At 39.5% G+C, this 115,343-nt stretch carries 89 protein-coding genes, 1 tRNA gene, 3 rRNA genes, 4 pseudogenes and 2 other annotated features (2 of these 99 running past the window's edge); of the genes and pseudogenes, 71 read left to right on the forward strand and 26 right to left on the reverse strand.

What is annotated here, in order from left to right; genetic code table 11:
- Nucleotides 1-162 carry the 5' portion of a hypothetical protein gene (locus tag PI20285_RS10010; protein WP_057773259.1) on the reverse strand. Its footprint begins 39 nt before the window's first position, so 162 of the gene's 201 nt are visible here — the first part of the coding sequence; its start codon is at nucleotides 160-162; the stop codon falls past the left edge of the window.
- A 949-nt stretch (nucleotides 163-1,111) separates the two neighbouring features.
- On the opposite strand from PI20285_RS10010, the gene PI20285_RS10015 reads away from it, so the two are divergent.
- From PI20285_RS10015 to PI20285_RS10030, 3 genes are all read left to right on the forward strand, one after another.
- On the forward strand, nucleotides 1,112-1,315 hold the full coding sequence (locus tag PI20285_RS10015) for a hypothetical protein (RefSeq protein ID WP_057775447.1): 204 nt from the start codon (nucleotides 1,112-1,114) through the stop codon (nucleotides 1,313-1,315).
- Between the two features lie 378 nt (nucleotides 1,316-1,693).
- Entirely contained in the window at nucleotides 1,694-1,999 is a 306-nt protein-coding gene (locus tag PI20285_RS10025) for a hypothetical protein (protein WP_057775443.1), read from the forward strand.
- Nucleotides 2,000-2,308: 309 nt separating this feature from the next.
- A complete protein-coding gene (locus tag PI20285_RS10030; protein WP_057775441.1) occupies nucleotides 2,309-2,533 on the forward strand; it encodes a hypothetical protein in 225 nt (74 codons plus the stop codon).
- 20 nt (nucleotides 2,534-2,553) lie between these two features.
- Here PI20285_RS10030 and PI20285_RS10035 read toward each other — a convergent pair whose 3' ends face one another.
- The gene (locus tag PI20285_RS10035) at nucleotides 2,554-3,195 is read right to left on the reverse strand and encodes a helix-turn-helix domain-containing protein (RefSeq protein ID WP_057775440.1); all 642 of its coding nucleotides are present in this window, start codon (nucleotides 3,193-3,195) and stop codon (nucleotides 2,554-2,556) included.
- Between the two features lie 153 nt (nucleotides 3,196-3,348).
- A complete protein-coding gene (locus PI20285_RS10040; protein WP_057775438.1) occupies nucleotides 3,349-3,843 on the reverse strand; it encodes an ABC transporter permease in 495 nt (164 codons plus the stop codon).
- A gap of 865 nt (nucleotides 3,844-4,708) precedes the next feature.
- Here PI20285_RS10040 and PI20285_RS10045 point away from each other — a divergent pair.
- The 3 genes from PI20285_RS10045 (at nucleotide 4,709) to PI20285_RS10055 (ending at nucleotide 8,679) form a co-directional block, all read left to right on the forward strand.
- Nucleotides 4,709-6,082 (forward strand): sugar porter family MFS transporter, encoded by a 1,374-nt coding sequence (locus PI20285_RS10045; RefSeq protein ID WP_057775436.1) that lies wholly within the window; start codon nucleotides 4,709-4,711, stop codon nucleotides 6,080-6,082.
- Between the two features lie 18 nt (nucleotides 6,083-6,100).
- A complete protein-coding gene (locus tag PI20285_RS10050; RefSeq protein WP_057775434.1) occupies nucleotides 6,101-7,249 on the forward strand; it encodes a glycosyltransferase in 1,149 nt (382 codons plus the stop codon).
- Between the two features lie 140 nt (nucleotides 7,250-7,389).
- On the forward strand, nucleotides 7,390-8,679 hold the full coding sequence (locus PI20285_RS10055; RefSeq protein WP_245080531.1) for an ISL3 family transposase: 1,290 nt from the start codon (nucleotides 7,390-7,392) through the stop codon (nucleotides 8,677-8,679).
- A gap of 71 nt (nucleotides 8,680-8,750) precedes the next feature.
- Here PI20285_RS10055 and nagE read toward each other — a convergent pair whose 3' ends face one another.
- Nucleotides 8,751-10,748: an N-acetylglucosamine-specific PTS transporter subunit IIBC gene (gene nagE, locus PI20285_RS10060; protein WP_057775280.1), complete on the reverse strand. Its 1,998-nt coding sequence runs from the start codon at nucleotides 10,746-10,748 to the stop codon at nucleotides 8,751-8,753.
- Nucleotides 10,749-11,159: 411 nt separating this feature from the next.
- Between nagE and licT the strand changes: the two genes are divergently transcribed.
- The 6 genes from licT (at nucleotide 11,160) to efp (ending at nucleotide 19,079) form a co-directional block, all read left to right on the forward strand.
- On the forward strand, nucleotides 11,160-11,999 hold the full coding sequence (licT, locus tag PI20285_RS10065; RefSeq protein ID WP_057775282.1) for a BglG family transcription antiterminator LicT: 840 nt from the start codon (nucleotides 11,160-11,162) through the stop codon (nucleotides 11,997-11,999).
- 93 nt (nucleotides 12,000-12,092) lie between these two features.
- Nucleotides 12,093-13,994, forward strand: coding sequence for a PTS beta-glucoside transporter subunit IIBCA (locus tag PI20285_RS10070; RefSeq protein WP_057775283.1), 1,902 nt, complete (start codon nucleotides 12,093-12,095; stop codon nucleotides 13,992-13,994).
- 14 nt (nucleotides 13,995-14,008) lie between these two features.
- Nucleotides 14,009-15,451, forward strand: coding sequence for a glycoside hydrolase family 1 protein (locus PI20285_RS10075; protein WP_057775285.1), 1,443 nt, complete (start codon nucleotides 14,009-14,011; stop codon nucleotides 15,449-15,451).
- Between the two features lie 140 nt (nucleotides 15,452-15,591).
- Nucleotides 15,592-17,421 (forward strand): glycosyl hydrolase 53 family protein, encoded by a 1,830-nt coding sequence (locus PI20285_RS10080; RefSeq protein ID WP_057775287.1) that lies wholly within the window; start codon nucleotides 15,592-15,594, stop codon nucleotides 17,419-17,421.
- Nucleotides 17,422-17,549: 128 nt separating this feature from the next.
- Nucleotides 17,550-18,197, forward strand: a complete 648-nt coding sequence (locus tag PI20285_RS10085; protein ID WP_057775290.1) for an FMN-dependent NADH-azoreductase — start codon at nucleotides 17,550-17,552, stop codon at nucleotides 18,195-18,197.
- A 303-nt stretch (nucleotides 18,198-18,500) separates the two neighbouring features.
- Entirely contained in the window at nucleotides 18,501-19,079 is a 579-nt protein-coding gene (efp, locus tag PI20285_RS10090) for an elongation factor P (RefSeq protein WP_057775292.1), read from the forward strand.
- Between the two features lie 84 nt (nucleotides 19,080-19,163).
- Here efp and PI20285_RS10095 read toward each other — a convergent pair whose 3' ends face one another.
- Nucleotides 19,164-20,453, reverse strand: coding sequence for an ISL3 family transposase (locus tag PI20285_RS10095; protein WP_245080547.1), 1,290 nt, complete (start codon nucleotides 20,451-20,453; stop codon nucleotides 19,164-19,166).
- A gap of 192 nt (nucleotides 20,454-20,645) precedes the next feature.
- Between PI20285_RS10095 and PI20285_RS10100 the strand changes: the two genes are divergently transcribed.
- The gene (locus tag PI20285_RS10100) at nucleotides 20,646-21,521 is read left to right on the forward strand and encodes an ROK family protein (RefSeq protein WP_057775528.1); all 876 of its coding nucleotides are present in this window, start codon (nucleotides 20,646-20,648) and stop codon (nucleotides 21,519-21,521) included.
- Between the two features lie 73 nt (nucleotides 21,522-21,594).
- Here PI20285_RS10100 and PI20285_RS10105 read toward each other — a convergent pair whose 3' ends face one another.
- Nucleotides 21,595-21,999 (reverse strand): iron-sulfur cluster biosynthesis family protein, encoded by a 405-nt coding sequence (locus tag PI20285_RS10105; RefSeq protein ID WP_057775530.1) that lies wholly within the window; start codon nucleotides 21,997-21,999, stop codon nucleotides 21,595-21,597.
- Between the two features lie 352 nt (nucleotides 22,000-22,351).
- Entirely contained in the window at nucleotides 22,352-24,526 is a 2,175-nt protein-coding gene (locus tag PI20285_RS10110; RefSeq protein ID WP_057775532.1) for a DUF6056 family protein, read from the reverse strand.
- A gap of 37 nt (nucleotides 24,527-24,563) precedes the next feature.
- Between PI20285_RS10110 and PI20285_RS10115 the strand changes: the two genes are divergently transcribed.
- The 8 genes from PI20285_RS10115 to PI20285_RS10150 all read left to right on the forward strand — a co-directional run bounded on the left by PI20285_RS10115 (nucleotide 24,564) and on the right by PI20285_RS10150 (nucleotide 32,404).
- Entirely contained in the window at nucleotides 24,564-25,100 is a 537-nt protein-coding gene (locus PI20285_RS10115) for a helix-turn-helix domain-containing protein (protein ID WP_063698703.1), read from the forward strand.
- Between the two features lie 59 nt (nucleotides 25,101-25,159).
- A complete protein-coding gene (locus PI20285_RS10120; protein WP_245080689.1) occupies nucleotides 25,160-25,978 on the forward strand; it encodes an IS3 family transposase in 819 nt (272 codons plus the stop codon).
- A 735-nt stretch (nucleotides 25,979-26,713) separates the two neighbouring features.
- Entirely contained in the window at nucleotides 26,714-28,174 is a 1,461-nt protein-coding gene (locus PI20285_RS10125) for an ABC transporter permease (RefSeq protein ID WP_057774926.1), read from the forward strand.
- Between the two features lie 147 nt (nucleotides 28,175-28,321).
- The gene (locus PI20285_RS10130; RefSeq protein WP_057774929.1) at nucleotides 28,322-28,978 is read left to right on the forward strand and encodes an ABC transporter ATP-binding protein; all 657 of its coding nucleotides are present in this window, start codon (nucleotides 28,322-28,324) and stop codon (nucleotides 28,976-28,978) included.
- 109 nt (nucleotides 28,979-29,087) lie between these two features.
- Nucleotides 29,088-29,774: a response regulator transcription factor gene (locus PI20285_RS10135; RefSeq protein ID WP_057774931.1), complete on the forward strand. Its 687-nt coding sequence runs from the start codon at nucleotides 29,088-29,090 to the stop codon at nucleotides 29,772-29,774.
- Nucleotides 29,774-31,042, forward strand: coding sequence for a sensor histidine kinase (locus tag PI20285_RS10140; RefSeq protein ID WP_057774933.1), 1,269 nt, complete (start codon nucleotides 29,774-29,776; stop codon nucleotides 31,040-31,042). Before PI20285_RS10135 ends, PI20285_RS10140 begins: the two co-directional genes overlap by 1 nt.
- 149 nt (nucleotides 31,043-31,191) lie before the next feature.
- The gene (locus tag PI20285_RS10145; RefSeq protein ID WP_057774935.1) at nucleotides 31,192-31,452 is read left to right on the forward strand and encodes a hypothetical protein; all 261 of its coding nucleotides are present in this window, start codon (nucleotides 31,192-31,194) and stop codon (nucleotides 31,450-31,452) included.
- 148 nt (nucleotides 31,453-31,600) lie between these two features.
- Entirely contained in the window at nucleotides 31,601-32,404 is an 804-nt protein-coding gene (locus PI20285_RS10150; RefSeq protein ID WP_057774938.1) for a Cof-type HAD-IIB family hydrolase, read from the forward strand.
- Nucleotides 32,405-32,469: 65 nt separating this feature from the next.
- Here PI20285_RS10150 and PI20285_RS10155 read toward each other — a convergent pair whose 3' ends face one another.
- The 3 genes from PI20285_RS10155 to PI20285_RS10165 all read right to left on the reverse strand — a co-directional run bounded on the left by PI20285_RS10155 (nucleotide 32,470) and on the right by PI20285_RS10165 (nucleotide 34,843).
- Nucleotides 32,470-32,919 (reverse strand): hypothetical protein, encoded by a 450-nt coding sequence (locus PI20285_RS10155; RefSeq protein WP_156406537.1) that lies wholly within the window; start codon nucleotides 32,917-32,919, stop codon nucleotides 32,470-32,472.
- A 163-nt stretch (nucleotides 32,920-33,082) separates the two neighbouring features.
- Nucleotides 33,083-33,676, reverse strand: a complete 594-nt coding sequence (locus tag PI20285_RS10160; protein ID WP_057774943.1) for a hypothetical protein — start codon at nucleotides 33,674-33,676, stop codon at nucleotides 33,083-33,085.
- A 120-nt stretch (nucleotides 33,677-33,796) separates the two neighbouring features.
- Nucleotides 33,797-34,843, reverse strand: a complete 1,047-nt coding sequence (locus PI20285_RS10165; protein WP_057774946.1) for a tagatose 1,6-diphosphate aldolase — start codon at nucleotides 34,841-34,843, stop codon at nucleotides 33,797-33,799.
- A 211-nt stretch (nucleotides 34,844-35,054) separates the two neighbouring features.
- On the opposite strand from PI20285_RS10165, the gene PI20285_RS10170 reads away from it, so the two are divergent.
- Nucleotides 35,055-35,507 (forward strand): ASCH domain-containing protein, encoded by a 453-nt coding sequence (locus PI20285_RS10170; protein ID WP_057774967.1) that lies wholly within the window; start codon nucleotides 35,055-35,057, stop codon nucleotides 35,505-35,507.
- On the opposite strand, the gene PI20285_RS10175 is transcribed toward PI20285_RS10170, so the two are convergent.
- Complete coding sequence (locus PI20285_RS10175; protein ID WP_057774949.1) at nucleotides 35,504-36,001, reverse strand: methylated-DNA--[protein]-cysteine S-methyltransferase; 498 nt, start codon at nucleotides 35,999-36,001, stop codon at nucleotides 35,504-35,506. The genes PI20285_RS10170 and PI20285_RS10175 overlap by 4 nt on opposite strands.
- 92 nt (nucleotides 36,002-36,093) lie before the next feature.
- Here PI20285_RS10175 and PI20285_RS10180 point away from each other — a divergent pair, with 92 nt between their 5' ends.
- The 3 genes from PI20285_RS10180 (at nucleotide 36,094) to tyrS (ending at nucleotide 38,683) form a co-directional block, all read left to right on the forward strand.
- Entirely contained in the window at nucleotides 36,094-36,804 is a 711-nt protein-coding gene (locus PI20285_RS10180; protein WP_057774953.1) for an AzlC family ABC transporter permease, read from the forward strand.
- A complete protein-coding gene (locus tag PI20285_RS10185; RefSeq protein WP_057774956.1) occupies nucleotides 36,789-37,115 on the forward strand; it encodes an AzlD domain-containing protein in 327 nt (108 codons plus the stop codon). The genes PI20285_RS10180 and PI20285_RS10185 overlap by 16 nt, the downstream gene beginning before the upstream one ends.
- A gap of 47 nt (nucleotides 37,116-37,162) precedes the next feature.
- Nucleotides 37,163-37,366 (forward strand) — a binding site (T-box leader).
- Nucleotides 37,367-37,429: 63 nt separating this feature from the next.
- A complete protein-coding gene (gene tyrS, locus PI20285_RS10190) occupies nucleotides 37,430-38,683 on the forward strand; it encodes a tyrosine--tRNA ligase (RefSeq protein ID WP_057774959.1) in 1,254 nt (417 codons plus the stop codon).
- A gap of 423 nt (nucleotides 38,684-39,106) precedes the next feature.
- Here the strand turns inward: tyrS and PI20285_RS10195 are convergent, their stop codons facing one another.
- Nucleotides 39,107-40,012 (reverse strand): LysR family transcriptional regulator, encoded by a 906-nt coding sequence (locus tag PI20285_RS10195; RefSeq protein WP_057774962.1) that lies wholly within the window; start codon nucleotides 40,010-40,012, stop codon nucleotides 39,107-39,109.
- 130 nt (nucleotides 40,013-40,142) lie between these two features.
- Between PI20285_RS10195 and PI20285_RS10200 the strand changes: the two genes are divergently transcribed.
- From PI20285_RS10200 to PI20285_RS11665, 9 genes are all read left to right on the forward strand, one after another.
- On the forward strand, nucleotides 40,143-41,336 hold the full coding sequence (locus PI20285_RS10200; RefSeq protein WP_057774965.1) for an aminotransferase-like domain-containing protein: 1,194 nt from the start codon (nucleotides 40,143-40,145) through the stop codon (nucleotides 41,334-41,336).
- Nucleotides 41,337-41,703: 367 nt separating this feature from the next.
- A 16S ribosomal RNA gene (locus PI20285_RS10205) occupies nucleotides 41,704-43,281 on the forward strand.
- A gap of 228 nt (nucleotides 43,282-43,509) precedes the next feature.
- Nucleotides 43,510-46,432, forward strand: a 23S ribosomal RNA gene (locus PI20285_RS10210).
- A gap of 92 nt (nucleotides 46,433-46,524) precedes the next feature.
- A 5S ribosomal RNA gene (gene rrf / locus PI20285_RS10215) occupies nucleotides 46,525-46,641 on the forward strand.
- The 16S, 23S and 5S rRNA genes sit together here with 1 tRNA gene alongside, the layout of an rRNA operon.
- 78 nt (nucleotides 46,642-46,719) lie before the next feature.
- A tRNA-Thr gene (locus PI20285_RS10220) sits at nucleotides 46,720-46,793 on the forward strand.
- 204 nt (nucleotides 46,794-46,997) lie between these two features.
- Nucleotides 46,998-48,374, forward strand: coding sequence for a cytosine permease (locus PI20285_RS10225; RefSeq protein WP_057775571.1), 1,377 nt, complete (start codon nucleotides 46,998-47,000; stop codon nucleotides 48,372-48,374).
- A gap of 21 nt (nucleotides 48,375-48,395) precedes the next feature.
- Entirely contained in the window at nucleotides 48,396-49,652 is a 1,257-nt protein-coding gene (codA, locus tag PI20285_RS10230) for a cytosine deaminase (RefSeq protein WP_105782239.1), read from the forward strand.
- 30 nt (nucleotides 49,653-49,682) lie between these two features.
- Nucleotides 49,683-50,357 carry a helix-turn-helix domain-containing protein gene (locus PI20285_RS10235; protein ID WP_105782240.1) on the forward strand — a complete coding sequence of 225 codons (675 nt, stop codon included), beginning with the start codon at nucleotides 49,683-49,685 and terminating at the stop codon, nucleotides 50,355-50,357.
- A complete protein-coding gene (locus PI20285_RS11665; RefSeq protein WP_179947331.1) occupies nucleotides 50,354-50,764 on the forward strand; it encodes a hypothetical protein in 411 nt (136 codons plus the stop codon). The genes PI20285_RS10235 and PI20285_RS11665 overlap by 4 nt, the downstream gene beginning before the upstream one ends.
- 43 nt (nucleotides 50,765-50,807) lie before the next feature.
- Here the strand turns inward: PI20285_RS11665 and PI20285_RS10245 are convergent, their stop codons facing one another.
- A complete protein-coding gene (locus tag PI20285_RS10245; RefSeq protein WP_245080531.1) occupies nucleotides 50,808-52,097 on the reverse strand; it encodes an ISL3 family transposase in 1,290 nt (429 codons plus the stop codon).
- 56 nt (nucleotides 52,098-52,153) lie between these two features.
- Between PI20285_RS10245 and PI20285_RS12020 the strand changes: the two genes are divergently transcribed.
- The 10 genes from PI20285_RS12020 (at nucleotide 52,154) to PI20285_RS10295 (ending at nucleotide 64,198) form a co-directional block, all read left to right on the forward strand.
- The gene (locus PI20285_RS12020; protein ID WP_280523941.1) at nucleotides 52,154-52,690 is read left to right on the forward strand and encodes a DDE-type integrase/transposase/recombinase; all 537 of its coding nucleotides are present in this window, start codon (nucleotides 52,154-52,156) and stop codon (nucleotides 52,688-52,690) included.
- A 221-nt stretch (nucleotides 52,691-52,911) separates the two neighbouring features.
- Complete coding sequence (locus PI20285_RS10255; protein WP_057775174.1) at nucleotides 52,912-54,441, forward strand: ABC transporter permease/substrate-binding protein; 1,530 nt, start codon at nucleotides 52,912-52,914, stop codon at nucleotides 54,439-54,441.
- Complete coding sequence (locus PI20285_RS10260) at nucleotides 54,438-55,409, forward strand: ABC transporter ATP-binding protein (protein ID WP_082623322.1); 972 nt, start codon at nucleotides 54,438-54,440, stop codon at nucleotides 55,407-55,409. Before PI20285_RS10255 ends, PI20285_RS10260 begins: the two co-directional genes overlap by 4 nt.
- 27 nt (nucleotides 55,410-55,436) lie before the next feature.
- The gene (locus PI20285_RS10265; RefSeq protein ID WP_057775171.1) at nucleotides 55,437-56,768 is read left to right on the forward strand and encodes a dihydrolipoyl dehydrogenase family protein; all 1,332 of its coding nucleotides are present in this window, start codon (nucleotides 55,437-55,439) and stop codon (nucleotides 56,766-56,768) included.
- 18 nt (nucleotides 56,769-56,786) lie between these two features.
- A complete protein-coding gene (locus tag PI20285_RS10270; RefSeq protein WP_057775170.1) occupies nucleotides 56,787-57,944 on the forward strand; it encodes a cation:proton antiporter in 1,158 nt (385 codons plus the stop codon).
- A 139-nt stretch (nucleotides 57,945-58,083) separates the two neighbouring features.
- On the forward strand, nucleotides 58,084-59,310 hold the full coding sequence (locus PI20285_RS10275) for a KxYKxGKxW signal peptide domain-containing protein (protein ID WP_057775167.1): 1,227 nt from the start codon (nucleotides 58,084-58,086) through the stop codon (nucleotides 59,308-59,310).
- Nucleotides 59,311-59,465: 155 nt separating this feature from the next.
- A complete protein-coding gene (locus PI20285_RS10280; protein WP_082623320.1) occupies nucleotides 59,466-60,941 on the forward strand; it encodes an MFS transporter in 1,476 nt (491 codons plus the stop codon).
- Nucleotides 60,942-61,511: 570 nt separating this feature from the next.
- Nucleotides 61,512-62,279, forward strand: coding sequence for a sulfite exporter TauE/SafE family protein (locus PI20285_RS10285; RefSeq protein WP_057775164.1), 768 nt, complete (start codon nucleotides 61,512-61,514; stop codon nucleotides 62,277-62,279).
- Between the two features lie 140 nt (nucleotides 62,280-62,419).
- Complete coding sequence (locus tag PI20285_RS10290; protein ID WP_057775161.1) at nucleotides 62,420-63,625, forward strand: metal-dependent hydrolase family protein; 1,206 nt, start codon at nucleotides 62,420-62,422, stop codon at nucleotides 63,623-63,625.
- A 33-nt stretch (nucleotides 63,626-63,658) separates the two neighbouring features.
- On the forward strand, nucleotides 63,659-64,198 hold the full coding sequence (locus tag PI20285_RS10295; RefSeq protein WP_082623319.1) for a DUF1697 domain-containing protein: 540 nt from the start codon (nucleotides 63,659-63,661) through the stop codon (nucleotides 64,196-64,198).
- 48 nt (nucleotides 64,199-64,246) lie between these two features.
- On the opposite strand, the gene PI20285_RS10300 is transcribed toward PI20285_RS10295, so the two are convergent.
- Nucleotides 64,247-64,732 carry a glutathione peroxidase gene (locus PI20285_RS10300; RefSeq protein ID WP_082623318.1) on the reverse strand — a complete coding sequence of 162 codons (486 nt, stop codon included), beginning with the start codon at nucleotides 64,730-64,732 and terminating at the stop codon, nucleotides 64,247-64,249.
- A 349-nt stretch (nucleotides 64,733-65,081) separates the two neighbouring features.
- Between PI20285_RS10300 and PI20285_RS10305 the strand changes: the two genes are divergently transcribed.
- The 4 genes and pseudogenes from PI20285_RS10305 (at nucleotide 65,082) to PI20285_RS10320 (ending at nucleotide 69,271) form a co-directional block, all read left to right on the forward strand.
- Nucleotides 65,082-66,311 (forward strand): IS110 family RNA-guided transposase, encoded by a 1,230-nt coding sequence (locus tag PI20285_RS10305; RefSeq protein ID WP_057775612.1) that lies wholly within the window; start codon nucleotides 65,082-65,084, stop codon nucleotides 66,309-66,311.
- 297 nt (nucleotides 66,312-66,608) lie between these two features.
- Nucleotides 66,609-67,438 (forward strand): annotated as a pseudogene (locus PI20285_RS10310) (EAL domain-containing protein).
- Nucleotides 67,395-67,943, forward strand: a pseudogene (locus PI20285_RS10315) (hypothetical protein). The pseudogenes PI20285_RS10310 and PI20285_RS10315 overlap by 44 nt, the downstream one beginning before the upstream one ends.
- A 17-nt stretch (nucleotides 67,944-67,960) precedes the next feature.
- On the forward strand, nucleotides 67,961-69,271 hold the full coding sequence (locus PI20285_RS10320; RefSeq protein WP_057773106.1) for a glycosyltransferase family 2 protein: 1,311 nt from the start codon (nucleotides 67,961-67,963) through the stop codon (nucleotides 69,269-69,271).
- Nucleotides 69,272-69,321: 50 nt separating this feature from the next.
- Here the strand turns inward: PI20285_RS10320 and PI20285_RS10325 are convergent, their stop codons facing one another.
- The 3 genes from PI20285_RS10325 to PI20285_RS10335 all read right to left on the reverse strand — a co-directional run bounded on the left by PI20285_RS10325 (nucleotide 69,322) and on the right by PI20285_RS10335 (nucleotide 72,402).
- The gene (locus PI20285_RS10325) at nucleotides 69,322-70,029 is read right to left on the reverse strand and encodes an EAL domain-containing protein (protein WP_057773108.1); all 708 of its coding nucleotides are present in this window, start codon (nucleotides 70,027-70,029) and stop codon (nucleotides 69,322-69,324) included.
- 301 nt (nucleotides 70,030-70,330) lie between these two features.
- A complete protein-coding gene (locus PI20285_RS10330) occupies nucleotides 70,331-71,026 on the reverse strand; it encodes an EAL domain-containing protein (protein ID WP_057773110.1) in 696 nt (231 codons plus the stop codon).
- Nucleotides 71,027-71,205: 179 nt separating this feature from the next.
- Entirely contained in the window at nucleotides 71,206-72,402 is a 1,197-nt protein-coding gene (locus PI20285_RS10335; RefSeq protein ID WP_057773112.1) for a GGDEF domain-containing protein, read from the reverse strand.
- A gap of 644 nt (nucleotides 72,403-73,046) precedes the next feature.
- Between PI20285_RS10335 and PI20285_RS10340 the strand changes: the two genes are divergently transcribed.
- The 5 genes from PI20285_RS10340 (at nucleotide 73,047) to PI20285_RS10360 (ending at nucleotide 85,034) form a co-directional block, all read left to right on the forward strand.
- Complete coding sequence (locus PI20285_RS10340; protein ID WP_057773114.1) at nucleotides 73,047-74,033, forward strand: choloylglycine hydrolase family protein; 987 nt, start codon at nucleotides 73,047-73,049, stop codon at nucleotides 74,031-74,033.
- A 142-nt stretch (nucleotides 74,034-74,175) separates the two neighbouring features.
- Complete coding sequence (locus tag PI20285_RS10345) at nucleotides 74,176-74,877, forward strand: ABC transporter ATP-binding protein (protein WP_057773169.1); 702 nt, start codon at nucleotides 74,176-74,178, stop codon at nucleotides 74,875-74,877.
- A 12-nt stretch (nucleotides 74,878-74,889) separates the two neighbouring features.
- Nucleotides 74,890-77,454, forward strand: coding sequence for an ABC transporter permease (locus PI20285_RS10350; RefSeq protein ID WP_057773116.1), 2,565 nt, complete (start codon nucleotides 74,890-74,892; stop codon nucleotides 77,452-77,454).
- Nucleotides 77,455-77,473: 19 nt separating this feature from the next.
- Nucleotides 77,474-78,034, forward strand: a complete 561-nt coding sequence (locus PI20285_RS10355; protein WP_057773118.1) for a TetR/AcrR family transcriptional regulator — start codon at nucleotides 77,474-77,476, stop codon at nucleotides 78,032-78,034.
- Between the two features lie 223 nt (nucleotides 78,035-78,257).
- Nucleotides 78,258-85,034 carry a MucBP domain-containing protein gene (locus PI20285_RS10360; protein ID WP_057773120.1) on the forward strand — a complete coding sequence of 2,259 codons (6,777 nt, stop codon included), beginning with the start codon at nucleotides 78,258-78,260 and terminating at the stop codon, nucleotides 85,032-85,034.
- 69 nt (nucleotides 85,035-85,103) lie between these two features.
- On the opposite strand, the gene PI20285_RS10365 is transcribed toward PI20285_RS10360, so the two are convergent.
- From PI20285_RS10365 to PI20285_RS10385, 5 genes and pseudogenes are all read right to left on the reverse strand, one after another.
- Nucleotides 85,104-85,541, reverse strand: a complete 438-nt coding sequence (locus PI20285_RS10365; RefSeq protein ID WP_057773122.1) for a helix-turn-helix domain-containing protein — start codon at nucleotides 85,539-85,541, stop codon at nucleotides 85,104-85,106.
- Between the two features lie 75 nt (nucleotides 85,542-85,616).
- The gene (locus PI20285_RS10370) at nucleotides 85,617-85,904 is read right to left on the reverse strand and encodes a hypothetical protein (RefSeq protein ID WP_057773124.1); all 288 of its coding nucleotides are present in this window, start codon (nucleotides 85,902-85,904) and stop codon (nucleotides 85,617-85,619) included.
- 398 nt (nucleotides 85,905-86,302) lie between these two features.
- The gene (locus tag PI20285_RS10375) at nucleotides 86,303-86,950 is read right to left on the reverse strand and encodes a TetR/AcrR family transcriptional regulator (RefSeq protein ID WP_057773126.1); all 648 of its coding nucleotides are present in this window, start codon (nucleotides 86,948-86,950) and stop codon (nucleotides 86,303-86,305) included.
- A gap of 22 nt (nucleotides 86,951-86,972) precedes the next feature.
- The gene (locus tag PI20285_RS10380) at nucleotides 86,973-88,595 is read right to left on the reverse strand and encodes an ABC transporter permease (protein ID WP_057773128.1); all 1,623 of its coding nucleotides are present in this window, start codon (nucleotides 88,593-88,595) and stop codon (nucleotides 86,973-86,975) included.
- Nucleotides 88,579-89,501 (reverse strand): annotated as a pseudogene (locus PI20285_RS10385) (ABC transporter ATP-binding protein). The gene PI20285_RS10380 and the pseudogene PI20285_RS10385 overlap by 17 nt, the downstream one beginning before the upstream one ends.
- Nucleotides 89,502-89,738: 237 nt before the next feature.
- Here PI20285_RS10385 and PI20285_RS10390 point away from each other — a divergent pair.
- From PI20285_RS10390 to PI20285_RS10420, 7 genes are all read left to right on the forward strand, one after another.
- The gene (locus PI20285_RS10390; protein ID WP_057773129.1) at nucleotides 89,739-90,698 is read left to right on the forward strand and encodes a DNA/RNA non-specific endonuclease; all 960 of its coding nucleotides are present in this window, start codon (nucleotides 89,739-89,741) and stop codon (nucleotides 90,696-90,698) included.
- 27 nt (nucleotides 90,699-90,725) lie between these two features.
- Nucleotides 90,726-91,079: an iron chaperone gene (locus PI20285_RS10395; protein ID WP_057773131.1), complete on the forward strand. Its 354-nt coding sequence runs from the start codon at nucleotides 90,726-90,728 to the stop codon at nucleotides 91,077-91,079.
- A 172-nt stretch (nucleotides 91,080-91,251) separates the two neighbouring features.
- A complete protein-coding gene (locus tag PI20285_RS10400) occupies nucleotides 91,252-92,319 on the forward strand; it encodes a DUF871 domain-containing protein (protein ID WP_057773133.1) in 1,068 nt (355 codons plus the stop codon).
- Nucleotides 92,316-93,221: an N-acetylmuramic acid 6-phosphate etherase gene (gene murQ, locus PI20285_RS10405; RefSeq protein ID WP_057773136.1), complete on the forward strand. Its 906-nt coding sequence runs from the start codon at nucleotides 92,316-92,318 to the stop codon at nucleotides 93,219-93,221. Before PI20285_RS10400 ends, murQ begins: the two co-directional genes overlap by 4 nt.
- Nucleotides 93,221-95,227 (forward strand): glucose PTS transporter subunit IIA, encoded by a 2,007-nt coding sequence (locus PI20285_RS10410; protein WP_082623254.1) that lies wholly within the window; start codon nucleotides 93,221-93,223, stop codon nucleotides 95,225-95,227. The genes murQ and PI20285_RS10410 overlap by 1 nt, the downstream gene beginning before the upstream one ends.
- Before the next feature lie 18 nt (nucleotides 95,228-95,245).
- Entirely contained in the window at nucleotides 95,246-96,085 is an 840-nt protein-coding gene (locus tag PI20285_RS10415) for a MurR/RpiR family transcriptional regulator (protein ID WP_057773138.1), read from the forward strand.
- Between the two features lie 172 nt (nucleotides 96,086-96,257).
- A complete protein-coding gene (locus PI20285_RS10420) occupies nucleotides 96,258-99,542 on the forward strand; it encodes an SNF2-related protein (protein ID WP_057773140.1) in 3,285 nt (1,094 codons plus the stop codon).
- A 75-nt stretch (nucleotides 99,543-99,617) separates the two neighbouring features.
- On the opposite strand, the gene PI20285_RS10425 is transcribed toward PI20285_RS10420, so the two are convergent.
- Nucleotides 99,618-100,967, reverse strand: a complete 1,350-nt coding sequence (locus PI20285_RS10425) for an SEC10/PgrA surface exclusion domain-containing protein (RefSeq protein WP_057773142.1) — start codon at nucleotides 100,965-100,967, stop codon at nucleotides 99,618-99,620.
- 309 nt (nucleotides 100,968-101,276) lie between these two features.
- Here PI20285_RS10425 and PI20285_RS11715 point away from each other — a divergent pair, with 309 nt between their 5' ends.
- The 3 genes and pseudogenes from PI20285_RS11715 (at nucleotide 101,277) to PI20285_RS10435 (ending at nucleotide 103,366) form a co-directional block, all read left to right on the forward strand.
- The gene (locus PI20285_RS11715; RefSeq protein WP_057773143.1) at nucleotides 101,277-101,498 is read left to right on the forward strand and encodes a hypothetical protein; all 222 of its coding nucleotides are present in this window, start codon (nucleotides 101,277-101,279) and stop codon (nucleotides 101,496-101,498) included.
- Nucleotides 101,499-101,510: 12 nt separating this feature from the next.
- A pseudogene (locus PI20285_RS10430) lies at nucleotides 101,511-102,665 on the forward strand (GH25 family lysozyme); the annotation flags it as partial.
- A gap of 14 nt (nucleotides 102,666-102,679) precedes the next feature.
- Entirely contained in the window at nucleotides 102,680-103,366 is a 687-nt protein-coding gene (locus PI20285_RS10435; protein WP_057773147.1) for a hypothetical protein, read from the forward strand.
- A 55-nt stretch (nucleotides 103,367-103,421) separates the two neighbouring features.
- Here the strand turns inward: PI20285_RS10435 and PI20285_RS10440 are convergent, their stop codons facing one another.
- The gene (locus tag PI20285_RS10440) at nucleotides 103,422-103,856 is read right to left on the reverse strand and encodes a type II toxin-antitoxin system HicB family antitoxin (protein ID WP_057773149.1); all 435 of its coding nucleotides are present in this window, start codon (nucleotides 103,854-103,856) and stop codon (nucleotides 103,422-103,424) included.
- A 79-nt stretch (nucleotides 103,857-103,935) separates the two neighbouring features.
- Entirely contained in the window at nucleotides 103,936-104,757 is an 822-nt protein-coding gene (locus PI20285_RS10445; protein ID WP_057773151.1) for a MurR/RpiR family transcriptional regulator, read from the reverse strand.
- A gap of 155 nt (nucleotides 104,758-104,912) precedes the next feature.
- Between PI20285_RS10445 and PI20285_RS10450 the strand changes: the two genes are divergently transcribed.
- On the forward strand, nucleotides 104,913-105,602 hold the full coding sequence (locus PI20285_RS10450) for an N-acetylmannosamine-6-phosphate 2-epimerase (RefSeq protein ID WP_057773152.1): 690 nt from the start codon (nucleotides 104,913-104,915) through the stop codon (nucleotides 105,600-105,602).
- Between the two features lie 105 nt (nucleotides 105,603-105,707).
- Nucleotides 105,708-106,232 (forward strand): Dps family protein, encoded by a 525-nt coding sequence (locus tag PI20285_RS10455; protein ID WP_057773155.1) that lies wholly within the window; start codon nucleotides 105,708-105,710, stop codon nucleotides 106,230-106,232.
- A gap of 117 nt (nucleotides 106,233-106,349) precedes the next feature.
- Here the strand turns inward: PI20285_RS10455 and PI20285_RS10460 are convergent, their stop codons facing one another.
- Nucleotides 106,350-107,120 carry an acetoin reductase gene (locus PI20285_RS10460; protein ID WP_057773157.1) on the reverse strand — a complete coding sequence of 257 codons (771 nt, stop codon included), beginning with the start codon at nucleotides 107,118-107,120 and terminating at the stop codon, nucleotides 106,350-106,352.
- A gap of 63 nt (nucleotides 107,121-107,183) precedes the next feature.
- Nucleotides 107,184-107,435: a binding site (T-box leader), on the reverse strand.
- 233 nt (nucleotides 107,436-107,668) lie between these two features.
- Between PI20285_RS10460 and PI20285_RS10465 the strand changes: the two genes are divergently transcribed.
- From PI20285_RS10465 to PI20285_RS11890, 6 genes are all read left to right on the forward strand, one after another.
- Nucleotides 107,669-108,316, forward strand: coding sequence for a sulfite exporter TauE/SafE family protein (locus tag PI20285_RS10465; protein WP_057773159.1), 648 nt, complete (start codon nucleotides 107,669-107,671; stop codon nucleotides 108,314-108,316).
- A gap of 224 nt (nucleotides 108,317-108,540) precedes the next feature.
- Nucleotides 108,541-109,134 (forward strand): type IV toxin-antitoxin system AbiEi family antitoxin domain-containing protein, encoded by a 594-nt coding sequence (locus PI20285_RS10470; protein ID WP_057773161.1) that lies wholly within the window; start codon nucleotides 108,541-108,543, stop codon nucleotides 109,132-109,134.
- A 20-nt stretch (nucleotides 109,135-109,154) separates the two neighbouring features.
- Nucleotides 109,155-109,994 (forward strand): nucleotidyl transferase AbiEii/AbiGii toxin family protein, encoded by an 840-nt coding sequence (locus PI20285_RS10475; RefSeq protein ID WP_057773163.1) that lies wholly within the window; start codon nucleotides 109,155-109,157, stop codon nucleotides 109,992-109,994.
- Nucleotides 109,995-110,164: 170 nt separating this feature from the next.
- Nucleotides 110,165-113,164, forward strand: coding sequence for a type I restriction endonuclease subunit R (locus PI20285_RS10480; protein WP_057773165.1), 3,000 nt, complete (start codon nucleotides 110,165-110,167; stop codon nucleotides 113,162-113,164).
- Nucleotides 113,165-113,182: 18 nt separating this feature from the next.
- Nucleotides 113,183-114,769 (forward strand): type I restriction-modification system subunit M, encoded by a 1,587-nt coding sequence (locus PI20285_RS10485; RefSeq protein WP_057773168.1) that lies wholly within the window; start codon nucleotides 113,183-113,185, stop codon nucleotides 114,767-114,769.
- A protein-coding gene (locus tag PI20285_RS11890; protein ID WP_158694993.1) for a restriction endonuclease subunit S crosses the window boundary here: on the forward strand, nucleotides 114,766-115,343 show its 5' end (the start). 616 nt of this gene lie beyond the right edge of the window; 578 of the gene's 1,194 nt are visible here — the first part of the coding sequence; it begins with the start codon at nucleotides 114,766-114,768; the stop codon falls past the right edge of the window. The genes PI20285_RS10485 and PI20285_RS11890 overlap by 4 nt, the downstream gene beginning before the upstream one ends.

A 115,343-nucleotide genomic window follows, 5' to 3' on the forward strand; every position in this document is an offset into this window, starting at 1 on the left:
CATAATGAGGCCAAAGAAAGCAGCACTCCATAAGGATACTAAAATAAATGAAGAGGTTTCCTTTCCGCCATGCTGTTTTAGGTGCCTAAATGTTCTATAAACAGAATAGAATTGCCATATTGCCAACAATAAAGCCACAACTCCGGTTAATCTTTCAACCAATGAAATCATCTTCCTTTAAAAAGTTAGAACTACTGATCATAATACCACCATCATGTTTGTTATTTTCACTTAATTTGAAATAGTGGCTATTTTGTGAACATTTTGAATTTTTTAATATACTTTTTTGTCAGCAATGTTATTTTGGAGTCTTTAAGTGCGACTTTTAAAATAATACATTTATTTTTCCATAGAAGGACTTAATAAGTGTCCATTTTTTTGTAAAATGTTTTCGATTTAATTCTTTTCGAATGGTTCCTTATAATATGCGAATGTAGGAATAGTTTTTATGAAATCGAATGAAAAAACGCCCACATCTTGCAAGAAGTGATGGATAATTTCAAATTGCGGTCTGTATCGCACGGTAATGAATAGGTGATACTCCCATAAAAGGTGCGGACGGCTCATTGGTACAGTGAACCATTATCAATTGGTGTCATAGTCAATACCAAAGATGATGCCAATAACTTCCAGGGCAATTATCACGAGTCTCGATCGAGAAGACAGACCCAATGATAACTGCTTGGAGAAATCCAGCAAGTATACAGCGTTTTGAAAGTGACAGCGAGACAGCAAAGAACTATTACGCTTGTATCCTAGTTCATGGATAAATAATACTATGAATGTAGTATGAATCTATGGATACGATTTAATACGATTTCAAATAAGGCAAGTTTGTTTAGTACAATTGAAGTTCAAATGAGAGCGGCAAGTACTGTAAAATATGGGTCTGAATAACGAAGACAACGCAATTTTTGTGAGTCTTACAGAAACAGACAACCAATGTATTTCTAATTGATTTTTTAAATATATTTAGTGCTAGTATAACCTTTGAAGAGAAGGCCTTTCTTTAACAGAGTAAAAACATTATGGGGAATTAGTTATGAAAAGTGTAGGACGGATGAAAAAGTACGTAAGAGTTTTAAACTATATAACGTGAGGAGATAATATAATGTCTGGTGAAAGATTAATTGGGGTTGTCGTTTTGTTGGTAGCTGCTTGGCAATTTTATTCATTTTTTCGTGGATTTAATACATTAAGAACTAAGTCAAATAAGGGAACCACCGCATTTACAATATTTGGGACTTGGTATGGGTTGCTCTTTGCAGTAATTCTTTTGGGATTTGGAATTACTTTTGTGCTAAATGGTTTTTGAAGAGCAGCGGGGTAACCAAATTAAGGCGAGTTTTGATAGGCTATTATTCATTTAAATGTGTATGGGATTAAGTAGAGGAGAGTATCATGAATCCGTATGTTTTAATCAGAATAGTTGGTGTATTCATTGTCCTAATTGGATTAATACAGTTTTATGTGGTTTACAAACAATGGAAAAAGTTGCGTGTCAGTATGAATGCTAATACTTCTGGATGGATGGCCCTCTCATTTTGGAGTAGCTTATGGTTTGGGGTTGGTTTTATCATGATAGGACTAACACTCATATTCTACTTTAGGTGAGATTGTAACATAAAGTAAATTTTAATATTGGTAGGGGTCTTATTCGTTTCTAGTAGAAAGGAATTTGAAGTGATTTGGTATGGACAGACAACAGAAAATAAAAGGCGATTTGAATATTTTTCGAACTAGGTTAGGCATGCTAAAAAATACTGCTGAAAGGCAAAGAGCAATAGAAGTGACAGATGATTTTTATGACGCAATTGCTAAACGTGATGTGAGTGATTTTGTCCTTTACGCTAAAGGTAGGACTTTTATTAAAGAAATCACAATTTTAAGAGGAGTTGCTTTGCATAAAATTAAGTTGGATGCACAATCCATTGCTTTATTTGAAGAGATTCGTAACTTGATTCCAGCATCTCAGAACCGAATAAATATGCTTATCTAATTTACAAAATATTGATTGGTAGCAGGGTAGCGAGCCATTGAACTTAGAGGCACTTTTTCCCTTGCTCTACATTTTTAAAACATTTAGAAAAATGATTATGCTAGGATATTTTGAAACGTATAAAAAAATCAATTATAATAAGTGCTCGACACTTTTTTGAAAACAGTGTCGAGTCCTTTTTGTTTGTTTGAATTGATTTTATTTTCGATATGAAAATGAAATTTAGAGTATCCTTAAGAAGAACAAAACTCAAATACTTCCAGGTATTTGTTAACAGCAATAAGATAAGTAAGTTAAGAGGTGACAAGAGTGAATCCAGAAAATATGATTGGCCTCGTATTTATTTTGCTGGGAATTTGGCAATTCGTTGCTTTTTTTAAGACTTTTAGGACATTTCGGAAGCATACAATTAACGGGACAAGTGGTTTTGCACCCTATGCATTTTGGAGTGGATTAATTTACGCGTTTATATTTTTAGGTATGGGTATTTCTATGATTTTTAATGAACTGACTGAGTTTCTTAGTGGTTTGTAGATTTAATTAGTTGAAATAAACTATTTAACTTGGTTTCTTTGGCTTTTTAAAATATCATGACCAAAAATCACGATTGTTAGACTAAACGTCATTAATGCAATGAGCATGAATCTGCCTAACATGAAATTAGATACATAGCTAACATTTCCATCTATTAAGCGTTGAATAAAGCTGATATTAAGTGTATTCAACATTGTATGTACAAAGAAGATAAGAATAAAACTAGCAATAACTATAATTGAATATTTACGATTATGAAATTTTTTCCAGTTGTCATAGTAAGACATAAAAATCATAATATTTATTGCAAGTAACGTAGGAATCAGTAAGAAGTGAATCCCTGCAATTCTAAAAAATTCAACGTAAGATAATAGCCATAAAGCAAAGTTGAAAATGTAGGATCGTTTAGCAATATTATGAATTTGAAGGTTCTTTTTGTTTTGTTCTTTGTAGTAGCTCAGAACACGATCATCGCGCAGCAACAAATCGAGTGAAATTCCATATAAATCACTTAATTTCACAAAGCTATTGATATCCGGATAACTACGGCCGTTTTCCCAACCAGAGATTGTTTTTCGTGAAACGTGTAATTTTTCTGCAACTTGGGCCTGTGTTAATGATTTATCTGTTCTGCATCGTTTGAGCTTTTCTGATATGTCCATTCTAAACGCTCCTCATAGTACTAGTTTACTACAGATTAGAATTCTTATGCTTGAAATTAGTAAATAAGTAGAATGTAAAATCAGCCCATAACCGTGATAAAATAACGATTATAGGCTGATTTATTTTTAAAACGTTATAATTTTGTGCTGAACTTAAACATGCCTGTAAATTCTCGTTCCAGCAATATAAGAAATTAACGCAATACCAACTAACCAGGCTAGTGCTAACCAACCGTGGTTGCCAATCGGCTGTGAGGCTAACAGTTGACGCATTGTTTGAATTACCTGTGTCATAGGCTGGTTTTCAGCAAAGATCTGAATAATTCTCGGCATACCGGAAACGGGGACAAAAGCGGAACTAACGAACAGTAATATTAATACCAAATAAGAGAAGGCGCTGGCGCCATCAACGCTCTGGGCGGCTAGTGCAAAAGGAATTGATAACCAGGTAATGGCAATGGAAAAAATAATTAGTAGTGAGGCTGCAAGGACCCATTCGAAAAAAGATGCTTGACTACGGAAACCAACTAAGAAGCCAACTGCCAGAACTAGGATAACTGAAGTCATCATAAAAATGACAGAGGCTACGGCCTGACCGTTTAGAACAGCTGACTTAGAGATGGGAAGAGATTTAAAACGGTCAAACATACCAGATTGTTACTGGTCATCCAAAAGAGCACGATGACAAGGAATCATGCATCAGGTAGTGATGGCGATGGTAGACATTGGCTTTCGCAATTACGGACTAAGATTGGGCCCTCCGTGAAAATATTTTATTGCGAAGCGAGTAACGTGATTCTGAAGTTCAGAATAATTAACTTAAGCAAATTATGAAGTTAAATTAAGGAGGCTGAAACCTGATTGAAAGGGATTTTTTTCAATGCGGTACAAAAGCCCTATACGATATTTTGGAAAAATTGAACTTAAATTTGTGATTTAAAAAATATTTGTTTCAATGTAAACTAGGGGGCAACCACTTGCAACCGTCAGGAATCAGTCCTTTGAGGCGGAATGTCACATTAGTGTAAACCGGCAAATTACGCAGATGTAAACCTCTAGTTCCCCCCTTTTAAAATATTAAGTTAATTTGACATTTAATAATGAGCCTCTAATAAGTTTGAATTCAGTGGTCTGAAGGTGGATGTTTTTATGCATATCAAATGGTTTCATGTGTAGTTCTGATTATTATTGGATTGGGATTGTACCCAATTGCCAAGAAAGCAACAAGTGTTTTAATGTTATTTTTTGTTAAGTATTTTCGGTATAATTTAAAAACTATTTATAGATAATCTAAGTTATAGATTGACGATTTTTCAACAAAAGACATACCCAGTGTGGTATGTCTTTTTGTGACAACAGAGATGTTTTATAAGTGGGTTTCGTTGAAGTGTAAAAAAATCAGTGTTACGGTTTATTTGAGCAGAGCTATTAATTATTTAGTCAGGAGAAGATACGTTGTGACACCCCGGCTAAATTACTATGGGTCTTTTTTGTTTTCTAAGGAGTGATTTTTTTGCATCAGAGAACGCGAAATTTGCGTCACACCACTAGTGTAATTACGATTGGTGGTTTGTTGTTTGGCTACGATACCGGTGTTATCAATGGGGCACTGCCATTTATGTCCAGTGCGTCTCAATTGAATTTAAACGCCGCAAGCCAAGGATTAGTATCAAGCATTTTAATTTTGGGAGCTGCCTTGGGCTCGATGTTTACTGGTAAAATTTCTGAAACTTACGGTCGGCATCAAGTTGTTCAATGGATTGCAAGTCTATTCATTGGCGCTAACTTATTATGTGCGTTGGCACCCAATAAAGTTATTTTTATCATTTTCAGATTTGTTTTAGGCTTGGCGGTCGGTGCGGCCTCCGAGGTGATCCCGGTTTACTTATCAGAAATCTCACCGATTAATAAACGGGGCATGGTTGTTACCCGCAATGATTTCAAAATAGTGCTGGGGCAATTTTTAGCCTATTTGGTTAATGCGATTATTGGCGGCCTATTTTCAAACGTCATGTGGATTTGGCGGGTTATGTTATTTATGGCTAGTTTGCCAGCGTGGGTCTTGATTTTTGAAAACCGATCAATTCCTGAAAGCCCAATTTGGTTATGGAAAAAGGGCTATTTGAAGAAAGCTAAAGCAGTTATGCTGAAATATCTTCGCCCTAAAGAAGCTAAGGCGGAGGTTACTGAACTTCAAACTGATCCGGAAGTTGCCTCTCGGGATTTACATTCAGTTGTTTTTTCGGGCAATATAAAACTTCTATTAATTGGGGTCGGTTTAGCAATCGTGCAACAAATTACCGGAGTCAATGCGATTATGTACTATGGGACATTGATGTTGGAAAAAACTGGCTTAACTCGGAGTTCTTCTTTATACGGTATTGTCATCATCGGGATTGTTTCCGTGTTAAGCGTTGGCATGAGTGTTCGAATTGTTGGTCGCTATTTCCGAAGGCGGTTATTGATGATTGGATTGATTGGAAGCACAGCTATTCTAACGGCTTTAAGTATTGTGACTAGAATTCTCAGTGGGACTAGTTTAACGATTGGGGTCTTAATTTTAATTACGTTGTTCTTGATCTGTCAGCAAGGTCTAATTAGCCCGTTAACTTGGTTAATTTTATCTGAATTATTTCCCATCGATATTCGCGATGTCGGTATGAGTGTTTCAACTTTCTTTGTGTGGATAGCTGATTTTGCCGTTAGTTTGATTTATCCAAGCTTAATGGCCGCACTGGGATTGTCATCAGTTTTCCGAATTTTCGCTGGATGCGGATTGTTAGCGATTCTATTTGTATATTTGGCTGTTCCGGAAACGAAGAACAATATGTTGACGAACACTCAGCAGCGTCATCAAACAGTAAAAGGGATTCAAGCGCTGAAATAAATTTAGAGGTGAATTATGATGAAACCAGTTAAAACAGTTACGGCAGATGTACCCCAGGGCGATATTCATGATTATGATTCGATTTTAGATTATTTTAATGATCGACCTGTTAAACAAACCAAGAAAGACAAATACCATTCGATTACGTTTGTGACTACGGGAATTATTGCCTATGATGGTGGTCAAACGACCATGTTACATTTGGGAACGTTATTGAGTAAACAGGGCTATCAGGTTTATTACTTAAGCTACGTTCCTCAAACGGTTCACGAGATGGAACAAAATGCTGAATTTAATTATGAAGGCTATGAAGGTACTTGTTTGGATATGGCACAGCTTGATGTGCATAACTCTGATATTTGGTTGGCAACGCTGTGGGAATCGGCTTATGTGATTAAAAATAAACCGGGGCACAAAATGTACTTTGTACAAGATTACGAACCTTACTTTTATCCATTTGGTGATCGATATCAAATGGCAAAGAAGACGTATGAGCTAGGACTTCATATGGTTTCGCTTGGTCCTTGGTGCGCTAAAATGATTCGCGAAAATTGTAAAGTGACTAGTCCGATTGACGAGATTAATTTCCCAGTTAATTTGGAACAGTATCCCTACCATGCACATGATTTCACTAAATATGAAAATAAAAAAATAATTGATGTTGCAGTTTACACAAAATGGAGTAGTCCACGACGCGCACCAATTGAAATTCAATTAACTTTAAAAAATTGTCAAAGTATTTTGGAAAAGCAAGGATTGAAATTGAAGCTACATTATTTTGGGACTGATAAGGATGCTAAATTTATTAATGGTGAAAACCTTGGTAAATTAACGAAACCAGAAATGATTGACTTGTATAACCGTTGTGATTTCGGGATTGCACCCTCAATGACCAACTTTTCGTTAGTTCCGTTTGAAATGATGAGTTGTGGGTTACCTTTGATTGATTTCAATGAAGGAACTGGTGAATATTTCTTACCAAATGGCGCGTATCTAAAGACTAGTTTCAATGAAAAAGATTTGGCTCAAACCTTTGTACAAGCAAAACAAAATGTCTCAAGGCTTGAAGCAATGGTTCAAAAAGGTGTTTCTCATTTACAATCTATTACATGGAAGCAAACCTTGACCGATTTTGAAAGTATTGTTGATAAGATCTCTGAAAAATAAACAAAAAATTGGCACGTGGATCACTTTTAATCCACGTACCAATTTTTATATACATATCTTATTTGGGTCTACACTTTCTGGTATTGGTGAATAACTGATACCAGTTTTTATTTTGAAAATTAAAAGGACATCTGTCCTCTTTGTGCTACGATTTAATCACCAAACAAAATCGAAAAGAGGAAAAACAGATGTCCCTAACTAATTCTATCTTAAGCTTGTTTGAAATGACAGACCCAAATATAACCGTAACTGGTGTTACCAAGAAACGTTGCCCGAATGGACAACGAATTCATGTCGTTCACGCCAACCTTTCTTATCAGCTTGTGAAATGTCCCCATTGTGGCCATAAAAGTCTAATTAAAAACGGTACCCACGTTAGTCATCTAAGGTTGGGAACCTTATCAGGCGGACGTTATGAAATGCAGCTAAGAAGACAAAGATATCAATGCCAACATTGTTTAAAAACCTGTGGAGCTAAAACTAACCTCGTTAGACGTAATGAAACTTTTACCCACAATGTTAAACATCAGGTCATTGTGCTAGCTCGTGACATGCTGACCAGTAAAGAAATCGCTAAAATTTGTGGCATTTCACCAAGTAGTGTGCAACGTATTTTAAATGCAAATATTCACTTGGCTTACCGTGTTAAGCAACTTCCACCAAATCTTTGTTTCGATGAATTTCGTTCCTGTAATCATCTAATGTCCTTTAACTGTTGCGATGCCGTTAGTCATCGCCGCATTGTGACCCTCGAAGATCGTCTCAGTAAGGATATCATTGATTACTTTGAAGCTCGTTATTCAGTTCAAGAACGTGCGAAAGTTCAAACAATTACTATTGATATGAACGCCGAATATGCCAGCTTTATTCATCGTTTATTCCCGAACGCTGTCACGATTATTGACCGTTTCCACATTATTCAGCTTGCTGGTCGTGCACTAGACAATGTACGTACACGCATTATCCGTACTTTTCAAGATAAGCATTCACGCATTTACCGCATCCTTAAATCTCAATGGCGTTTATTTCATTTGGCAGAAGAGAAAATCAATGACACTAAGCTTATCTATTTACGAGGCATTAACGAGTATATGACCCAACAGAACGCCATCGACCTTGCCTTAGATGAATTTCCAGAATTCAAAACTGTGTATCAAACTTATCAAGGCATTCTAACTGCTATCCACCAAAAGAATGCCACGGGATTTAAAAATTTGATTACCAACTACCAAGTAGCTGGTAATCAAATGGACGTCACCATTTCAACCTTCGTTAAGAACGGCTCAGCAGTGCTCAACAGTTGTCGTTATCCGTATTCTAACGGTCCTATTGAAGGACTTAATCGCAAAATCAAGGTATTAAAGCGTAGCTGTTTTGGTTTTCGAAATATTCATAACTTCTTCATTCGTATCAGTTTAATTCATGAGTAAACAAAAAGCACATTCACCGAAGTGAACATGCCTTCAAAAATCTCTACCAATACAGTTTGACAGAGACCCTCTTATTTTGTAGTTGCTTCTAAGACTTTTGTTTCGGGAGTAACTTGTGCATTGACCATGTTGAACTTCAACAAGGAGACGGCAGCCATATTAGTGATAATGACCATCATTGGCGTTTGTTTACCAGCATCTCTGATTGCTTGTAAATCAACATTAGCAACTAAATCGCCATGCTTGATTTTTTGTCCATCAGTCACTTTCACATCAAATGGTTTACCTTTTAATTCAACCGTATCAATTCCCATGTGCAAGAGGATCTCTAATCCAGAATCAGTGGTGAAACCAATCGCATGTTTAGTTGGAAAGACGGTGGTTACCGTCCCGTCAACTGGCGCCGTAATCTGCCCATTTTTAGGTTCAATGGCAAATCCATCACCTAATAGCTTTTGCGAGAAGGTTGAATCATTGACATCTTCAATGTTCATGTATTGGCCTTCAGCTACACTATAAAATTCGCTTGTGACAGCAGATTTAATGGAAGAATCTACAGCGGGCTTTTCTACAGAATCAGGTTTAGTTTCAGTGCTACTTTCAAGTTTAGAAAGAGGCAGCTTTTCATTGAAGAGTTGGCTTAAGGCGTCTGCGACAAATTGAACTTCAGTTCCAATAATAATGTGCAAATTAACTTTATCTAGTTTATTTAAACCAACGGCACCACTTCGTTTAATGGCAGCTTCGTCAATTTTATCTGTATCTTTAAGTTGCAAACGAAGACGGGTGGTACAGTTATCAACCGCCGATATATTATCAGCTCCGCCAATTGCGACGTAGATTTTTTTTGCCTGGATTGAGTATTTATCATCCTTGTCGCTAGTTTGGATGCTTACCTGAGCATCATCATCTTCATCGGTTACGAGTTCGCGACCAGGCGTCATTAAATTAAATTTTTGAATGGCGAAATTAAAACCAAAGTAATAAATTACTGCCATGACGATTCCTTGTAAAATCAACATCAAAGGATGATTTGCGATCGGATTCTTGAGACTCAACACATAATCAACCAGCCCAGCACTGAATGAGAAACCGGCGGTCCAATGCATGAAGGCGGCAAAGGCCATTGATAGACCGGTAAAGAATGCATGCAAGACATACAAAGGCCATGCCACAAACATAAATGAGAATTCTAAAGGCTCAGTAACTCCAGTAAAGAAAGAAGCAAAGGCCCCGGCCAACATCAGCGAACCAACTTCTTTTTTTCGCTCCGGACGCGCATTTTTATAAATGGCGTAGGCTCCAGCTGGGAGGCCAAACATCATGACTGGGAAAAAGCCGGCCTGATACATACCAGTAACTCCCTTTGGACCTTCATGTGCCAAAAATTTACCGATATCATTAATACCAGCAACGTTAAATAGAAAAACTGAGTTCAAAGCTTGATGCAATCCAGTCGGTACTAACAAGCGATTACAGAACGCATAAATACCAGATCCAATTGGTCCTAAGCCAACAATGAACTTACCAAAGACAACCAAGGCGTGATACAAAGGTGGCCAAACGACTAACAAAACAGCACTAACCGCCAACATGACGATGGCCGCTAGAATTGGAACTAATCGTTTGCCACTAAAGAAGGACAATGCCATCGGGAGCTTTGTTTCATGGAAACGATTATACAAAGCAGCGGCAATTAGGCCGGACATAATCCCAATAAAAACGTTACTGATTGCTGCAAAAGAGGGATCAACTGCAGCAACTTTGGTTCCTAAAAGAGTGGCAACGGAGCTCGTTTTTAGGACATTGGTAGGAATTTCAAAGGCCACAAGACCTGCAAGTGCCGCGGCTCCATCTTTATCTTTTGCCATCCCAAGTGCGGTTCCGACCGCAAACAGTAAGGGTAATTGAGTTAGAATCGCATTACCACCGGCTTGAAGGAAGCGGGCGATAAAACCATTATCGGCCGAAGCCCACCAAAAACCAATTCCGACCAAGAGAGCAGCTGCGGGTAAAACAGCCACTGGCAACTGTAGTGATCGGCCTAATCTCTGAAAATATGTTTTCACAATGAAAGCCTCCTGAAAATAAATGAAAGATTTTGGAAATAATTTCTTTTATTAGTGTAGGACACACAAAATATAAATGCAAGTGGTCATGTTACATAAAGTGACACATACAGGCGCTTATATACATAAATTCAAAATTGGTTTACCTGAAAATCTCGCGATTATAATGGGATTGAAAGCTTGTTTTCCCCATTTAGGGTGAAAATAAAAAAAGATTATGAAAGCGTTTGACATGTGATGTATTCACTGGTAGTATGGATACATTGTCACAATGTTATTACGTAACGGTAAGCATGTGTGATGCGTAACATTAATTGAATATAATAAGGTGTTATCAAAATTTTGAGCATGACTTATTCGCTGTGGGAGTTTTTTTGGCCTAGAGTGGATAAGTCTTTTTAGGTGATTATTGTGAAAATAAAACGCGTTTTAAACAATAACACGGCCATTTCAGAAAATCATGATGGTTTGGATGTTCTATTGATGGGGCCGGGGATTGCATTTGGTAAGAAAAAGGGACAAGAGGTTGATATTTCCAAGGTAGAGAAGACATTTGTTATTAAGGATCAAGACACGATGAATAAGTTCACGGATTTGGTAATTGACGTGCCGATGAACGAGATTTTAATTGCAGAAAAGATTATCAACTTTGCAAAAATTAAGTTAGGTAAGCAACTAAACGAGATCATTTATGTAAACTTAACGGATCATCTGCACACAACGATTCAGAGATATCGCGATAACATTATTTTACGGAATCCATTAAAATGGGATATTGCACGTTTTTATCCAGATGAGTTTGCGGTTGGTCAAAAATTTGTTGAGGTTGTTAAAAGTGATCTCGGGATTACCTTGGAAGATGACGAAAGTGCCTTTGTGGCGTTACATTTTGTCAACGCGGAGACTGAGACTGGTGACGAGCAAAATATTGCGTACGATGTGACGAACATGGTCAAAGAAGTCGAAGATATCGTGAAAAATTACTACCACACAGAGTTTGATGAGAGTTCCTTGAATTATTATCGCTTCATTACCCATTTGAAATTTTTCGCACAACGGGTGCTTCAAAATAAGCATTATGACGATGATGACGACGATCTTTTGAAAACTTTGAAGAAGAAATATGCTGGTCCGTATGAATGTTCTCGTAAGGTCCAGACGTTTGTTCGAGAAAAATATAACTACGAAATCAGCAGTACAGAATTATTATATCTGACGGTGCACATTAGTCGCCTCGTCAAAAACTTATAGGGTGTTATCTTAATTGAGCATGACCTAAGTAGCTTATTTAGCTATTTGGGTCTTTTTTTATCGAAATTTAACGAAAAAGGAAGGTTTTATCTCATGGATTATAAAGATTCAGCAAAACAAATTTATAAAGCAGTGGGTGGAGAAAAAAATATTAATTCTCTGATTCATTGTATGACGCGGCTCCGTTTTCGCCTTAAGGATGAAAGCATTGTCGATGATGATGCAGTTAAAGAAATTCCTGGCGTAATGGGGATTAATCATCAATCAGGTCAGTATCAAGTGATTATGGGAAACGATGTATCCAATTACTATGCTGAAATTTTAAAATTAGGCAACATTAGTACTGGAGACGCAGATCAAACTCCTGATGAAAATCAGGACGACAGTAAAGAAAAGGTTAATTTGTTTAACCGCTTTGCTAACTTCATTTCATCTTGTATGTCACCTTTGATTCCAGCCCTAATCGGTGGTGGGATGATCAAGGTTATCTTGATCTTATTACCACTGTTTGGTTGGTTAAACGAAAAGGGCCAGACCTATGCCATTTTAAACATTTTTGGGGATGCACCATTCTACTTCCTTCCCATTATGTTGGCATACACAGCTGCCCAATATTTTAAAGTCACACCAATGTTGGCGATGACGATTGCCGGAGTGATGATCCATCCCAATTTAATTGCGATGGTAACTGCTGGAAAAGCCGTTCATTTCATGGGACTTCCGGTTACACTAGTTAATTATTCATCTTCCGTTATTCCTATTTTATTGGTTGTTTGGGCAATGAAATATATTGAAATGGGTGTCGATAAGGTTTGTCCGGCGTCGCTTAAGAGTATTTTAAAACCGTTACTTGTTTTGTTTATTACCGGAACGCTAGCACTTGTCTTAATTGGACCAATTGGAACATACGCTGGTAAATTATTGTCAGCAATCATTCTGTTTATCCAAGGAAAGGCTGGCTGGTTAGCAATGGCGTTGATGGCAGCCTTTATGCCGTTGATTGTGATGACTGGGATGCACTGGGCATTTGCACCAATCTTCTTGGCCGCATCAGTTGCATCACCAGATAGCTTGATTTTGCCTGCCATGTTAGCTGCTAATATTGCGCAAAGTGCTGCTAGTTTTGCAGTGGCAATTAAATCTAAAAATGCAAATACCCGTCAGGTTGCGAGTGCTGCCGGAATTTCTGCCTTATTGGCTGGAGTTACGGTGCCAGCGATTTACGGAGTTACTTTGAAATTTAAGAAACCAATGTATGACGCAATGATTTCTGGAGGGGTTACTGGATTGTTCATGGGATTTGTTCACTTAAAATCCTTTGCTTTCGCGGTTCCATCCTTGATTTCACTACCTCAATTCGTCAGCAAAACAGATGGTCAGAATTTAATTAATGCCATTATCGTGGCAATCGTTTCCTTTGTCTTAACGTTTATCCTGACTTGGGTATTTGGATTCGACGAAAAAGTCCCAGCTACGGCCAAAGCAGCCGAAACATCAGATGCTAAAAAAGTTGTCACGAGTGATGTCACTTCAGGTGCTAAAGAAACAAAGAAAGTTTATAGCCCTGTTAAAGGCGAAATGATTAATTTAGAGAGTGTTTCAGATGATACTTTTGCTCAAAAGATGTTGGGTGATGGGGTTGCCATTATTCCAGAAGAAGGCAAGATTTACGCACCATTTGATGGTGAAATTATGACAGTTTTCCCAACAAAACATGCGATTGGCTTAAAGAGTGATACAGGAATTGAATTGTTAATTCATATTGGTTTAGATACCGTTAATCTCAAGGGTGCACCATTTACAGCGCATGTGAAAGATAATGATCAGGTTAAAAAAGGTCAATTGTTGATGGACGTTGATTTGGACGCCATTAAAAAAGCAGGCTACGATATTACTACACCAATCATTGTGACAAATACAAAAGATTTTGTTGAAATTGTATCTAATGAAAAAACAACGGTTACCAATGATGATGTTGCTTTGTATATTATTTAAGGAGGAATCCGATTATGAGTAAATTTCCAAAAAACTTTATGTGGGGTGGCGCAACTGCTGCTAACCAATTAGAGGGTGCCTACAAAGAAGGCGGTAAAGGATTATCAATTGCCGATGCTTTACCCGGTGGTCCAGAAAGATTCAAATTAGTTAACGAGCCCGATTTTGATTGGACGATTGATGAAAAACAGTATACGTATCCAAATCATAATGGAATCGACCATTATCATCGGTTTAAGGAAGACATTGCGTTATTCGCTGAAATGGGCTTCAAATGTTATCGTTTCTCAATTGCTTGGTCACGAATTTTTCCAAATGGTGACGAAGAAACACCAAATGAAGCTGGCTTGAAGTTCTACGACCAGGTCATTGAAACTTGTCAAAAGTATGGTATTGAACCCGTAATTACAATTTCGCATTATGAAATGCCATTAAATCTCGTTAAAAAATACGGAGGCTGGAAGAATCGTCAGTTAATCACTTTCTACGAACGTTTTGCCAGAACTGTACTAACGCGCTACTACAAGCAAGTTAAGTATTGGATGACCTTTAATGAAATTAATAGTGCTCTGACATTTCCAGTGATGGGCCAAGGTTTAGTCGCTTCGAATGGGGCTAATGACAAACAAAATATCTACCAGGCTTGGCATAACCAGTTTGTTTCTGGTGCCAAGGCCGTTAAAATTGGTCATGAATTGGATCCCGATTTGAAGATTGGCTGCATGTTGTTGTATGCCACAACCTATTCATATGATTCAAATCCGGTTAACCAATTGGCAACCCTTGAACAGAATCAAGCATTCAATCATTTTTGTGGAGATGTGCAGGTTCGTGGAGAATATCCTGCCTACACGGAAAAACTGATGAATAAATACGGATTCAGCTTTTCAGACCTAGAGATTGGTGACGATGATTTGGCCATTCTTAAAGCTAACCCGGTTGATTATATTGGCTTTAGCTACTATATGTCGGCTACGGTTGATGTTGCAGATAAAAGTTTAGAGCAAGCTTCTGGAAACTTAATTGGTGGGGTTAAAAATCCATTCTTAAAGGCCAGTGACTGGGGATGGCAAGTCGATCCAATCGGTTTACGGATTGCGTTAAACGAATTGTATAATCGTTATCAAAAGCCGGTGTTTGTGGTTGAAAATGGGTTAGGCGCCGTTGATAAACCAGATGAGAATTTCCATGTTCAAGATGACTATCGAATTGATTATAGTCGCGAACATATTGAAGCAATGGCCGGTGCTGTGGCTGATGGCGTGGATCTGATGGGTTATACGCCATGGGGATGCATTGATTTGGTCAGTGCTTCAACTGGACAAATGTCAAAACGTTATGGATTTATCTACGTTGATTTAGATGATCAAGGTAACGGAACGTTGAATCGTTATAAAAAAGCTTCCTTTGACTGGTATAAAGAAGTTATTGCCAGCAATGGGGAAGATTTAGGATAGCTAACGAAAATAGTTAACGAAATTTTTGATTTCGTTAGCTTTTTTTTGCCTAATGCCTTAATTGTAGAGACTTGACCATCTTTTTTTTAACAGGTACTATTAATTAGTAAGAAAAAAATTTATCTGGGGAGATAAAACATATGCGAAAATGGCGTAAACATCTTGCCCAGGCACTGTTAATTAGTGCCGGGCTTCTAGTTGCCTTGAGTGGCGCAACAACTTCGGTTTTTGCGAATGCTGATGGAACGACGAATGTAAAGAATGACAAAGTGACTGTAAAACCAGTTCATGGCGTAACTTCAAACTCCATTCGTGGGGTGGATATCTCTAGTTTACAGGCTGAATTGAATGCCGGTGTTAAATTTTATGGATACAACGGCAAGCAACAAGACATTCTCCAAACACTAGAAGATTCTGGTGTTAACTATGTCCGATTAAGAATTTGGAATGACCCATATGACAGTGATGGCAACACATATGGGGGTGGGGATGCTACTTTAGCAAATGCTGTAAAAACAGCTAAAGATGCAACTTCACATCATATGAAGGTATTACTTGATCTACAGTATTCTGATTTCTGGGCAGATCCTGCAAAACAGGCTCTTCCTAAAGCCTGGAAGAATTACACATTTGCACAAAAGAAAACCGCTGTTTATAACTACACTGAAAAAGTATTGAAGACAATGAAGGCTGCTGGTGTTAATGTTGGGATGGTTCAAGTAGGTAATGAAACTACCAAGGGTATGATGCAGGAAACAAATCCGGCTAAATACATGCAGTTTATTGCTGAAGGTGTTAACGCTGTTCATAAATATGCACCAGGCGCTTTGGCTGCTGTTCATTACGAATCACCATCAGCATCTTCATTTGCAAAAATTGCTGCTCAATTAAAGACCAATAAAGTTAATTATGATGTCATGGGTGCTACTTTCTATCCACATTGGAATGGTCCTGATTCTAAATTAATTGGGGCTGAAAAGGTAATTACTCAGACTTACAAAAAGAAATTTGCAGTTATGGAAATGAGTTATCCATATACGACTGATGATATGGATGGTCAATCTAATATTGTTGGGTCAATTGATAATCCACCATTTCCAATTTCGGTTCAAGGCCAAGCAAACGCAATTAGTGATACTTGGAAGACCGTTATGCAAAATGGATATGGTAAGGCTCTAGGCGCCTTTTATTGGGAGCCAGCTTGGATCCCAGTTAAAGCTGGCTGGGACAATTATCAATATAACCGGGATGCCAGTGTGAAATACAGTACTGGTTGGGCAACACAATACGCTGCTAAGTACTATGGCGATGCCGGTTACGCCGACGCAGAAGCTAATGTTAATCAGTATTGGGGAGCTTCCTCATATGATAATCAGGCCCTCTTTGATCCACATGGTTATCCATTACAGTCATTGTTAACGTTTAAAAAGATGATTAGTAATAACTACGTTTCAAAGAGCGCTAAAGTTCCTGTTGATCGTTACAAAGCTAAGAAGACTACGGCATATGCGTACACATTCAAAGGCTCAAATGATAACTTTACCTTTAAAAAGGCCTTTGCGGTTAGTTCTTTGAAGGGAACATTCAAAATTGATAAGGCTGAATACGTGGTTAAGGCAGACGGCAAAACATATCTGTATTATCACGTAACCTCTGGTAAAAAGGCTGGCTGGATATGGCATTCATATCTTCAAAAGTGCCCTAACAAAATTACAAAAACTGTGAAAGTAAGTTATAAGCATCATTATGCTGTTAAAAATAAAAAGGGAAATATTTATGGATTCCAAGGCGGATCAAATGATTTCCAATTTGTGACCCTACATTATTTGAAAAATTACCCTAAGACGCATTTTGTTGTCACACGTGTAACTTATGTGAAGAAATACGATGGTAAAACCTACAAGTACTATTATGCTCATTCATTAAATGGCAAAGTACATGGCTATGTTTGGAATGGTTATTTGAAGTAATAGATACTTTGAAGTTCCCACAACTAAAATAATTAGTTGTGGGAATTTTTTATAAAGTGCTTTAATAAATTGATTTGATTAAGTTTGTGGTATCTTAAAGGCATAGAAATTCAAATGGAGATGATGAAATGAGTACTGTGTTAGTGATTAAAGCCCATCCAAGAACTGCGAATGTGGCTAATTCTGTTGTGATTGGTGAACGTTTTGTTGAGGCTTATCAAAGGGCGCATCCTGAGGACCAGATTATTGTGCATGATTTATATGAAGAGGGTGTTCCAGAGATCAATAGCAGCAACCTAGATAGTTGGACAAAACTGACCAACGGAACAACCTATCAAGAGTTGTCTGTAAATGAACAGATTTTGTTAAGTCGGCAACAAAAGCTTCAAGAACAATTTATTCATGCCGATAAATATGTATTTGTTAGCCCAATGTATAATTTATTTATTCCTAATCGTTTGAAAATGTACTTGGATCTGGTGATCGTTTCTACCAAAACGTGGGTAGAAGGCGAACATGGTCCTGAAGGCACGTTGCATGACAAAAAGGCACTTCACATCCAGTCATCCGGTGGCACGTATCATCATACTGACAACGAATTTATGGCAAAACTTGATTTAGGCGATAGTTATTTAAAGGCATTGCTGGGGCAAGTTGGAATAAAGGATTACCAAGGAATTTATTGCGAAGGTAATTCGCATCGTGGTCCTGAAGACATGGCTGCTAATCGTGAATTAATTGCGAAACAGGCGGAAGAGGTTGCTAAAGAGTTTTAAAATAACCAGAAAACGCAGAGAAATAGCTGTGTTTTTTTGTGGGTTCAATTGATTATGAAAGTTACTTTATGAAAATGTTTCACATGAAAACTTTTGCTGGGCATTAATAAGTGCAATAGGCAATGATAAAATCACTCTAATGAGCAGTATCACACGGAAGCGCTTTGCCTTAGCCATTACGTTAGTGTTAAACTAGACAATGGATATTAAAACGAAGGGAAGTCGATCGTATGAGTCCTGGAGCGAGATCGTTTAACGAAGGTAGTTGTAAATAAATTCGAAGTAACACACGAGGAGAAAAATATGATTGAAGCAATAAATCTTAAAGCAGGTATGACATTTGAACAAAACGGCAAGTTAATTAAAGTGCTTGCATCTGAACACCATAAGCCAGGTAAGGGTAATACTGTTATGCGGATGAAGTTATATGACTTGCGTTCCGGTTCAACAGTTGAAAAAACAATGCGTCCTGAAGAAAAAGTTGAACAGGCAGTTGTTGAAACAAAAGATGCCCAGTACTTATACACCCAGGGTGACGTTGCCGTATTTATGGATTTGGAAACATATGAACAATATGAAATTCCAACTGAAAGTATTCAAAATGAAATGAAGTACTTGTTGGAAAACATGAATGTTAAGATTGATTACTTCAATACTGAAGTTATCGGAATCAGTTTGCCAAATACAGTTCAATTGAAAGTAACCGAAACAGAACCATCTATTAAAGGTGCAACTGTAACCGGATCTGGTAAGGCTGCTACAATGGAAACCGGTTTGGTAATTAACGTTCCTGATTTCATCAAGGAAGGCGAAGTTCTTGATGTTAATACGCAAAAAGGAACTTACCTAAGTCGTGCTTCCAAGTTTGACGAAAATAAATAGTAATCAATTTTAAATGGGTCTCTGTCAAACTGTATTGGTAGAGATTTTTGAAGGCATGTTCACTTCGGTGAATGTGCTTTTTGTTTACTCATGAATTAAACTGATACGAATGAAGAAGTTATGAATATTTCGAAAACCAAAACAGCTACGCTTTAATACCTTGATTTTACGATTAAGTCCTTCAATAGGACCGTTAGAATACGGATAACGACAACTGTTGAGCACTGCTGAGCCGTTCTTAACGAAGGTTGAAATGGTGACGTCCATTTGATTACCAGCTACTTGGTAGTTGGTAATCAAATTTTTAAATTCCGTGGCATCCTTTTGGTGAATAGCGGTTAGAATGCCTTGATAAGTTTGATACACAGTTTTGAATTCTGGAAATTCATCTAAGGCAAGGTCGATGGCGTTCTGTTGGGTCATATACTCGTTAATGCCTCGTAAATAGATAAGCTTAGTGTCATTGATTTTCTCTTCTGCCAAATGAAATAAACGCCATTGAGATTTAAGGATGCGGTAAATGCGTGAATGCTTATCTTGAAAAGTACGGATAATACGTGTACGTTCATTGTCTAGTGCACGACCAGCAAGCTGAATAATGTGGAAACGGTCAATAATCGTGACAGCATTCGGGAATAAACGATGAATAAAGCTAGCATATTCGGCGTTCATATCAATAGTAATTGTTTGAACTTTCGCACGTTCTTGAACTGAATAACGAGCTTCAAAGTAATCAATGATATCCTTACTGAGACGATCTTTGAGGGTCACAATGCGGCGATGACTAACGGCATCGCAACAGTTAAAGGACATTAGATGATTACAGGAACGAAATTCATCGAAACAAAGATTTGGCGGAAGTTGCTTAACACGGTAAGCCAAGTGAATATTTGCATTTAAAATACGTTGAACACTACTTGGTGAAATGCCACAAATTTTAGCGATTTCTTTACTGGTCAGCATGTCACGAGCTAGCACAATGACCTGATGTTTAACATTGTGGGTAAAAGTTTCATTACGTCTAACGAGGTTAGTTTTAGCTCCACAGGTTTTTAAACAATGTTGGCATTGATATCTTTGTCGTCTTAGCTGCATTTCATAACGTCCGCCTGATAAGGTTCCCAACCTTAGATGACTAACGTGGGTACCGTTTTTAATTAGACTTTTATGGCCACAATGGGGACATTTCACAAGCTGATAAGAAAGGTTGGCGTGAACGACATAAATTCGTTGTCCATTCGGGCAACGTTTCTTGGTAACACCAGTTACGGTTATATTTGGGTCTGTCATTTCAAACAAGATTAAGATAGAATTAGTTAGGGACATCTGTTTTTCCTCTTTTCGATTTTGTTTGGCGATTAAATCGTAGCACAAAGAGGACAGATGTCCTTTTAATTTTCAAAATAAAAACTGGTATCAGTTATTCACCAATACCAGAAAGTGTAGACCCTTTTAAATTTAAACAGTGAAAGACGATTTCATAAATGGAGTCGTCTTTTTTGTCGTATAATATAAATGTATCCGCTTTCGTAAATAGATAAATAAAATAGATAGAAGTGATTCATTTTGAATAATTTAGGTCTAATTGATATCGGTGGAACTTCAATCAAGTTTGCCGTTTGGGATGGAAACCAATTGGTGGAACATGTTGTGCGAAAAACGCCACACACACTGGATGAGTTTTATTCAGTATTAACTAGTGAAGTTTTTACAATGAAGAAAAATTATCAAATCACCGGGGTTGGAATTAGTTCGCCGGGTGCTGTAAATAAGAAAACGGGTGTCATTGAAGGCGCTAGCGCTATTCCGTATATTCATAATTTTGAGATTCAACCAGAGCTCGAAAAACGATTTGGTTTAAAAGTGAGCATGGAAAATGATGCCAACTGTGCGGCACTGGCAGAACTTGAAGATGGTGCTGGTCAGGGAGCCGATAGTTTAGTATTTTTTGTTATCGGTACCGGGGTTGGTGGATCGGTCATTGTAAATCATAAAATTTGGCATGGCGCTCACTTATTTGGTGGTGAATTCGGCTACATGTTATCCAGTGATGATCAAACTGTCAGCAATCTTGGGACTTCGGTAAGTGTGGCAGCTCATTATAATCAAATTGCTAAAACTGAAAAAACGGGTAAGGAAGTTTTCAATCTGGCCAAAACTGGTGATGAACTGGCAATCGAGTCCGTTCAAAGGATGTATTGGACGTTGGCTAAGGGGATATACAACTTACAGTATAGTTTTGATCCGGAAAAAGTTGTGATTGGTGGGGCAGTATCCAATAATCCAGATTTGATTCCAAATATTAATAAAAATATCGAAAAAATCCGTAAAGAAGTTAAGATTGCCTCAATTAAACCGGAAGTTGTGGCATGCAAATATACTGATCAAGCTAATTTACGGGGTGCGGTCGTTGATTTTGACCAGACATATGGTAAAAATTAAGGATATCAAAAAAGAGATGACAAACTTGCCATCTCTTTTCATATTTATTAGTTTATATCGGTTTTTAAACTTATTAGCAGATTTTTCCGCCCAAAGTTGTCATTTCGTCTTTCATTGCTGCTTTATCTTGAGTAGGTGCTTTGTAATTTTCAACGGTCACAGCACCATCTAAAACACCACTATCATCAGTAAGCTTTAAAGAAGCATTCTTGTAATCAAGTGCCAAGCCGTTACCAAGGAAAGTTGTTTCTGGATCGCCAGTGGTCATGTAGAGATCAGCGTTGTTGTCAAGAGCCACCGCGTAATCTGAGTCTGATTGGTCAGTGACAACTAATTGAAACTTATTACCGATCGAACAGGAGCCACCTAATTTTGAAAACTTACTGGAGCCATCATCTAAAGCTAAAAATACGTGCTTACCAGCGGGAATCTTCTTTGCTAAATATGTTTGGGCTTCATCTTTAATATTGATTTTCATTATGCTCACCATCTCTCAAATATTTGTTGTAACTTTGACAACACACTAAGTTTACTAGCTTACTTTAAATAAGTAAAGAAGACTGCTCAAAGTAATTTTTAAAAAGTTTTGCGTATTTAATCTTTATTTAAAGTAGGGGCTTTAATATGAATTTATTCATTAAGAAAGAAGTGATTTTTTCTCACCTTCCAAATTTGGAAGAAGATGGATATTTTCCATATGTTCAACTCCCCTGTAAAAATTAACTTACATCATTAAAAGCTATTCAATTAGCTCAAAGACCGAATCATACCGCGAATGTGATTCGGTCTTTTTCTGTCCAAAGATCACCAGAGCCAACGTAGTGTCACGTTTAATCGTGTTTACTTTGTCGCCAGGCAATAAACGAATCCCAAACAACAAAAATAATTCCACCAATAATTAACCAACGTGATACCGGATTTAAAATGATACGCTGCCAAAACGATCGTTTGTGAACTTGAATTTTTAAGATCCCCAACCCCGCGGCTGGCATTGTTAAAGTTCTCGCCTGATTCTTTTGTAATCGATAACCTAACGGAGCAGCAATTTTAAATGTGTCACCGGTTTTGACTTGAACAAAGACCTGCTTAATTTGTTTGTGACCTTGTAAATAATTAATTGTGACGCCTTGTAAACTCGGTCGTACCCACATATTGACGTCGGCGTTGGCCTGATTAGTAAATGTGTAGGAATCAGGAGCCTCTTTTGTAGTTGTATACCCAGTAGTCGAAGCATTACTGAGATCGAAAGCCTGTCCCACTTTTCCGCTAATTGGTTCTGTGCCAACAATTTTATTCGTTTTTTTAATGCGATAAACTAATTTGGCGCTAGTTTGTTTGGGCGTCTTTTTTACATGAATTGTGATAGATTGATTTGCGGCGTTTGTAAAAGTATAGCTTTGCGGATTATTAGTAACTGTTGTGTAGCCTCCAACGGAAGCCTGACTGATATTAAACGTGCTACCGACATTACCACTAATTGGTTCAGTTCCGACCTGCTTGCCTGATTCGTCAACATAACGTAGATAAGCTGTTTTCATAGTGGTCGCAGCGTGAACGGATTTTGATTGAAAAGTTTTTAAGACTTGGCTGTGGAAATGGTTTAACCATTGGTAGGTTCGCCAAGTAATGCTCTTTCGATTGATTGGCACCTTGGCAGGTGATAACGTATTATCGATAGTGACCGATTTAAGGCCGTAATAGCGCGCCATCCAAACGTTAAAACACTGCTTATTAGGCTTGCCAGGACTAACATAGGTTGAAGAAAGATACATATTATGATCATCAGTGACAGGTGGCATGCCTGGGACCTTTGCGTGCATGATATTATGCTTGTAATCAGTTCGGGCAATGGTGTCGCCGGCTTTCCAATAAGTAAAGGATTGGTAATTAGTTTTCACGGCATTGTCATAAATGGGAATGCTAATAAAGGCAATGATTATTGTCGCAATAACTGGCAGTATACGCGGTAACCAATAATTTTGTCTGAGTTTAGCATGATCGTAAAGAAGACTTAAAAGGGCGATGATAAAGTAAACATTGGGGCAAAAAAATACACGACTAAGAATTTGTGGGGAAACAACTAAAGCTACAATCCCTAAAAATCCACCAACCGCATAAATTACACCGGCAAAATAGCTACGTTGTTCGTGCCATTTAAAATCACGCCCGTAAGCATGGTGCTGGATGTATAAATAACTGGCTAATAAAATTAAAACTAAAAGTAATGTCCCTGAATATTTAAGTGTGCCCCTAATTAAGCTAGCGATGTCGAATTGATCACCACGAACGGCCACTTGGTTCATGCCAGAAATAACTAAGACAATAAAACTGACTGCACCAGAAAGGCCGCCAGCCCATTTCCAGCCGAGCTGACTATTTTTCCAATCAAAAATAGTAAAAACAAAGGCGACGAATAGGGTTAGGGGAGCTGTGTTTTCGTTTGTACCACCGGCCAAAAAGCCAAGGATCAGCATCCCAATAAACATTAAACGGGGATGCTTGGCATGGTAGTTAAAGCGGTAGGGTAGTAAGAAACCTAGGTAAATTAGTGCTACCCAAAGATAGTTAAAACCACCAGATAGCCATAAAATTGAAGTGCCAAAGTCAGGTAAGCAAATCCACATCAAGGCAAAAGTCAAAGCTAGGTAGCTGACCCGAAGCTTTTTAAGTCGTCCAAAAACATGAATATTGATCAATAGACCTACTAAAACGTAAACGACGCTATTGGCAATGTTATAGACTGATTTTGGAAACTGCATAAATAACTGCACGCCTGTATGAGCAACAAAACGGCCATTATTGAGGCGGGTGTGATTTTGAATAGACTGGATTAAATCTAGTGGATTATGAATGCCACGTAAATGTTGCGTTGGCCACTCCCCTTGAAAGAAAAAGTGGTAAAGATAATCATCGGCCGAATAGCCGGTATAATCGTTTAATTGTTTAAATAAAATGTAGACAAAAAATATAATTATGCCAAAACCGATAATGAAGTGAACCCCCAAGATTGGACAGATAAAATCTAATCTTGGGGGTTCTTTTATGGTTAAATTTAATTTTGATTTCAAAGTGAAAGTAGTAACTGAATATTTAGGTGGTCTGCCCGTTAATTCATTAGCACACAAATACAGGATTGGTAGTAGTGCCACAGTTTTAAATTGGATTCAAAGATATGAGAAATTTGGCCTTAACGGTCTTAAACGCAAAGCAATGGATTTAGAATATGCTAGCCAGTTCAAAGTCGATGTATTAAACTGGAGAAAACAAAATCAGGCCTCGCTTCCAGTAACTGCCTTACATTTTAATTTATCCTCGCCGAGTACCATTTGGCAATGGGAAAGTCGGTTTAAGGCATTAGGAATTGTGGGTCTAGAGCGAAAGCGAGGCAACGCCAAGAACATGGTAAAACACAAGAATAAAAGTCGCAAACCCATTGTCCAAAAGGACAATTCCACAGCCAAAGAGGATTTAAAACAGCTTCAAAAAGAAAATGAAATGTTAAAGATTGAGAACACCTACCTAAAAAAATTAGAGGCCTTAACTCGGAAAAAATCAGTACAAAAGAAATCTCAGAAATAGCCATCGAGTTAAGGCAACTATTCCAAACTTCTATCAAACTGATTCTTAAAGTAATCCAAATTCCACGCAGTACCTATTACTACACTCAGAGTCATGAGAGACGTAAATTTGATGATGACCAGATTATTCAAGCAATAGACGAGATTCGCCAAAAAGATCCAAAATACACCAAAAAATACGGCTATCGAAGACTTACAAATGCATTACATGATTTAGGATTTAAAGTTAATCATAAACGCGTTTTGCGAATTATGCAGGAACACGGGTGGTTGTGTCATGCCTTTAATCGACAAACCAAAAAATATAATTCATATAAAGGTTTAGTGGGTAAAATCGCCGCTAATCGCTTAAAGCGACGCTTCAAAACCGATAGACCTTATCAAAAGCTCGTCGCAGACGTTAGTGAATTCAGATATGGAAACATGGGAATGAACGAACGAGTTTACCTCGAACCAGTTCTTGATTTGTTTTCTGGAGAAATTCTAGCATTCAATATTAGTGAACATCCAACAGTTAAATTCGCAATTAAACCGCTTAAAGAGGCTTTAGAAAAGCTACCAAAACTAAATTACCGGACAACAGTCCATACTGACCAAGGCTTTCAGTATCAACATCGACACTGGCAGCAGGTTTTAAAGCAACATCACGCTTATCAAAGCATGTCACGTAAAGCAACTTGTCTTGATAATGCGGCGATGGAGTCATTCTTTCACATTATGAAAGCTGAAATGATGGATGAACATTTTGAAGATAAAGCTAGCTTAATCCAAGCAATGACCGAATGGATAGGTTTTTATAATAATCGTCGAATTAAAACAAAATTGAACGGCAAGTCCCCGGTAAAATACCGAGAACTCGCCGTTCAGAGAGCAGCATAAATATTTGTCCAATTTTATGGGTTCACTTCATAATCCGTGCTAAATATAACAATTTTTTATTCACGATAAACGCACCTATTCTGTCTATTAAACCGATTTTAATGTTTCAATTAATTGTAGCATAAGGATGATATCATAAATGCATAAATTACGTGAAAAGTCGTAGCTTGCAGGCTTTTCCTTCTGTATAAAAAGAAATTTGGATTCTTTTGTTACTTTTAATCTTCGTTTAAAGTCGGCGTCATATTATGAATATATTCATTAAAGAAGGAGGCGGGTTTTTAAAACCTTCCAAATTTGGAAGATGATGGAATATTTTCCATATGTTCAACTCCCCTGTAAAAATTAACTTACATTATTGAAAGCTATTTATTTAGCTTATAGACCGAATCATACCGCGAATGTGATTCGGTTTTTTTGTGCCATGATTCTTGCGGTCAGAACTGCGGCCACAAGAATGGACAACGTCCGGAGCATAAAAGATTTTCGGTACGAAAATCAACGAAAGAGCGGAGTAGTGCCATGATTCTTGCGGTCAGAACTGCGGCCACAAGAATGGACAACGTCCGGAGCATAAAAGATTTTCGGTACGAAAATCAACGAAAGAGCGGAGTAGTGCCATGATTCTTGCGGCCAGAACTGCGGCCACAAGAATTTTATTTTAATCACAGCCCTTAATCTTCGTTTAACGTAGGCTTCGTAAAATGAAACTCATCAATACGAGGAGATGAGGAAATGAATTATTTAAAACGGTCAATGCTTTACTTGACCCATAAAAAAGGTCAGAGTTTGTTGTTGCTGCTCATTATGTCAGCAATTTTGGTTTTTGTATTATCAGGACTCATTATTCAAAACGCCGCAGTGTCAGCAACCAATAGTGTGACAAAATCGGCAGGTACCACGATTAGTGTTTCGGCTAATCGAGAAAAGATGTTTTCAAAGATGCGACCGAGTTCTAGTTCGTCTAAATCCAAGCCAAAGACGATCACGACGCCTACTGTATCTAACACTAAAATTAAAAAGGCTGGTAGTTTAAATACTGTTGCCTACTATAATATTACGAATACGGCATCTGTAAACGCCAGTTCGTTTGATACGGTATCCACGACTACTGGCACTTCTGGTGGCATGAGCGGCGGTGGTATGAAAGGTAGCGCTTCTACTGGTGATATCAGTATTGATGGGGTTTCAAGTACTAAACTAACCTCAACATTCGTTTCTAAATCGAATAAAATCGTTTCTGGGCGGAATATTACCACTAGTGATGCCAATACGAAAAACGTTGTAATTGAAAAAGAATTGGCAACGGAAAATGGTATTAAAGTCGGCGACACAATTACAGTTAAAATGACAACTTCAGGTAAGAAATCAATTAAATTAAAAGTTGTCGGAATTTACAAAGCAAAATCAACCAGCAGTACTGCGCCGGGTAGCGAACCAAGTAACACGATTTATACCAGCTACACGCTGCCTGCAACAATTACGGGTACAGAGGGTAAATCAAGCACGGTGACATATACGCTTGAAAATTCAGCAAAAGAAAAATCAACCACTAAAAAAATTAAAAGCATTATAAACAGTAGTTCATTTTCAGTAAGTTCAGACGATGCCAGTTACAAACAATTGTTACAACCAATGAAAAACGTGCAATCTTTTGCTAAGAAGATTGTTTGGTTAGTTGCGATTGCTGGAACAATTATTTTGGCGTTGATCATTATCTTGTCCGTTAGAACGCGCCAACGAGAAATCGGAGTTTTGGTTTCCTTGGGCGAATCTAAATTGCACATTGTCGGTCAATTGTTCTCCGAATTATTCGTTATTTTAATTGGTGCGATGGTTGTGGCCCTTCTGCTAGGGAGTTTTGTGGGCAACAAGGTTGGTAACCAATTATTAGCCCAGCAGCAGACCACCTCGGTTTCAAGCACCACAGGTTCGACTGGTGGACCTGGTGGTGGCGGAGCTCCTGGCTCAAGTCAGGCCGGCGGCGGTATGCGTGGCGGTGGCATGGCAACACAATCCGCGACGACAACTAGTGCATCAAATAAAAAAGCATTGAAGACGCTAAACACAAGTATCACGCCAAGTTCAGTGATTAAACTAGGTGGGATGGGGCTTGTAATCATAGCTTTAGCAGTCTGTGTGTCAGCTATCAGTATTTTGAGGTTGCGACCAAAAGATATATTGATTGGTGAATAAATGTGATTAAGAGTAATTTAACTAATTAAAAAACTTAAATGTATCTGGAGTGGAAGGATTGGCATGTCAAGTGTGTCAGTGATCCACACTGTTCCATATACCAATACCGGAATGACCAGATAATGCAAAATATGAGGAGTTGACGAAATGTTAACAGTTAAAAATTTAACCCACTGGTATGGAAAAGCCGATAAACCGCTGTATGAAGATGTAAACTTAAGTTTTGATTCTGATAAAGTTTACACAATTGTTGGTTCCTCAGGTTCTGGAAAAACAACTTTCCTATCCTTTATTGCGGGCTTAGATAAGCCCCAAAAGGGTGATATATTTCTAGATGGGACAAATATTAAAAAACTAGGTGCGACCAATTATCGCAAACATAAGGTAGCCATCGTGTTTCAACAGTATAATTTGCTGACGTACATGTCTGCTTTGGACAATATTATGACGGCACTTTCGGTGACCGACTCTGAACACCAAGGCGAAAAACAGTATGCTTTAGATTCATTAAAGAGTGTCGGGATTGAAGAAACGGACGCTAAGAAGAATGTGCAAAAACTTTCTGGAGGCCAACAACAACGTGTCGCAATTATCCGTGCCATGTTGGTGGATGCCAACATTGTCATCGCGGATGAGCCCACTGGAAATTTGGATGGTGAAAATTCGAGAATGATTATCAAATTATTCCAAGACTTGGCCCATGAGCATCATAAAACAGTGATTATTGTGACTCATGATCCAGAAATTACGGATCAGGGTGATGTAAAAATTAGTTTAGAGGATCGTAAATTTGTGGTTTCCTAACTAAAAATGCGAAGAGATGAGGTTAGGACAATATTATTCTTTGTCTTAACCTCATTTTATAGGTTAGAATAGATATGAGATAAAAAATGAAAGAAATTAGGGATGCAAGATGACAGATATCGTAAAAATATTATTAATTGAAGATGATCATCAGCTTTCAGACAGCGTGCGTGACTTTTTAGTTGATATTGGTTCAGTCAAACAGGCGTTTGATGGTGAAGAAGGCGAATATTTGGCGACGGAAGAACCTTATGACCTGCTGATCGTTGACCTGATGTTGCCGCTGATGAACGGTTTGGAAATCATTAAAAAAGTTCGCGAAGCTAAAATTGAAACACCAGTGTTAGTTTTAACGGCGAAAGATAGTTTGGAAGATAAAATCACGGGTTTTGACACGGGGGCCGACGATTATTTAACGAAGCCATTTCATCGTGAAGAATTAATCGTACGCGTGAAAGCTTTACTCAAACGAAGCGGGGTTTATCAAGATGATAAACGCTTGTTAGTTGATGATAACATGTGGTTAAATACGGAAAATCGTCAAGTGATGGTGGATGATCAACCTTTAAAGCTTGTGGGAAAAGAGTACGAGATTCTCGCTTATTTGGCACAAAATAAGAATATTATTGTTTCTCGAGAACAAATCTTTGATCGGATTTGGGGGATGGATTCAGACACAACGATTAATGTCGTAAATATTTATATTAGTAATTTACGGCGAAAATTAGAAAAGGCAGGCCGTCCCAAACTAATTCAAACTTTACGTAATGTAGGATTTCTTTTGGAAGTGAATTAATGGATAAAATAGTAAATAGAAAGCAGCAAATTAGACTGTTTCTGTTGGAATTTTTCAGTTTTTTAATTATTTTTACAGTTCTTGGAACGATCATTTTTTTGTTTTACCAGCGCAATACGTATAACAGCATTGATAGTACGTTGACACAGCGTACACAAATGGCCGCGAACAGTACAAATATGATGGGACCGCCAGATTTTCAAACAATTACGGTCTATTATAATTCTAAGGGAAAGATTCTAAACTCGCAGTATTTGAACAATATGGCGAGCACGGTTTCTAAAATTAAGGTCAATAAAAACCAGCTTAATAGAATTTTCAATATAAAGTCGGGAGATACAACGTTGCGTTGTGCCTACGTGAAGGTGCTTTCCAAAATGACCATGAAACGTGGGGATGACAAATTACTTAAAGCCAGTAAACAACCAAAATATGTCTTAGTTATAAAAAATGTAACGCCCGAACTTCAGGGTGTGAATCGCTTTAAAGACCTACTTTTGGCGTCCTTGATTATCTTTGGGCTGATTGTGTTCATCATTAGTTACATCATTTCACGGTACAACATGAAGCCGGTGTTAAAAGCGTGGAAACAACAAGAAGAATTTGTGGACAGTGCGGCTCATGAAATCAGAACTCCGTTAACAATTATTCAAAATAAGCTTGAAGGTTTAATGACAAAGCCCAATGATACGATTAAAGATCAAATTGGGGCCATCATCATGTCGCTTTCGGAAATTCGGCGGCTAAATGGACTAACCAGCGATATGCTGACGCTAGCACGGGCAAATTCCAACGTAATTACGTTAGAAAAAGCACCAGTTAACTTTTCTGAATTTATGAATGAAATTTTGGAACCTTATACGGATTTGATTGAGAGCGAAGACAAAAAATTAGTAACTTCAATTAATGTGGATAAACCTGTGTTGGTTGATGCCAAAAGGTTACATCAATTAATTGTTATTCTGTTGGATAATGCGATCAAATACACCCCAACTGGCGCAACGATTACAGTCAATAGTAGTATTGAAAATCGTAATTTAAAGATTCAGATTTGCGATACTGGGATCGGAATTAGCGATAAAAATAAGAAATCAGTTTTCAAGCGTTTTTATCGTGAAGAAAAATCTGGGAATAAACAGACAGGCGGTAATGGGTTAGGCTTATCAATTGCTGAATGGATCGTCAGAGCACACAATGGCCATATTAAAATAACTGATAATCCAGGTGGTGGTTCAATTTTCACCGTGTTATTACCAGTTGCAAAATAAAAATAGAAACATGTTGCTTTTTTCTGAGGAAAAATAAGCAGCATGTTTTTTGGTGATTCATAATTTAATTACATGGTCTTCATGAAAAATTCATACTTTTCCTTTAAAGTCTACCTTATAATAATTATAAGAAATTTGGAGGGATGATCATGCGAGATGAAGAATGCAGTTATCAACGATTTGAGGTTATTTGCAGCCAATGCCCAATGATTAAAAATGGTTTTAGCGGGCGAGCAATTAAAGAATACGAGAATACGTACTTAATCGAACTTGATATGAATACGGTTTGTAAAGAGGATCGTCGTTCGTTAATGCGCATTAAAGTCTTTAATGGTCGCGTAGTGATTGGGAAAAAATATATTCAAGCGATGAAAAATAAAACTGTGAACAGTAACGAAAAATTAGCATAAAAATACCGGGCGCTTACTTTAATTTGTAAGCGCCTTCTGTTATGTTTTAAAAAGAAGTGTTTAAAAAAAGTAATTAGTTTATGACCAGTTACTTTTTAGACACGTTTGCACTAGAAAATAAATTTTAGTGCATTTGGAGGAGAAGATTATGACAGATAGAATAATTGCCGTTGACATGGATGGAACTTTTTTAAATAGTGACCAGGATTTTGATCATGACTATTTTTTAAAATTGTATCCTCAAATGCAGGAAAAACATGTAACTTTCGTGGTTGCCAGTGGAAATCAAGATTCGCAGTTACGGGCGTTCTTCCCCAAAACAGCTTCGACTATTTGGTTTGTTTCCGATAATGGGGCCTTAGTAAAAGAACCAGATGAATCAGTCATGTATTCAGCAAAAATGGATCCAGCTGCATATCAGCATGCGATTCAATTCTTAGATAGTTTACCAGATGTGCATCCGATTGTTAGCGCAGTTCACAGTGCTTATATTCTAGATTCTGAGCCAAAATCATTTTCTGAAATGACCGCTAGATATTATTATAAATTGCAGTCAGTAAAAGACTGGGATGAGATTGATGATACGGTTTTGAAACTGGGAATGTCTTGTCCAGATGAGCAAACAGAGTCAATTGTAAAAATGCTTCAAAATGAGTTAGCCGGAGAGTTGTTGCCTGTTTCATCAGGGCATGGTGATATTGACCTGATTATTCCGCATACACATAAAGCGAACGCCATCAAGCGTGTCGCTAGTCAGCTCCATGTACCAATGACTAATGTGGTCGCTTTTGGTGATGGTGGCAATGATGCAGAAATGCTCAAAGAAGCTGGGCTTGGTTTTGCGATGGCTAATGCGCCGCAAACGATAAAGGCAATCGCAAACGATGTAGCGCCTGATCATGACCAAAATGGCGTTCTTGTTACGATTGAGAATTTATTAAAACAGTGGTAAAGAATTGAACACAAAAAACTTCCGAGGCTATTGTGGCTGCTTCGGAAGTTTTTTGTTGGTTATTTTTAGTGTTTAGAACGATTATACCGGATTCGAAAAAGGGTTCCCAGGACAAATGTGATTAACGCGATCGCATAAGTCCATCCTTTGTAAATCGGTAGTTGCTCACGGGCTTCTAGCAAATACTGATTTTGAAAAGCATTTTGATATTCACTGGTTAGCTTGGTTTGCACACCGGCGCCAATTGCAGAATTGATAATGAGTGGCGATATGCCATCAGATTCAAGCTGTTTTTTAACGCTGTCTTGAAATCCAGTTGGATCCACTTTGATTGCTTTACCCTCGTAAACCTGTTCGACGGCAGTTTTTAAATCAGGTTTAATGACGTCTGAGGTGACCCGAATCGTATAGCCGTCGTATTGTGGAATTTTTGCATTAACGGTGTCCGTAATTTGGTTCACAACTGGATCACTCGTGGCAACAATCACACCAAAACTTTTGTTGAAAACTGTCAATAAACAGATGACGGCTAATACAAAAATTACATATAGGAATGTTGAAAAAGCACGCGAACCATATTTTGGTTTAATAAGACGTTTATGTTGTTCTCTGATAATTGGCGCCTCCTTGGTGTAGATAAGTAAGTTTCTCCAAGACTAAGCCCCAAATAGAGTTTTGTCAATTTGACATGAGCTGATAGGGTTCTTCTTCAGGGTTAAACGTGGTGGCTAACCAGCTGAGGGGCGTATCTTTAACCATATTTTCATAGCCTTTTCGGGCAATGGCGTCATTCATGTCTTGCAGAGATTGAATACTACCGAATTGTTTGAGATGCATCGGATCGTTGACAGTTGTCTGGTTGAAAATAGGCGATGCCAATAGGACAGCTGCCGGTAAAGGTGTGGGCGTATCAAAATAATAGGTAGTATCCGGAAACTCCAAGATCGCAATGGTGTTATTGGAAACTCTTCCTGGATAATACACAGCAAAGCCCCGCATGATTAAGACGGTGAGTGATTTTAGCTGGTTAATGGGATAACTTTTGTATTGATTTCCCTCTATTAGAATCGTGATTTTGTCATCATCAAATGTAACGGTCGTTTTTGAACGCATTTTTGGATGTGCAACGCGGTGCTTGAGGATACTTTTGCCCCCACGTGGATATTCTTCGCCATTAATTTGAATGTGAGCCCAAGATAAGAAAGGATCAACCCCGTCTTTTTGAGGTTTAAATGTAATTTGAGATTTTAAAATATCAGCACTAATGTTCATAAGAATCTACCTCCCCATAACTTAAAATAGAAATATGAAAACGTTTACGTGATATCACACCGATATCGTAACACCGTTCTCACAAAAAAACAATCTATTTTAATTTTTAAAGGTGAGATCCTATAGCTCGAATGGATTATCGAAAAGTTCAAGCGATTTTTGACCACCAAACCGGTCATACCAAGGAGTTGCATAATTTTCGAGAATGTCATTTAAAGTCGTTAGATTTGTTTTGCCAGTTGTTGCTAACCAGTCTTTTAAGGCCGGCTCGCCTTGAGCAACATAAAGCTGAATGGCTTCCTCCCATAGTGACTGACCGACTAATATACCAGCAAACTTAGTCCCAGATTGACCAGCAAATTTAACTGCGGATTTAAAAGTTTCAATAGATTCTGGACCACTTTTATATAAGAATGGGCGGGTGGTTGTGTCGCTAGCTTCTTTGAAGAGTTTAGCCGCTTCTCGTTTTGAATAAACGGGAGTCACGTCAGTTTCAGCAAAGCCTTCCACAAATTGCAAATTAACTGGCATTTCAATTTGAAGCATGTCAATATGATATCGTGATTTAGTTAACTCCTTGATAGTATCAATGATTAACGCTGGCTGGATTTTAGCAAATGCTGCACTTGTTTTATCTGTAACGGCGTCATCGTAAACAATTGGTTCGATAAAAAGTGGTAAGTCAGCTGCCAAAGCTTCGGCACCAATACGTTCCAAAAAGGCTTGTTTTTGATCATTAATCTGCGCGTCACCATGGGGATTGTAAGCCACCCGTACTTTTACACCGTTTGTTTTGGTGTGGGCGAGACGATTTAAAGAAAGACTGGATAAAAGCCGCGGAAAATGATTGTTTTTAGAATTATCTGGTTCAGAGCAATCGTAGGCAGTGATGAGACCCGCTTGAGTAGTTTTAGTCTTCATGGCTTCGGATCCGAGTTCTTGATCCAGTAAAATTCCTGAGGCGTAAGGAGAAAGGTATTCAGAAAGTAATTGTTTGAATTCATAACATTGTTTTTTATTAAATTGATGGCCAGATTGTTCCTGTGATTGCGCCATTAATTTTTGAAACGATTTACGCTGATCGAGGCCTAAGATAGTTAAGGTCCCTTCGTCATCAGCTAATTTTTGAAGGTTTTCAAATTTACCACGTGATAGTTTTGTTGGCATGGATTTTTTCTCCTTTTTGGTATTAATATTTTGTTCTAATTATATTCTCAATCAGTCCATCTGTGCTAGGTCAGTAAAATAACTTCTGGTGAAACTGAGTACAGAGTAACCGTATCACAACGTTTAGAAAGATGAAATTGTTCCGTTGCAATGGAGAGCTTAAATGGCATTAAAATGCTATAATGATGGAAATATTTCACGAGGTGATTTTATGGATCATAAGGCAGAAATAAAGGCTTATTGGCAATCGTTTGTAAGCAAACATCATCTTCAAAATGCTACTTACAGTGCTTGGGCGTTTGGTAATAGTCCTGAAATGGCAAATGAATTGGCAGATCTTACGTTTAAGGGAATCAAAACGGCGACAACTTCGGCATATGACTTATATGAAGAAAACGAACCTTATCCGCAAGTGGGCGAATATAACATTATTTTGGATGGCAGTGGGCATCCGGTATGCATTACCAAGACCGTGGTAACCGAAATTATGCCATACAAAAATATGACAGCTGAACATGCTTACCATGAAGGTGAGGGTAACCGGACTTTAGCTTATTGGCGGAGTGTTCATGAACCATTCTTTAGAAACGAGTTTAAGGAAGCTGGCCAAACGTTCACTGAAGACATGACCTGTTTTTGTGAAGTTTTCGAAGTTGTTGGCTAAGCATTTTTAACGCGTGATTCAAGAGCCAATAACTGACGTTTCAACGGTAATCCGCCGTGATAGCCGCCAATTGAACCATCTTTGTGCAAGACGCGGTGACAAGGAACAACGATTTGATTGGGATTTCTTCCGACGGCATTGGCAACCGCTCGAGCAGCAGTTGGTCGGCCAATTTTTTCGGCTAGGGCGCTATAAGTAGTCGTTTCTCCGTAGGGAATGGTCTGTAGGGCCTGCCAGACGGATTTTTGAAAAGGGGACCCATTAAATTCAATTGGAAGAGTAAACTGCTGGGATTTGCCGAGCAGCAAATTTTTGAGTGCCGTTTTATAAGGATTCGTTTTGTCGGAATTTTTTAAGAGCTGGGCATTAGCAATGTAGTGGTGCAGTTCTTCTTCTGAATTGCTGGACCCTACGAATGCTAGCCCATGGTCGCCAACAGCAATTAGGTAGGTGTAGTCTGAAACTGTGACCCGATCGATGTACAAAGTTTTCATGATGGCCTCCAAAAAACGTGATTTTGTCTAAATTATAACAAATAAGTAGACAAATGAATTTAAAAAGAAACTAATCAATAAGGGATGATGTTGTGAACGAACAGTTAGATTTTGAAACGGGTGTGAGAGAGGCAATCCCAACAGTTTTGGGATACATAGGAATTGGCCTTGCTTTTGGAGTCGTCGGGAAAACAAGTGGTTTGAGTGTTTTAGAAATATTTTTAATGTCGCTAATTACATATGCGGGGTCGGCACAATTTATTATGGTGAGCTTAATGCTGGTTGGAAGCTCCATTCCATTCATCATGTTGTCGGTCTTTTTGGTTAATGCGCGATTCATTTTGATGAGCACCACAGTTGCCCAATATTTTCGGAAGGATTCACTGGGACAAAACATTGGCATCGGATCGTTGTTAACTGACGAATCGTTTGCATTGAGTATGAACAAGCTTAATTTCACGGATCATCATCTCAAACCTGGCTGGATTCATGGTGCAAACATTGTGGCTTACTTAACGTGGGCGTTTGCCACAGCAGCTGGCGGATTATTGGGTAATTTGGTGGGCGATCCGAAAGCATTTGGGCTGGATTTTGCTTTGGTGGCAATGTTCATTGGCTTACTTTATCTACAAATGATTACGGATAAAAGTAAGGCCTTTGTTTTTCAAATTTTTATGGTCGTGGTAGTCTGCTTTTTGATGTATGGATTAACGATTTTCTTTTCAAATAATGTAGCGCTGATTGTGACAACGTTGGTCGGCTGCTTTTTAGGGATGGTGATTGAACAATGGCGCTCACGATGAACGTATTATGGACAATTATCGGGTGTGGCATCGTGACTTGGCTATCACGGGTAATCCCATTTGTCCTGGTTAAAAACTTTGATTTGCCAAAATGGCTGATTCAGTATTTAAGCTTTGTGCCATTGGTGATTATGACGGCCTTAATTATGGAAAATATTTTTACCCATCATGCGGGGTCATTGCCAACGGTTAATTATGAAAATCTGCTTGCAACAGTACCGACTTTTGTGGCGGCCATTATTTCAAAAAGTCTGATTGTGATTGTTGTGGTGGGGATTGTAAGCATGGCGTTGATTCGGTTGGCTTTTTAAAAAAATTCTTGACTTATCAATATAACTCTCTTAACATGAAACTAATATCAAAAGCAATGCGATAATCGAAGTAGCAGACTGCCCAACATTTCAGAGATCTGGTGGTATTGAGAACCAGAATGTGGTGGTTGTGAATTACAGTTATCAAGCTTCTAAATCTATAAATTAGCGATTCATCTCGTTATCGATGTTGAGTGGTTGCAGTTAATTGCAATAACTTGGGTGGTAACGCGGAGAATTTCGTCCCTAGAGTCTTTATTGACTTTAGGGACTTTTTTTATACTATTTGAAACAAAAAATGAGGAGGAACGGTTATGAATATTATTGATGAACTAAAATGGCGTGGGGCTGTGAATCAAACAACTGACGAAGAGGGGCTACGCGAATTAGCAGAGAAGCAACAAATTGGCTTGTACTGTGGGGTGGATCCTACGGGTGACAGTTTGCATATTGGCCATTTGATTCCTTTTATGATGTTGAAACGATTCCAACTCCAAGGCCATCATCCAGTAATTGTTATTGGTGGTGGAACGGGTGCGATTGGTGATCCGTCTGGTAAAAATTCAGAACGAGTTTTGCAGACGATGGACCAAGTTAAACATAATGAAGATGCCATATCTGCACAAATGATTAAATTGTTTGGGACAGAAAATTTCACCATTGTAAATAACTATGATTGGCTTTCAAAGTTGTCTTTGTTAGATTTTCTTCGCGATTACGGAAAGCTTTTTAACGTCAACACGATGTTGAACAAAGAAGTTGTGGCAAGTCGTTTGGAAGTGGGAATTTCTTTCACGGAATTTACTTACCAAATTTTGCAGTCCATTGATTTTCTTCATCTATACAAACATGAAAATGTGCAACTCCAGATTGGTGGTGCCGATCAATGGGGAAATATTACTGCCGGAATCGATTTAATTCATAAGGTTGAAGGTTCAGATACGGACGTGTTTGCGCTCACGATCCCATTAATGCTTAAGGCTGATGGGACAAAGTTTGGAAAAACGGCTGGTGGCGCTGTATGGTTGGATCCAAAGAAGACTTCACCATATGAATTCTACCAATTTTGGATTAATCAAGATGACCGGGATGTTGTGAAATACTTGAAGTACTTTACATTCTTAGGTGAAGACGAGATTAACGAATTAGCAGATAAGGTTCAGACGCATCCAGAAAAACGGGAAGCTCAGCGCCGTTTGGCGGAAGAAGTGACCAAATTTGTGCATGGTGAACAGGCGGTAGTGGAGGCCCAACACATTACTCAAGCATTGTTCTCCGGTGAAGTGCAAGACCTAACAGCAGAAGAAATTGAACAAGGTTTTAAGAATATGCCTTCTGTTGAGGTTAGTGATGAAAAGAAAAATATCATTTTATGGCTAGTGGATGATACAAAGATTGAGGCATCAAGACGCCAAGCACGAGAAGATGTAAAAAACGGAGCTATTCGGATTAATGGTGAAAAGGTGCAGGATGTAGACGCTGAAATTGATCCTAGTGCGCATTTTGACGGCAAGTTTGTGATTGTGCGTCGTGGAAAAAAGAAGTACTTTTTGGCTAGGGTTAAGTAAAGTGAGTGAGGCAAAACGGTAAGAGGCTGATTGTAAGCACAACGGATGCGGGATCGCAATCCCGCGGGAGTTGTGCTTACAATCAGTCTCTTGTTTTGCCGAGCTGTCCTAAGGCATAGCAAAAAAGTGCAGTAAGAGTGGTGCTGGATGCGAGTTCTTGCGGCCAAACTGTGCCACAAGAATCGACAGCGAACGGAATAAGAAAGATTTTCGTTTCAAAAATCAACCAACGAAATGGAGTAGTGCGGGATCGCAATCCCGCGGGAAGCATACTTATTTCCGGCCTTTTGACGTGCCAAACTGTCCTAAGGCTTAGCGAAAGATCGCCACTGGCTTCGAAACTGCAACTACTATATAGAAGAAAAAATAAAAAACGACTAGTTTTCAAGCAGTAAAATTGCTTGTTGAAACTAGTCGTTTTGTTTATTTAACGGGCTGTCCTAAGTAATCAGCTTGATAACGGTTTGCGAGATAGTCGTGAATTTCCGTCAACATTAGTTTCGTGGAGGGCGCCTCTGCTTGAGTTTTATTGACACTAAGGCAAATTGTTCGGTAATACTGATGAGAAAATGGATAAACATTGACATCACCAGTCAATTTTTGAAGAGCTAGTTGAGGCAAGATTCCAAACCCAAGGCCACTTTCTACCATTGAAAGAATGGATTGATCATCAATAGAGTACGAAAGGGCATTTGGTGCAACAGCGTAGCGATCCAAAGTCTTCTTTGTGTCACGATCATAATCGATTTGTTGCAAAATGAAGCGGTAGTCGCCAATATCGTCAGTTGTGATATAGGTTTTATTTTTAGGGACAAAGTTAGCGGGCGTGACGCAATAAATGGGGTCAGCTACTAATGACTCGGTAGTTAATTGTGCGTCTACAGGCAGTGCGGCAAAACCAATGTCGACTGTGCCAATTCTTGTCATTTCGGCAATTTCTGAAAACGTTCCTTGAGTGATGGTTACATCAACACCGGGATATTTTTTCTTGAAATGTTGGATAATGGTGGGCAACCAATTAATGCAGACACTACTGAACGCACCTATCCGGATCGTACCTGAGTTTAAACCCCGAATTTGATCGGCAACTTGTTGTAATTGTGATTCACTATTTAAAATATTTTGAATAACTGGCAGAATTTGTTGACCGTCAGGGGTGATCTCCACACCAGTCCGGTTTCGAATGAATAGAGGAAAGCCGAGATCATTTTCTAGTTGGCTGATAGCATGGCTTACCGCGCTGGGAGTAACGTTTAAAACTTTTGCAGCCTGACCAAAATTTTTAGTTGTGACAACTTGTGCAAATATTTCGTAAGAAAAATTAGCCATATTAGCCTCCGCTTTAGTTTGGTAGTGAAAAGGATTCACATTTTATTGAGAACGTTGAGTTTTACTTCATATTAAATAATTAGTATCATGGAGTCAATAAGTATTGTAGATATTATGGGAGGAAATAGAAATGACAGAAGAATTTGCAAGTCGGGTTTCGATAACGTCAAAAAGCGGGTTGAATGCAATCTATCCGAGTCATGACCCGGAAATGATCTCTTTTACTGGAGGATTTCCAGATGCAAGTCTGTTTCCTACCCAAGAGCTTGGCGACAGCTTTCAAAATGTTATTAGTGGAAAGCAGACGCCGTTCCAATATCAAATTGGTGAAGAGTCTGAGCCGTTGCGTAACCAAATTTCCCAATTATTAGCGGCTGATGGGACGCAAGTGGACGCTTCTAAAATTATGGTGACCCAAGGCGCACAGCAAGGATTAGACTTGGTTGCTAAACTTTTGATCAATAAAGGGGATGGCCTGGTAGTTGAAGGGCCCACTTACATTGGGGCTTTGGCTGCGTTCGATGCGTATGAACCAACCTACTATACAGTAGGGATGGAAGAAGACGGAATGAACCTTGTAGATTTGAAAAAAATTTTAATTCAGCAACACGTAAAACTAATTTATACAATTCCTGATTTTCAAAATCCGACGGGAACAGTTATGTCGTTAGCTAAACGGAAACAGTTGGTTGAACTGGCTAATCGTTATGATGTTCTGCTATTAGAAGATGCTCCCTATCGTTGGCTACGTTATGAAGGGGAATCATTACCTACTTTAAAGTCACTGGATACTCAAGATCGCGTGATTCAATTGGGTAGTTTTTCGAAAATCTTAGCACCTGCCCTGCGTTTAGGATGGCTAACAGCAGGAAATGACCTTTTTGAACGACTACAAGAACTTAAAGGTGGCTCCGATTTAGAAACTTCTAGTTTGATGATACAAACGGTTGACTACTATTTAACACATTACGATTTGAATGAGCACTTGGGCAAGCTGCAAAAGAGCTATCAAGTTAAACGGAATGCCATGATGAATGCAATGGAAAGATACTTACCGGATTTTGCTCACTATACAAAACCGCAAGGAGGATTCTTTACTTGGTTGACAGTGCCTGAGGATCTTGACTTGGAAAAAGTGCAAAATAATCAGTTAAAACCCAGTTTTCACGTGATGATGATTCCATCTACCAATCTATTTCCAGATAAGACACATCGAAATGGTGCAAGAATCAGTTTCAGTAATGTAACTCTTTCACAGATTGATTTAGGAATACAACGGCTATCAAATGGCCTGTCTAGCGGTTATCAAAAGAGATCCGTTTAAATTGGTATAGGTGAAATTGGTGAAAGCTTTTCGAAAGAAATGAAATTAATTTGAAAAAGTGCTTGACGAAATGTTCTCAGGTTGTTATATTTATATACGTTGTCTGACGGAGATAAGCGTGCCAAGACGAAAAAAGAAATAAAAGTTTTTCTTGACAAGCTTTTCACCAGATGATATACTTATAAAGTTGTCGCGGTTGATAAGTTACAAAGACCGAAACGGCAATTGGTAGACCTTTGAAAACTGAACAAAGTTTCGACAAAGTAAAATGTGTAGGGTCTTCAAATGAAAATTTTGAAGCAAACATTTGCGAAGTCAATTCGTTTTAAACAATGAAACAACAAATGAGCTTGTAAAAACTCAAGTATAATATGAGAGTTTGATCTTGGCTCAGGATGAACGCTGGCGGCGTGCCTAATACATGCAAGTCGGACGCACTTTCGTTGAATGATTTAGAGATGCTTGCATCGAAGATGATTTTAACTATAAAGTGAGTGGCGAACGGGTGAGTAACACGTGGGTAACCTGCCCAGAAGTGGGGGATAACACCTGGAAACAGATGCTAATACCGCATAATAAAGTAAACCGCATGGTTTTCTTTTAAAAGATGGCTTCGGCTATCACTTCTGGATGGACCCGCGGCGTATTAGCTAGTTGGTGAGATAAAGGCCCACCAAGGCTGTGATACGTAGCCGACCTGAGAGGGTAATCGGCCACATTGGGACTGAGACACGGCCCAGACTCCTACGGGAGGCAGCAGTAGGGAATCTTCCACAATGGACGAAAGTCTGATGGAGCAACGCCGCGTGAGTGATGAAGGCTTTAGGGTCGTAAAACTCTGTTGTTGGAGAAGAACGTGTGTGAGAGTAACTGCTCATGCAGTGACGGTATCCAACCAGAAAGCCACGGCTAACTACGTGCCAGCAGCCGCGGTAATACGTAGGTGGCAAGCGTTATCCGGATTTATTGGGCGTAAAGCGAGCGCAGGCGGTTTCTTAAGTCTAATGTGAAAGCCTTCGGCTTAACCGAAGAAGTGCATTGGAAACTGGGAAACTTGAGTGCAGAAGAGGACAGTGGAACTCCATGTGTAGCGGTGAAATGCGTAGATATATGGAAGAACACCAGTGGCGAAGGCGGCTGTCTGGTCTGTAACTGACGCTGAGGCTCGAAAGCATGGGTAGCGAACAGGATTAGATACCCTGGTAGTCCATGCCGTAAACGATGAATGCTAAGTGTTGGAGGGTTTCCGCCCTTCAGTGCTGCAGCTAACGCATTAAGCATTCCGCCTGGGGAGTACGACCGCAAGGTTGAAACTCAAAAGAATTGACGGGGGCCCGCACAAGCGGTGGAGCATGTGGTTTAATTCGAAGCTACGCGAAGAACCTTACCAGGTCTTGACATCTTCTGCTAACCTAAGAGATTAGGCGTTCCCTTCGGGGACAGAATGACAGGTGGTGCATGGTTGTCGTCAGCTCGTGTCGTGAGATGTTGGGTTAAGTCCCGCAACGAGCGCAACCCCTATTATTAGTTGCCAGCATTAAGTTGGGCACTCTAGTGAGACTGCCGGTGATAAACCGGAGGAAGGTGGGGACGACGTCAAATCATCATGCCCCTTATGACCTGGGCTACACACGTGCTACAATGGACGGTACAACGAGTTGCGAGACCGCGAGGTTAAGCTAATCTCTTAAAACCGTTCTCAGTTCGGACTGCAGGCTGCAACTCGCCTGCACGAAGTTGGAATCGCTAGTAATCGCGGATCAGCATGCCGCGGTGAATACGTTCCCGGGCCTTGTACACACCGCCCGTCACACCATGAGAGTTTGTAACACCCAAAGCCGGTGGAGTAACCTTCGGGAGCTAGCCGTCTAAGGTGGGACAGATGATTGGGGTGAAGTCGTAACAAGGTAGCCGTAGGAGAACCTGCGGCTGGATCACCTCCTTTCTAAGGATATTTAGAAACGGAAACCTACACATATGTCGAAACTTTGTTTAGTTTTGAGAGGTTTACTCTCAAAATTTGTTCTTTGAAAACTAAATAATATCGAAAAATTTTCTAATTTTAATTATCAGATAATTAAACCGAGAACATTGCGTTTTATAGAGTTTTACAACAAGATTAGTTCTTAAAATAATCGCTAAACTCAAAACCACTTTATCTTCGATAAAGTTAGGTTAAGTTATAAAGGGCGCATGGTGAATGCCTTGGCACTAGGAGCCGATGAAGGACGGGACTAACACCGATATGCTTCGGGGAGCTGTAAGTAAGCTTTGATCCGGAGATTTCCGAATGGGGAAACCCAACAACATTAATCCGTTGTTACCACTACGTGAATTCATAGCGTGGCTGGAGGTAGACGTGGGGAACTGAAACATCTCAGTACCCACAGGAAGAGAAAGAAAAATCGATTCCCTGAGTAGCGGCGAGCGAAAGGGGAACAGCCCAAACCAGGAAGCTTGCTTCCTGGGGTTGTAGGACTGAACATTTGAGTTACCAAAGATTTTCATAGCCGAACAGTCTGGGAAGACTGGCCAGAGCGGGTGATAGCCCCGTAGGCAAAATGAAGATCCCTCAGTTCAGGATCCTGAGTACGGCGGAACACGTGTAACTCCGTCGGAATCCGGGAGGACCATCTCCCAAGGCTAAATACTCCCTAGTGACCGATAGTGAACCAGTACCGTGAGGGAAAGGTGAAAAGCACCCCGGAAGGGGAGTGAAACAGTTCTTGAAACCATGTGCCTACAAGAAGTCAGAGCCCGTTAATGGGTGATGGCGTGCCTTTTGTAGAATGAACCGGCGAGTTACGTTTGCATGCCAGGTTAAGTTGAAGAAACGGAGCCGTAGCGAAAGCGAGTCTGAATAGGGCGACTGAGTATGCAGATGTAGACCCGAAACCAAGTGACCTACCCATGTCCAGGTTGAAGGTGCGGTAAAACGCACTGGAGGACCGAACTCGTGTACGTTGAAAAGTGCTGAGATGAGGTGTGGGTAGCGGTGAAATTCCAAACGAACTTGGAGATAGCTGGTTCTCTCCGAAATAGCTTTAGGGCTAGCCTCGGACTTAGGATCATGGAGGTAGAGCCACTGTTTGGACTAGGGGCCCATCTAGGGTTACTGAATTCAGATAAACTCCGAATGCCATTGATTTATGTCCGGGAGTCAGACGGTGAGTGATAAGATCCATCGTCGAAAGGGGAACAGCCCAGACCACCAGTTAAGGTCCCTAAATATATGTTAAGTGGAAAAGGATGTGGAGTTGCATAGACAACTAGGATGTTGGCTCAGAAGCAGCCATCATTTAAAGAGTGCGTAATAGCTCACTAGTCGAGTGATTCTGCGCCGAAAATGTACCGGGGCTTAAACATATTACCGAGACTGTGGATGCCACCGTAAGGTGGCGTGATAGGAGAGCGTTCTAAGGGCGATGAAGGCAGACCGTGAGGACTGTTGGAGCGCTTAGAAGTGAGAATGCCGGTATGAGTAGCGAAAGACAGGTGAGAATCCTGTCCACCGAATGACTAAGGTTTCCTGGGGAAGGCTCGTCCTCCCAGGGGTAGTCGGGACCTAAGTCGAGGCCGAGAGGCGTAGACGATGGATAACAGGTTGAGATTCCTGTACTAGTTAAACTTGTTTGAACAATGGAGGGACGCAGTAGGCTAAGGAAAGCACACAGTTGGATAAGTGTGCCCAAGCAACAAGTCTTAGATAGAGTCAAATGCTTTATCTTTTAAGGACAAGTTGTGATGGGGAGCGAAATTTAAGTAGCGAAGTTCCTGATGTCACACTGCCGAGAAAAGCTTCTAGTTAGAGTTTAACTACCCGTACCGCAAACCGACACAGGTAGTCGAGGAGAGTATCCTAAGGTGTGCGAGAGAACTCTCGTTAAGGAACTCGGCAAAATGACCCCGTAACTTCGGAAGAAGGGGTGCTGATCGCAAGATCAGCCGCAGTGAATAGGCCCAGGCGACTGTTTATCAAAAACACAGGTTTCTGCAAAATCGTAAGATGACGTATAGGGGCTGACACCTGCCCGGTGCTGGAAGGTTAAGTGAATGAGTTAGCTTCGGCGAAGCTTTGAAATGAAGCCCCAGTAAACGGCGGCCGTAACTATAACGGTCCTAAGGTAGCGAAATTCCTTGTCGGGTAAGTTCCGACCCGCACGAAAGGTGTAACGATCTGGGCACTGTCTCAACGAGAGACTCGGTGAAATTATAATACCCGTGAAGATGCGGGTTACCCGCGACAGGACGGAAAGACCCCATGGAGCTTTACTGTAGCTTGATATTGAGTGTTTGTACAACTTGTACAGGATAGGTAGGAGCCGTAGATACCGGAACGCTAGTTTCGGTGGAGGCGTTGGTGGGATACTACCCTCGTTGTGTGAACCCTCTAACCCGCGCCACTAAGCGTGGCGGGAGACAGTGTCAGGTGGGCAGTTTGACTGGGGCGGTCGCCTCCTAAAGAGTAACGGAGGCGCCCAAAGGTTCCCTCAGAATGGTTGGAAATCATTCGCAGAGTGTAAAGGCACAAGGGAGCTTGACTGCGAGACAGACAGGTCGAGCAGGGACGAAAGTCGGGCTTAGTGATCCGGTGGTACCGTATGGAAGGGCCATCGCTCAACGGATAAAAGCTACCCTGGGGATAACAGGCTTATCTCCCCCAAGAGTTCACATCGACGGGGAGGTTTGGCACCTCGATGTCGGCTCATCGCATCCTGGGGCTGTAGTCGGTCCCAAGGGTTGGGCTGTTCGCCCATTAAAGCGGTACGCGAGCTGGGTTCAGAACGTCGTGAGACAGTTCGGTCCCTATCCGTCGCGGGCGTAGGAAATTTGAGAGGATCTGTCCTTAGTACGAGAGGACCGGGATGGACATACCGCTGGTGTACCAGTTGTTCCGCCAGGAGCATCGCTGGGTAGCTACGTATGGATGAGATAAACGCTGAAAGCATCTAAGTGTGAAACTCGCCTCGAGATGAGATTTCCCATTCCATTTATGGAAGTAAGACCCCTGAGAGATGATCAGGTAGATAGGTTGGGAGTGGAAGTGTAGTGATACATGGAGCGGACCAATACTAATCGGTCGAGGACTTAACCACAAAGTGGTGTTCTCAAAGAGAAGATTTCGATATTATTTAGTTTTGAGAGAATAAATTTCTTTCACACGAGCCGCGGAAGTGGATCGGAGAAGTGTGGTGACGATAGTGAGAAGGATACACCTGTTCCCATGTCGAACACAGAAGTTAAGCTTCTTAACGCCGAGAGTAGTTGGGGGATCGCTCCCTGCGAGGGTAGGACGTTGCCATGCACTTAGTAAGTTCCCTTAATTGGGAGCTTTTTTTGTGTCTAAATAGTCATTTTAATCAAATATGGTATACTTATTATTGCCACTGTAGCTCAGCTAGGTAGAGCACTTCCATGGTAAGGAAGGGGTCATCGGTCCGAATCCGATAAGTGGCTTAAATAAAAAATATCATGAGAAAAAGTCATTGAAAAATCAATGGCTTTTTTTGTGTCGAATCAAAGGCTGGTAGATATTTAAGCTTAGGTTGCGAACAATAAATATACTTCGTTTTATGAACCGCTACCAAAAAGTCCTCGATTTTTTTCGTGAGAAGTGTATAATCAATAAAAATGTGTAAAATTCTAAGGAGGAAATTTTTAATGGAAACCAAAGATCGATACGCAGTAGATATTGTTCCCTTTGAAGACCGTCATATGTCTTATTGGGATATGTTCGCTACTTGGATTGGTGCTAACGCAAACAATGGAACGTGGTTTGTAGGTGGAATTATTGCTGCCTGTGGTTTCTGGGGTGGTATTCATGCTTTAATTATTGCTTCAAGTATTTCGTACATATTTTTATCACTTGTAGGCTACATGGGATATAAAACAGGCGCTTCAACGATGGCTGTTTCCCGTGCTTCTTTTGGAATTCGGGGGAGTGTTGTTCCTTCAGTTGTTAACGTGACTCAATTCGTGGGTTGGACAGCTGTTAACACTTTTATCGCTGCTACTTCCATGTCATATATTTTACATTCATTATTAGGTTGGCCAGTTTATGGACAACCCGGTGGCGCTAAAGGATTGATTTTTGGTATCTTAGTTATGAGTATTTTACACTTAATAAGTATTTCTGCCGGACAACGGTCGATTCAAATCATTGAGCGAATAGGGATAATTCTCGTTATCATATTCGTTATATGGGAATCGATCGTTGTTTTTCGTGATGTATCGTTTTCTCAAATTGCGAATTGGAAGGTGCCAACTCATCAAAAAATGCCTTTTGGCAGTGCAATCGATACACTTGCCGCATTTAATCTAGCTTGGGTTACGGCCGGCGCGGATTTTACCCGGTTTACTAATAAGAAGAACACTGCAGTTACTGCTCCGTTTCTTGGGGCTGACATAGGTGTGTTCTGGTTTGCCTTTATTGGTTTGGTTGCCACAATTAGTATTGCAGTAACTTCTGGAGTTTACGATGCCAACAATTCTGATCCAAGTACAATTGCGAATCGGTTGGGACTAGGATCAATTGCCATGATTGTCATTGTGTTAACCAGTATGACTGCCAATGCGGTTAATTTACAAGCAGCTGGGTCAGCCGTTAATAATATTTTTCCAAAACTAAGTCTTAAAAAATCGCTGTGGATTGTCACAATTCTTGCCACTTTAGTTACTTTTATTCCGGTCTTTGTCGGAAGGTTCTTGGATACATTTACGGCATTTTTGGATTACGTTGGCATGGTACTTGGCCCGATCGTCAGTATTATGTGTGTGGATTTCTACTTGGTTCGAAGACGACACTATCAGGCAACAGAGTTATCTCGCAAAGGTGGTCGGTATTGGTATCGAGGCGGTATTCATTGGCTGGCCTTTTGCTTGTGGGTCGTGGGTGTGCTAGTTTATTTGCTGCTTCAACATGTAGCTTGGATTCGAAATTATACCGGTGCAACATTCATTACAATGATTTTGGTAGGAATTGCGTATTACGTCGTTATGAAGATTAAATGCCATATATTACTTAGTCATTCAAATTAATAAAACCGAGGAGTGTAAATCATGTTAATTAAAAATGTTTATATTGAAAATAATGCGAATAAACAGGACGTAAGGATTGAGGATGGTAAGTTTGCAGAAATTGACGCACACTTAGCTCCACGAGAAAATGAAAAGATCATCGAAGCTGATGGAAAATTATTATTACCCCCATTTGTTGATTCTCATGTTCATTTGGATGCAACGTTAACTGCTGGAGATCCGGAGTGGAATCAAAGTGGCACGCTGTTTGATGGCATTCGAATTTGGTCAGAACGGAAGAAAAAATTAACGCGCGAAGATGTTAAAACCCGAGCAAAAGCCACGATTCGGAAACAAATTGAAAATGGTATTCAAGTAGTTCGAAGTCATGTGGATACGACAGATCCTACAATGACGGCTTTGGAAGCTTTGTTAGAAGTTAAAGCGGAAATGAAAGATGAAGTGGAAATTCAGTTGGTCGCTTTCCCACAGGAAGGGGTATTATCTTATCCTCAGGGTAAGGAGCTATTGGAAACAGCCGTTAAAGAGGGTGCAGATGTGATTGGCGGAATTCCCCACTACGAATTTACACGTGATTACGGCGTCCAATCCTTAAAATATATTACAGACCTGGCCGAAAAATATGATCGTTTGATCGATGTGCATTGTGATGAAATTGACGATCCCAACTCACGTAACTTAGAGGTACTTGCAACTTTAGCCTATGAGACTGGGTTGTCTGATCGCGTCACAGCCAGTCACACCACTGCGATGGGCTCATATAATAATGCATACTGCTACAAACTGTTTCGTTTATTGAAACTCGCCAACATTAACATGGTTTCAAATCCACTTGTGAACATTCATTTAGGTGGTCGTTTTGATACGTATCCGAAGCGGCGCGGGATTACCCGTATTAAAGAATTGAATGAAGCAGGGATTAATGTATCGTTTGGAGAAGATGATATTAAGGATCCTTGGTACCCAATGGGAAACGGTAATATGATGGATGCCGTGCATATGGGGATTCATGCTGAGCAACTCATGGGTTACCAAAGTATCATGGATTCATATAATTTTGTAACGAACAATGCCGCAAAGACTCTGCATATAAGTGATCATTATGGAATTGAAGTCGGGAAACCTGCTAATTGCATTATTATGAATAACAATAATTTTTATAATGCCTTAAATGAGCATTCGGAAGTCTTATATTCGATTCGCCAAGGGAAAGTATTAGTTGAAACTAAACCTAAAGATGCAATAATCCCTTTATGGTTGTCAGATGAAATAATATAATTCATCTGATTATCATGGAGGGATTTTTCTATGCCTAGATCTAAATATACAGCGGCTGAAAAATTAGCGATATTGACGGAATTTAAACAGTCAAACTTATCTTTAGGTAACTTTGCCAAACACAATAAGGTTGCAACCCAAACTGTGAAAGATTGGCAAGTAAAGTATCAAAGTGGCGGGACCGAAGAGCTTTCCGAAGCCCATCATAACAAGCATTACTCTAAGGAGTTAAAACGGGAAGCCATTAGTGATTTTTTGAATGGTGAAGGCAAGTATCGTGAAATAGCTATAAAGTATGGATTACGATCAACGACTCAGATACTCAATTGGGTTTCCAGGTATAATAGGGATAAACAAATAACGGCCTCGCCGTTTAGAAAGCAGGTCCCTATTATGAGTCGTAAAACCAACTTTAAGGAACGTATTGAGGTTGTCGAATATGTGACAAGACACAAACATAGTTATGCTGAAGCAGCCGAACATTTCGCTGTTTCTTATCAGCAAGCACGCTCATGGGTACTTAAAACAAAACAAGCTGGCTATGAAGCTCTGATTGATAATCGTGGACATCATAAACAACTAAGTGAACTAACTGATTTAGAAAAAGCTAATTTGCGAATCCGACAACTAGAATCAGAGTTGAAAGATAAAGAACTTATGGAAGCCTTCATAAAAAAATTTCAAGAAATTCAGCGCAGGGAGTGAATAAACAGCATCGACTGGCATATCAGGCCATAAGTGAAGTCAGTCAGGGGAAACAAGGAGCGGTCACCAAACTACTTAAAGTTGTCGGCGTAAGCCGTCAAGCTTATTACAAAGGAATTAATCGCCAAATAACATCTTGGGAAAGACAAGATAAAGTACTTAAGGAGCGTGTCCAATACTGGTTTGATTTTCATTTTCAAGGAATAGGAGCTGGGAATCTTCTTACTAACCTAGAAAAAGATAACCAAGTCACTTTTGCTGTGACACTTAAACAAGTGAAACGAATTATGCGTGAACTCGGATTACGCTGTGAAATCAAGGTTAAGAAACATAATCGGGTTAAACAGTCTGATCAATATATCCTGGATAACACTTTAAATCGGGTCTCTGTCAAACTGTATTGGTAGAGATTTTTGAAGGCATGTTCACTTCGGTGAATGTGCTTTTTGTTTACTCATGAATTAAACTGATACGAATGAAGAAGTTATGAATATTTCGAAAACCAAAACAGCTACGCTTTAATACCTTGATTTTGCGATTAAGTCCTTCAATAGGACCGTTAGAATACGGATAACGACAACTGTTGAGCACTGCTGAGCCGTTCTTAACGAAGGTTGAAATGGTGACGTCCATTTGATTACCAGCTACTTGGTAGTTGGTAATCAAATTTTTAAATCCCGTGGCATTCTTTTGGTGGATAGCAGTTAGAATGCCTTGATAAGTTTGATACACAGTTTTGAATTCTGGAAATTCATCTAAGGCAAGGTCGATGGCGTTCTGTTGGGTCATATACTCGTTAATGCCTCGTAAATAGATAAGCTTAGTGTCATTGATTTTCTCTTCTGCCAAATGAAATAAACGCCATTGAGATTTAAGGATGCGGTAAATGCGTGAATGCTTATCTTGAAAAGTACGGATAATGCGTGTACGTACATTGTCTAGTGCACGACCAGCAAGCTGAATAATGTGGAAACGGTCAATAATCGTGACAGCGTTCGGGAATAAACGATGAATAAAGCTGGCATATTCGGCGTTCATATCAATAGTAATTGTTTGAACTTTCGCACGTTCTTGAACTGAATAACGAGCTTCAAAGTAATCAATGATATCCTTACTGAGACGATCTTCGAGGGTCACAATGCGGCGATGACTAACGGCATCGCAACAGTTAAAGGACATTAGATGATTACAGGAACGAAATTCATCGAAACAAAGATTTGGTGGAAGTTGCTTAACACGGTAAGCCAAGTGAATATTTGCATTTAAAATACGTTGCACACTACTTGGTGAAATGCCACAAATTTTAGCGATTTCTTTACTGGTCAGCATGTCACGAGCTAGCACAATGACCTGATGTTTAACATTGTGGGTAAAAGTTTCATTACGTCTAACGAGGTTAGTTTTAGCTCCACAGGTTTTTAAACAATGTTGGCATTGATATCTTTGTCTTCTTAGCTGCATTTCATAACGTCCGCCTGATAAGGTTCCCAACCTTAGATGACTAACGTGGGTACCGTTTTTAATTAGACTTTTATGGCCACAATGGGGACATTTCACAAGCTGATAAGAAAGGTTGGCGTGAACGACATGAATTCGTTGTCCATTCGGGCAACGTTTCTTGGTAACACCAGTTACGGTTATATTTGGGTCTGTCATTTCAAACAAGCTTAAGATAGAATTAGTTAGGGACATCTGTTTTTCCTCTTTTCGATTTTGTTTGGTGATTAAATCGTAGCACAAAGAGGACAGATGTCCTTTTAATTTTCAAAATAAAAACTGGTATCAGTTATTCACCAATACCAGAAAGTGTAGACCCTTTAAATCAAAGCTTCAAAGTTACGGCACCTAATCAAGTTTGGTTATCAGACTCAACTGAATTAACCTACGGTGTAAATGGTGAGCACAAGGTACGTTTAAGTGGTGTCTTAGATTTATACGGGCGAAAACTGTTAGCCTACAATCTAAGCCTGACGGAGACTAGTGCAGCCGAAATTCAAGTATTTCAGCGAGCTTTCAATCAATTTAGTAATGCTCATCCATTAATTCACACAGATCGAGGATCTGCTTATACTTCTGGAGCTTTCAATAATTATTTGGCTCGTTATAACGTGACACGTAGCATGTCAAGACCAGGCACTCCATACGACAACGCTCCGATGGAACGTTGGTGGAATGAATTTAAACTTCGTTGGATGGCTCGCCATCCGTTGGCAAAAACTTATGAAGAACTAGTAAAACTTGTAGAAGATGGAATATATTATTTTAACCACCATAACCGTTCAGCAATAAGAAATGGCTTCACTCCAGATGAATACTGGAATGAAGCCATTTAGAAACAAACTTAAATTTATATTATTTCATCTGTCAACTTGACAGGGCCTAGTGCAAGAAGTAAAACTTAATTTCTGATAATTCCAGAGAAATAAACAGATGAAACAGTGGCCGATATGCCGCGGTTTCATCTGTTTTTTTACGCAAGCTCTTGAGTATATTGCATGGTAATTCAATGGGAATGTGAGAGAATGAAAACATAAACTAATTTTGGAGCGCTATTATGACGACATTATGGAATACATTTTTAGATCAAAGAACCGAACTTCTTAAAGCATTGTGGGAACATTTACAGATCTCACTAACCTCTTTACTGATCGCCATCGTGATTGCGGTACCTTTGGCAATTTGGGCAACTCACCATAAAAGTGTGGCAGAGGTCCTTTTACAAATTACGAGTGTGCTACAAACGATTCCTTCACTGGCTTTGTTGGGGTTGTTAATCCCACTGGTGGGAATTGGAAGTGTACCAGCGGTTATCGCGCTAGTTGTTTATGCACTATTACCTATTTTTCAAAATACATATGTGGGAATTGATGAAATCGATCCCTCCATCGAAGAGGCTGCGGATGCATTCGGAATGTCGCGACTGCGGAAACTGTGTAAAGTAGAAATCCCGATTGCACTACCTGTAATTATATCTGGGATTCGAACTGCTTTAGTCCAGATTGTTGGAACTGCAACTTTGGCTGCTTTGATTGGCGCGGGTGGTCTAGGTAACTTTATCTTACTCGGAATTGACCAAAATGATACGGCATTAATTTTAATTGGGGCAATTTCATCAGCTTTACTTGCGATTATTTTAAGTACCTTGATCAAAGTTCTCCAAAAAGCCCGGTTACGAACCGTTATCGTGACCATTGCTGTGATTATTGTCGGGTTTGTTGGAGTGAGCGGCTATCAGGCTGCGGCCCAACCTAAAGAAAATATTATTATTGCCGGCAAACTCGGCTCAGAACCGGATATTTTAATTAATATGTATAAAGATTTGATTGAACAAGATGATAAACATGTCACCGTGACCCTGAAACCAAACTTTGGGACAACTAGTTTCCTATTCAATGCACTTAAAAGTAAAAGTATTGATATGTATCCGGAATTTTCTGGGACTGTGCTCGAAAGCCTGGTTAAAAGCAAAGGCAATACCGCTAATTTGAGTGCTCATAAAACTTATGTGAAGGCTCGATATGAACTCAAGTCGCAAAACGATATGGCCTATTTGAAGCCCATGAAATATCAAAATACTTTTGCGGTGGCTGTTAAAAGATCATTTGCAGAAAAATATCATTTGAAATCAATCGGAGATTTACGTAAAATCGAAAACCAAATTAATGCCGGGATGACCTTGGAATTTATGAACCGCCAAGATGGATTAAAAGGGATTAAGAAAAAGTATGGCTTAGATTTCAAGGTAAGTTCAATGCAAGCCAGTTTACGGTATGAGGCACTGAAGCGCGGAAATATTAACGTGGGAGATGCTTATTCGACGGATAGTCAGATTAAGCAGCTCGATTTAGTAATGTTAAAAGATACTAAGCATGTATTTCCCCCTTATCAAGGAGCCCCCATCATGTCTGAAAAGTTTGCAACCAGTCATCCTCAGATTGTAAAATCCTTGAACAAGTTATCGGGTAAGATCTCGGATTCGGATATGCAGGAAATGAATTATAAAGTAAATGTGAAAAAAGAGTCCGCTGCGAAAGTCGCCAAGCAGTACTTAATTTCTCATGGATTGTTGAGGGATGATAAATGATGAAACCCAAAGTACCCATTATTGAGTTTAAAGATGTCCGAAAAGAATTTGGTGAAAACTTGGCCATTCAAGATCTGAATTTGGCAATTCAACCGGGCGAACTTTTTGTCCTGGTTGGGACTTCTGGAAGCGGAAAAACAACGACTTTAAAAATGATTAACCAATTGATTACCCAATCAGATGGTGACATTCTTTTTAACGGCAAAAAATTGAAAGAATTTGATACGCAAAGTTTACGACTTGATATTGGTTATGTACTCCAACAAATTGCGCTATTTCCAACGATGACAGTTGCCCAAAATGTGAGTGTCATTCCAGAAATGAAGAAAATTCCGAAGAAAACAACGGCCGAAATTGTTGATAATCTCCTTACCCAAGTTGGTCTGGACCCCAAAGAATATCGTGATCGGATGCCGGATGAATTATCAGGTGGAGAACAGCAACGAATTGGCATTATTCGAGCAATTGCGGCCAAGCCCCCAGTTGTTTTATTTGATGAACCTTTTAGTGCTTTGGATCCAATTGTGCGAACACAACTACAAGATTTAGTGTTAGATTTACATCAAAAAATGCATAATACGATTATCTTCGTGACCCATGACATGGATGAAGCATTGAAATTGGGTGACCGAATTGGCGTGATGAGTCACGGCCAGCTCCTTCAAACGGATACTCCGGAAAATATCGTGCAGCATCCGGTTAACCAATTTATAGAAAATTTCTTTGCTAGTTCAGTTGCAAAAAATATCTATGAAACCCAGCTGGCTAAACTAGTAAAATCGGGATATGTCCTAAAAAGTAGTAATGCTGCAAATAACTTGAAGGAGCTCGACGATACGGAGACCTTGGAGAGTGCCTTTATGGAACTGGCAGAAAATGATGAGATTTTGGTGATGCATGATCAAAAGAAAGTCGGATATCTAAATCGGCAACAAGTCATGCGTTATTTAAGTGAAGTTCAACGATAAACTAAAAATCAGAGGAGTGAATCAAAATTGGAAAAATTTGATGTTGTGATTATTGGTGCTGGCCCTGGCGGTGGTGCATTGGCGTATGACTTAAAGGCTCAAAACCTGAAAGTGGCCGTTGTTGAAGAAAATCTATGGGGTGGAACCTGCCCTAATCGCGGATGTGATTCTAAAAAAGTTTTAATTTCTGCTTTGGATGCAAAACGGCATGCAGAACATTTGGTGGGAAAAGGCATTCAAAAGGCTCCGGAGATTAACTGGGTCGACTTAATGAAATTCGAAAAAACATTCACGGATCCGGTTTCTTCGGGCACAAAAAAAGGTTTAGAAGACGCCGGTATTACGGTGATTGATGGGTCAGTAAAATTTAAGGATGCCCATACAATCCAAGTGGGCGAAAAACAGATTCAAGCTGATAAGTTTGTGATTGCAACTGGCGCTCGTCCTGGAATCCTAGAAATTGATGGTAAAAAACATTTTAAAACTAGTACGGACTTCCTAAAAATGCCAACAATGCCTAAGATCATTACTTTTGTGGGCGGTGGCTACATTGCGTTTGAGTTTGCGGCAATTGCAAGTGCTGCCGGTGCGCAGGTTCACATTGTGCATCATAACGATCGACCACTTAAGGCGTTTCCAAAAGCGGATGTAAAACGGTTAATTTCACAACTGGAAGAAAATGGTGTTCAGTTCCATTTTGGGGTGGACGTTAGTCGGATTGATAAAAATGCGCAAGGCTTTGAGCTTGTGAGTGCTCAAGGATTCAGTTTACAGACGAATGAAGTCTTTTGTACCGCTGGGCGGGTGCCTAATGACGATGCGCTAGCTTTAGAACAGGCCGGTGTTACGTATTCCAAACGGGGAATTCAAGTAAATGATCATTTACAAACAACGGCTGAAAATATTTTTGCCATTGGGGATGTTGTGGATAAAAGCCAACCCAAACTCACACCAGTATCTGGATTTGAAGCACAATATTTAGCTGGGTATCTAGCTGGCAATCAGGCGGCTATCACGTATCCGGCAATCCCAACTGTTGTGTACGGGGAAACTCGTTTAGCAATGGTAGGAATCAAAGCTTCTGAAGCTGAAAAAGATGCCGATCAATTTGAAATTAAAGATTTAGATTTAATGAGCTGGTTTACTTATCGGCGCTTGAACGAACCGTTGGCACATGCTACAGTAATAACATCTAGAAAAACAGGTGCGGTTGTTGGAGCCAGTTTGATGAGTAGTGAAGCAGATGATTTTATTAATTATTTTGCGATGGCAATTAATGGTCAATTGACTCCAGAAAATTTAAAACAAACAATTTTCTCTTATCCAACCGCGGCTAGCGATTTATCCTATTTAATCTAACTTTACGGAGGCTGTTATATGGAATTCATTGGGACACTTTGTTTAATACTTTTTTTAACGTTATTTGTTGGGCATTATAGCCAACGAATGGGTGTCCCAGGGGTTATTGGGCAGCTTTTAGTCGGAGTCATTTTGGGTCCGGCTATTTTAAATTGGATTCATTTGAATACCTTGGTTCAAACTTTTGCGGATCTTGGCGTGATTATTCTGATGTTTATCGCTGGCTTGGAAAGCAATATCGCCTTACTAAAGAAGTATTTACGTCCGGCACTTGTGGTGGCCGTGATTGGGGTGATCTTCCCAGTGGTAATCATGGGTGGCGCAGGATTATTATTTCATTTTAGTCGCTTAGAATGTTTCTTTATTGGTGTCGTATTTTCAGCAACTTCGGTAAGCATCTCGGTCGAAGTACTTAAAGAGTTTCACGTATTGGATACTAAAGAGGGCGCAACGATTTTAGGAGCGGCTGTGGCTGATGATATTATTGGCGTTATTTTGTTGAGCATCATGGTCAGCATGATGGGCGATTCTGCTGGAAATGAGAATCTGGGTCTAGTTATTTTAAAACAGGTTCTATATTTCGTGGGCGTTTATCTTGTGATTAAATGGATCGCGCCATATTTGATGCGCACGGCAGATAGATTATTCATGACGTCTAGCCGCACGATTATGTCGATGATTATCTGTTTAGGGATGGCCTGGCTAGCGGAGTCCGTGGGGCTTAGTGGTGCCGTTGGGGCCTTCTTTGCTGGGATTGCGGTTGCGATGACTCCCGCTCATGAAGAAATTGATCAAAGTATTGAACCAATTGGGTACGCGGTGTTTATTCCGATGTTCTTTATCAGTGTTGGGTTAAATATGGACTTTTCCCATTTATTGCAGTCATTAGGGTTTGTCATTTTGATGACTGTGCTTGGGATTGGCACAAAACTAATCGGTTGCGGCCTAGGTGGCAAACTATCAGGTTTTGATTTAACCAGTAATTATGTGATCGGTGCAGGGATGATTTCGCGAGGAGAAATGGCGTTGATTACTGCGCAAATTGGATTTTCAGCCCACTTAATTGATCCAACCCACTACTCTGACGTGATTTTGGTTATTATTCTGGTGACGATGATTGCACCATTTATATTGAAGCATGCAATTGGTCACCAAAGAAAAGTTTTGGCTAAATAAGACGAATTCTAACAAAAGAAATAAAAATAGTAAAAATAATTGCAATTAACTCGGATAAAGAGTATCCAAATCTTAAAAAATGTCGTATAATAAACTTAAAAGTTTCTTAATCAGTCAAAAGGGTTTGGAGGTTTGTCAAATGAAGAATAATCAAGATAATAAATTACATTTCAAAATGTATAAGGTACATAAACAATGGTTGTATGCAGGCCTTGTTTTGGTAGGCATTAATGCTGTAGGCGCATTTAATGCACCCCATGTATCAGCGGATGCTTCAGCAACTTCAACGGAAACTAGTGCAAATCAGACTAAGTCTAGTAGCTATGCTTATTCAGATTCTTATGCAACTAGTTCAGCTACTAGTAGTGTGAGTCAAGCAAGTACAGCAAGTAACGCTTCTTCTGCCAGCTCTAGTAGTGCAGCAAGTTCAAGCAGTGCAAAAAAATCGGCTGCTAGTGAAAGTGCTAAAAAGGCATCTGAGGCTTCAAGTTCAGCTTTGAGTTCCGCAGCAGCTAGTTCTGCTGCTAGCTCAGTAGCTGCTGCAAGTAGTGCTAGCAGTTCGGTGGCCGCTTCGTTAGCTCCTAGTTTAAGCACAACACCTAGTTCATCATCGAGCGTGGTTTATCCAGCATCTTCTAGTGCTGCGAGCGTTTCACCAATTAGTAGTGCTGCAAGTAGTGCGGTTGCTTCAACTAGTTCAGATGCAACTAGCGCTGCATCTTCTGCCGCAAGTGAAGCAACTCCAGGTTCATCTTCAGATTTAAATACTGACCAAACAAGCAGTGAAGCGACTTCCGTTTCTGCTGCAAGTTCAGAAAGTGTTAGTTCAGCAGTTTCCAGTGCTTCAACGCCTTCAACTGCTAGTTCAGCATCAGTCAGCTCAGATGCTAAGTCAAGTTCTTCAGCTGCCAGCAGCGCCACCACAACAATGGCTACTAAGGCAGTGACAACGACTACAACTGTGCAAACAACTGTTATGAACGCAACGGTTTCAAAAGTAATGAGCCAAGCAACTGCAGACGTTCAAAGAGCTACAACGACTCATCAGCGTGTTGATCGAAGCGCTTATTTGAGTGATTTGAGTGTATTTGCGGACACAAAGGCGGCTACAAAAGTTGAAGTTGCTGATTTAAATGATGATTATCAACAAGCTGCAATTCCTGTAGTTCAGTTCCAAACAACTTCACGGGCTATTAGTAATGCTCAAAGTGAAGCTGCCCAGACAACAGAGAAGGCATCTGCCAATAGTGATAAAGATGATAATTCATCTTCTGAAATGATGGCGCAAAGTGCCGGATTTGATGCTGATGGACATTCGGAATTAGCTGGTGGCACATATGTCATCCAAAATAATAAACAAAAATAGAGTTTAATAGAGATTAGAATAGCCATTCCGCTCACTAAACTGTGAGTTGGATGGCTATTTTTGTTTGAAAAGATTCAGCGAAATGGTGTACCACCAAAACTAAATAAGTTGTAAGATAAAAGGCGTGAACTTTTTAAGGGAAGAAGAGAAATTCTTTGTCAAAACGAAATATATTAATTGTGACATGCGCTTTATTGTTATCAAACGCGATGAGTGGCTTGGACAGCACCATTATTAATACGGCATTACCAGCAATTATTTCTGATTTACACGGAATTGAAATGATGGGCTGGATCGTGGCCGTATTTTTACTTGGAACAGCTGTCAGTACACCATTATGGAGCAAGTTGGGAGAACATATTGGAAATAAGCGGAGTTATCAGTTGGCTGCGTTATTTTTTGTGGGCGGTTCCCTACTCCAAGGGCTAGCTCCAAATATCGTTTTTCTGATTATTGCCAGAACTATTGCTGGAATTGGTAATGGAGGTGTGGTTTCGTTACCCTACATTATTTATGCAAGAATGTATGAAAATCCGCGTAAACGTATGCAGGTGTTAGGGCTGGTTTCGGCAAGTTATAGTACGGCAACGATTATCGGACCTTTAGTGGGTGGATTCATTGTGGATGCTTTTACTTGGCATTGGGTTTTCTATTTAAATATTCCAATTGGATTGCTTTCCGCCCTCCTAGTTCAGATTTACTACAAACTAGAAAAAGATCCACATAAAAACAGACCAGTTGATTATCTGGGGTCAATTTTTATGAGCCTAGGGTTAATCAGCTTATTGGCCGGAATTGAAATGATTGGGAGCGCTAGCGGGATGCTTGTAGGTGGGCTCTTCGTGATAGCAATTATTTGTTTGGGAAGTATGGCTCACTTTGAAAAAAGCGCTATTGATCCGATTATTCCTAGTCGACTGTTTAAAAATCGGGCCTTAATGATTGATTTTACGTTATTTACATTAATTTGGGGTGCGTTTGTTGGATTCCTCATTTATAGTCCTATGTGGGCTCAAGGATTGCTGGGTACCAGCGCATTAATTGGTGGGGCTACGCAAATTCCTAGTTCGTTTACTAATTTTATGGGATCCGGATCAGTGGCGCCGTTACGCCGTTATTTCACACCACATAAAGTTGTGGCATTAGGGATTATTATGTTGATTGCCTCGTTTCTGCTCTTAGTTGTGGGTGGTGTTAAAACTCCTTATTGGGTTTTGCTAGTGGCTGGAGCCTTTGAAGGCTTTGGTAATGGGGCTTGTTTTAATGAATTACAGGTAAAGGTTCAACAAGATGCGGACAAGACCGATATTCCGGTTGCAACATCGTTTAGTTTTTTGGTCAGAATGCTTAGTCAAACGTTCACGGCTTCTATTTTTGGGCTGGTAATGAATGATGCCTTGCGAAAAGGTGTTAATCGGTCAAACGGATCAATTACAATGAAGATGATGAATAAACTTAGTGATGCGACCAATATCAAGTCCTTACCGGCACATTTGATTCCGCAAATGCGGGTCATTTTGCATAGTGGGCTCCATAATATTATGGTGGTGGCCTTGGTTTTGATGTTAATTTCTTTGGCAATTAATATCTGGGCGCAAAGAATGGAAAAACGGGTTCAGCCACAAGAATAGTTAATATCTAGGCCGCAAGCGACATTCAGCCCCAAATAATCATTCTGGTTTTCAAACGGACTCCAGGTATAACAGTTAAAAATTGTTAGTGTAAAGTTTTAGTAGGAAAGTGAAAAAGCCTTTTCGCAACACGAGAAGACCGTTAATCTTCTAATTGGGTACAGCAGCCAGCAGCACCATGGGTAATTTGGTGAAGATTATTTCGTGAAACCTGGATGATAGGTGTAGTGGAGGCGTTGATGGGAGAATGTGTCGATGTCACTTGGCGATTTATCGCTTAGAGACATGGGAAGACTGGAGAGATCCACTTCTGGCCTGAAGGGTGAGAAATTAGCTCGCAAGCGACCCACACGGCCCCACATCAGCACCGGAACGGAACCAAAAGCAGATAAGAACTTAAACAAAATCTGATTAGCGGCACTACCTACTAAAACCTGCCACATACTTGAAAATCCGCTAAGTTTCCTATCTGAGTAATAAGTTGTAATATGGAGGCTGGTTAACTACAGAAGGAAGGCTATCTTTCCCTTCGAGGTTATTACAAATTAGATTAGAAAGAAGTTGGCTGTTTTGTCATTATGGCTTATATTGATTATTTTACTGGCTACAGGCGCTGCTGCCGGACTTTTATCTTCGATTGCCGGTCTGGCTTCGTTAGTGTCGTACCCAGTTCTACTATTGTTGGGTTTACCACCGATTAGTGCCAACGTGACGAACACTGCCGCTCTGATTTTTACTGGAGCCGGTTCTAGTTTATCCTCACTGAGAGAGTTACACCACAGTCGAAAAACAGCACTTCAGGTTACAGCCTATGCCCTAATTGGTGGCGTTATTGGGAGTGTTTTATTAGCTTTTGCTCCGGCTGCCACGTTTGAACGGGTGGTGCCATTTTTAGTTTTCGGTGCTGGAATTTTGATGCTTTGGTCTCAATTTAGGAAAAAGCCGACCCAACCTAAACCAACTGAGAAAAGTTTAAAAGTGACTATTTTTAAAAATTTCACGATTCTTTTGGTTGGGGTTTATATCGGGTATTTTGGTGCCTCAGCGGGGATGATCCTGTTATCAATTTTGATTGTGACTTTGAGCGAACCCTTTGCGGAGATCAATGCGATTAAAAACTTCGCGTCCTTTATGACAAACATCTTATCATTGATCATTTATGCGTTCACCACGAAAGTTTATTGGTGGATGGTAGTGCCGCTAGGAATTGGCATGTTCGTCGGCGGGTATATAGGGCCAGTGGTAATTCGCCATGTTCCGATTAAACCACTGCGGACAATTATTGCGTTTGCGGCGTTTGGACTGGCGGGCTATTTATTTTATACCGCCTACTTTTAAAAGAATGCGATTTTTGCTGGGAAATCCTCAGTGAAAATCGCTTTTTGTTTAGAGAGATTTAAATTGAAAGTGTCTAAACTATGCCATCAATGTTAAAATTGCATTAGGAAATCTTAAAGAAAATATGAGGAAAACGCAAAATGAAAACAACATATTATAATGCTGAGGTATTTAACGGAGTCGATAACAAAATTATTTCGGATGCTTGGTTTACGGTAGATGATGAGACTGGCAAGTTTATGGAAATGGGGACTAAAACCCCTTCAAATGATAATCTTCAGGTTGATCTGCATGGACAGTATGTGATGCCGGGACTGATTAATGCCCATACGCATATTATGATGAATCCCGTCACAAGTAAAATGGATTTTTTAACAGAAACGGAAGTCGCCTTTACAGCATTACAAAATTTGAAGGATCTTTTGGAATCTGGTGTGACATATATTCGTGAATGCGGTTGTGCATTTAATACCGACATCAAACTAAATCGGCTCGCAAAACAGCGCGAAGTTTTTGGCCCCGAAATCATGCCAAGTGGGCGGCCTTTTTCAATCATCGGTGGTCATGGCGATGCCCCTGAAAATGAAGATGGCAGTGTTAATTTTTCTTATTTAATTAATTCTCCAGACGAAATGCGAAAAGCAGTTCGAATTGCTTTTAAAAATGGTGCAAAAAACATTAAATTAATGGCGACTGGTGGCGTTATGTCTGCAACTGATCAAGTTGATGATACAGAACTGACGACAGCAGAAATGAAAGTGGCTGTTGAAGAAGCCCATTCAAAACATATGATTGTGGCAGCTCATGCGCAAGGTCACCAAGGAATTCAAAAGGCTTTAGATGCCGGGGTTGATTCTATTGAACATGGAATCTACATTGACGAACAGCAGGCCGAATTTATGAAAGCTAATCATGTATACCTAGTCCCCACTTTGAATGCACCGGCATGTATTTCTAAGTACGGTAAAGGCAAAATTCCTGCGTATATGAGTACTAAGAATGAACAGGTAGAAAAGGCTTTTTATGAACACATGACAATGGCAATGCGAAAAGGCGTCAAATTTGTGGTTGGAACCGATGCCGGGACGCCATTTAATAGTTTTAAAACGGGAACCTGGGAGGAAATGGGGTTAATGGTCCATAAAATTGGTGCCACTCCCTATCAAGCTTTGCTGGGAGCAACTAGTTATGCAGCCGATTTATTGAAAATTAGTGCGGATTATGGAAGTTTAGGAACTGGAAAAGTTGCTGATTTCTTAGTTTTAAACAAGAACCCTTTAGAAAAGATTGAAGCTGTTCAACAAGCAGACAAAGCAATTTATAAAAAAGGCCATCGGGTGGTCTAAAACCGCCTTACTATTTATTGGGAGTTTAAAGATATGAGATACTTAATGTTGTTGCGGGGGATCAATGTTGGTGGGCATAATCGAGTTGTTATGAAAGAGTTGCGGGAAAATTTAGCGGCGGTTGGCTTTACCAATGTCAGTTCTTATATCAACAGTGGCAACTTGATTTTTGACAGCTCGCACTCGCAAACTGATGTGACACAGATGGTTCAACAGCTGTTGGCGCAGAATTATATTTTTCCAGTAACCTCACTGATACTATCGGCTCAGGACTATCAACAAGACTTTTTGACAGTTCCACAATGGTGGGGGTCCGATCGCGAGCTGCGGCATAATGCGTTATTTTTGTTACCCAGTTTTGACCGCCAATCGTTTGCAAGAATTCAAAGCCAGGTGGGTGACTATGATCAGGTTGCTTATACTGCTAATATTATTTTTTGGACAGCACCATTTAAAAAAGATTATAGTAAATCATTTTATTCCAAACTTATGAAAGAGTCCTTCTACAAAGATATTACAATCAGAAACCGCAATACCGCCCTAAAATTAGGCAATTTGTTGAAGAATTCATAGATAAATAAAAGCATCCAAACTCAATTGAGTTTGGATGCTTTTTTATCTCTATTTTGTGGTGCTTTTTAGTGGTTTTTCAATTTCGTCAGTCATTTTTAAAGGGTTAGTCTTCGGGGCATACCGTTTTACGACATTTCCTTCACGATCAACGAGAAATTTTGTGAAATTCCATTTGATAGCAGAACCCAATGTACCGGGTGCGGCTTCAGTTAAATATTTAAACAAAGGTAGTGCGTCTTTGCCGTTTACATCTGCAATCGTGTGCATGGGAAAGCTCACGCCATAGGTGGTCCGACAGGCAGCAGCCGCTTCTTCACTAGTGGATACTTCTTGCTTGAATTGATTGGATGGAAATCCCAATACAACCAGCCCCTGATCCTTATATTCCTTATAAAGTTGTTCTAACTGCTTAAACTGAGGCGCAAATCCACATTTAGTAGCAGTGTTCACAATAACTAACGGGTGGTCACGATATTTTTCTAGTGAATAAGTATCACCATTCTCTAATGTAACGGTATAATCATAAATTGACATGTCCGGACCTCCTCGTATTATATAATTTGAAACTTTGTTATTTACTATTCCCTACTTAGATGTTGCGTGATATTCTCTAATTGTTCATTGGATTTAGGTCCAACTGGTATAGGCTTTCATCTCCTGTAGATTATCTACGTTATAAGCGCGCCGCCCAGACAATTCGAAACACCGCAAACCACAAGCTGTAGCGATTAATTTGATTCGTGTTCACTCGCGTGACACGCAGCTGAATCTTTTAATCTAGTCTTCTTATATTGCGAGGATGCCCGTTAGAGTTGGAATTAGGGAACATCACGCAGCACCTAAGCTTATCCAATTAATTCAAAGTGAAAGGAGGTCCTATCCTATGAATTTATATTTAGGTATTGATGTTGGTAAAAATAAATTAGACTTTTGTGCTTTAGATTCTGATCAACATTGCCGTTTTCAAGATGAAACTACTAATGATCTTAATGGTGCCGTTAAAATTAAACAGGTAATCTTAACTGAGACTAAAACCCACCATTATGAAAAGATAACTGTTGGTATGGAAGCCACCTCGGTCTATAATTTTCATCCGATGACTTTTTTCGCCGAAGATAGCGAGTTACAAGCCTTAGGCTTATCGGTTATCACCATTAACCCCTATACGTCACATCATTTTAGCCAGTTATTTGATGATGGTAAGACGGATGCGATTGATGCCAAACAATTAGCTGATTTGTTACGGATCAAACCACTGGGAACTTCAGTTGCTCGCCAAGAAAACTATGTGGCTTTGCAACGTCTAACACGGGAACGTTATCACTTGGTTAAACAAATGACTGATTCTAAAAATCATTTTTTGAATAATCTTTATTATCGTTGTAATACGTTAGAACGGGAGCTGCCAACATCCGTTTTTGGTTCAACTATGATGACCCTAATTACTGATGAAGAGTTAACCTTGGACGAGGCAGCGGCGCTACCTCTTGATGAATTAGTCACCCATCTTCAACAGTTAGCTCACGGTAAGTTTGGTGATGCCGAAGCCGTTGCTAAAGCTATTAAGAAAGCAACCCGTTCTTCTTATCGCCTATCAAAAGTCGTAACAGATTCTGTTGATGAAATTTTGGCGGTCTATGCGAATGAAATTCGGATGTTAAAAAAACAAATCCAAGTTTTGGATAAAACAATTACACAGATATCTACTCAAATCACAGATATCAATTGTTTAACTAGTGTTCCCGGTATTGGCCCAGTTTATGCGGCTGGTATTGTGGCAGAAATTGGTCAAATTGAACGTTTTCCCGATGAAAGTCATATTGCCAAGTATGCTGGCCTGGCTTGGTTACCACATGAATCAGGCACAAGCGTTCGTCAAGCTACACCACGAACTCGTAAGGGTAATCAATATCTTCGTTATTATCTAGTTGAAGCTGCCAACTCGATAAGACGTTATGATGTTACTTACCAACGCTATTACCACAAAAAATATGAAGAGGTACCCAAGTATCGTCATCGTCGAGCTATTGTCTTGACGGCACGAAAGCTTGTAAGATTGGTGGAAGTCTTGCTTAGAAACCATCAATTTTATATACCACCCAAAGTGGTATAGCTTTCGAGTTTACGATACTGAGTCCCTTCTTAACCCGCTAAATTAACTGTTTTAGTGGGCTGGGGAAGCTATACTCTCAAGAACTGATTAATAATAAAAACAAAGCTTTTTACATACTTGACTTATTACCACAAGGCTTATAGCTATTATACCTATTTTTTAAAAAAAATTGCTGAATAATGCTTTGTTAGACCCGTAATAGTATTCCCTGGACCAGGTTAATAAGGTATACTGTATTGTGATACATGCCGGGAAATTACTGACTATAAGAAAAAGAAATTAAATGGGCGCACAAATATGGAAACGTTAACGCAACTTGAACATTTATTATTATGGATTAGTCTGGTTACAATTAGTGTTTTTTTAATTATAATTGTAATTTACTATTATCGTTCCCGAAAAAGATCAAATAATTATCTTGGTAAGCAGCAACTTGAATTACGTTATTTCATTCAAAATCAGGTGGATTATCATGGCCGGCTGATTGGCTATGAGTGTTTATTACGAGAACATGATGCAGATGGTGAATGGCGGTTACCCCGAGAACTGGAAACCCTGCCCTTACAAAGGGTGATGTTTCTATTACAGGATACTTTCAAATCACTTTCCAAGGATCCCATTACTCTGTCAATCAACCTCGAATATGAGCAAATTGTTAGTGATGAATTTGATTATTTTGTGCGGTGGGCAATTAGTAATATCGAGCCGATGCACTTAAACGTGGAATATACGGCCGGGCGCAATAGTGAGCTTTTGAATAAACGAAGATTCAAGCAGCGCGTGATTATGGGATGCATTTTTCGATTGACAACGTCGGCTCCGAACTATCCAACTTGAATGATATTGAGTGGATGCTTCCCGTCACCGATACTTTAAAATGTTCCATGCGTAGTTTTCGCAAAACGGATCCTGATGAGTGGCTGGACTTAAATTTACAGTTTTGGAATCACTTATCACAAGAACGCCATATTAAACTAGTATTAACGGGGATTGAAGACAAACAGGACGAAGCCTTAGCGCAGCAACTCCAGATTGATATTCGTCAGGGGTACCTATTTGGTCATCCGATCGATCCCCACGTAAATGAAGAGGCAAAAAATGACAACCAAAAACAACCAAAAAAGTGAAGATAAAGAAACTGAAGAGAAACAAATAAAAGCCTATCAAGATGATTATTTTTCAAAAGGGCATTGGCTACGCAAAATTTGGCAAACTTTATTAGTCTTATTTGGCTGGATCTGTGTGTTTATTCCCATCATTGTAACGGTTCTTTCTTATTTAGGTGTTGAATACCATCTATTTAAGCCTATCTGGACGTATCGTGAGGGAATTTTTGAAATCAAATTTATCGGAATACTGTTGCTGTTTTTATTTGTCATGGCGCTTGTGTTCAGTGTTTCCATGTCGTTGATTCAAAATCGTAAACGTGATCGGTTGGTAGAACAATGGCCAACATTTAATCCGATTAACCAAAAATGACGCACCACTGAGTTAGATAAATTTATGGACAAGCGGTTTGGTCCGGAAGAGGCTCGCCAAAATGCGCGTAACTATCGCGTTGAACCAGAACAGAATTTAGAAACGCACGAAATAAAAAAGTTATTTGATGCGCACGATATTGATGATCTTTAGAAAGTGACGGCTGATTTATGATTGATCATGTTTTTGATGCAACAACTGGGGCAACAATTTTAAATATCTTTTTACTGATCCTATGTCTATATCCAGTTATGGGGTCTTTTTTCTGGTTCTGTGGATCTCTAAGCTATCGCTGGTTACGGTCAGAAAAAGCGGACAGCAATTGGAAAGTATTACCACCTGAAAAACAACCGATGGTCACCATTATGATCCCAGCGCATAATGAAGAAATTATGATTGCTGACACGATTAATTATTTATTTAAAGAGTTAAATTATCAAAATTTTGAAGTGCTGTTAATGGATGATGGGTCGACGGATAAAACAGCCGAGATTGTAACCGAATTGGAAGAAATCTACCCTCGACTGCGGATGATTCATATTGTGAAAAATAAGGGCAAAGCGCATGCCTTTAATATTGGGATGTATTTTGCCAAGGGTGACTACATTTTAAGCAATGATGCGGATACTATTCCGGAGCCAGACGCGCTGATGAAGTATATGAATTATTTTATTCATGATCGTGATCTAAACACATCTGCGGTGACTGCCAATATGGATGTGCAGAATCGCACCAAACTGCTAGCGAAATCCCAAACGGTGGAATTTTCAAGTATTGTAGGCGTTATTAAACGAAGCCAGGCAGCAATTAATGATTCAATGTATGCTTATAGTGGTGCAAATACTATGTATCGTAAAAACTTTTTGATTGATGTAGGGGGCTTTCGACAGGATCGGGCGACCGAAGATATCAGTATTGCCTGGGATCATCAGGCAATTGGCGCGGTACCTCGTTTTGCACCCAATATCGTTTTTCATATGAATGTGCCAGAAACAATTCCTGACTTATATCGGCAACGGAAACGCTGGGCCCAGGGTGGGACGGAAGTTTGGTTAACGAATATTAAGAAATTTATTTTTCATCCCATTAAACGACGCTATCAGCTTTCAATGTTTATTGATTCAACACTTTCCATTATCTGGTCCTTTTTCTTCCTAATTACCACTGCAATTTTTTTAATCACCATTATTTATTTTTTTATGACCGGAAACTGGGAACGATTACTGCATAGCATTGAAATGTCATTTATTTTTGTGAATTTCGAGATGCTGGCGGGCTTTATGCAGCTTTTAGCGGCCTTGATTTTGGATCATCATGGTGCCAAATTAAAATATCTTCTTTTTGCGCCATGGTACATGTTATTTTACTGGATGATCAACCCAATTACGGTTGTCATGACGTTTATTCCCGCAATGAAAACAATTTTTGGTCGCGGATCCGGAACTTGGAAAAGCCCGGAACGAAAGAAATTTACCAAGTAGTATCTAATTAAAAACGGCATCTGACTTGATTGTCAGATGTCGTTTTTTAATTAGTTTTTATTGAAAGGAAGAACGGTATTAGCAGCTGGGTCGCTTGCTGCTGGTAAATAAACTGGATGACCTAATGCAAAACCTTGTAACATATCAACTTGAAAATCTTTTAATAAAAGGAGATCATCTTTTGACTCAATCCCTTCAACTGTAAGCAACTTGTGTTTTTTTTGTGCTTGGGCATTCCAAAAAGTTAGTTGGGGGATGAGTTGATCCATCGTTTTGTTTGCCCGAAAGTTTTGAATGGCAAATTTGTATTCTTGAACAAACGGATCAAGGGCCTCAATACGTTTAAGTTGATTGTTTCCAAAACCCACGTCATCGATGATCCAGCCGATACCATTATCGTAAAAACATTTAGCAGCTTTGTAGATTTGGTCTTCAGTCACCAGCGTGGGACTGGAATGCTCTGTCAATTCGACAGTCAGAGTGACGGGTAAAAGTTGATTTCTGATTGCTTGTAAAGCTTCACAAAAATTAAGATCTACAAATTGTTCGGGATCCAAATTAATAGAAATGTTTTTAAATTCACTTGCCATTAATGGGGCCGTTTGAACGAGAAGTTGAGCAATCTGTTGAGCTGGAAACCGATTGAAATCATTCGGAAAAGTCCATCCGTCAGCGGTTTTTTCGCGTAGAAAAAGCTCGTAGCCAATTGGTTGTAATGGATGTAGCAGAAATTTTGGTTGTCCCCAAAAGCGAATCATGGTAGCTCCTCCAATTTAGATCTGATATTTTTTTTAAAGCAAGTGTTCATTTTGTACAAGTTAAATAGTGTAAAAACATAGATCTATATCGACATAATTTTAGCACAATGGTTTAAAAGTACAATAGAAAATCGGATCCTTATTAGCAATCGGGACTATAAAAGATGCTTAATCATCATTTTATGGGGCAATAAGCATTTTTATGTAACGTGAACAGAAAATAACAAAAATCTAAACTTAGTAAGCTCTCCTTTAATAGATACGTAAAAATTGAGGGCAGTTTTTAAATAGCGGCAAACTTTTAACAGTGAACGAGACTTTTTTCCGAGTCGCCTTTAATTGGCAGAAGGACCGGGCGACCTAAAGTATAGCCCTGAAGCATATCAGCTTGGTAGTCAGAAAGGGTCAACAAGTCTTTTTTAGATTCCACTCCTTCAATAGTGAATACTTTATTGTTTGTTCGTGCTAAATCACACCAAAAGGATAGTTTAGGCACAATAGCTTCGAGTGATTCTCCGGGCCGAAAATTTTGAACGGCAAATTTATATTCGTTAACATAATTATTTAAAAGTTTGACGCGCTTGAGTTGATTGTCACCAGAGCCCACATCATCTAAAATAACGGCAAAATTTGCGTCAGTATAGCGTTTGGTGGCGGCAAGCAGGATTTGGTCTGGGATGGGGGTGTCGCTTGGGTGCTCAGTCAATTCAATCGATAAGTGACGACACGAAATTTCGTTTTGAATTGAAACGAATGTTTGACAAAATTGTGGATCGATAAACTGATCAATATCAAGATTAACAGAAAGACTTTTCATGTTATGTGGCAGTGCGGGCGCTGTTTGGATGAGTAGATTAGCGATTTGGCTAGCGGTAAACTTGCTAAAATCACTTGGTACTTCCCACTCGGTCATGGAACCCTCACGCAAGAAAAGTTCGTAACCCACAGGTTCTAGTGGATCACGTGAAAACTTAGGTTGTCCCCAGAATCTTAGCAATATAAAGTCTCCTTCCAAATTTAAAAATAAAAAAGACCCGTACTTGACTTTCTCAAGTATGGGTCGTGTGCAATGTAGAAACATTGACTGAGCTTTTTTATTTAGTTTGTAATATCTAACTTATTCAGTGTACCACGGAAAGTAAGAGAAACAAAAAAATTCAATAGATATTAATAATTTTAATCATGCTTGATTGCTGTGTTAGGTGTCCGTGGATCGGTGATTGTTTCAGGATCTGAAACAGAGACACTGTCCCGCCCTTTACCTTTGGAATGGTATAACATTTGATCAGTGCGTTCATATAACAGATTTTGGGTAATATCGGATTTTTGAAGTGCAGAAACTCCTACAGAAATGGTGATATGAAGATTTTCATTGTCATTAATTTTAAAGGCTGTCTTGCGAATCTCGGACTGCAGCTGATAACTGAATGTTGCTGCCTCGGCTAACGTAACATCAGGTAAGAGAATATTAAATTCTTCGCCACCCACGCGGTAAGCCTCAGCCTGGGGGACGGTTTTTACTTTATCAGCCGTGATCTTACTAACGGCTTTCAAAACGGCATTGCCAGCTAAATGGCCGTGTTGGTCGTTGACACGTTTAAAATGATCGATATCGAAAGCAATCATGGTGAACGGCTGGTCTGAGTCCTTAAAATTGATAAATGCCTCTGTAAAATCTTTTTGAAATATCGAATAATTTTTCAATTTAGTTAGTGGGTCGGTTGTCGCTTGCTGGGTTAAACTTGTCAGATAGTCGTTTTCGCTATTTAATCGGGTCAGACCGTAGTATAGGAAAAAATTCATAACGACAAAGGTAATCCAGTAATACCAAGATGTAGTGACGGTAACGTCATTGAAGTAGCGGACGCGGATAAAGTGAAAAATTACCCAAAACCCTCCCACCACAATATCAAGCAGGCCAATCAAAATTAACTGGTGCAGCTGGAAACGACGAACCGCATACACGATGATGTTAACAAACAAGTAAATTACGGCAGTCGCGAGGATAAAATCAATGGTGCCAATTGTGAATCCCCAAAAGAAGGCTCGCGCAAGAAAGCTTGATACAATCACGATTAAGCTAGTCCGTTGACCTAAGAAGATAATGACGTAGAATAGCAGCAACAATCGAAAATCAACAAATGCCACATCTTGATTTGTATGGGCTGCGGCATATTCAAAATACACACCTAGGATAGAAAAATAAACCACGCTTAAAACTGATAAGCGTCCGACTAAATAATTGATAGGTTTTTCTTGTTCCGTTGAATGGTTGACCATTGAGCGAGCAAGTAATTGAAAAAATAAGATAATGCCAAGGGTGACAAAAATCCCAGTGAATAACGGGGAAAGTAGCCATTCATGTTGGGTCAAATAAATTCATCTCTTAACTAAAATAATCTGGACGATTGCAATAAAATGGAAAATATAACTCTGAACCCCGTTATATGTTAACGGATACAAAGAAAGACTGATTAATTATACCAAAAAAGATAAGAAGAACAAAGACATTTAAGTGAATTAGGTAATTAAGGATAGGCTGAGTGATGAATTTTAGCCTATATTTGGATTGGACAATAAATAGAGGTACAAAAAAGCAACCATCATAGTAGTCGGGATGGTTGCTGGTAAGCACTATATTAAATAGTGCGGCGTGTTTTAGCACGCATCAGACAATTGTCTGATAAGATTTGGCACCTTATGGGCTAGTTTAACACAAGTTAGAGGATTTTGAAAATCAAAAAAACGCTTTGCATGGGGCAAGTTTTAGTCGGTAGTTCCGCTAATTAGATTTTATTCAACTTTTTATTTGCTTTTAGTTTCGTTCCGGCGCTGATGTGGGGCCGTGTGGGTCGCTTATGACAAATCGCCACACGCGCTCATCAACGTCGCCACTTCACGTGTTAATTTCTACATACAAGAAACATTTCTAAAAAAATTTCATATTGAATTGGATTTTTAATCAGAATATACTAATCCTAAGTTTAAATAATCTACTAATAGGATGTGACGCGCTGATGTGTACAAGTGTAATGTATCAAAATGCCAAAGGAAATTGGTTTTTAGCACGAACAATGGACTTCTCATTTGAATTAGATGGTCGTCCAGTTGTAATTCCCCGCAACTTTCATTTCCAAAGTGATGCTAACGAAGCGGGCTTTGATACAAAACTGGGCTTTGGCGTTGCTGGACGTAACTTAAACGGCTATATCCTAGTTGATGGGGTAAACGAGGCCGGAGTTGGGGCTGCTACCCTTTACTTTGACGGATTGGCAAAATTTGCGGATCAACGCGAACACGGAAAAACTGATTTAGCTCCTCATGAAGTTATTAACTGGATTCTTGGAAATATAACAAGTGTAGCTGACTTAAAAGAAAAAATTAACGATGTAAACATTGTGGCCATCGCCAACGACTTGTTTAAAATTGTTGTTCCTTTGCACTGGATTGTGGGTGATAAGTCTGGTGCTTGTGTCGTGTTGGAACAGGATAAGGAAGGGATGCATGTCATGGATGATCCCGCTAAAGTGATGACCAACAGTCCTGATTTTCAATGGCATTTAAAGAATTTGAATAATTATGTGCAATTAAAGCCCACGTCACACAGTGCCAAAGCATACGGTGAATTTAAATCAGATGCCTATGGATTGGGCAGTGGTGCGTTAGGTTTGCCTGGAGATTACACATCTGTTTCCCGGTTTGTGCGAGCGGCGTTTATTCGCGAAAATACGGATAAGGCTGACACGACAGGTGGCTCGATTAATGCGCTATCGCATATTTTAAATAGTGTAGAGATTCCTAAAGGGGTTAAGGCTGATAATGAGGGCGGTTGTGATTATTCGCAATATCGTGGGTATATGAGTTTGGATGAAGGCGCCTATTACATGCAACCTTATGATGACCAAACGATTACGCGAGTGGCACTCACCCCTGAAGTTTTGAATGCCAGTGAACCTACAGAGTATCCACTACAGAAACAACAACAATTTAATTCAGTAAATTAATTTAAAACCCGATTTGGAGAAGCCGAGACACGGTTTGCTGCCAAATCGGGTTTTTTATTTTCCTTAAGATTAATTATAGTAAGATTTTAAATGCTATAATTCAATTAACAGCAAAATCAGACTAGAGAGGACGTTTTTGGAAATGGCGTTTATTACATTAAAAGATGAAACGAAACGATACACTATGGAAAGTAATACAATTGTGGCAAATGATAAAGTCAGTTTTGACATCGATGAGGGCGAGTTGGTCATTATTTTAGGCGAATCTGGAGCTGGAAAATCGACGGTCTTAAATATGTTGGGCGGGATGGATCATCCAACGGAAGGCAGCATCTTAATTGATGGCCAAGACATTGCTACTTATACTGAACGTCAATTAACTGAGTATCGGCGCACCATGGTGGGGTTTGTTTTCCAGTTTTACAACTTGATTCCCAATTTAACTGCGCGTGAAAATGTTGAGTTGGCTAGTCAGGTGACTTCTGATGCATTAGATGTGGATGAGACACTAAAACACGTTGGCTTGGATAAACGGATGGCTAACTTTCCAGCTCAATTATCTGGTGGTGAACAGCAGCGGGTGGCGATTGCCCGAGCACTAGCCAAGAATCCCAAATTATTGCTATGCGATGAACCGACTGGGGCCTTAGATTACCACACGGGAAAACAAATTTTGAAATTGCTACAGGATACCGCGCGTAAAACGCATCGGACCGTTTTGATTGTGACGCATAATTCAATGATCGCTCCTATGGCTGATAAGGTCATTCATTTAAAGGATGCCCAGGTCAAAGGGATTGAACGTAATGAGCATCCTACCCCTGTTGAAAACATTGAATGGTAGGTGGCGGAAATAATGAATCGAACTTATTTTAAAGCCACTGTGCGTGAGATTACCCAATCGATGGGAAAATTCATTTCAATCGTACTGATTATTTTGTTAGGATCATTGCTCTATGTGGGCATTCGCGGGGTTGGCCCTGATTTGAATCAATCTGCCAATCATTATTTTCAACAACAAAAGTTGAGTGACGTCAAAGTTAGCTCAACAATGGGTTTAACGAACAGCGATTTAACTTCAATTAAGCAAAACAAAAACGTTAAGCATGCAGTGGCCAGCCATATGGTCACGCTGCAAAAGAGTCGTAATCAGGTTGTCAGTGTATACAATTATCAAAAACAGACAAAACTTGATAAATTAAAGCTGGTAAGTGGCAAACTGCCAGTCAAAAATAACCAAATTGTTTTGGACAATAAGGCTAAAGAAAATGGCTACCAGCTTGGAGACACTTATCGGTTACCGAAAAATACGAATCTCAACCGGCGTAGTTTTAAAATTGTCGGTTTTGTAAACTCGCCTCAATTTGTCAGCAGCACGGACCGCGGGACCACAAATTTAGGTAGCGGTACGGTTGATTATTTTGCGTACGTACCTAACACGGCATTTAGCCAAAAGGAATATGCCTCGATTGCAGTACAGTTTAAAAACGCTAACCACTATGCGGCCGGGACAGATGCCTATAATAACCAGGTTGATCGTCAAAAAGCGGATTTAAAATCAGATTTAAGTGGTCGGCCACGTGCACGCCAAAAACAACTGCAAAATAAGGCACAGAAAAAATTAGATCAACAAACTACTAAAATTGAAAAACAAGAAAAAGAGTTGGCGAAAGTGCCAAGTGGTTATCAAACGGCCAAAATAAAGGCAGCAAAACAAGAACTTGCTGCTGGCAAGAAAAAGATTACGGCGTCTGAAGTTCAGATTAAGCAAATTGCCAAGCCAACTTATTTATATAACGATCGAACAATGAATCCGGGCTATCAAGATTACTTTGACGAATCTCATAGTATTGCCGCAATCGCAATTATTTTCCCAGGGTTCTTCCTGTTCATTGCGATTTTAATTACCTTTTCCACAATTTCACGGATGGTGGAGAAAAACCGGCGTGAAGTTGGCCTTATGCGGGCGCTTGGTTATACCAAACGTGAAATCGCGATGAAATATATCGTCTATACATTGTTAGCTGGAATTCTTGGTGCCGGACTTGGCGGGGTGCTTGGGATGCTGACTTTGCCACAATTTGTTTTCAGTTTGCTCAGCAATAATAATCTAACTGAGTTTGTGGGTGTAATTCCATGGTCCTACCTTGCACAAACGATGGCGGCGGGATTAATCGCCACCTTAGGCAGTGCGTTGATCGTCTTAACCATCAATTTACGAGAAGCTCCGACGAATTTGATGCGAGAACGGGCGCCTAAAGCTGGTAAACGAATTCTGTTAGAACGAATTAAACCACTCTGGTCGCGACTTAGCTTTAATCAAAAGGTCAGTTATCGAAATCTCTTCCGTTACAAAGGAAGAATGATCATGACAATTGTCGGGATTGCTGGGTGTACTGGTTTAATTTTGACAGGATTTGGAATTCAAGATTCTGTGAACGATTTAGTCCCGACCCAATATGAAGACGTCCAGCATTTTCAAGCATTAGTGACGGTAGAAAAAGCCACCCAGAAAGTGCATGCGGCTAATATCTCGGCACAAAAATCTGTGATGGTAAAATCAATTACGGCCCGACCCACACACGGAACGGCCAACGATACGGTCACTTTAATGGTGCCGAAAACTACGTCTAATTTTGATAAGTATGTGACTTTGAAATCAGTCGCCACCAATAAAAAACTTCATTTGACTGATAGGGGCGTTATTCTATCCGAGAAACTGGCGACTGATATGAATGCTAAGGCAGGCAGTTCGGTCAATCTCCAAATTGGGGGTAAAAAAGTAACTGCAAAGGTTACGGGGGTTACCACCAATTATGCGGGGCACTGGCTCTACACCACGCAATCCTATTATAAAAAGTTAACCGGTAATTCGACTAAGGCTACAACACGTTTAATTAAAACTAGTCATACGAAAAAGGCCCAACGAGAAAAACTAAGTCGCCAATTATTAAAAGAGACCGGTGTTTTAAACGTCAGTTTTCCAAGGTATGCGGCTAGTTCACTGAGTACAGGTGGATTGGGATCAGTCGTCTTAATTATGATCGTCATGTCGGGAGCTTTAGCTTTGGTGGTGCTATATAACTTAACGAACATCAATATTTCCGAACGGCTTCGGGAATTAGCCACGATTAAAGTGCTTGGTTTTTACGATCGTGAAGTTACGGCCTATGTGGCACGAGAAAATGTGGTCTTTACCATCGCTGGAATTGTACTTGGTTGGGGAATTGGTTTGTTCTTACATCAATTCATTATGGTCAAAGCCCAAACGGGTAGTATTTTGTTTCCAATGACGATTCATTACCCAGGCTACATCTGGTCAGCGGTCATTACGGGATGTTTCAGTCTGTTTATCGGAATTTTGACCCATTATAAACTTAAACATATTGATATGCTGGATGCGTTGGCAGCTGGCGAGTAGTTGAGAGGGGATCTTTGATATGAAGGAAAAGCAACAGAAAATTTTTGATGCGGCTCAAAAAGATTTTCAAGAGTCCGGGTTTAAAGGAACCAACATTGCTGAAATTACACAACATGCAGGAGTTGCAGTGGGGACCTTTTATCGATTTTATGAATCAAAAGAAGAAGTTTTCTTTCAGGTTTATGCAGCAGAAAATGAGCGCGTAAAACAGGAAATAGTGACAACCAATGATCTTACTGAAGATCCTCGCACACTTTTTCCTAAAATAATGACGCAATTATTGGCAGACGTCAAAAATAGTTTGATTTTGCAGGACTGGTACACGAATCCAAAGTTAAAACGACTTATTAAAAATAATCCGAATCTGCAAGATGATTTTATGTGCCACACAGTTTCCCAATTAGTTAAGCAATGGCAAAAAGATGATCGCCTTAAATCAGGGCTATCCGAGAGTCGTGTGCATCAATTATTTGAGGCCTTAGTTGTTGTTGATAATCATCAAGATGAGTTACTAGATGGGGATTACGAGCAATTGCGAGAGGATTTGGTTCAAGGAATTTTAGATCGAATTTTGAAATAATTTTGAAACAATAATGAAGCGAGGTCAGAGAAATTCTGGCCTCGTTTTTTTGTTTTTAGATGTGGAATTTGGAGAGATAACGGTTTTTTACAAAATGGTAGTTTAGGAACATGTGAATGAAAAAGATAGCGCTCGTTTTACTATAAAGGTGATATAATAACTGTGTACATATAAATTAATAGTTCATGGTGCGAACCATAGACGGAAGAAAGGATGATTAACTATGCAAATTCAAAACAAAAAGCATCGTGCAAAATTGATCCATGATACAGGGGAAATTAAGCAACATTACAAAATGTATAAGACTACCAAAGGATGGCTTTTTGCAGGAATTGCATTACTCACTTTTGGAGCAAGTGTGACATTTGGATCATATACAGTTCAAGCAGATACCGATGTTTCAAGTGCAGAAAGTGAGAGCACAGTTGTGGCAAGTAGTGCTAGTTCCTCATCAGCAGCAAGTGCGAAATCCACCACTGCCGAATCCGCAAGCTCGTCGAGTGCTGTCTCCGATACTTCTTCAAATGCGTCTTCAGCGACTTTGAGCAGTTCAACATCAAGTTCAAGTTCGAGTAGCAGTGCGGCGTCTGATACGCCAAGTTCTGCGGTATCTAGTGCTAGTGGCTCATCTGAAACAGCAGATGATACAAGCTTGGCATCAGCTTCAGAAGGTAGCGGTGCTAGTTCCAAAAGCAGTGTAGCTAGTTCGGCTACTAGTGCTAGTAGAATTGCGCCAACAGCTGCAGACTTAACTAATACTTCAGTCCTATCCGAAGCAGTGGATGTCACAACTGCTGCAGCTTCAGTAGATCTGTCTGCTGATTCAGTAGGGTATGGCAGTACTGGTAATTTTAAGATCGACTTTAATTTTGCTGGTAATGCTGGGGATGTCTTCACTATTACAATTCCGGCTAATTCACCGGCTTATTCTCTAGATACTAATATAGAAGAATTACCGACTAGTCAGGGTACCACAAGCATCAAAAAAAACGCAGATGGTTCAACTACGATCACATATACTGTAAGTGACAATGCTGCACATATCGCTGAGTTTACTTTGAATGCTTATACCAATGAGTGGGGACCAGTTGCTGCACCGATGACCGAAATTGGCACAACATCTAAAAAGATTACTTATACAATTAATGGTGTTGCTCAAACGCCGGTTACATTCACACAAATAATTAAGCCTAGTGCTAACCCAACAGCACCAACTAGAACCAATCCCGATACGACAGTCACTTCAGTAATTCCTGATACAAACTATGTTTATGCTTTTGCCATTAATGAAGCGAATGGGGTTCATGATGATGGTTTCCCTTCTAAACAAGTGAATTCAGCAGATAATTATGGAGGAACCACGGTGACACTCCCAGTACCAACGGGTTTTGTCCTGAATGCATCTTTGACTAATCAGTTAAATGCTTTTACCGACGGAACAACCATTACACAACCCAATGGTGAAAGTGGTGACATTATAATTACAGTTCCTGCGGGATCAGGTAATCAAAATTACCAAGGTGGAGTAGGCTACAAAATTGCGGGCTTTTATGATGTGACTCAAACGAGTAGTAACCAAAAGTTAACTGCTTCGGGCCCAGCAACTCTAACGCAAATTATTAATGCCGCTGGAGATAAATTAACAGCAACGGCCGATGGTACTTGGACAGAAACTATTCGTGCCAGCGGTGATGATGGTAAAGATGGAAATACAAGTGCCAAGGTTTCAGCGGTTGGTAACAGTAGTACAACTCCTAATCAATTATTGTTGAATAGTGATGCATCTGATGATCCTACTTCGCTGAACAGTTTTACTTTTTCAACTATAAGTGCGTCTGACCTAACAGACGCAACAATTATAATTACAATCCCTGATGGTTTTGATGCTACGAGTGTCAAATTGCCAGCAGCTGGTGCAACAACTTCGTCCTACTTGCCCGGGACAACTTCTTACGGATATACGGTGACATTGGCGGATGGAACAGTTGAAACAGGTACTATTGCAGCTGGTGCTACCCTTACACCAACGGATAATTCGTCAATTCGGAAACTTGTGTTAACACCGAACTTTTTAGCAGCTGGTGCAAATAGTGGAAATATACTTGAAAAGGGTAGTCAAAAAATTGTGGTTTATGGAAAATTATCTGCTACCTATGACGATGGGACCGCTGTTTTAGCAGGCGACACTTTGACATCGACAATCGAAATTGCGTTTGGTTCGACAACTGAAACTGGAGGAATTGAGTTCACTAATGCAACTGGTACAGTGACACAAACGGTAGTTACAACTGGTGTAGCTAAAGTATCCGGCTATAAGCATCAAACAAGCCAGGTTCCTGGAAAAGTTGCTGGAACTATTTCGTTGTCTATGTCAGGGGATACTAATCAAACGGCAAATGCTGTTTATGAGCCAATTTATTATTTTGTGATTCCATCAGGTACAACTGTTTCAAACATTACAAATGTACCAGCAGGTGGAGTTATTTCCGAATTCCTAGCTGATAATGGCCAGGAAGTTGTAAAAATTGACTACACAGGGAGTGGTGTTTCGGTTACAACTCAAGAAACATATTTACTTTCTATTGAATTAACCAATAACGGGGATGCAATGCCCGGAGAGTATTCGTTTGCGATGTATGTTACTTCACCAACGACCCCTCTACAAAATAAAACCCCAGTTACAGATACGTCGTTTACCGATGGTGATGTCAATGCGCTGTCGTTCTATACTGATACTTGGAAGATTATCTCTGTATCATCAGTTTACGAAGCTTCAACAGCACAAGGGAATCAAGATACAACGGCGGTTAAAGATGGAACTTCACTTACCACCGAAGATTCGACCTTAATTTTTAACGATGCTATTCAGAATACAAGTAAAAAAGAAGCAACCAATGTTATTTCACTAATTAATTTACCTACAGTTGGGGATTCACAGGGTTCTCAATATACTTTTGATATGACAGGCGCAATTACTGTACCAGCTGGTGGAACAGTTTTGTATTCAACATCACAACAGACACCGCCGACTAGTGGACAACCAAGTACATCTGGCTACGTTACGGCAGACCAAATTTTGGATTGGTCGACAGTGCGATCGATTATTATCGAATTTGACTCAATTGCCAGCAATCAGACTACAGGACGAATCGCAATTGTTGGAACTACAGAAAACTTTGCAGATCAAGCCAACAAAACCGGTTATCTAGAAACAGCCCTTTATTCTGATGGATATATGCCAGTTGTGTCTGGAGCCGGGACCGCAGCGCAAATTACAATTATTGCCCCATCAACGGTTGAACTTAGTAAAGTAAGCTTCCCATATGACGGGAATACTAAAGCAAGTGAGGCCAGTGGATTAACTGCCAAGGTTACCTTATCAGATGGAACTAGCACAACTGTAAGCCTAGACAACTCAGATATTGTTCTTACGGTACCGGATGGTACTGATGCTGGTTCATATACGTATAAATTATCAGCTACAGGTTTGGCAAAGGTTAATGAAGTAGCCGGCACCGATACTTTAAGTAATCCAGACACTACTGGAACAATCATAATTACGGCCGCTGAAGTTAAGGCGAGCTTGAATAATGATGGTTTTGCATTTGATGGTGTAACAAAAGCTAGCGAAGATAAAGGCTTAATTGCTACAGTTGCTTTGAAGGATGGTACTACTAAAGAGGTCAGTTTAACAAGCGATGACATCGTAGTGGCTAACGACAGCACTAAAGGTGGCGAATATTCGTATACTTTGAGTGATACAGGTTTGGCAAAGGTTCAAACCGCTGTAGGAGACAATTATGTGGTTAATGCGACTGATGTGACCGGAACGATCACAATTGCATCACCACCGGCCGTGAGTTTGGGACAGGATAGCTTTGTGTACAATGGTACCAGCGCTAGTGGTGCAGATGATTTAAGTGTGGTGTTAGTAATGCCAGATGGAAGTCGTCAAACTTTAAAACTTACAAGTGGAGATATTACGGTAACTGATGACAGCGCAAATGTAGGTGAATATACGTATAAACTCAGCGCAGATGGATTAGCTCGACTGCAAGCAATTGTCGGAACAGAAACCATTACCAATCCTGACGCAACGGCCAAAATTACGATTACACCTGCCACATCAATAGTAGATCTAAATGACGTTTCGATTAACTATGATGGCACAACAAAAGCAAGTGATGCTACTGGTTTAACAGCTACAGCTACAGTGGTCACTGCCGATGGTGATTCTAAAGTTGTAGATTTAACTAGTGGAGATATTACGGCAACTGATGATGATACGGCGCCTGGCGATTACACATATACGCTTAATGATGCCGGTTTAGCGGCAGTACAAGCTGCGGTTGGTAGTAACTATACAGTAACAAATGCGACAGGCACTATTACTATTACAGCAATTAAAGCTAAAGTGACTCTGAATGATACAAGCTTTACGTATGATGGCACAACAAAAGCTAGTCAAGCTTCTGGTCTTACAGCAACAGTTGATGGAAAAGTTGTGGACTTAACAAGTGAAGATATTACGGTGGCAAATGATGGTACTAATGCGAATGGATATAAGTATAGTTTGAGTGCAACCGGTTTACAGAAGGTTCAATCTGCAGTTGGTAGTAACTATATTCTTAATTCAGATGGTGTGACCGGGACAATTACCATTGATAAAGCTAAGGTTACGATTACGGCACCAACACTTTTAAAGGATTATGATGGCAAACCATATGCTGGTGATACTTCAGCAACTATCAGCGATAAACCTGCAGCAGGCGTTGATTTACAATATTCATTAACAGATATTAGTGGAGATGTAAATCAAGGTACTTATCCAATTACTGTGACTGCGACGGATGCAGACAATCCTAATTATATAGTTTCAGTTGTTAATGGTAATTTAACGATTAAAGCAGCTGATACTTCTGTTGTGTTGAATCCCGGTGGTTTTTCATTTGATGGAACAACTAAAGCCAGTGAAGCAAACAATTTAACAGCAACAGTTAATGGACAAAAGGTAGATTTAACCAGTTCAGATATTGTTATGGTTACCAAAGATGGAACTGCAAGTGGTGATTATACTTACAGCTTGTCTGCAACAGGTTTGGCCAAAGTCCAAGCCGCCGCCGGAGACAACTACACGGTAAATGCTGATGCAACCGGGACAATTACAATTACACCAGTAGCTGCAAAAGTAACCTTTAAATTTATTGATGGACAAGGTAATAAAATTAAGGCCGATCAAATTGTGGATGGCAACGTGGGGGATGCGTACAGTTTAACTGCACCAAATATCCCAGGCTATGCGTTTGAATCATCAGATGAACCATTAAGTGGGACGATTACCGGTAATGAAACAATCACGCTCGTTTATAAAAACGGGACTGTGGCAGAAGAAACACCTGCCAAAGTAACCTTCAAGTTTGTTGACGAGAACGGAAATACAATTAAATCTGATCAAGTGCTGAATGGTTACGTAGGAAATGCTTATGACCTAACTGCGCCTGATATTGACGGCTATGCGTTTGCATCATCAGACGAACCATTAAATGGCAAGATTACCGGTGATGAAACAATTACGCTCGTTTATAAGAACGGAACTGTGGCAACAGAAACACCTGCCAAAGTAACCTTTAAGTTTGTCGATGAAAATGGAAACACAATCAAATCAGATCAAGTGCTGAACGGTTACGTAGGAAATGCATACGATCTAACGGCACCTAATATTGATGGCTATGCATTTGCCTCATCAGACGAACCGTTAAACGGTAAGATTACCGGTGATGAAACAATTACACTTGTTTATAAGAACGGAACTGTGGCAACAGAAACACCCGCAAAAGTAACCTTCAAGTTTGTCGATGAGAATGGAAACACGATCAAATCTGACCAAGTGCTGAATGGTTACGTAGGAAATGCATACGACCTAACGGCACCAAATATTGACGGCTATGCATTTGCCTCATCAGATGAACCACTAAACGGTAAGATTACCGGCGATGAAACAATCACGTTGGTTTATAAGAATGGGACAGTGGCAACAGAAACACCCGCAAAAGTAACCTTTAAGTTTGTCGATGAAAATGGGAACACAATCAAATCAGACCAAGTGCTGAACGGTTACGTAGGAAATGCCTATGACCTAACTGCGCCAACAATTGCGGGTTATGTGTTTGCCTCATCAGACGAACCATTAAACGGCAAAATTACTGGTGACAACACAATTACGTTAGTCTATAAGCATGGTGAAGTGGCAGAAGAAACACCTGCAAAAGTAACCTTTAAGTTTGTTGATGAGAATGGAAACACGATCAAATCTGACCAAGTACTGAATGGTTTTGTAGGAAATGCATACGACCTAACAGCACCTAATATTGACGGCTATGCGTTTGAATCATCAGATGAACCATTAGACGGTAAGATTACCGGTGATGAAACAATTACACTTGTTTATAAGAGTGGGACAGTGGCCACAGAAACACCTGCAAAGGTAACCTTCAAGTTTGTTGACGAGAATGGAAACACGATCAAATCTGACCAAGTACTGAATGGTTACGTAGGAAATGCTTATGATATGACAGCACCTACAATTTCAGGTTATACCTTCTTAAACGCAGATGGCTTACTTTCAGGAACAATTACTGGAAATGCAACCGTTACACTAATCTACAAGTCTAAGACTTCACTACCTAATGGTGGTGGCAATGGCGGAGATGGTACCGGAACAACGCCGGGAAAGACACCTGATAACTCGGGAGATAACGGGAGTACCAATACTGTTTCTGGACATAAATCTAATGGTTCAGTTGAAAAAACCAGCTTTAGTACTAACGCAACTGCTCAACCACAAACCAGAGCAGCACTTGCCCAAACCAAGACTCAGGCAAAACGCTTACCACAAACTGGGGACAGCCAAGTTAATCCTTTGGCGATTATTGGGATGAGCCTGATGGCGACATTCTTCGGGTTGTTTGGAATTAAACGAAAGAAACATGAACAAGACTAGATAAATATCGCAATTTAAGCGTAAAGAAGCCACCAAACAAAATTTGTTTGGTGGCTTCTTTTACACTTTTTAATATTGTTGGTTTGCCTTATCTATTGCTTCTTGTTTCAAACGGAAACGTTCGCGCTGGTTCTGCAAACGATACTGTTTAGGCGTTGTTTCTGAGAACTTTTTGAAATGTTTAATGTAGTTACTTGAATCGTAGTAATTTAAGACCCGAGCAATCTCACTCAATGGCAAGTCAGTGTGCAAAAGCAATTTCTTTGATTCGTCAACTCGTTGTTTATCAATGTAACTTTGAATCGACATTCCCATTGTGTGGGTGAACAAACGAGAAACGTATTGATAAGAAAGATTCAAATAATCTGCGATGCGAATTGGCTGCATCTTGTCATACAAGTGCATATTCACATAGTAGGTGATTTGATAAACTTGCTTAGGAACAGTGTCCGTAGCTGTGATTTCATCTTCGGGAGTCTGCAATTCGAAGAAGTCTTTACAAATCAATTCCAGAGCTTTTTGAAAGTTTTCGGGGTCTTCAGGCTTTTCCGGTGTCAGCCAATCAAAGTAGGCTTCCCGTAATTAAACAAAGTTGGTTGCGTTAAAGTGATTAGCCAAACCAGTCATTGTGAAATCACTAACGACATTGACTAAACTCCGGTGCAAGTCTTCGTGGCTGGCATTTTTAACCAGGTCACTGTGTTGTTCAAAGAAAGCTGCCAGTTCTCGTTTGGCACGAGATGGTTCCCGTTTTTCGAAATTAAAAATTAAACTGTATTCTAAAAAAGAAAAACGGAGCAAGTAGTTAGCTTTTTTTTCATCTAACTTTTGTCGTGAAAAATTTAACTGATCATAATCATAGTAAAACATAGTTTGTTTCCTCCAAATTACTATTTTTTCTTCAAAATATATACCATTTACCATCAACTAAGACGCACTTAAAATAATACCACAAAAAAGGGTGAATGACGTACCTAATTTTAATAATTCATATTTTTGTAACATTATTCATTACAATAATTGATGCAGAGATATCAATAGTTACAGACTTTACGCTTGAAAAGTTAATGGTGAGAATTAAATTTAAAATAAAACTATCATAAAGTAACACTTTTTTACTTTATCAATTCGTATTATACTATTTTTTTGGTAGAAATAAAGCATTTAGATTGTACTCTTAACGGGGTTAACTGAAGGCTAATAAAACTAAAAATAACAATCAAAAGTGAGCCTGTGCATCAGGCAAGCTCACAAATTGATTGTTATTTTTATTTCTTCAAAAATCCGTTTTCCAAAATGTCAATGTATAGACGGACGTGATTAATGATCTCATCAAAATCAGTTAGGTCAGCATCAGGATTAGCCTGCATAAACGCTTTTGTTTCCGAAGCTACCTGATCAAAGATGCCAAGCATGAGGCGCTGAATGGCCTCTTTGGTGATATCCGTTCGAATTGGTAAGCGTTCAAGAATGGGGTCAATTAGATTTCCCATATTATCATTTGTCTGCCCGGCGTAAAACTCGGCAATCTTGTGTTTTAGTTTTGCGGGGGCGTCACCAAGTTCCGCATAGGCGTCTAAAAGGAGCTTAAATTCATCGGGAAATTGCAACTGTAATTTAATTTTATATTTAGTTGCATTGATGATCATTTCGTCTAAGTCTTGGGCATCTTGCCAAACGCTGTAATCCACGACCTGAGTGAGGTTGGCGGACGCAAACTTCAGAGTGGCAATGTATAAATGAGCTTTATCACCATAGTAGCGGAAAATAATGCCCTTCGAAACCTTTGCCTCTTCGGCGATGATATCTGTTTTCGCCCCCCGATATCCACGGTTGGCAAAGATTGATAAAGAAGTCTGCATAATGCGAGTCACTTTTTCAGGATCCATTGGCACTTGGAAATTTTTATCTGGCATGAAGTAAGGACTCCTTTCAAAATTAGTTTTCAATTAAATCGCGACGTTTATAACCAAGAAAGCCGATGAATAGTAACCCAATGGCTAAGGCAATATAAAGATAAAATCGGGGCCAATCCACTGTGCTAATTGGAACTCGGTTAACCCAACCGTAAGGCGTGATTTTTTGCGCCCAGTCAGGGATGTTGACTAGTTTTCCAAAATATAAGCTAATTAATCCGTAAACGGGGATGGCCCAAATGATGGTTTGGAGCCGCGGCGCCCAGCCGATAATTAGTGTGCTAATGCCTAACACGACATAAAGGGCAGGCAAGTAGCCAATAAAGCCCCGGAACATTCTGGCAAATGAAATGGGGTTGGTCATGACGGTAACACTGGCTAGCCACATTCCCAAGGTAGCCGCAAATAAAGCCAAGGTGCCGATGATTACTGAAACGGCTACGTAGCTACCAAAAATTCGGGCCCGAGAAACACGTTTGGCATGTAATTGTTCGAGCCAGCCCTTACGTTCATCACCATTAATCCGAAGCAACGTTTGAACACTCGGAACAGTAGCCAAGACGGCAAACACGAGCATTAGTAATGCCGCAAACTTCAACACAATGGTTTGACCGGCGGCGTCTAAGGCATCTTTACCTAACAGGTTACCCATTAGGGGGTTGGATTTCAAAACGTCACCCACGGTCCCAAAAATGGAGCCGTAAGAGATCCCGAGGACCACCGTGCCAATAGTCCAGACGATTAAGTTTAAACGATCTAAACGCATTACCAGGCTGAATGGGCCGGCTAAAAAGATAGAGGCTCGTTTACGACCACCATGAGTTGCAATTAAACCGGAGCCAACATCGCGATGACGGCTGGCATAGAAGGTGGCTGATAGAAGAATGAGCGTTGATACGACCATTAAAATAACAGGCAACCAATTATTTTTATCATAAATTGAGAGTTTTTCAATCCAGCCGAACGGGGACCACCAAGTTAAATCGGGGTTTTCGACATCCGTGATCATTCGTCCAATGTAGGCAATACCTAAAACTAAGTAGCTTAACATCGTGGCACCACGTGGGTTGTCGCTTACTTGAGACATCAGCAGTGCGACACTGCCAAACATGAACCCAACGGCTGCCAAGCCAACACCAGTTAGGAGGTTTCCCATGGTGTTCATCCCACGCATTCCGGAAACTTGTAGGCCACCAAAATAAATTAAGCCGACCAGAAGATTAATCAAAAATAACTCAAGGGTGGCTGCTAATAAAGGGCTCTGTTTGCCAACTGCATGAGAGCGAATCAGTTCTAGCATGCCGTTACTTTCTTCACCGCGAGTATTGCGAACCGCGAAAAAGATGTTCATGACGACCATAAAGAGAGCCATAAATACCAGCATTTCACTCGCAAAGATATCAGCGGTTGTGTAGGGGGCTTTGGCAACAAAGACCCCAAACAGTGAAACCATGGCTGGCGTTTTTAACGTGCTCACGATTGTGGCAATCGATTGTGGTGTGCCATACAAGTCGTTAAACTTGAAAGCCACCGCAGTCATGAGCATTCCTAAAATTAGTACCCAGATCCAAATTAAAAACCAATCTCGACGGAGGTTGAAACGCGTAAGAAAGCCGGTTTGTTGGGTTTCATTTTTGGTCATCATGTTCACCTTCCTCATCTTTTTGGTAGTAACGCAAAAAGAGATCTTCAAGAGTGGGTGGTGTGCTTTGCAGGCTTACAATTTCAAGTTTGGCGAGGGTCTGCATGAGTTGATCCAGCTTGTCTGAATCAACGGTAAAACTGGCTTTATTTTTAGCGTTTTCAAAGGTTTTGAATCCATGAACCCCAGGCGTTATTGATAGGTCAGGTAAAAGTTGCCGGGTTTGAACGGTGATCATGGTGCGGGTAAGATGGCGCATTTCCGTGAGGGTTCCGGTTTCAATGATGCGACCTTCGCGAATGATACCGATGCGATCACACATGCGCTCAACTTCGGATAAAATGTGGCTTGATAGCAGGATGCTTTTGCCGTTTTCCTTAAGCGCGACCACGTTTTTTGAAAAATTTCTTCATTCAGTGGATCAAGTCCAGAGGTAGGTTCATCAAAAATGTATAAGTCAGCATCCGTTGAGAATGCCGCAATTAAAGCGACCTTTTGCCGATTTCCTTTTGAATAAGTCCGCGCTTTTTTTGTTGGATCAAATTCAAATTGTTTAATTAGCTCATCAGTATGTGCCGTGTGGGTTTGATGGTTGAGTTTCAGAAATAAGTCAATGATTTCGCCACCAGTCAGATTAGGCCACAAATACACATCGCCCGGCACATAAGCCAAGCGTTCGTGAATACTGACGGAATCTTTCCAAACGTCTTTTCCAAAGATTGTTGCTGAGCCACCAGATGCGCGAAGAATACCTAACAGTGTCCGAATGGTCGTTGATTTACCAGCGCCGTTGGGGCCAATAAAGCCAAAGACTTCACCGGGATGGACATCAAACGTAATGTCTTTTAATGCTGCAAATTTACCGAAATTTTTTTGTAAGTGATTAATTGAAAGTACTGTATCAGCCATAATGCTGACCTCCTTATTTTTAGGTAATTAACAAGATAAGCAACTTTAATTAATTGATACGCAGAGTATATTCTATAGTGACTGGCAAGTCAATGACTAATGAGTCAATACATTGATTTTTCAGCGCTATTTTATTAATCAAAAAATAGCGGTACCATAAAAAGGGTTACTGTACGCAAAAAGTAATCAAATATTTTTTTATTTACCATTCGCGGTGGTAGAAAGTTGGGGAGTAACATGAAGAAAGTTTCAAGGTTAGTTATTTTAGTGATTGCGACATTTACGCTAGCGTTTAATGTCCAGCAATTACCCGGTAATACACAGGCAACGGCGCAAGCTGCAACATATGTGTATGTGACAAGAACGGGTAAGCATTATTTCTACAAACGGCATGATAGAGGTTTAAACCGGGCCAAAAAAGTTTATAGGGTGAGTTTAACAACCGCCAAACGACGAGGATTGACCTTATCGGCTACAGAAAAAGCACCGAAGAAAAAAGCTAAAAAGCGAGTTGTTAGAAGAAAAGTGGTTCATAAGAAAAAAGCTGTTGCTAAAAAGAAGAAAGTCGTTCATAAAGTTATAAAAAGGGTTCCTGCTAAAAAAGCTAAGGCTGCTAGTACATCCAAACTCAGCACACTTAGGTATCACGGAACCCAAACGGTGATTGTGAATAAAGATCGTCCGAGCTTTTCAAAAGCAACTTTATCTACCAAAAAGGGTGCTTGGCAAAAATATAGTAATTTAGATGGCGAGAACCGAGCGACTGATGCGAATGCCATGCTGAATAAACGACTAATGCCTAAAGGTAAACGGCAGGCTTTATATGTGGACCCAACTGGTTGGCACAATAAGAGGGTTAAGTCAGGTTGGTTATACAATCGGTGTCATTTAATTGGGTATCAATTGACTGGTCAGAATAATAATTGGAAGAATTTAATTACAGGAACACGTTCGTTGAATGACCCGCAAATGACAAAGTATGAAAATGAGACAGCAAAATATTTGAGGGGTAGTTCCCGGCGTTATGTGCGTTATGAAGTAAAGCCAATTTATAAGAGTTCGGATTTGTTGGCAAATGGTGTTGAAATGCGCGCACAGTCAATCGGCTCAAATAAGATTCATTACAATGTTTACATCTTCAATATCCAAAAGGGTGTTAAACTTAACTACGTAAATGGTACTAGCAAAGTCTCTTAAAACAGCAATTGAAGGGTAAGGTTGTTTATGAAAAAATATGCAAGCATAGCCGAATATATGACGAATTTACCAGAGATGCAAAAGACTGTTGCACAAATTATGCGTGACTTGCTGGCAGACGCAGCTCCAAAAGCACGTGAAAAAATCTCTTATAATATGCCAGCTATTGAACAAAACGGTAAAGTAGTGGTTTATTTTGACGCTGGAAAAGATCACCTTGGTTTTTATCCGACAGCTGATCCAATTGTGGCATTTGCCGATCAACTAAAGGAATATAAAACTTCCAAAGGAACTATTCAACTCGCCTATGATCAACCATTACCGGCAAAACTCATTCGCGAGATTGTGGCGTTTCGGGTGGATCAAGTGACAAAGGGATAGATTAATAAGATTAAATTATACGATCGTGTAATTTGATCTTTTTTTATTGTCGTTTAAGAAATTTAATTTCACGAAATAAAGAAAAATCAAAATAAAACTTGAAATTTAAATTCACAAATTGTATACTGTATTTGTCAATGAAAGCGATAACAGAATATTTGGGAGTGATACTATGCTAGGTTTTTCGATTTATTTGGATACTGAAATTAATAGTCAGACTGAAAGTTATATCAGAACCATGAGTCAACATGGGTTTACCGGTGTATTTACATCAGTTCATATTCCAGAGGATGATGCTTCAAAGTACGTTGAACGTCTAAAGAAACTTGGAAAAATTTGTATGGAACAGCATCTAGAGTTGACCGTTGATATTGATTACCAAGGATTGAAAAGTTTGGGCTGTTCTGTGACTGATGTGAAAAAGCTAACACAATGCGGAATTTCAGCTTTACGTTTGGATGACGGATTTACAAATTCAGAAATTGCCATTTTAAGTCATCAATTAGCCATAGCCTTGAATGCAAGCACTATAAGTGAAACTGATGTGCAAGTATTGAATGTTCAGCATGCTAATTTTGATCACATGGAGGCTTGGCATAACTATTATCCTCGTCCAGAAACTGGCTTAGATACTGATTGGTTCGCTGAGAAGAACATGTGGTTGAAGCAACAACACTTTACAGTCATGGCATTTGTCCCAGGAGATATTAATTTTAGAGGTCCACTTTACCAAGGACTACCAACTTTGGAAGCTCATCGACATAAGAATTCGCTGGTGGCTGCAAATGAATTGAAGAAAAATTTTGAGGTTGAAAAAATATTCATAGGTGATCCACTAATATCAAATAAGTTGATGGCGCAGTTTGAAGCATTCTTTACGCGTAATGAAATTCAGCTTCATGTTCAAACCAGCCATTCTGAACTTATGAAACAAATTTGGCATAATCGTCCCGAAGTAGCACGAGATGTTGTGAGATTGGTAGAATCACGGCAACAAAATCAAAAAATGAGTGTGAGTGTGCAACCACACCAGACAACACTAAGAAAATTGGGAACTATTACGATAGATAATGAGGATTATGGCCGGTATCAAGGCGAAATTCAGATTTGTAAAAAGGAATTACCACTTGATTCAAAAGTAAATGTTATTGGGCAAGTGTCACAGTCCGATGTTGTTTTTTTACCGTTAATTGGAGAAAAGACAGCAATTAAATTTATGCCAATGGAGGAAGTAAAATGATTGATTTAAGCAAGTTAACTACTGAAACACGGAACGACAAAACTATGAATCTAGATGAATTATCAACCAATAAAGTTTTAGAACTTATGAATGCTGAAGATCAAACGGTACCAGTAAGCATAAAAAAAGCATTACCCGAAATTACTCAAGCAGTTGAAAAAATTGTGGCTAGTTTTCAAGCAGGTGGCCGATTGTTTTACACAGGCGCTGGTACTAGTGGACGGCTGGGAGTCTTAGATGCTGCCGAATGTGTGCCGACATTTGGAACTGATCCAGAAATGGTACAAGGATTAATTGCTGGTGGTGAACAGGCGATGACGTTAGCTGTCGAAGGTGCCGAAGATTCGGTAGAATTAGGCGAAAATGATTTAAAAACTCATCATTTATCTGATAAGGATACTGTAGTGGGAATTGCAGCTAGTGGAAGGACGCCATATGTGATTGGTGGTTTAGACTACGCTAAGAAAATTGGGGCATCAGTGATTAGTCTAGCTTGTAATGATCATGCTGAAATTAGCAGACATGCCGAGGTTGCCATTGAGGTTCCGGTAGGTCCAGAGGTTTTAACAGGGTCGACACGTTTGAAGTCGGGAACGGCACAGAAAATGGTTTTAAATATGCTTTCTACAGTTTCAATGGTAGGGATCGGTAAAGTCTATAAAAATTTGATGGTGGACGTAAAACCGACAAATAAAAAACTGGTTGAACGTTCTAAACGTATTATTATGCAAGCAACTGAATGTGATTATGAGATCGCGGAGAAAGCCTTTGTAGATGCAGACCAAAATGTAAAATTAGCAATTGTCATGATTTTAACGAATTTAGATAAAGATGAAGCAGAGGCACGTTTGAAAAATGCAAATGGGTTTGTTCGTGGCACAATTAAGGGAGGTAAGGACTAATGGCTGAGGAAAAAATTGACCGAATTGCTCGAGAAATATACGAAAATGTTGGTGGCCCTGGTAACGTTGATAAATTAATCCATTGTATGACACGAGTTCGAATGACCATCATTGACAAAGATAAGGTTGATATGGAAGACCTTAAAAAGATCGATGGTGTTTTGGGTGTGGTTGATGACGACACGCTCCAAGTAGTTGTTGGACCAGGAACAGTAAACAAAGTTGCTCAAGTGATGGTTGATCAAGTTGGTGTTAAATTGGGGGAACCTTTCCCTGATGATGCTGGTAAAAATGATCATTTGACTGATAAAGAAATGGTTGAGGCTAAGGCAGCTAGAGTTAAAGCGGAGCAAAAAGCGAAACAAAAACAAACACCAATTAAAAGAGTGCTAAAATCAATTTCAAATATTTTCATTCCTTTGATTCCAGCCTTTGTTGGTGCTGGTTTAATTGGTGGAATTGCAGCCGTTCTTTCTAATATGCTTGTAGCGGGTGATATTGGGAAGAGTTGGAGTGACTTCATCATGATTATGAAGGTCATTCAAAATGGTGTTTTCTCCTATCTAGCAATTTATGTCGGAATTAATAGCGCAAACGAATTTGGCGCAACTCCAGGGCTAGGTGGTGTTATCGGTGCGGTTACCCTATTAAGCGGTGTAACACCAGAAGCACCATTGCATAATATTTTCAACGGCTCGGCTCTCTCAGCTGGGCAAGGCGGAATTATTGGTGTTATTTTTGCCGTATGGATTTTGTCGCTTGTTGAAAAGAAAATGCATCAGTGGGTTCCAGATTCTATTGATATTATTATCACACCAACTGTCTCATTATTCATTGTCGGAATCTTCACCATTTTCTTAGTTATGCCAGTTGCAGGAGTTATTTCAACTTCACTAGTTGGCGCAATTGAATGGGTATTAAACGTTGGTGGTGCTTTCTCTGGTTTTGTTCTTGGTGCATTATTCTTACCAATGGTTATGTTTGGACTTCACCAAATTTTGACACCAATTCATATTGAAATGATTAATAAAACTGGTATGACACCATTACTTCCTATTCTAGCGATGGCTGGTGGTGGTCAAGTTGGTGCTGCGATTGCACTTTGGATTCGTTGTCATCGTAACCACAAACTCACTAATATGATTAAAGGAGCTTTACCAGTTGGAATTCTTGGAATTGGAGAACCGTTAATTTATGGAGTAACGTTACCACTTGGTAAACCATTTATCACTGCTTGTATTGGTGGTGGTATTGGTGGTGCCGTTATTGGTGGATTAGGAAATATCGGTGCAATTGCGATTGGCCCTTCAGGAGTTGCCTTGATTCCATTAATTAATAACGGTAAATGGTTAGGCTATGTTGCAGGACTGCTGGCTGCATACTTGGGTGGTTTTATCGCCACATTCTTCTTTGGTATTCCAAAGGATGCGATTGATCCAGAGGCAGCAGCTGTAGCAGGAGACACAACAGTATCAGAAGCTGATACAGACACAAGCGAAACACAAACAGTAGCACAAACAGTAGCACAAACAACTGCAAGAACATCTGATACAGTAACTGCACCAGTTGAGGGACAACAAATTCCTGTAAATGAAGTTAGTGATCCAATTATGGCACAAGAAACAATGGGAAAGAGCATTGCTGTTAAACCAAATGATGATTCACCAATTTACGCACCAGTAAATGGTAAAGTAATGTTTGTTGCAGATACAAGTCATGCGATTGGGTATACAAGTGATGCTGGTGAAGAGGTTTTGGTCCATATCGGAATTGATACGGTTAATCTAAAGGGTCAGTGCTTTGATTTAACCGCCAAACCGGGAGATGTAGTAACACGTGGACAAATTGTTGGAAAAGTGGACTGGACAGCGGTAGCTAAAGCCGGGTATGATACAGTTACGTTGGCCATCATTACAAATAGTCAGGAATTTACAATTGATAAAAATTCTGACAAAACAACAGTTGAGAAAGCAACAGTTGTGATGAATACTACTCCGGCCAGCTAGAATAGGTAGGAAGATCGTATGAAAAGTATTCTATTTTCCATTCATAAACAAATCACATCATTTTCTAAGTCAGAACGTAAAGTCGCCCAGTTTATTTTGGACAATCCGCAACAAGTTATTAGCATGAATGCTGATATTTTAGCTGAACAAGTGGGAGTTAGTGCTGCGACTGTCGTCAGGCTGGCCAAATTACTGAGTCCTGATGGTTTTCCTGGTGTAAAGATTCAGCTTTCTGCAGAAACAAAGGTTGATGATAGTTTATATACCGAGGTTGACCCCAAAGATCCATTGGATGTGGTTAAGCAAAAAATGGAATTTAGAATTGGTCACACGATTGAACAAACGAACCTTACTTTGAACGATGATGAAGTATGCAAAGCGGCACAATTGATTGATCAGGCCGATAATGTGTATGCATATGGACTTGGGGCTTCGAGCATTGTAGCTGCAGATTTACAGCAGAAATTTATTCGAGTGGGCAAGCCAGTTGTACAAACAATGGATACTCATTTAATTGCAACGGGAATTGCAAAACCGGAATCAGTCCTAGTGCTTATTTCAAATACGGGGGAAACGGTTGAAAGTCAAAAACTGGCAGATGTTGCTCATGAACATCAGATTCCTGTAATTACAATTACACATAGTCAGAAGAGTTCGTTGGCCAAAAAAAGTGATATTGTCTTGGTACACGATGATAGTGAAGAAAACGAACAATTAAGAACGGCCGCCACGACTTCCCTAATGGCTCAGTTGTATGTGGTTGATCTTCTCTACTATTCCTATCTTACGATGAACTTTGACGAAAATGCGGCGAAGATCAAAGAATCAAGCCGGGTAATACGCAAACATTTCAAATAATTTAAAATTAAAACGCAGACCTCAAGAGCTAGTAGTGTAGCTATTGAGGCCTGTTTTTTTATGGATTAGGAATGAACACCTATTTAGGCAGATCTAAGGTAGTCATTTCCATTCGGAGTAGTGTAAAATAGACCAGTAGAGCTGAAAAACATTGAAAATTTGGAGCGATTAAATGTATCGAAGAAAAATGCCCTCTCGAATTTGGGAGCGCGGTAAGAAAATTGCTAGAGCAGGTAAGGTTCACATTGAAGAAATTGATAACGAGTCGCAGTTGGTAACAGCTACCGTTGACGGGACGTACGCGTATTCCGTTGAGGTCAATCAAGCTGATCCCGATGAAGATTCCTGTGAGTGCCCCTATTTTCCTGAACACGGCTATTGTAAGCATATTGCAGCAGTAATTGAATACTTTAAAACACAAAATACCCTGATTGAGACCTTATTTGATGACGAACCAGATAGTGAGGATGCGGAAGCTGATTTTGATAACAGCTATTCACCCGTAACTAATTTTCCGGAAATTAGAATGATTCATCACAAAAAGCCCCAGGCGGACGAATATGGTGAACTATTTCTACAGAACCTAGATATTCCTGAAAAGCAGTATTATCATGCCTTACCCAAGGCGATCGCTGAACCTTTAGATTTAGAAGTGACCTTACTAATTGGTCAGGTTAATGATGGCTGGAGTTATGGGTCAACTGAAAATCGCTTTTTCATTCGCCTTCGAATTGCGGCCCGAGCGGATCACAAGTTTTATGTAGTAAACAATCTTGATCGTTTCTTCGAAGATTACCAAACGGAGGATAGCTTTCGTACGGCAGGAAAAAGGAATTTTCTGTTAAGTAGATCAGCCTTTTCTGAAGCTGACCAAAAACTACTAGATTTTATTGTTACAACTGGCAAGAGCGAAAGTTCAGATAACAGCAGTTTAAGTCAAAATAAATATTTCTTAGTAGCAACCACCAATGTCCCCCAATTTATTAACTTATTTGCTGACCTACCAATTTTTCGATTCCAGCAGGCTGAACATCAGACTAAATTTGATGAAATTTTCTATAAACAGTTTCAGCCAGAGGATGCATTGATTGAAGGAACGTTGAAACAAGACGAAGATGGTTATAATTTGACGATCGATAGTCATGTGCAACAGGACGTTTATCCAAGCTCAATTTTAATTGTGCAAAATAAATTGTACCAAGCCACTCCACAGCAAATGCAGATCGTTGAACAAATCTTGAACGCCTATAATTCAATTATGGGAAATGAATTGAGCCGGCAGATTCGGCAACAAGCTAATTTGCCGGTGGCCACGTCGATGCATTTTTCGTGGGATCATGAAACAGAACTAAATGATTTTATTGAGTATTTTAAACAAGTTGGTGTAATCGATGTGCCTAAAACGTTTGTTACCAACCAAATGACGCCATATTTTGACATAAGTAAGAACGAAAATGAACTTCAATTGAAGTTAGATTACGAATACGATGGCGAGCTTATTTCCAGTACAGACATTGGGAAGTATTCAAAGGCTAGCCGAAATTTAGATAAAGAAAAACAAACGCAAGCCTATTTAAAGAGTTTGCAATTCAGCCCCCAAAATGGGGTTTGGGTGAAGAAGTTTGATCAAGAATACGTCTTATTTAATTTCTTTATGCAGGAATTGCCCAATTTGCGTACCAACGGGGTTGTGACTGTTTCTGAGGACTTACAAGGACTTTTACGGACTTCTGAAGACCTAAAGCCGGCGGTAGACGTTTCTGAAAAAGATGGTTTGTTAACTGTGAAGTTTTCGGTAGACGGTGTTAGTGAAAATGATGTGGATAGCATGTTGGCCCAGCTTGATGTTGAACGCCCTTATGTTTCTCAATCTGACGGCTCAATTATTCTGTTAGATGACGAATTTCGCAAGGTCAGCCAAGCCCTTCAAAAAATTCGCAAACAGGGTAAGTTTAAGAACGGTGAACTTCAAGTTCATGCTTCACAGGCATTAGCTGTTCAAGCTGCCTTGAAAGATACCGCGAATTTTGATGAAAAATTTCAGCAGTTGGCGACTAATTTAGCTCATCCAGAAAACTTTGAAGTTAAAACGACGAATCCCGTCCATGGAACTTTGCGTCCTTACCAGGCGCTCGGCGTGAAATGGTTAGAAATGTTGGATTCTTATCATTTTGGCGGGATTTTAGCGGATGAAATGGGACTTGGAAAAACCATTCAGATGATTGCCTTTTTAATGAATCATTTGGATGAAACTAAGCCTGATTTAATTGTTTCACCAGCTTCATTGATCTACAACTGGCAAGAAGAGTTTGCCAAGTTTGCCCCCGATATTAAGACTCAAGTGGTTGATGGCAACAAAGAAAATCGCCGAGAATTAATTGAGACTGGGCAAGCAGATGTCATGATTACTAGTTATAATAGCGCTCGTTTAGATGTAGAGGAATATAATGCTCGCAAAATCAATTACTTGGTTTTGGATGAGGCTCAGTACGTTAAAAACGCCAGTACTAAAACCAATCAGAGTATTCGCAAGCTGACTCCTAAAAATACATTTGCGTTATCTGGAACCCCGATCGAAAATCGGGTGGAAGAATTATGGGCCATTTTTGAAATTATTATGCCAGGACTGTTACCAAGTCGAAAAGCATTCAAAAAATTAACGCCAGAAGAAGTAGCGGTACGGGTTAAACCATTTATTTTACGGCGTGAAAAATCCGTTGTTTTGAAGGATATTCCCGCTAAAGTGGAATCGAATCTCTATAATGAGTTGACCAAGAAGCAAAAAACAGTCTATTTGGCACAGTTGAAACAAATGCAGGTCAAGGTTCAAGGGATGACCGGCAAGAGTTTTGTGAGAAATAAACTAGCTATCCTGGCTGGTCTCACACGCTTGCGACAGATTTGTGACACGCCGTCCTTATATATGGACGATTACAAGGGTGATTCCGGTAAGCTTGAGCAGTTGTATGAGATCTTGCGGCAGGCCGAAGAGAATGATCGTCATGTTTTGATCTTTTCCCAGTTTACCAGCATGCTTGATATTATCGGTAAAGAGCTCACAAAGCAGCGGATGGACCACTTCGTTTTGCAGGGCAATACAAAACCAAAAGATCGGTTAGACATGGTAAATGAATTCAATGCTGGCGAAAAGAATATTTTCTTGATTTCTTTGAAAGCCGGTGGGACTGGGCTTAACTTAACTGGTGCTGATATGGTAATTTTAGTGGACCTGTGGTGGAACCCAGCGGTTGAGGATCAAGCAACAGCGCGGGCTCACCGAATTGGCCAAACGAAAAAAGTTGATGTTTTCCGTTTGATTACCAAGGGAACCATCGAGGAACAAATCTATAAATTACAAGAAAAAAAGCGCAACTTTGTGGATCAGGTGCTTAGCGGTACCGAAAACAAAGGAACGTTGACTGAAGAAGAAGTTCGTTTGATATTAGGAATTGAATAACAGCTATGTATACAAAGCAAGCTCCGTTATTGGATTAGAATCCAGTAACGGAGCTTGTTTTTTAGCTTTAAAACATCAAATCGCCTTAGTACTAAACTTGGAAGGCTTTTTAATAAGTTGCGAGTTTACAAATAAAATATGAATCTGAGATAAGTGGCTATTCATAGAGAGCCCGAAATATTCAGCTTTTTGATTGTTATTCATGTATCCAGTGATTGAAGCGGCGTGTCCATACGCAGAACCGCCATCACTGAAAAGCATCGCAACAAAGCTGCTATAAATAGCATTTTTTAAGGCATCCATAGTTAGTGACTTACCGTTGCCAATGTACCCAAAACTAGCATTTTCATAATAATTGTCGCCACTATTCAAACCATAGTCGGCAGCAGCTTTTTTAATGGCATGCACATCATGACTATAGGTCGACCAATTATCGGCGGTGTATTGTTTTTTTACATCCTGAGCAAAACCAAGTGATCCTTTTGTGACTGTCACAGCATGCATGCCCACCTGGTTACGGACAGAATTAACCAATCCGGCGGCAAATTTTGATAATTCAAGTTGGGTTTTAGAAGACATTGTATCAACATTGGCGATGATAACTTTTTTATCTGCTGCACTTGATTGGTAGGTCTGTTCACCAGCAGTTTGCCATTTTTTATCAATGCTGGCGGAGTCTTTCCCTGATTTATAAACCTTTTTAAGATCTCGATAATAATTGGCAGGTAAGATGATCGTCTTCTTGGAAGTTGCCGAATAGGTTGAGACCGCCGCTTTTGGTTTTGTGTAGGCCCCTTTAGCTACGTAACCATGCCAGACATAGCCACTAATTTTACGGTTATTTTTATCAACGATATGATAATAGTTACCTTTCGTGCCTTTCGGCGATTTCCAGGTAATTGTTTGGTCTACATACCAAGTTGTTGTGGGATAATTTTTGAGATTATGAATCGCCTTTTTATGGCCCGTATTCCAAACGGATACTGACTTGCTGGAAGCGCGATGGTACTGAATTTTTCCATATTTGTGGTTGTATGTAATGGTGTAGCCTGGCGCTTTGTACGACCCCTTAGTGAGATAACCGGTATAAACATAACCATTAATTTTAGAATTCTTGGAATCTTTAATGTAGTAATAGTTGGTTTTCTTACCATTATGTTTGAGGGTGATCCTTTTGGTTACATACCAAGTTGTTTTTGAATAGTTTTTTAGATAGTGTAAGGCCTTTTTGTGACTGGCATTCCACACTGTCCCGGTTGCACTTTTACGATGGTAGGCCGTTTTGCTGATTTTCCGGCTGGCAACTTGTTTATAAGTTGAACTGGCTTGAACGTTTATGCTTGGGCCAATGGTTGAAACGAGGCCGATTTCTGCCATGCTGATTGAAGCTAACATGGTAATGATCATTTTGGTGATTTTGTTCATAATGGCTCCCCCTGATAAATAGACGCGATCTCTAAATGATACCATTTTTACACCTTGGAGGATAGAAAAATTTAGTTATATATTTAATCTTGTGATAAGAATATTCGTGAATCCATCAATTTTAACATTCATTTAAAGGCAGGTTACTATCATGACGTTTAAGGGACGCTTTCGAATGTTATGAACTGCAAAACTTAATTAAATTTAATTACAAAAAGGCTTCCCAGTAATATACTTGTTGGGGAGCTTTGAGTTTGTAAACCCGAAAGCGTTTGCTACATATGAGCTTGTTAGGAAGGAAGTTACAAAATGGATTTACATATGCATCATGGATTAGATCGGTTTCGTTATTTAAGGCTTGTAGTAATTGCGGTTAGTCTCTTAATATTTACGGGATTTTTCACGCAATATGCGCAAGCGGCCACAAATAGTCAGATTCCGGATTTATCTGAATGGCAGGGGAAACTTACGGCTGCTCAGGTGAAAAATCTTGCGAAGGTTGAACCGTTTATTATCTTGCGTGTTCAGTAAGGTAGCGATTATAAGGATAAGTATTTTGCCCAAAACGCCGCGTTGTGTAAGGAGTACGGGTTAAAATACGGGGTTTATTCATACAGTCAGTACATAAGTACCGCCGATGCCAAACAAGAAGCTAAAGATTTATATACGCGCGCGCCTAACGCTAGCTTCTATGTGAATGATTATGAAGAGCAAACCGTGACGAGTGGCACCACAAACTCGGCGACTAAAGCTTGGTATACGGAATTAAATAGCTTAACTACAAATCGAATTTTGTTTTATTCATACAGTAGCTTTGCGCAAACCTATGCGGCAACGGCCATGACAAGTTATGATGGCTTTTGGCTAGCAAGTTATACTTCTGCTGAACCAACCGGAATTTCGCATGTACTCTGGCAATACACGGATGATTGGTATAGTTCACCAATCGCCGAATATGTGGATGCTAGTTTGCGTGCCTCTGGAAAAGCTACTTCTTGGTTCTTATCAACTGCATCAACAGCTGGTAAAGCAATTAGTTATAAGAAATATGTGTCCGAAAATACGGCCAAATCTAGTTACACGATTTGGGGGAACTTAACGTTTACTAAGAAGCTTGGTAAGACTGCTCAAAAAGCTGCTAAAACTTATTATGCAAAATATGAGTATAAGCACAGCAACGGGAGCACCTATCTGTCACTTTATGACAAAAATGGTAAATGGGTTGGTTATGTAAATGCTAATTCTATGACCGTGATGACAGGGCATGCTTATAAACATACAGCGACCATCTATAAAACGGGTTATTCGGTTTGGAATAATTTCTTGTGGGCTAAAGTTAAACATTACACAAAAAATTATTTGAACAAAGCGTATACCATTAAATATCAATATTACCGCGGTAACGGACAGGCGTACTATTCTTTGTATAAGGGAAACACGTGGTTTGGCTATGTCAATGCGAAGGCAACGTGGAAAGCCATCGGGACGAAGAAGACGGTTAAAATTGCTAAGAAAAACCAAACAATTTGGAGTAATCTCTCGTTTACAAAGAAATATGGGAGTACGAACAGTTACTATGGCAAAACGTACACAGTGAAATATTATTATAATCATCCAAATGGCAATACTTACTATTCTTTATATAGTGGAAATACCTGGATTGGTTATGTTAATAAGAATATGGTCACGGTCAATTAGGAGAGGCAAATCTGATGAAAAAAATACTTTTAGCAAGTTGTAGTTTAATGTTTGGAATTGCTGTTTTGAGTCTTGGGGGTGCCACAAATTCACAAAACATGGCCACCGTTCATGCGGTGACAACGCCTGCCAGTAATGGTTTGACAGCGCCTGAAAAGGTTGACGGGACCAATACTGAAGTGAAGTCTGTAACTGGTAATAGTACCAGCGGCAAAGTTGTTTACACAAATGGATTAAGCACCGCAACGACGGCTACTTATAAACAAAATAAATATCAAAATAGTAGTCAAGCCACTACCAGTTTTGCCAATTACCAAAACGTCACAGAAACGAATGGTCCTAAAATCACCCTTTCGGATGGCACTAAAGCGGTCAGACAAGGCGTCATGGGGCATGTTTATATTCAGTGGCAGAAGAATGGCTGGAATGTGACCGCCGTGGCAGATACCGATCAGCTAACAACCACTTCGGTAAGCAGCACTAATAAGGCCGCAACCGCGGTAGCCAATAAGGTTCAAAAAACGTTGAAGGCGACCCAAGTCACGACCCAAGATGTCACAAAGGGAAATGTCGTGGTGTATAGTTCTAGCCAACAAAAACCTGTGAATAGCATTAGCTGGCAACAAGGTAAAAAAGTCGCGCGGGTTACAGGTGCGAACGTGACGACGACAGCTAAGATCGCTAAGGATACGTTGAAATAAAAAATTGAATATTGCTATTTTAAAACCCCAACCATTAACTTGGCTGAGGTTTTTGTTATCGGTTCAATTTTTTGTTGGCAATTGCTTCGGTTAGGGTTTTGGAAAAATTCAAGTTCAATTTTTTCCCTAGTTTATCAGCCCATTTTGGAATCGTTAAAGTTTTCTTGATTGGTTGATCGGAACCAATGTAGCCATTTAAATCAACCATAACCATCGACACAAAGGATAAGTCCTGGTCATAGTTAAGTTCGCTGGGGTAAGGATTGTTTCTTTTTAAAGAGAGTGTTTGGATATCAGATGGTTTTGGTAAGTCGTGATTGTTTTCAATATAGTCGGCAACGGTAATGCCAAGCCAATCGGAAGCCATCGCCATTGCATCGGAAATATTTAAACCTTGAGTAGCCGAGTTAGTGAAGTCTGGAAGGGTAACGAAAAACGGGACTTTTTCTGACTTGTCATAATAAAAAAGTGCTGGGTAGCTGACTAACATAAGAGATTCCTCCTTGAATGGATGGTAAAAACGGTGAACTATTTCAAACCGGCTTCTTTCTTGATGGCACGTTCAAGCGTCAATCAATCGACTTATTAATAATTGACCGTAGAACACGCTCACGCATTTTCAATGAATTGATATGGTAGGTAATTGTGTAGCCCGTAATCAAAAGATCGCAAACGCAGAGCTGAGAAATTTTGCCAGATAAGGAGCCACCATTCATTAAGAGTTCTTCCACCGCTGTCTGTAAAACGACGTCGCCTTGTTTAGCGATTGGTGACAGCAAATGATTCGTCACGATAATTAATTTTGCGCCGTTTTGTTTGGCAATTTTGCAGGAATCGAAAATATCTTTGGTATTTCCAGACAAACTGAACGCAATGATGAGATCTTTGTCACTCATTAAAGCCGCGTTTTGCGCTTGGTAATGGGGATCGGTGATGGCTTCTGCTTGAATGCCTTCGCGCAGAAAACGAGAAGCCATATCTTCAGCTGTGACGCCACTTGAGCCGACCCCAAAAATAAAGATTCGTTGAGCTGCATGAATGAGGTCAATCCCAGTATTCAAGTCTTTGGGATTTACCAATGCTGCAGTTGAGCGGATGGCATCCATTAGTCGGTTGCTGACCAGATCCACGTAGGAATCAGGAGGCTCTTTGGCGGAGTCTTGTTTATAAGCAACTTTTGCAATGGCAATTTTTAAATCAGAAAAGCCTTGATAGTTTAATTTTTGGCAGAAACGAACAATGGTTGCGTCGCCCACACCGGTTGATTTTTTCACGTCAGTTAAGGTTTGGTTGATCAGTTTATCGCCAGAACCGAGCACATAGTCGGCAACTTTTTTCTCGGATTTAGTTAAATCATCGTAGCGTAATTTAATTGTTTCTACATATGTCATGTGGAATTTTCCTCCAGTTTCTCTTACTAAACATTTTACACTCCAAACCGAAAAAAATAAATGAATTTAATGTATCCGTTTACAATAACTAAATAACGTGGTATTCTTTATTTATGGAGTAAATATCCAACAATAATATATTTTGGAGGAAAATTATGAACAAACAAGAATTTATCAATCAAGTCAAAGGAAATCTTATTGTATCTTGCCAGGCACTCACAAACGAACCCATGTATACAGAACAAGGTGGCGTGATGCCGTTGTTCGCCAAGGCTGCTGAGCAAGCGGGAGCTAAAGGAATTCGTGCTAATTCAGTACGTGACATCAAACAAATTCAAGCCGTGACGGATTTACCAATTATTGGGATCATCAAACGCGATTATCTTCCAGAAAAACCGTTTATTACGGCAACAGAAAAAGAGGTAGATGAACTGGTTGCGACAGGGGTGGCCGTCATTGCGTTTGATTGCACAGATCGGCCTCGTCATGATGGTTTGACGGTACCCGAGTTTATTCATCAGATGAAGGCTAAGTATCCCGACCAACTCTTCATGGCAGATACTTCGACGTTTGAAGAGGGCGAAGTTGCCTATAAGGCTGGAGTGGATTTTGTGGGGACGACGTTAAGCGGCTATACGGAAGAGAGCCAGAAGCTATCGGGACCAGATTTTGTTTTAATTAAAAAGTTAGTTCAGGCTGGCATTCCGACGATTGCGGAAGGTAGAATCTATGAACCGGGGATGGCGAAAGAAGCTCTAAAGATTGGTGCAATGAGTGTCGTAGTTGGTGGTGCAATTACACGGCCAAAGGAAATTGCAGAACGGTTTGTGGCGGCGATTAAATAGTTAAAAGGAGTGGTCAAATTCCTTGAGTTACGGGCAGAAACTCTCTAAGCTAAAGGTATAGTCGATGTTTCAACTAAGCCTGGAAAACTGAAAGGAGCCACTTTTATGAGTGAGCATCAATTTCCCAAGACCCAAGCACATTTGAATCAATTAATTGCTGATCTAAGTCAGCTACAAGTTAACGTTCAACAGGTCCACTGGTATATGCGCGGACCGGAATTCTTCAAGTTGCACCCAAAAATGGATGATTTTAATGAAGAGTTTGCGGAACAATTGGATGAAGTTGCAGAACGGTTAATTGCCCTCGGTGGCAAACCGTTTGCGACAACGCATGAGTTTATTGAACACACAAAGTTACCAGATAAAGTGATTGAATTCGGTGAGTTCCCGTTACCAGAACTCATGAAACATTTGGATCACGATTTTAGATACTTGCGAGATCAATACCAACAGGGAATTGAGATCACGGATGATGAACAAGATTTACCAACCCAAGATATGCTGAATGGCTTTAAAGCCGAGATGGATAAACTGATTTGGATGGTCAGTGCCTACTTGGACAAAGGACCAACTGAAGAAGATAAAAAAATTGGCTTCAAGAGTCCAGATGGGCCACCAGTTCCGGAATAAATTAAGTAATGCGACCTAAAAACGCTGTGACTATTTAAAGTTACAGCGCTTTTTTTGCGGTTTGTATTTATGGTTTGGAACGCTAAATTTAAATTATTACCGTTCAGAAACATAATTTTAATGGAATCGCATACCGCCATCGACTTGTAGTGACTGACCCGTCACATAACCAGCAGCGTCAGAGGCAAACCAGGCGACAACCTCAGCTATATCAGCAGGTGTCGCTTCACGACCAATCGCAATTTCGCTTAAACAATTAGCTTGTTGTTGGGCAACGGTCTCATGTTTGAGACTGGCGGTTTTTTTATCAATTGCGTCGCGCATTTTAGTCCGCACGATGCCCGGATTATAAGCATTCACGGTAATTTTATCTTCAGCCAGCTCCTTAGCAGCGGATTGTGTTAATCCACGGATTCCAAATTTTGAAGCAGAATAAGCACTTTGTAATGCAGATGCTTCGTAGCCAGCAAGGGATGCAGCATTGATAATGCGGCCACCATGGCCCTGGTTTTTAAATTGTGTGGCAGCAGCTTGAATTCCCCAATAAGTTCCTTTGAGATTAACATCTAATAAACGTTCGACGTCATTTGGATCAGAGTCGATAAACGAATCAATAAATGCAATGCCGGCGTTGTTAACATATACAGCCAGCTCGCCTAAGTCCGCAACTGCATCAGTAACTAATTGAAAAACTTGTTTACGATTGGCGACATCTACTAAGTATGCTTTGGCAGAATAACCAGCGGCTTGTAAATCCTGGGAAACTTTGGTGGCGGTACTTTGATTGATATCAGCAACAGCGATCGCATAACCGGCTTTAGCTAAGCGATGAGCGATACCCTCGCCGATACCTTGACCGGCGCCTGTAATAATAGCTAATTTACTCATATTTTTTCCTCTTTTCTCTAATTTAAAAATAAAAAAGCAGTCTCGTCCTTAATCTTTTAATAGATTAAGGACGAAACTGCTTTTCGCGTTACCACCTTATTTTAAATAACTTTCACAAGTTATTCCTCTTCAAGTACTACATAACTTTGAATACTCTAGCGTGCTATCGGGCGCGTCCGCTGTCACCTAACTAATTAGCTTAGTGACAGAAAACAAAAACATTAATAGACCATCTTCAATTATTAGTTCTTACTGTCTTGCACCAAAATGGCAGTTCTCTGTGAAGTGATAATAATTTACTCATCCATTTGTTTACTTAACTATTAAGTTAATACAGCATATTATTATACGGAATAATGTGTATGTCAAGCTTCAAATTAAAACTTGATTAGTAATGTATTTGAATTATCTAATTAGATGACGAATCGTCATAACATGACTGAATATGATGACTGGAAGGTAATTGATACGCTTTAACTAACGACTATTGACCAGGCCATACTGTTCATTCATACTGAATGCAATAACGTGTTCAAAGGAGATTTATCATGGCAACTTGGTTATTAATTTTTTTTCCGGCCATTTTGCCAATTGCACCAGCGGCTGGGATTGCTGGGTTAAGTATGTTGGCAAGCATGGTTGGGCTGACCTACAGATATCGGCACGAATTTAAGTTTAAACGGGTTATTCCGCCATTTATTATTTACGCGGCGGTGGCTACCTGGTCGGTGCATCTTAGTAGTGTGTTGGACACAAATGTAATGCGGATGATGTTAGGTGGCTTATTGATAGCTTTATATTTGTACTTTACGCTGGTAAAAAATTCAGATTCACGGCAGTTTCCTTGGTACGTTGCAATTGGCTTTATGATTATTTCCGGATTTTTCAATGGCTTACTTGGCATTGGTGGCCCGCTGATGGCACTTTACTTCCTGTCATTGTCCAAGTCGATTCCGGAATATACGGCTAACATCCAAGGATTCTTTCTGATTGATGCTTTCTACATTAATAGCGTGCGAGTTGCCAATGGCATCTTGGTCCCGCATGATGTGCCATACATATTAGTGGGGATGGTTGCTGCTGGAATTGGAACCATCATTGCGGCCAGAATTGCGAACAAACTTGATGATCAAACGTTTAGAAAGTGGATTTACCGCTTTATTGGGCTTAGTGGGATTTATTATTTGTTTTTTTAACGTGTGTAAAGTTGATTTTAAACGTCGTACCGTTTGAGGGTACGACGTTTTTTGTCTTTCTGAACGGTTCAAAATTAAAACATTAATTGATGGACTTTTAGTGTATTTATATTTGAAAAGAAATTTAAAGTAGAAGGGATAATCTTAGTGGTCAATTCACTTATTTAACGAATATGTTTCGTAAATGGTACAATGAAACAAAATCGTTAAAAAAGAGGATAAGAATGCAAATAAATGAAAAAATACTTACCTTCATGGAAGGAAATAACGGGTATATAACCAACGAAGATGCGATAAAAATTGGTGTTAATAAGTTTTATTTATCGAAGCTAACTAAAGATGGAGTTATTGAACGAATGGGACCTGGAATCTATGGCGATCCTAATTTATTTGAAGACGAAATGTTTAATTTACAATATCGTTTTAAAAAAGGGATTTTTTCATACAATACTGCGCTTTTTATACATGGAATGACTGATAGAACGCCACGCAGATTCGATATGACTTTTCCGCGACCATACAATACTGCAGCGTTGGTTAAGGAAGAAGTTAGGGCTTATACCCAGAAGAAAGAGTTATATGATTTGGGGATTACAACTGGTATTACACCAAATGGAAATATGGTGAAAGTATATAACAGAGAAAAAACACTTTGCGATTTAGTCCGAGGGAAAAATCGCAAAGATGCTGAACTCATTTCACAGGCGATGAACGAATATGTGCGAACAAGTAGTAAAAATATTACGAAGCTTATGAAATATGCCGAGATAATGCGTGTCTCAAAGGTTATTAGGAATTATATGGAGGTTTTGTTATAAAGGATCATTTTGAAAATAGTATGCAGTTTAAAGCATATCTAAAAAAGCAAGCAAAGAAGCGCAAGATTTCTGTACAGTTGATGTTACAGGGAGTCATGTTAGATGAATTACTTGAGCGAATTTCAGTATCTGATATGAAAAATAACTTTATCTTAAAAGGTGGTTTTCTAATTGCTTCGTTGATTGGAACTGATACGCGGACAACCATGGATTTAGATACAACGATTATCGGATTACCAGTAACAATAAAATCAATGAAAATAGCCGTTATTCAAATTTGTGCGATTCAATTACCTAATGATTCAATTCAACTTGAATTCAAAAAGATAGAACCTATTCGTAAAAAAGATGAATACAATGGGTATCGAGTTCATATTGTTGCACATTATTTTAAAATTCAAACGACAATAAAGATTGATATATCAACAGGTGATAAAATTACTCCTAAAGAAACGAAATATGGACATAAGCTGTTGACTGAAGAGAGAACGATCAATGTCATGGCATATAACGTTGAAACTGTTCTTGCCGAAAAATTGGAATCTATTATTTCTAGATCAATTGGTAATACTAGAGTCAAGGATTTTTATGACGTTTACATGTTAGAAAAATTAGAGAAAGGGAATATTGATTTGGAAATACTTAGAGTGGCTGTAAAAAATACTAGTAAAAAACGAGGTAGTTTAAGATTAATGTCAAATTACTTAAAAGTATTAAAGCTAATTAAAGAAAATCCAGAATTACAGAGAACATGGAAACTCTATGCAGAAGAAAATGAATATGTGAAAAATATCGATTTTTCAGAAACATGTTTGGCGATACAGTATCTTTTTGATCGTATTTTCGAGAAAAATAAATAAGAATCATCTAGAAACGTCGAGACTGGTTGAAAGTCTCGGCGTTTTTATTTACCTTTAAAGACACAGACTGCACAATATACTGTAAAATAGATAAAGAGCGTATTAGGCCTGAATTCCAAATAATCAAGATCAGGAAATATTAAAAACTGCGGAGAGTATGGGGAGCCAAAATGTCACTTTATAAAACTAGGGGAGAAATCCCATTTGAGAATGAGTTTATTGAAACACTTTGCCAAAATGGATGGACATATTTAGCGGAGTTAGATAATGCAACACCTAAACAACTTGAAGAGCACTTTAGAGAAGTCTTGAACCAGAATAATCAAGCTGTTTTATCAGATGTTGACATTACTGATAAAGAAATGGAAGATATTATGCGGTTTATCAGCGGATTGACCCCTGTTGAAACGAATCGTTTTTTAACTAAAGGGTACGCTGCCGAAATTAATTTAACTAGGGAAAATCCAGAGCTTGGCAAGATTCAGCTTCGTGCATTTTGGCGAGATGATGTTGCCGGTGGGTCAATGCGCTACGAAGTTATTAAGCAGGCAATTCGTCCTGGAATGGAAGACAAAGTTTCGGATCCGAATCGTCGTTTTGATGTGACACTCCTTTTTAACGGGATGCCATTAATTCAAATTGAGGAGAAAAAGGTAGATGTCAGTTTAAAACTGGCAACAAATCAGATTGCAAAATATAAGTCAGAACATAAATATGATGGTTTATATTCTCTTGTCCAAATTTTTGTTGCACTCAAAGAAGACTCAAGCCGTTATTTTGCCAATCAAAAATCAGCCGATAACTTTAATGACAAATTTTTCTTTGAATGGCTTGATTCTTCTAATAAGGCTGTCCGAAATTGGAAACAATTTACTGAAGAGTTTCTTAAAATACCAATGGCTCATAATATCATTAGTAACTTTACGTTAGTTAATAGTGAGAACTTAGTAGTCTTACGCCCTTACCAAATTCATGCTGTGCAGGCAATCCGAGAAGCTTTTGCACAACATAAAGACGGGTATGTCTGGCACGCAACTGGATCTGGCAAAACGATGACGGCTTATAAAACAGCAACATTACTGCAGCGTGATCCGGGTAATCAGGTTATTTTCTTATCTGATCGAAAAGAATTGGATTCACAATCTGGGAAAAACTTCTCCATGTTTTCTAGCGGTAGTGATGATAATGTTTTTGAAATCAATAGTACTAGTGATCTGATTCGTCATTTTAAATCAAATAAAACCGGAATTATAGTGACAACCATTAATAAAATGAAGATAGCGGTTGATAAACATAATGCCCGAATCGCTGAAGGCAAAAAAGGCATTTTTGATAAAGTAATGGATCAGCGACTAGTTTTTATTGTAGATGAAGCTCACCGTTCACAGTTTGGTGAAATGCAGAGAGTAATTAAACAAGCCTTTCCAAAACAAAATTGGTATGGATTTACCGGGACACCAATTTTTGAATTTAATAAAACAGCACAGGATCAAACTACTGAAACGCAATTTGGACCTGAACTGCATCGATACAATATTGGCAATGCATTAAATGATGGCGCAATCCTAAAATTTAATTCTGAATATGTAAATTTGGCACAGGCTACAGATCAAGATAACAAAGAGGTCGATGAGCCTGATTTACCAGATGATTTTTATGATGGCAATTCTGAAGAGTCAGATAAATATCGAGATAAAGTAGCAAAATGGATTATCAAAAATTGGCAAAAAAAATCAGTTAATGGTAGTTTTAACGCGATTTTAGCGACCAATTCTATTCAACAAGCAGTAAAATTTTACAATGTTTTTAAACAAAAACGTGAAAATGGCAAATCCAATTTAAAAGTTGCGATTACGTATTCATTAAATGAAAATGGTGATGGTAATCAAAAGCAACGTGAAGGTCTGGTAGAAGCAATGAAAGATTACTCATTGCAATACACAAATAGTGAATCTACGTTTACGTTAGATAATATGAATGCCTATATTGAAGATGTGGCTAAAAGAGCCGCACGAATGGAAGGACAGTATCGGCATATTAAACCAGAAGAGTCGATCGACCTGACAATTGTAGTTGCGCGTTTGCTTACTGGCTTTGATGCCCAGCGTTTAAACACGCTCTACCTTGATAAACTCATGGAGTATCAAGGGTTGATTCAGGCTTATGCGCGAACTAACCGTGTTTTTGATAACAATAAACCTCAAGGAAATATTGTCGTTTTTCGGAGACCTAAATTGATGGAAGAAAGAACGAAGGATGCTTTTGAAAAGTATGCTGGAGAAGGTTCTTTTAAAAAAGTCTTTCGACCCGAATTTGATCAAATGCAGGAAGAATTTCAAGAAGAAGTCGCCAATTTACGCCGGAAGGTACCTCAGGCAGAAGATGCTAATGACTTACAAGATGAAACACAAGACGATCAAATTGAATTTTTGACCCGTTTTAGAAATTTAGCTAAAAAATTACAATATATTGCTTCGTATTCTGAATTTAATTGGGATCAACAGGCAGAAGAGTATGGGATTACCCAAGAGGAATATGGGTATTATCAAGGTGCTTTTGAAAATATCAAAGCTGTTGTCACTGAACGTCAAGATGAGCAACCAGATGACCCTGAACAACAAGAATTATTAAATTTTGATTTTGATGATGTCGTTATTCATGAACTTGTAATTGATAAAGAATATGTGCTGACTTTAGCAACTAAGGCAATTCAAACTCAGCATGAATTCATGGAAACCAAAACAGAGAAGGATAAACACCGAACAGAAGACGCACAAAAAGAATTAGAAACAGCTTTAGAGAAATATGCAAAATCTGGGCATTCGCTGACTGCTGAACAAATTAAATCTTTTGTAAGTGAAACTGATATAATGCAGGGAGATAAAAATTTTGATGCTATAAGATCTTTCGCAATGCGTCAGGATCGCAAGAAGAAACGAGCAATTCTGGATTTTAGTGATGAATGGGGCCTTGATCCTGATCAACTCACACGTTTGAATACAGAATATGTTGCTAATGGCAAATTTGATCATGAACGCGATTTACGAAAAACAGCTGATATAGCGACAGCTGAAATGAATGGACATGTCTTTAAAAACGTTCTTCAATATAAAACAGCTGCTGCGAATGCATCAAAAGAATTCATTGGAAAAGAATTAGCCAAATACTAGTGAAGAGGGATATTTAACATGAAAGACAGCAGTCAGACTTTAGAACAAGCCCTATGGAATGCCGCCAATGTATTACGTGGGAAAATGGATGCGAATGAATATAAAAACTATTTATTAGGTTTAATTTTCTATCGATTTTTAAGTGATCGGACACTCAATACTGTCATGGCAGAAACTGAAGAGGACGGAGATCCGTTAGAAACTTATAAACGATATTGGAATGACCAACATGATGATATTGTGGATGTTTTATATGATTCTTTAGGCTTTATTATTAAACCAGATGAGCTCTTCGATAGTATTGTGACACGGATTCAAAACCATCAATTTCAAGTTTCTGATTTAAAAAATGCATTATTTAATTTAGAACAATCAGTTAAGGGACACGAGTCAGAGGAAGATTTCGATGGCTTGTTCTCGGATATTGATTTGGATTCGACGCGTCTTGGTAAAAATCCGAGTCAAGTGATGAATGATACAATAATGGCACTTAAAGATATTGATTTTAGTGAGGATCGGGATGTCCTCGGGGATGCCTATGAATATTTGATTAGTGAATTTGCTATGAGTGCGGGCAAAAAAGCTGGTGAATTCTATACACCACGAACTGTTAGTGAAATCATTTCTCAAATTGTTACGATCGGTCATAAAGAAGGTAAAGATCAAATTCGGAGTGTTTATGATCCTGCGTTGGGTTCTGGTTCTCTGTTGTTGACTGTTGCAAGCCAAGTTACTGGTGATCTGCATATTAGTTATCATGGACAAGAATTAAACACCACCACGTTCAACTTGGCACGTATGAATTTAATGTTGCATGGTGTTCATTATGAAGATATCTATGTTCGTAATGGAGATACACTTGATGCTGATTGGCCAACTGTAGAACCTTATCAGTTTGATGCAGTTGTTATGAATCCCCCTTATTCTGCTCATTGGGATAACAATGAAAAACGTTTGAGTGATCCACGTTTTCGGGATTTTGGTGCATTAGCTCCCAAATCTAAAGCAGACTATGCTTTCTTATTGCATGGCTTATATCATTTGAAGCCAACGGGAACGATGGGAATTGTTCTGCCTCATGGAGTACTTTTCCGTGGTGCTAAGGAAGGTAAGATTCGGCAACAATTGATTGATAAAAACATGATTGATGCAGTGATTGGGTTGCCAGCCAATATCTTTTTCTCTACTTCAATTCCAACTTTGATTATGATTTTAAAAAAGAATAAAGATAGCAAAGACATTCTATTTATTGATGCTTCGAATGAATTCTCAAAAGAGAAGAATCAAAACGTTCTTACGCAAAATAATATAGATAAAATTGTGAATACTTATAAAGAACGAAAGAATGTAGATAAGTATGCACACGTGGCTAGCTTAGATGAAATTAGAGAGAACGAATATAACCTAAATATTCCACGTTATGTCGATACGTTTGAGGAAGAACCTCCAGTGGATGTGGCTAAACTGAGTCAAGAAATGCGTGCAACTGATGCAGAAATTAGTCAGCTAACAGATGATATTAGTGGGATGCTTGATGATTTAGTTGGTCAAGACACTGACGCTCAACAGCAGCTTACGAAAATTAAGGAGTTGTTTAAACAATGAGCGAACAAAAACAGCCAAAAGTCCGTTTTTCGGGATTTGATGACGCTTGGGAACAGTGTACGTTAAAAGACGTTTCCGCTCGTATCACGCGAAAAAATTCAAATTTAGAAAGTAATCTGCCTTTAACTATTTCGGCACAAGATGGTTTGGTGGATCAGAACACCTTCTTTGGAAAAACTATCGCAAGTAAAGATACTACAGGATATTTCTTACTTAAGAAAGGAGAATTTGCTTATAACAAAAGCTATTCTAAGGGTTATCCGTTTGGTGCAGTGAAAAGATTAGACAAGTATGACGAGGGTGTTCTTTCTACTCTTTATATTGTTTTTGCTCCTCGACATATTTCCTCAACTTTTCTAGCAGTATATTATGATTCAAAAAGTTGGTATAAAGAAATTTATCGGAATGCTGCAGAGGGAGCAAGAAATCATGGGCTATTGAATATATCCTCGAGTGATTTCTTTGATTCTAAATTGACTATTCCTTCAGATAAAAATGAGCAACGATTCATTGGACGATTTATAAAGACAATAGATAAGCTTATCGCTGCCAATCAACGACAGCTTGAAGAGCT

It is taken from the genome of Pediococcus inopinatus, assembly GCF_002982135.1.
GTDB classification, from domain to species: domain Bacteria; phylum Bacillota; class Bacilli; order Lactobacillales; family Lactobacillaceae; genus Pediococcus; species Pediococcus inopinatus.

Coding starts and splice junctions, on each gene's coding strand:
- PI20285_RS10475 (WP_057773163.1), top strand. CDS start 109,155: ATGCAGTTTAAAGCATATCTAAAAAAGCAAGCAAAGAAGCGCAAGATT.
- PI20285_RS10355 (WP_057773118.1), top strand. CDS start 77,474: ATGAAGGAAAAGCAACAGAAAATTTTTGATGCGGCTCAAAAAGATTTT.
- PI20285_RS10450 (WP_057773152.1), top strand. CDS start 104,913: ATGAACAAACAAGAATTTATCAATCAAGTCAAAGGAAATCTTATTGTA.
- efp (WP_057775292.1), top strand. CDS start 18,501: ATGATTGAAGCAATAAATCTTAAAGCAGGTATGACATTTGAACAAAAC.
- PI20285_RS10025 (WP_057775443.1), top strand. CDS start 1,694: ATGGACAGACAACAGAAAATAAAAGGCGATTTGAATATTTTTCGAACT.
- PI20285_RS10165 (WP_057774946.1), bottom strand. CDS start 34,843: ATGCCAACAAAACTATCACGTGGTAAATTTGAAAACCTTCAAAAATTA.
- PI20285_RS10325 (WP_057773108.1), bottom strand. CDS start 70,029: ATGATTCGCTTTTGGGGACAACCAAAATTTCTGCTACATCCATTACAA.
- PI20285_RS10415 (WP_057773138.1), top strand. CDS start 95,246: ATGAAAAGTATTCTATTTTCCATTCATAAACAAATCACATCATTTTCT.
- PI20285_RS10145 (WP_057774935.1), top strand. CDS start 31,192: ATGCGAGATGAAGAATGCAGTTATCAACGATTTGAGGTTATTTGCAGC.
- PI20285_RS10380 (WP_057773128.1), bottom strand. CDS start 88,595: ATGATGACCAAAAATGAAACCCAACAAACCGGCTTTCTTACGCGTTTC.
- PI20285_RS10035 (WP_057775440.1), bottom strand. CDS start 3,195: ATGGACATATCAGAAAAGCTCAAACGATGCAGAACAGATAAATCATTA.
- PI20285_RS10275 (WP_057775167.1), top strand. CDS start 58,084: ATGAAGAATAATCAAGATAATAAATTACATTTCAAAATGTATAAGGTA.
- PI20285_RS10130 (WP_057774929.1), top strand. CDS start 28,322: ATGTTAACAGTTAAAAATTTAACCCACTGGTATGGAAAAGCCGATAAA.
- PI20285_RS10455 (WP_057773155.1), top strand. CDS start 105,708: ATGAGTGAGCATCAATTTCCCAAGACCCAAGCACATTTGAATCAATTA.
- PI20285_RS10125 (WP_057774926.1), top strand. CDS start 26,714: ATGAATTATTTAAAACGGTCAATGCTTTACTTGACCCATAAAAAAGGT.
- PI20285_RS10345 (WP_057773169.1), top strand. CDS start 74,176: ATGGCGTTTATTACATTAAAAGATGAAACGAAACGATACACTATGGAA.
- PI20285_RS10350 (WP_057773116.1), top strand. CDS start 74,890: ATGAATCGAACTTATTTTAAAGCCACTGTGCGTGAGATTACCCAATCG.
- PI20285_RS10395 (WP_057773131.1), top strand. CDS start 90,726: ATGAAAAAATATGCAAGCATAGCCGAATATATGACGAATTTACCAGAG.
- PI20285_RS10075 (WP_057775285.1), top strand. CDS start 14,009: ATGAGTAAATTTCCAAAAAACTTTATGTGGGGTGGCGCAACTGCTGCT.
- PI20285_RS10340 (WP_057773114.1), top strand. CDS start 73,047: ATGTGTACAAGTGTAATGTATCAAAATGCCAAAGGAAATTGGTTTTTA.
- murQ (WP_057773136.1), top strand. CDS start 92,316: ATGATTGATTTAAGCAAGTTAACTACTGAAACACGGAACGACAAAACT.
- PI20285_RS10305 (WP_057775612.1), top strand. CDS start 65,082: ATGAATTTATATTTAGGTATTGATGTTGGTAAAAATAAATTAGACTTT.
- PI20285_RS10235 (WP_105782240.1), top strand. CDS start 49,683: ATGCCTAGATCTAAATATACAGCGGCTGAAAAATTAGCGATATTGACG.
- PI20285_RS10425 (WP_057773142.1), bottom strand. CDS start 100,967: ATGAACAAAATCACCAAAATGATCATTACCATGTTAGCTTCAATCAGC.
- PI20285_RS10185 (WP_057774956.1), top strand. CDS start 36,789: ATGGCGCTCACGATGAACGTATTATGGACAATTATCGGGTGTGGCATC.
- PI20285_RS10115 (WP_063698703.1), top strand. CDS start 24,564: ATGGTTAAATTTAATTTTGATTTCAAAGTGAAAGTAGTAACTGAATAT.
- PI20285_RS10360 (WP_057773120.1), top strand. CDS start 78,258: ATGCAAATTCAAAACAAAAAGCATCGTGCAAAATTGATCCATGATACA.
- PI20285_RS10375 (WP_057773126.1), bottom strand. CDS start 86,950: ATGCCAGATAAAAATTTCCAAGTGCCAATGGATCCTGAAAAAGTGACT.
- PI20285_RS10470 (WP_057773161.1), top strand. CDS start 108,541: ATGCAAATAAATGAAAAAATACTTACCTTCATGGAAGGAAATAACGGG.
- PI20285_RS10440 (WP_057773149.1), bottom strand. CDS start 103,856: ATGTTAGTCAGCTACCCAGCACTTTTTTATTATGACAAGTCAGAAAAA.
- PI20285_RS10170 (WP_057774967.1), top strand. CDS start 35,055: ATGGATCATAAGGCAGAAATAAAGGCTTATTGGCAATCGTTTGTAAGC.
- PI20285_RS10140 (WP_057774933.1), top strand. CDS start 29,774: ATGGATAAAATAGTAAATAGAAAGCAGCAAATTAGACTGTTTCTGTTG.
- PI20285_RS10085 (WP_057775290.1), top strand. CDS start 17,550: ATGAGTACTGTGTTAGTGATTAAAGCCCATCCAAGAACTGCGAATGTG.
- PI20285_RS10255 (WP_057775174.1), top strand. CDS start 52,912: ATGACGACATTATGGAATACATTTTTAGATCAAAGAACCGAACTTCTT.
- PI20285_RS10445 (WP_057773151.1), bottom strand. CDS start 104,757: ATGACATATGTAGAAACAATTAAATTACGCTACGATGATTTAACTAAA.
- PI20285_RS10465 (WP_057773159.1), top strand. CDS start 107,669: ATGGCAACTTGGTTATTAATTTTTTTTCCGGCCATTTTGCCAATTGCA.
- PI20285_RS10040 (WP_057775438.1), bottom strand. CDS start 3,843: ATGTTTGACCGTTTTAAATCTCTTCCCATCTCTAAGTCAGCTGTTCTA.
- PI20285_RS10420 (WP_057773140.1), top strand. CDS start 96,258: ATGTATCGAAGAAAAATGCCCTCTCGAATTTGGGAGCGCGGTAAGAAA.
- PI20285_RS10290 (WP_057775161.1), top strand. CDS start 62,420: ATGAAAACAACATATTATAATGCTGAGGTATTTAACGGAGTCGATAAC.
- PI20285_RS10260 (WP_082623322.1), top strand. CDS start 54,438: ATGATGAAACCCAAAGTACCCATTATTGAGTTTAAAGATGTCCGAAAA.
- PI20285_RS10135 (WP_057774931.1), top strand. CDS start 29,088: ATGACAGATATCGTAAAAATATTATTAATTGAAGATGATCATCAGCTT.
- PI20285_RS10300 (WP_082623318.1), bottom strand. CDS start 64,732: ATGTCAATTTATGATTATACCGTTACATTAGAGAATGGTGATACTTAT.
- PI20285_RS10270 (WP_057775170.1), top strand. CDS start 56,787: ATGGAATTCATTGGGACACTTTGTTTAATACTTTTTTTAACGTTATTT.
- PI20285_RS10200 (WP_057774965.1), top strand. CDS start 40,143: ATGACAGAAGAATTTGCAAGTCGGGTTTCGATAACGTCAAAAAGCGGG.
- PI20285_RS10105 (WP_057775530.1), bottom strand. CDS start 21,999: ATGAAAATCAATATTAAAGATGAAGCCCAAACATATTTAGCAAAGAAG.
- PI20285_RS10370 (WP_057773124.1), bottom strand. CDS start 85,904: ATGTTTTACTATGATTATGATCAGTTAAATTTTTCACGACAAAAGTTA.
- PI20285_RS10410 (WP_082623254.1), top strand. CDS start 93,221: ATGGCTGAGGAAAAAATTGACCGAATTGCTCGAGAAATATACGAAAAT.
- PI20285_RS10390 (WP_057773129.1), top strand. CDS start 89,739: ATGAAGAAAGTTTCAAGGTTAGTTATTTTAGTGATTGCGACATTTACG.
- PI20285_RS10435 (WP_057773147.1), top strand. CDS start 102,680: ATGAAAAAAATACTTTTAGCAAGTTGTAGTTTAATGTTTGGAATTGCT.
- PI20285_RS10295 (WP_082623319.1), top strand. CDS start 63,659: ATGAGATACTTAATGTTGTTGCGGGGGATCAATGTTGGTGGGCATAAT.
- PI20285_RS10195 (WP_057774962.1), bottom strand. CDS start 40,012: ATGGCTAATTTTTCTTACGAAATATTTGCACAAGTTGTCACAACTAAA.
- PI20285_RS10225 (WP_057775571.1), top strand. CDS start 46,998: ATGGAAACCAAAGATCGATACGCAGTAGATATTGTTCCCTTTGAAGAC.
- PI20285_RS11715 (WP_057773143.1), top strand. CDS start 101,277: ATGGATTTACATATGCATCATGGATTAGATCGGTTTCGTTATTTAAGG.
- PI20285_RS10150 (WP_057774938.1), top strand. CDS start 31,601: ATGACAGATAGAATAATTGCCGTTGACATGGATGGAACTTTTTTAAAT.
- PI20285_RS10050 (WP_057775434.1), top strand. CDS start 6,101: ATGAAACCAGTTAAAACAGTTACGGCAGATGTACCCCAGGGCGATATT.
- tyrS (WP_057774959.1), top strand. CDS start 37,430: ATGAATATTATTGATGAACTAAAATGGCGTGGGGCTGTGAATCAAACA.
- PI20285_RS10070 (WP_057775283.1), top strand. CDS start 12,093: ATGGATTATAAAGATTCAGCAAAACAAATTTATAAAGCAGTGGGTGGA.
- PI20285_RS10460 (WP_057773157.1), bottom strand. CDS start 107,120: ATGAGTAAATTAGCTATTATTACAGGCGCCGGTCAAGGTATCGGCGAG.
- PI20285_RS10485 (WP_057773168.1), top strand. CDS start 113,183: ATGAAAGACAGCAGTCAGACTTTAGAACAAGCCCTATGGAATGCCGCC.
- PI20285_RS10015 (WP_057775447.1), top strand. CDS start 1,112: ATGTCTGGTGAAAGATTAATTGGGGTTGTCGTTTTGTTGGTAGCTGCT.
- codA (WP_105782239.1), top strand. CDS start 48,396: ATGTTAATTAAAAATGTTTATATTGAAAATAATGCGAATAAACAGGAC.
- PI20285_RS10320 (WP_057773106.1), top strand. CDS start 67,961: ATGATTGATCATGTTTTTGATGCAACAACTGGGGCAACAATTTTAAAT.
- PI20285_RS10480 (WP_057773165.1), top strand. CDS start 110,165: ATGTCACTTTATAAAACTAGGGGAGAAATCCCATTTGAGAATGAGTTT.
- PI20285_RS10400 (WP_057773133.1), top strand. CDS start 91,252: ATGCTAGGTTTTTCGATTTATTTGGATACTGAAATTAATAGTCAGACT.
- PI20285_RS10175 (WP_057774949.1), bottom strand. CDS start 36,001: ATGAAAACTTTGTACATCGATCGGGTCACAGTTTCAGACTACACCTAC.
- PI20285_RS10080 (WP_057775287.1), top strand. CDS start 15,592: ATGCGAAAATGGCGTAAACATCTTGCCCAGGCACTGTTAATTAGTGCC.
- PI20285_RS10160 (WP_057774943.1), bottom strand. CDS start 33,676: ATGAACATTAGTGCTGATATTTTAAAATCTCAAATTACATTTAAACCT.